Here is a 115,343-nt window from a genome sequence, read left to right as displayed (position 1 = left end):
AATCCAGCAGGCGTTTTTTCATTGCCCATGCTCCCTGGCCCTTTTTACCTATTTTTTGCGGAAGCATCCTGCGCATGGTAAGCGCGATTATGAAAGGAAGATGGCCTGATTTTTTAGGAATTGTTCAAGTTTATTGTAACTATAAAAAATGTTCGACACAAAAAACCTTGCATTAAACATTTTTTTTAGGGCAATATACCTTTTGCATGACCATGTGAAAGGAATAATTTCTATTTGTCTGCCAAACCTCAAAACCCCGTTAAGGTTCTTTTGTGGCATTGGGGACGTCGTGGCGGAGGCCCCAACTATACACATGAACTTGCAGCTGCCTTGGCCGGTAGGAAGGAAATCGAAGTTCACCTTTCGCTTTCCCGGCAATCGGAGTGTTTTGACCGCAGCATGAAGTTGGGCCTACCCGGATTCCAGGTGGATACATATCATGGAATCGCCTCATGCCTTTGGGCAACCCGTAGACTGCCTTCCCTGCGCAATCAAATGAAAAACTATTTAGAGCAGCATAAAATAGATGTGGTTTACTGCACCATGACCCATCTGTGGAACTTAAGCATGCTTGATGTGATACATGAGGCCGGAGCAGGCTATTTACTGACCTTGCATGATGCAATATTCCATCCCGGTGAGCGATCCAGAATCAGGCAAATGCTGTTGACCAAGGAAATCAGCCAGGCCCAGTCCATAATCACCCTTACCTCACATGTAAAAAAACAACTCACCGACATATATGGTTACCCCAGTGAGCAGACCAATATTGTGCCTCACGGACCATTCAGTCATGGAGGGGACCTGATAAGATCCCATCCTTATCCCAAGGGACCTTTCAATATCTTATTCTTTGGACGCATTTTGCCCTATAAGGGGCTTGATCTTTTAATCAGTGCCTATGAGCTGATTAAAAAGAGGTTCCCAGAGGCCAGGCTGCATATTATCGGCAAGGGCAACTTGCCCATAAACACCGACAGGCTTAGAGAGTTGGGTGTTTTGCTCAAAAACCACTGGGTGCCTGAAAATGAAGTAAATTCCATCTTTGCAAAGGCAGACCTCTTGGTGACTCCATATGTTGAGTCAAGCCAATCCGGCGTCATTCCCCTGGCCTATGCCAAGGGTCTGCCGGTGGTGGCAACACCGGTGGGCGGATTGACCGAACAGGTGGCAGATGGATTTACCGGCCTTATCAGCACACGAGTAAATCCCCGTTCCTTTGCAGATGCCGTATGCCAAATAATCAGCAGCCCAAAATTATATGAAAAATTGGCTGCCAATGCCCTTAAAATGGCCAAGGAAACAATAGCCTGGCCCAGGTTGGCAAGCAAAGTGGGCAAAATCATCACCGGCATGTGTCAATATGGTATAGAAACGAAATGCAGCCCTGGAAAAAAGGCATTTTCAGCGAAGATCTATCCCAAGAACACCTGCTCTCACCTTTGATAATACCCTTTCATGTATAAAGGCTTTCTCTGACAAGCCCGGAAATGAATACCGAATTAATTGCGCTTTAGAAATTACGCAGTCTTTTAAATAACCTGACAGGCCAAATATAAAGATTTTTTGAGATCACACGAAAAGTAGAGTAGGATTAACTAGCTGGACAGTTATTTATAGGTGGAGACAAGATGCTGGATCTCGTAGTGTTTCATAGCCTGAGCCCTACTTGAAGGGGCTGTGAAATGGCCATAGGCGTGGCCCAAAACATGGAGAAACTTTTCAAAAATCTCATAAAAACAAGTATTTACACGAACGAATCAAAAGAAGCTGAAAATTATATAATCAAAGGCCATACAAGCGTTTTTCTGAACGGAAAAATGGTTCCCCTTAAAGTTGCCATTTCAGATGAAAGGATGACGGAATATTTGAGGCAAAGAGTTTAGCCCTTCCATTTTAAATATATTTTCACAAAAGCCATAAAAAATTATGCGTGTTCAAATGCCTGTAAATAGATAAGATTTCCACAAATTATTTAGTAATTTTAATTTGTTCAGTAAACATTTTTTACAACCACTTAAACAAATTCTGCTTACTAATTTTACTCACCAATCATTAACTGGCGAATAAATAGCCTTTATTTTTCTCAATCAATTCATCTTATCTCTTAGCCAACTACTTTTAAAGAAACAAAAATGGTAATAAGACCGGCAACCAATTTTGACCTGAACGAAATAGCTCTTATCCATGCAGAAAGTTGAAGAGATTCATATAAGGATGACCTGCCGGCTGAATTCCTGCGGCGCCGGGTTGGCCAATTTTTTTCAAGAACACTGGCAAACAAAAGAGATCACAAACCACGACGTTGTATTGGTTGCTCAAGAACAATCCCTGATTGGATTTGTGGCGATCTTGTGCAGGCCAACTCCTTTGATCGACAACCTACATGTCCGGCACCCCTACAGATCCCAACACATAGGCACGGCTTTAATACAGGCGGCAACAAAAGAGCTGCTCAAAAAAGGGCATACAACTGCAAGTCTTTGGGCTTTCAACAGCAATAAGAAAGCAATTCGTTTCTATGAAAGATTGGGAGGGATAAAAAAGGAGCGTGTAAAACGCAATGTACTTGGCTTTGAGATACTGAGCCAGAAAATATTTTGGCCGGACTTAACAGTAATTTTAAAAAATCAAACATACTGATTGGGTTAAGTTTACCCGGACTCACTGCAGCCAAGGCTCTGAACTAACTGATTTAATTTGACAAATACTACCAAACCATTATAGTATAATATATTGTGCTCATTGATAAAAACACGTCTTTCAGCTAACCAGGCCATGCCTAAAAATTTTTAATACCCGTCGGCAGTTCGCAGTTGGTCTTCAGAATCACTAAATATCTTCAAACCGTGTAAGACGTGGCGAACAGTAAAAAATCGCCGTCAACGCCTATCGACAAGGAACAAGCATGATCCGGAAACCGACTTATGAGGAGTTACGGCAACGGGTTAAAGACCTGGAAGAGGAAAAACGCATTTGGCTGAGAGAATCAACCAAAACGGTTACAAACTTTCATCCCCCGGAAAGTCCATCACCAGAAGAGGCCGCACCCCCCCTGACAGAAGCCGGTAATCTTGGCTCCATCATCGATGTAGACAGGCTCCAGTCGATAATGGACGACTTTTTCCAGTTAACCGGCATGGTCACGGCTATTCTTGATCTTGACGGCAACATTATCGAATCAACCGGCTGGCAGGACATCTGCACCAAATTCCACAGAGTTAACCCCCACACCGCTAAAAACTGCACTGAAAGCGACCTCTTTCTGGTCAACAACCTTAAACCCGGCGAATATATCAGCTACCAATGTAAAAACGGTCTTTGGGATGTTGCCACCCCGCTTTACATTGGAGGAAAGCATCTAGGCAATATCTATACAGGCCAGTTCCTTTATGATGATGACCAGATAGATGAAGAAAGATTCCTGAAGCAGGCAGAAGAATACAATTTCGATAAAAAGGCCTATCTGGACGCTTTTCGACGTGTACCAAGGTACAAAAGGGAACGCATTGATCATTTGATGCAGTTTCTGGTCAAATTAACTGCCTACATATCAGAAGTCAGCTACGCCAAATTCCACTTGGAAAAGGAAATAAAAGAGCGTAGGCACTCTGAGGCCCGCCTGAGGAAAAGCGAAGGAAGACTGCGCGCCATATTCCAGGCGGCCCACAATGTGTCTTTTATTATTGTGGATGCCTTTAGTCCCGAACCGACTGTTTTGGAGGCCAGTCCGGGGACCGAAACCATCTTCGGTTACAAAATTGCGGAGTTAATCGGCAAACCGGTATCACTTCTTCACATCCAAGAGGATGCGCCCAAAATTTCTGAAATGAATAGCCAAATGAGGCAAGGGCAGGCAGGTTTCTCTGGGGAAACTCAAATGATCAGAAAAAACGGCGAAGAGTTCCCCGCCCTTTTAAGCACTTACCCGCTTTTTGACGAAAACGGGAAAATATACGGCTTTTTAGGTGTGTGCCTTGACCTAAGCGAACAAAAACGCTTGGAGGCCGAACTCCACCAGGCCAGCAAAATGCAGTCAGTTGGCAGGCTGGCAGGTGGTATAGCGCATGATTTCAATAATATGCTGAGCATTATCATCGGAAATAATGAAATACTCTTAAAGAAAGTGGATCCGCAAGGGCGGTTGGCGGACAATCTGCGGGAAATCCACAAAGCGGCGCTCAGATCCGCTGATCTCACTCGGCAACTCCTGGCCTATGCCCGCAAGCAAACCATCTCCCCCAAGGTGCTGGATCTAAACAGCGTTGTTGAAGGGATGATCGCCATGCTTAAGCGCCTTATCGGAGAGGATATCGACCTGGTCTGGCTGCCGGGTAAAGACCTTTGGCCGGTTCAAATGGATCCCAGCCAGATCGACCACATTCTGGCCAACCTTTGCGTTAACGCAAGGGACGCAATTAAAGACGTGGGACGAGTAACCATAGAGACAGATACCATTGAATTCGAGGCGGCCTATTGCAACGAAAACCTGGCGGTTAAACCTGGTGAATATGTAATGCTGGCGGTCAGTGACAATGGCCGCGGCATGTGTAGCGAAACCCTGAGCAATATCTTTGATCCTTTTTTCACCACCAAGGAATCCGGCAAAGGCACGGGTCTGGGCCTGGCCACGGTTTACGGAGTGGTCAAACAAAATAACGGTTTTGTGAATGTATCCAGTGAGCCTGGGCGCGGCACGAGTTTCAAAATCTACCTACCCAGGCATCAGAGTCAGGGGGTGGAGCCAACTCCAAAAAGGAGCCACAAGCCGGTTGCCGGGCAGGGCCGCGAGACGATCCTTTTGGTGGAAGATGAGCCGTCTATTCTGAAGATGACTAAAACCATCCTTGAGATGTCGGGCTATAAAGTGTTGGCCGCCAACACACCGGTTAAGGCCATCCAATATGCCCTTGAATATTCAGGCAAAATTCATCTACTCATGACAGACGTCGTCATGCCGGAGATGAACGGACTGGATTTATCCAAAAAAATCATATCCATTAAACCAGATCTCAAGCTCCTTTTTATGTCCGGCTACACGGCCAACGTTATTGCCCATCATGGCGTTTTGGAAAAAGGCGTTAACTTTATTCAAAAACCTTTTTCCGGAAAAATACTCGGCAGAAAGGTGCGCGAAGCTCTGGATGGCGACTAAACCAAACCGGTGAAAGACGTTTCCTCCTAATTAAACTTCCACCTGGTTGTAATACCGCCGGCTTTTTCCTCTTTTTCAATGCAAAAATTAACCATAACAAGCAGGTATTTCCTGAAGCGAAAACTTGATTACTTTAATTTATAAATTCGCTAGCCCACAACACGCAGGTTTCACAACTCTTGGGTTGGTTTGTGTGGTACTACTTATAGAGTCGCAAATTTTCCCGGTTCTTATAGCAGTTCATTTTTCATCTACAATACCTGTAATTTGGTTTTGTCAGGCGAGGTTCCACCTTTGCAGGATGTGTTCAAACCGGCAAGAATTCAGGGTGTTACCCTGAAGAATAAAATAGTTGCCCTTCCTGTTTTCACCGGCTATGCCTTGCCCGATGCCAGGGTTGGTCCTTTAATGCTTGAGCATTACAGGAACCTGGCCAAATCGGGCGCTTCTGTTGTAACCATACCGAACGTGGCAATAGCCGAAAACGGCCGCACCTCTGAACGCTGCCTGCTCTTGGATGAGGACAAGCACATCCAGCAGGTAAAACGCCTTATAGAGGTTATCAGGGAAAACAACGCCGTTGCCTGTGTGCAATTAAATCATGCCGGCCGCTATGCCGTCACAAACAAGCCATTACTTCCCTCAGCCCTGGATGTCGTAGAAGCAACCAAAAGCATCTCCGCACTCAAAAACTTCATGGAGAGCTTTCCTTTTGTAAAGCGGTTCGGCTTAACAGCGCATGTCGCTAAAATGACCGCCGGCTGGACTAACCAGATGACTGAAGATGACATTTATGACACCATAAACGCATTTGGGGACGCAGCTGTCAGGGCAGTCAAAGCCGGCGCGGATATGATCGAATTGCATGGTGCTTCAGGGTATTTGATAACCCAATTCCTGTCCGCCAGAACCAACCGGAGGCGGCCGCCCTGGGGGGGATTAGCCGATGATCGCATGCTTTTCCCTCTAAAGGTTATTGATCATATAAAAACCAGGCTGCCGGAAAATATTCCCATAGGCTTTCGCCTGCTCTTGGATGAAATAGCGGTAAACGGCATTTCCACCTCAGAGTCCATTAAATTCGCCCAAAAGCTTGAGCAAAAGGGGGTGGCCTATCTCTCCGCAACAATAGGCACTTATCAGTCCATATTCAAACCGGAGATTGCCAAACAACTGACCAGGCCCGGCTATCTCACCGAATTGACCAAGGAGCTGAAGCGGCATGTGAATATTCCGGTTGTCATCTCCGGTAGAGTCGTATCTCCCAAGCTGGCTGAAAAAATCCTGAAAAATAAAGAAGCCGATTTTATCGGTTTGGGAAGGCCCCTTCTGGCCGACATCAACTGGATAAAAAAGGCAAAAGATGGAGGCCAAATTATTGGCTGTAAAAGCTGCAACACCTGTTTTCAAAGCGTTGTCCTTGGAGAAAGTGTGGTCTGTGAACGCTGGCCCGAGGTCCTACGGGACAGAATCCATCTGGAAACCCGCTTTACCTCAAGGCATGGTTACAGAACTTTGGTAGTGCTCTCATCCAGGGCAGACCTTGAAGTAACACGACAGCATATGTTGCACAGAATTCCGATTCACACTGACATACAGGATCGTTTGCTGTTTATAAAAACAGGCGAGGATAAAAGTTTTTTCGAGGCGGCTAAAAAGTTCATAACCTGGGCAGAGAAATACAACAAAACCCACTTAAGAAGAGACAAAACAGAGAGATTCTTCATTGACAACGTGCAAAACCCTGTTGATTTGGTTATGGAACATTTAGAAGATAATTTCGGGATTGTCGCCATTGTCCATGACGAAACCTCTGAGTGGAAAAAAAACCTGGTCTTAAAAGCTCCTCCGGATATTGTGGTCAGCAGGAGCGGAACCCATCCAAACCTGAACAAGGTATTAATTCCCTGTGATCTTTCGCCATTCACCCTGATGCAGATCAGAGCGGCCCTGCATGCCTTTCACGGCCGGTCTGATGTTGATTTCAGCTTTGTCCATGTTACCGACTCTACAGGCACAGCCATTGAGAGGTGGCAAAAAATAATTAAAAATTTTGAAATGGACCCCTCCACCAGCCTTAAGGTCATAAAGCCCGGCAAAGAATTGAACGTAGCCGAAACCCTGCTTGGCGAAGTAAGAAAAGGAGACTACGGCAGCCTGATTCTGGGCAGGCGCGGCGGCCTTGCCCGGGTCCGCAGAAGGATCTTCGGCTCTGTTTCAGAAAGGCTGCTTGATCAGCTGCCGGAACGCAGCTTTGCCCTAGTTGGCTAAATCGTGCACACACCTAAAAATAGAGACCTTCTGATTTTGTCTTGTTTACCTCTCTTGCAGACCCCCAAATAAACGCGTCTGGGTTGATCCTATCCTCACCAGCTTTGACTGCTCTCCAATGCGTTGGTCGCTCTTTTCGTCTTGAGGAGAATAAATAAATCAGAAGCAAGACCTCAAAATATCAATTCTGGCCATTATGATGCCGGGAAATTGCTTTGGCAGGTAATCAGAAACCTGAATGTAATGTAAGGCGGATATCATAAAAACTGGAAAGTTATACTCAATCGCCTTACTATATTACCTTAAATATGACAGCGCTTGCTGATCCGGGGAGAAAACAAATGCGAGGACGATATAGTATGGCGATCTGATGCGCCAGTGAGCAGGGGATTAATCTTCATGAAAATAATAGACGCCTGCCTGGCTGTTTTACGCCCTTTCAAAACTATATCCATAATGCGGCCCCTCAAGCAGCACACCTGGGTTTAGTACAGGCTTGCCGAATGCTTCAGAGGTCCTTGGATATCCTCAGCCGTCCTCCTGAGATAAAACGCAACTATGTGGATTATCTATTTATTTTAAGTCTCAGGCCATTACATCTTTAAAAAAGCCAAGGGGGGAATCCACTAGGCCGATATTTCAAAAAGATAACGCCTTGCCAGGCAAAATAATAACTTTCTCTCAAACTCAGGCGTTCCCGAATCTGACAAATAATCTATTTGGCATTTAGCTTTTGAACAGCCCGTTAAGGAGTCAAAATGAAAAAATGGCTGACCAAAGAACTGATCTGCCCTGAATGCCTGGAACAGGAAGTCTTCCTGAACTTGGAAAGCCAGAAAGAAAACGACCAGGAGATCATAGAAGGAAATCTTATCTGCCCCCAATGCGGCCAACAATACACAATACACGAAGGTATTGCCGTGGTTGTGCCCAAGAAAACACTGCCCATAACCCGCGAGTCGACCGGATATGGGTCTTTTTCCATGCTCTCCTCTTATTTTTGGAGCCACTATTCAGAATTTTTCAATGGCCCCGATGCCACAGATGCTTATAAGAAATGGGCTGCGGCATTCGAGCCCCAAAATGGTTGGGCCTTGGATATAGGCTGTTCTGTGGGCAGGCTCAGCTTTGAGATGACCAAGACCCACGACCGGGTTGTGGGGATTGACACCTCGCTTTCCTTTATTCGCGCCGCCCGCAAGCTGGCAGCTCAAAAGCGGCTTGAATTCGAGATGATAATGGAAGGGAGAATAACAGAGAAAAAATCCACGTCGTTGCCATCGGAATTTAATTTTGACCATACGGAATTTATTGTGGCGGATGCCACAGCGCTTCCTTTTCCCAGGGAGCGCTTTGCCACGGCAAGTTCCGTGAATATTCTGGAGAAAGTTTCCGACCCCGCTCTACATCTGACAGAGGCCAATCGGGTCATGGACAAGAAAAACGCCCAGTTTCTTTTTTCAGATCCCTTTTCCTGGGACGAATCAGTCAGCAGCCCGGACACCTGGCTGGGAGGCAGGAATCAAGGCCCTTATAAAGGCTATGGCATGGAAAACATTTGCCGTTTGATGGAAGAGGATTCAGGGCCGTTTTCTCCTGGATTCACCATTCGGCAAACCGGAGAGGTGCTCTGGAAGATAAGAAAAACCAGGCACCTCTGGGAGCATATAACCTCACAGTTCATCCTGGGAAAACGCTGAAAGGCATAAGAAGAAAGGGCTTGTTTTGGAAACGCAAAAACAGGGAATATGCGGTTTATGCTATCACAGTCCAGGTTGCGGGGTTAATGTCCACTTTGACGAGCACGGAAAAATTAAAAAGCTCACCCCGGATCCGGATGCCGTCATGGGCAGTGTACTCTGCCCCATGGCTGACAGCGCCCGACAGATTATCTATTCCGAAAGCCGCATCAAGCAGCCGCTAAAACGCAAGGGGCCAAAAGGCAAACTGGATTTTGAGCCCATATCCTGGGACCAGGCCTATGAAATAATCGCTGAAAAAATGGGGGAGATCAAAGCCGCCCACGGACCTGAGGCCCTGGGATTCTACGCAGGCACCGGCACCTATGAAAGGGCCTTTAAGGATGCCTTTCAACTGGGCGGATCTGAGATATACCTGGCTTCCAGCATTTTATTTCCCTATGGTTCGCCGAACACATTCGGAGTGGGTGCGCCCTGCTACACTTCCCTTGGCGTGCTGGCCCCGAAACTCACCGCCGGTTGTCTGCACACTGACATGTTCTCAGATGTTGACAACTCGGATTTGATAATCGTCTGGGGAACAGACCCATCCACATCCACCCCGCCGGAGATGTTCGTCCGCTTGAAACGGGCAGCCGAAGAAGGCGCCCGGATCATTGTCATTGACCCCAGACAGACGGCTTCGGCAAAACTGTCGGAGAGCCTTTGGGTGCCGATCAGGCCCGGCAGCGACGGCGCCTTGGCCCTGGGGCTTTGCCATATTCTGATTCGGGATGAGTTGGTGGACCAGGCCTTTATTGAGGACTGGACCCTGGGATATGACGAATTCAGGGAATACGTAAGGGACTTTTCCCCTGAAGTCGTATCCGAAATCAGCAAAATCCCCGTAAAGACAATTGAATTTTTGGCTGAAGAGATAGCCGAGGCCGAAGGGGCAAGTTATGTGATGTACACAGGGCTTGAGTACACCAAGTCCGGGGTGCAGAGCATTCGGGCGGTGATGGTTCTCTGGGCCTTGGCCGGTCAGCTGGATGTGGAGGGCGGCAGATGCTTTGTCCCGCCGAAAAACCAGATCCACCTGAACAAGGATCATCAGATAAAAACACCAAGCTATGAAAGCTCCATTGGCGGGGATCATTTCCCGGTATATGCCCATTTTTGCGGCGGAGAGCCCCATGCCAATCGCCTGCCCAAGGCAATACTGGAGTCAGACCCTTATAAAATCAGGGGGCTGTTTATCCTGGGGGCTTCCATCCTCACCTCCTGGCCCAATCCGGTTTTATGGCAAGAGGCCTTTAATGCCCTTGATTTCATGGTCTGCGCGGACTTGCAGTTAACCCGTGACGCTGCCTGGGCTGATATTGTCCTGCCCGCTGCCACCTCGTTCGAACAGTCGTCCTATTGTTTTTACGGCAATGCCGTTCGCTTGAGAGAAAAAATGATCGATCCTGTGGGGGAAAGCAAATCCTGCTTCTCCATCCTGATCGGGCTGGCCCATAAGTTGGGCTATAAAGATAAATTCCCGGAAAATGAGATGGAACTTTTAGACTGGAGTCTTTCCGGCACCGGCATCACCAGAAATGATCTGGAGCAGGCTCCCAGGCACACAGTGCGGCTTGATCCCGAGCCCATGACCTACCGAAAATGGGAAACCGGACACCTCAGAAAGGACGGTCGACCCGGATTTGAAACCCCGTCTGGAAAATTTGAAATCAACTCCACTCAGCTCAAGGAGATGGGCTATGAAGGGTTGCCCAAATATGAGGAATCGTATGAAACCCCTATAAGCCAGGCCAAGCTGACGAACAGGTATCCCTTGATCTTGGGGACAGGCCCCCTTAAACCTGATATGAAATCCTGTCTGAGGGCTGTGCCTGATTTCATGGAAAAATATCCCCATCCCACGGTGCAGATGAACCCCAAGGACGCTGAGGCCAGAAAAATAATTTCCGGCGACCCGGTGGTGGTGAAAACCGCCCGCGGCAATGTGGAGATGCGGGCCTTGGTGACCGAAGACATCATGCGGGGATATGTCTACGCGCCTGTGGGAGGCGGAGGCCCCCAGGGCACCGAGACCTGGAGAAAGGCCAACGTGAATGTGCTGACAGACCTGGAGCAGTTTGACCCCATCTCCGGTTTCCCGGTCTACAAGACCCTTTTGTGCCAAGTCAAGAAAAAGAGAAGACGCCGTACAATTGTGGTTCAAGACCCCACTCTGGGGTGCGTGGGATAGGAGCGGCCGACAAAAGACTTCCTTTGGCAGTCAAAAGACACACCCCGAAAAGCGCCTACTTTTCGGGGTGTTTGTATTAATGGCAGCCCGTCACAATCACAGGCGGTTTGAATCAGTCTTCCACATACCTGGGGTAGCTCTTCTTTGCCTGCTCAGCCAGGTTGATATCAATCTCCATAGTCAGAAAAGGTTCCTTTTCCGAGGTGGTTCCCAGGAGGTTTCCTTCCTCCGGTTCAACGATCCAGCCGGTTCCGCCGAAATCCATATCCGGGGTGTTGGAACCGTTAAAATTGGAGGAAAGGCAAAATGCGCCGGAGACATTGGCCGCGGCCCTGCCGCCAGCCACCCAGGAGCCGGTTGAGGTTGCGGGAGTGGCCCTGGGGCAGAGCAGGATATCCATGCCCGCCTTGCCGTACTCCCTGGCCCGATGGTTGAACCACATCTCCGTGCAGATTAAAAAACCAAAGGTGATCCCTTCCGCCTCTATGACCTTGAAGACACCGTCTCCCCGGCGGTACCAGGTGGCTTCCCAGAATCCCTCTTCATTGGGTAAATAGTATTTTTCATGCCCCCCAACCGCGCCTGCGGCCTTGGTCCAGATGAAACCTTCATTGTGAGGCGCTCCATTTTTAAGGATCGGCCGAGTTCCGGCAACCAACCCCACCTTCAAGTCACCGAGTCTTTCAATCATGGCCTGATGATTGTCCACCGCTTTTGCCCAAAGTTCCTGATCCACATCCCTTGAGCCTGCCAACCAGGAATAAAACGGCATCTCAGGCAACAATAAAAGATCGCTTTTCTCCGCATTGAGATGAGATTTCAGCTTCTCTTGAACCGGTTCACTATTTATCCAGTTGTTGGGCAATTCACAGACGGTGACTTTCATGACAAAACCCTTGTAATAACAAAATATTACTATGAATATTCGCCAATAAAAAACAGGCAAATCAAAATTTGCAGAAATCAACAGTACCTGAGCAGATAAAAAAACGCACAAAAACTTTTCAGGTTGTTGCCGTGGTTTTTGGAAACAGCGAGTCAGGGCTGGAAATCAAGTTGTTTTAACCTCAGGCCCTCCGGCATCTGACATACTTGTCCGTCTGGCCAAAAACAATCAAAGCGCCGGAATCTTCTATTTTTGTTATGGTTTCATCCCGTGACTGGTGGCCGTCTCCCATAAGGAGGACCCCTTCTTTTTTTAACAAACGGGCAAACTCCTGCAACAGCTCTCCCGGCTGCTTCACCATGTGAAACATCTCCAGGGCATAGATGACATCAGCTATCTCTTTTTCAAGGGGCGTGCGATATCCATCTATTTGGACCGCTTCCACATTTACAAGCCGCTTTGCCTTTATGATCCTATTGACTTTGGCAACGGCCAAGGGATGAATATCAACAGCAAAAACTTTTCCATGAGGACCAACGGCCCTTGCAGCCATGGGGACGTATCTTCCGGGACCACAACCGTAATCAATCACAGTCTGACCGGGTTGTAATAGAAGGGTCTGGAAGTTTTTCGCAGAATAGTTCAGAAACAGATCCGCCGCTTTTATTGCGCCGGACATAAGCCGGTAACCCAGATCCGAAAGCCGATCCCGTTTTCGTCCCGCCAGGACATCGGCCACTGATTTTATGTTTCTCATTTAAAACTCTTCTGTTTTAAATGCCTTAATAAAGGCTTGCTTCAGCATAATTAACATCTTGCCGATCCATTGCCAAATAAGTCAGGCGCGGCGCCGCACTTTAAATCGCCTTTTTATAAGTGCGGCGCCACTGCCTGAAAACTTAGGTCCAAGCCTGTTGCTTAGGGGACTTCCCCTCCCCCATGTCAATGTGTGCAACCATATTCGGGCTTATTCTGAATAAACTCGAATCCGCTTTTCCACAAATCGAAGGTCCAATTGTGAAAGGCCGCATCTACGCGGATAAGCAGGCCATTTACCGTTAATAGCCCCTAAAATCTGTATGACAAGGTTATTCCCACCTCACGGGGCTCGCCATACAAGATGAACATGCCGCCGTAATAGCCTTCGGTGTCATATCTGGTGTCAAAGAGGTTCTTGCCGTACAGGTAAATATCCAGGTTCTCCATCTCATAGCCGATCTTGGCATTCACCAGGGTATAGGGGTCTCTGGAATAGGTATTGGTCTTATCCAGATACATCTTGCCGTAGCCGACCATATCGATCCTGGTATAGAAACCGTTTTCAGCGCGGTACTGAGCACCGATATTAAATGTGTATTCCGGGGCATAGGGGCTTTTGTTTCCGTCGTAGCTCACGCCGCCCTCTGTAAAGTCCTCGAACTCAACTTTGGAGTATCCAAAACCTGCATCCAAAGCCAGGTTCTTGGTGATGAGAGCCTGCATCTCAAGCTCAAACCCATGCCCCACGGCCTGGGCCGAGTTGGAGATATCGAGCCTCATCGGCGGATATCCGTCATAGACCTGCATGTCCTGAATATCCATGCGGTACACCGCGCCATTTAGAAGAAGCCTGTTGTCCAGCAACTGAGACTTGACGCCAACCTCATAGGACCACAGTTTCTCAGAGTCGTAGGTGATCTTGGCGGGATCATACCATTTGTAGTTGATACCGCCGGAACGGAAGCCCTTGGCCACAGAGGCGTACCCCATTACCTCGGAATTGAACTGGTACTCCAGGGCCAGCTTGGGGGAAATGTCGTCCCATGATCCATCCAGTTTCGATCCGGTGTTATTGTCTGTGAAATCTGTTTTCTGGTACTCATAGCGCAACCCGCCTATGACGCTCAAACGCGAGGTCAGAGGCACGGTAACCTGGCCAAAGAGCGCATAGGAGTATCCGTCCACATCCTGGTTGCGCGGATAGGACTTGGCCCGCTCCTTGATATCGTAATCGTTTTTGTCGTAGTAAAGCCCAAACAGCCACTTGAAGCGGTCGGCGTCGTAATTTAAGCGCAATTCTTCTGTAATTGTCCGGTATTCGGAATCAAAGTCCCTCCAAAGAAAATCAAGGGAAGTAAGGTCGATATCCGCACCTCGGACATCGTTAAACACCCTGTGGGTGGTGGTGGAGGTCAGGGACAGGGCCTCATTGATATCATAGGATATCTTCAAGGCCTGGCTTGTTTCCTTTGACTTGGAATAACCTTCATGATCAGAAGAGACCTTGCGATCGCCGGGCACTGAAGGGAGAGAACCAGACCACCATCCGGGATTGGGCCCCATTCTGTAAGCGCCGTCGTCGTATTTGATGTGGGACATGATAAACCGCACCTCCAGGTCATCCCTGGGTGTCCAGCGCAACTGGCCCTTGCCGTAGAAGTTTTCCCTGTCGTCCACCTCATCGCCGGTTATGGTGTGCTCAATGAATCCCTTTTCCCGGCGGCACTGGCCGGAAATACCGAAATACAGCTTATCCTGCATGATCGGACCGCTTAGGTTAAAGGCTGCGGATTGGGCATTTATACCGAGGTTTGTCATAGCCTTGCCCCGGTATTGATTATCCGGAAGACGGGTGATGATATTGATGGCTCCGACTTCGGTGTTCTTGCCGTAGAGAGTTCCCTGGGGCCCGCGCAGAACTTCTATCCGTTCGATATCCAAAAAGGATTCAGCCGCAAAACCCAGGGTGCTCGCAATGGGGATCTCATCGACAAAAAGGCCCGTGGTAACGGTGAGGCTCTCGGCGTCGGCATGAATTCCGCGCATGCTCGGGGAGTTAATTCCCGCCGGGCCATCACTGAAAATCATCAAGTTCGGTATAAAATCACCGAGTTCATTGATATTTTCGATCTGCCTGTCTTCAATCGCCGGACCGTTCAGCACGGTCATGGAAATGGAGACATCCTGAAGGTTTTCCTTTTGTTTATTAGCCGTTACCGTTACGGCCTCAAGCTTTTCAGGTGCGGCATTCTCTGCTTTGGATGCAGCAGCCAGACCGGGGGAAACAATAGACAAGGCCAAAGCCGCAGATACGCAAGCCGCCAACTTGGCGAACCTTTTACGCCCACTTGATTTACCGGTTTTAATATGGAACATCTTTTTCTCCTTCTTCGGGATCTTATAGAAAGTCCGCCGGCCAAAACCGGCGGATCTCAAAGAAGGATGTACAACAGAGGCGGGGTGCTACGCGTGCACGATCTTCCGTTTTTCAGGCAGGATCGTCCGTGAGTCGCCCAGGGGGGCATGGGAGACGTACTTTTTTGGGGGGTCGCCGTATTGTTTTTTAAACACCTTGGAAAAATAGCCGGAAGACCCATACCCTACGGCAAGGGCGGCCTCGGTGACGTTCATCCGGCCTTCGACCAGATAGTTCATGGCGGTTTCCAGGCGAAAACGCTGTAAATATTCAAAGGGAGTAACGCCATGGACCTGGCAAAAGCATTCATGCAGCCGAGTCCGGCACATTCCCACGCCCCTGGCCAATTCTCCCAGACTCGGAGCTGTCTCCAGGTTGGCTGTAAGCAGATCGGCCGCATGCTGGACCCGGTCCAGATCCTGGGCCTTTACCGTGCAACTGGGGCGGAGCATGGCCCCCTTCAGCTCCTCCAGCTTGTGGACCAGAAGCTCCAGGGCTTTACTTTCCAGGTAAAGGTGGCGTGTACTGCCCTGAAAGGGGCATTTGATAATCTGGGCAATCACGGACCGCATGGACGGAGTTATCCGTCCTCTGTAATGGGCCGGATCAGAGGATTTTTTTTGAAGCGGCTCCGGCAACCACTCCGGGGGAGTCAACTCCTCCAGAACCTCGTGGTTCATGGAAAGGCAAACCCGCATCATATGGCCGGGTCCCAGGGTTTCATTGAGACGCACGTCACCCGGGTTGGTGTTTAAGTCGGTCTGACCGGGTTTGTAGTTCAAAACAGGCCTCCGCCCGGGCCTGACCTCCATTTGGCCGGCGAGATTGAAACCGATTCCAAGGGTTTCAAAGGGCGGATCGTATTGAAGGGGCACGGGCCTTAGAAGATTACAGTTCAGGATGGTCATGGTGATGCCCCTGGTCAGGCGGAAAAATTGAATCCTGCCGGACCCTGCGGAGGGATCTATATCAATGCATTGGTTCTTGCCGGCCATGGTCTTGAGCTCAAGCTGTAATGGTGTTGCCATGTTGCCCCGGATAGAAAAGCCTGAACAATTAATATTAGGAGGTTCTTATTTTGTTGAATTTAACAAATAAATATTAAGATGTCAAAACCAAGGAGCGGCCAACCCTGGCGGATTGGGCGTTATTTAAAGGGGTTTGAGGATCAAATCAACATCAGATGTCTAAAGCGAATTTCCAGGCAGCCTTTTTCACAGTGGGCCCAGGGTGAGGAGATGAATATTTTTGGCAAAGGCGGGAGCTCTTGGATACTCGGCCTACCCTAAATAAAAGGCCGAGTTAGGGATATATTACCGGACTGGTCGGCGGATCATATTTACGGCCTAACTAAATGATTTTGCTCTGAAATATTGTAAGTAAGGTTTAAAGGGCTTTTCCATGGCCATCACAACCAGCCAAACATTTGTGGCTCAATCTTTCCCGCCAGCCAAAACAACAGCATACCCACCACCACCGTTCCCCCTAAAGATCGCTTCCACCAGGCAAAAGCAAATGTGGGCAGGGCCACAAAAAACTCAGGCCGCAGTAGGTCGAGATGTCTGGGCTCTCCGTCGAGGATCAAGGCCGGCAGCAGAATGGCGCTGAGAATGGCAGCCGGAATCAACTCGAGCCAACGGACAAACCACTCCGGAAACGAGCTTCGGGAAAGATAATGCAAGGGCAGCCAACGCGGCAGATAAGTCACCAGGCCCATACCTGCAAGCAACAACAGATAGTCAGTCATTTCGGAAATCACCCTTCGCAGAGTTCAGGTGTTTGGGATTGTGTTTTCTAAATTCAGGGCTTGTTCTGGATGCTTTGTCCATAAACACCTGCTTGACAAACCAGAATTTCCGCCCCTTTAACAACAGGTTTTGAATCACAGCCTTTCTCCCTGTTCCTCAAGTCTTTGACAATTTTCCCTGAACGATCACCCCCACTGTGGCGGCGAATATGGAAGCGATCACAATATAGGTGTTGCCGGGAAGAACCAGGGCCAGCCCCACAGCAGTCAAACCGGCGATGACAGCCGTCATAATATGGATGGGTTTTCTGATCTGGTAGATCAAAAGGCAGATGAACATGGCGATCAGGGCATAATCAATGCCAAAGGCTCCTTCGGGAATATATTGTCCGCAGATGCCGCCGCTTACCGTGCTGACAAACCAGGCAAAGTTGGCCACGTGGTTAACCACCAAAGCCCGTGAAAGGCTCCATTTATGGTCACTGAATCGAGGCAGGTTCACGGCAAAGCTTTCGTCTGTCACGCCATATGCGTAAAGGGCGAGCAAGCCACGGTGTCTCTTTCGCAGATAAACCGCCAAGGCAGAACTCATCAGGGTGTGGCGCAAGTTGACCACAAAGGTTGTGGCAATGATAGCCACTATCGAAGCACCGCCTGCGAGCATGGATACGGCTATAAATTGGGAACTTCCGGCAAAAACCAAAACGGACATCAATCCTATCTGAAGCGGTGTAAGCTCCGCCTTCTGGGCCAGAACACCAAAGGCCAGGCCAATGGGTAGATAGCCCAGGCAGATGGGCCACCCGGCGCTCAAACCATCCTTGAATAAAGTTGAATAGGCTGAAGGCCTAAGGGTAGTCATATCAATTCCTTGTGAGTGGTCGTCAAGTGATCCTTCAAAGCGCCAATCTTAGCAATAAAGGCTATTGATAAAAAGCCTTTCTGCAATAATCTCCGGGTGGTTGGGTTGCCGTGTTTCCTGGTGGAAAAATTCCGCAAGCGTCTTTCGTTTGCTTAGGCAAGGGGAGCCTTATTGGGGCTCGTTTAAATTTCCTTACAATGCATAGCTTACTGGAGTGGGTCCCAAAACCGGGTGAGAAACCGATGGAACCGGCAGATGCTTCAAGGTTAGTAAATATCAATAAATTTGCAAATACTATTCATAAATTGACGAATAAAATCAAAGTTATTGCGTAAAATATTATATTTTGTTAATTTTTTCCATATAGACAACGGACACATCAGGTGAATGCAAAGGTTTTGCAAATGACCAAATTGGATGAATACGACCGGGAAATAATAACTGCCTTACAATCCAACGGGCGGTTTTCCAATATTGATGTTGCCAAAATTGTCAACCTCTCTCACTCCAGCTGTTCCAGGCGCATAGCCAGACTTGAACGCGAAGGAATAATCAGGGGATACCGCGCCATAACGGACCGGGAAAAGCTTGGGCTTTCCGTGCGCGCCTATTGCGGAGTGGTGCGTGATGCCAGGGTGGGATGGGAGGATCTTGCCAACCGGCTGGCCCTGTTGGAAGGGGTTGTCAGTGTGTTTGCTGTTTCCGGCGATGTGGATCTGATGCTTGAAATTGTAGCCCGGGATATGCAGCATTACTCTCAGGTCGTCCTGCAGGATGTCTTTAATACAGAAGGCGTAATGGCAACAAGGAGTTCATTTGTGCTCGCGGAAGTAAAATCCATTTATTGAGCGGTTATCTGTGGCGTTTTTCAAGCTAAAAAAAACAAAAATCAGAAACCTTCCGGATGACTTCGAACAGTCCGTAAGACGGGCCATAATACGCCCTTAAAAGGTCAGCTTTTGGGGAGCCCCAATCAATGGCTCGTCGAATTGTAAAACTTCCACAAAGCAAACGATTCTAACCACAGGGTAAAACCGCGCCTTTACCGAGTTGCCTCTGACAAAATTCAAGAGGATTTTGTCAACAAGCTGGAGATGTTTCAAAAACCTTAACGCTTAAAAGAATAAGCTGCCTTACTTGGTCATATATACCTTACCCATGCCGTATTTGATGGCAGGCGGTTTTTGATTGAGGGCATGTTCCAGTTCGGGCGTCATCTCGGTAAAGGTGGTGATTTGGCCGCCGTCTTCTGAGATGCTCACAAACACCCGCTGCCCGTTTTGGGGGCGGTAATAGATTTTAGGCCCCGGCATAGGCCTGCCTCCAGGCAACAGGACCCAGCACAGCCCGGAAAAACTCTGGGGCGCTTCAGTCCCGGCAATGGCTTTTTCCAGGGTGAAGACTAATTTCATTTGTTGGCAATTTCGTTGACGTTTCACCTCCTGCATACTCTTTACCACGGCTATGGCCTTTATTTTTGAGTCCAGGGCCCTCTGCTCGTAAACCTTGGGCGGCAGCACGGCCTGAGCAGGCAAGGAAAGACACAACACACCCAAAACAGCGAGCGCCATGATCCATCCGGCGCTGGAGAATTTTTCAAACCTCATATCGCCACCTTATAATTAATGGTTCGTAAATAAAAAAACTTCCAGGTAGGAGCACGGCGACAAGCGCTTCAGGAAAATGCGAGGGAACACCATAGGACGGCCGGTATTGCTGGTAGTTTCATTACAGCACAAGCTAATGTTCCAGATCAATTGGCTGAAAGGAGGCGAAAAGGGGTCAGGAGCCTTTTTCTTGTTGTCAATTTAACTTCTTACGGGGTTGACCTCTGGGACGTAAAGCAGATTCCATAGCAAAATCTTTAATAACTCTTTTGAGCCAATCTATTGGCCGTTCCAGACCGTCAATTAGTAAACCAGCTGTCCTACTATCTACAGATTACTTCAAGTAACACTTGACCAGGGCCATTTTTCAGCGCGGTCCACCAAACCGGCCCGAACAGGATTGTGGACAACATACCTGCAGACAGTGTAATAATGCCTGTCAGTTTGAATCGGAAAGCTTTTGGAATGTCCCTGATATAGATGTCCGCTGCCGGTAATTCCGTGATTTGCATGCCAACGCTTTGTGTGCGTCATAGTCAAGCAACCTGAAAAAGCCGACAAATCATCATCTTGTTCCGGCCACAACACCATGTGCCAATGATTCGGCATGATCCAATAATCAATGATGCGTATTGGCCGACGTTCGTGCACCTCCACAATAAGGTTTTCAAACGCTTGGTAATCAGATTCCTTTTCGAAAATTGTCATGCGGGCGTTGGCACGATTAAGGACGTAATAAACGACACCGCCTTTGGATACGCGCAGTGGTCGTGGCATAAAAGGCTCCTGACCCCTTTTCTCAATCCTTTGCACAAATTAATTAGAAAATCTTGGCCATCCGAATGACAAAAATTCAAGAGCCATCAGTAAGTAATTTTGGAATGGTGTATGTAATCAACATGGCGAGACAACCTTAAACAGCTAACTATACCATTAGAATTATTAGTAATTTACGTTTTTAAGAATAAAGCCTGAATGTTTAAATCATTATAATCAGCCGAGCAACAGCAAGTTGATGCTATAACATAATTACAATTAACTTACCGTCAACGAGGGGATACCGAAGTTAACGCCGCTCGGGGACCGTTTTGGCACTCAGTGAATCGCGCACGATTGCCGGAGACCTCAGAATTTGAGAGAATGGGGTCATGGAACAAGGCAAGAGATATCCCAAAGAGGTAAGGATCGCGCTGTACGTATGGTGCTTGAGCACCAGGAGGAGTACGGCACGCAGTGGTCCAGGCATCAGCTCGATAGCTCCCAAAGTGGGTTGCACCTGCGAGACCCTGCGACGCTGGGTGAGGCAAGCCGAGCGTGATCAGGGTCTTCGCGCCGGTCTGAAAACATCAGAGCGTGAAGAGCTCAAGCAACTGAAACGTGAGAACCGCGAGCTACGGCGCTCTTCGCCCAGGCGGAGCTCGACCGCCTATGGAAGTGATGGTTTCCTTTATCGACACTCAACGCCAGATTTACGGGGTCGAGCCGATCTGTGCGATGCTACCGATCGCCCCGTCGGTCTGCTATGAGCACAGGGCCAGACAGGCCTATCTTAAGCGCCTGCCGAAAAGGGCCAAGCGGGATGCCTATTTGCGCACTGAGATACGCCGGGTGTGGAATGATAACTTCCGGGTTTATGGAGCGCGCAAGGCATGGCGCCGGCTTCTTCGTTATGAAATAGAAGGCCCGGTGCACGGTGGAGCGTTCGATGCGTGAAATGGGTCTGACCGGTGCAGTGAGGGGCGAGAAGGTTAGGACCACCACGCCGGAAGATAATGTTTTTTGCCCAGCCGACTTGGTCCGGCGCAACTTTACGGCCGACCTTCACAATGAGCTGTGGATCGCCGATCTCGCCTATGTTTCGACTTGGCGTGGCTTCGCCTACTTGGCCTTTATCATCAATGTATTTGCCCGCATGATAGTGGGCTGGTGGCTATCAAATTCGCTCAAAACATACCTGCCCCTTAACGCTCTGGAGCAGGCAATTTTCGCCCGCAAGGGCGCCGCGCCGCTGGTGCACCACTCGGACAGGGGCTCTCAGTACCTGTCCATACGCTATAAAGAGCGCCTGGCTGATGCGGGCATCGTGCTTTCTGTGGGCAGCGTGGGTGATTCCTATGACAACGTCTCAGGGCCGAATCGGTTATCGGCTTATACAAAACTGAAGAGATCAACAAACAAGGCCCCTGGATGCATCGCCAGGCCGTGGAATTCGCCACCCTGGCTCGGGTGGATTGGTTCAACAATCGTCGCTTGTTGGAGCCAATCGGAAATATCCCGCCTGCCGAGCTGGGACATATGTATTATCAGGATAAACAGGGTCAGACCATGCTGGCCTGACTCAAACAAAAAACTCTCCGGATCTTCCGGGGCGGTTCACACCCGATAAAGGTGATTTGCATGTCTGCCTTCAAACACTGTCTTCAATGTCTTTTGTGCGCTTTGTTTATTTTAACCTTCCCTGCGGTTCAAGATAGTGTAGGAGCATCCCGGTCTTTACCTAAGTTTCGAGTAGGAGTGTATGAAAATCCTCCATTGGTTTATACCACCAATGCAGGCGAAGCAGCCGGAATATTCCCTGAAATACTCAAAATCATAGCTGCTCGCGAAAAATGGGAGTTGGAGTTTGTGCCATGCTCATGGCATGAGTGTTTGAAGCGCTTGGAAAGTGGTGAGTTGGATATCATGTTGGATATAGCCTACTCGAAAAAACGGGAGAAAAAGTTCCATTTTTCCCAGGAAAGCGTCTTCTTAAACTGGGGCACCATCTATGCCGGTAAGGATTTTGAGATAAGCTCTCTTTTTGATCTTAACGGACGAACCATAGCAACGGTAAAGGGAGATATTCATACGGTTGGAGAAAGTGGTATTGAACGTTTGATTTCAAAATTTGAACTCGATACCGAAACCATCCCTGTCAACAGCTATCATGAGGCTCTGGCGATGGTTGAAGACGGCAGAGCCGATGCCGGTGTGGTCAACAGGCTCTTCGGAGCCTTGACCGAAGGGGATTATGAGATCAACAAGACACCGATCGTCTTCAATCCAGTGCACCTCAAGTTAGCCTTTCCCAAAAAAAAGAGATACATTGGCATTGCCGAGACGATTGACAAACATATCAGACGATTCAAGGCCGATAATAACTCTCTTTTCCATAAAATAGTCAATTCGTATCTCGCAGGCGCTGACTTCGACCTGATCTTGTATAGAGAAATGCGATCGATTCCACTCACCGAAGACGAAAGGGAGTGGCTTTCCCGGCACAAAGTTATCCGTCTGGGGGTGGACAAAGGATATGCGCCTTACAGTTTCAGAAATGAAGCCGGCGTCTATCAAGGCATCGCTATCGACACCATTAACCTCATCGCCAGGTATCTGAATGTCGAGATAGATATCGTCGAAGGGCTTAACTGGCCTCAAATCATTGATTATGCAGGTCGGAAAAAACTCGATGCCATTCTGACAGCCGTGGAGTCACCGGAGAGGAAAGAACTCTTCAACTTTACCCATATTTATTTACCAACGCCCCTGGTAATAATGACCAAGCAGGACAATCAGGAGATTCAAGGCCCGGAAAATCTAAAGGGTAAGAAGGTAGCCTTGGTAGATGGATATTATTCCGCCAATATAACATTGCAGGACCATCCGGATATTGTCCCGGTAATGGTCCAAACGCCGTTTGACGGATTAACAGCGGTATCTACAGGCCTGGCTGACTGCTACATCGGCGTTCTGGGTGTGTGCGACTATATTACCAGAGTAAATGGGATAACCAATCTCAAGGTCGCGGCCCGCTATAACATGCTGATGCATGGCGAGAGGATCGCTACCCGGAAAGATTGGCCTGAACTTGCAAAAATTTTTAATAAAGCGCTGAATGCGATCACTGAAAAAAAGCGGCTCGAAATTCACCAGTCATGGATTTCGGCTCTCGCCTCGTTGGAAGGCCCGGCTCTGCTTCAGCAGAAAAATGCCCTCACTGCCGAAGAAACCGCCTGGGTCAAAAAACACCCGGAAATTTTACTGGGCGTTGATCCTGAATTCGCACCCTTTGAGTTTATCAATGAGACGGGTCAATATAAGGGAATTGTTTCCGAGTATCTTCGCATTTTAGAACAACGGATTGGGTTACACTTCAAGGTGGCTCCAGGGTTGTCTTGGAAGGAGGCAGTGGAACAGGCCAGGCAAGGCGAAATCGATATGCTGTCGTGTGTAGGAAAGACATCAGAACGACAGAAGTTTCTCCTATTTTCCAAACCTTATATGCATTATCAGCGGGTTATCATCACCAGAACCGGCACACCGTTTATTGCTTCCCTGGACGACATTAAAGGCATGAGAGTCGCTGTTCAGAAGGAATCCTCTCACGAAGGCTACTTACGGGATAATACAGAGGTTAAACCAACCCTGTATCCGACTCTACAGGAGACATTGAAGGCTGTTTCAGAGGGAAGGGCCGATGCCATGATCGGCAATCTCTCTTCCTCTATCTATTGGATACGAAAGGAACATTTTACCAATTTAAAGATAGCGGGACCGGTGAGCTATGCTTCGGAAAAACTTCACTTTGCCGTTCACAAAGACCTACCGGAAGTAGTCGGCATAGTAGAAAAAGGATTTGCCTCATTGACAGCACTGGAACAAAAAAAGATCCGGAAAAAGTGGGTCAGTGTAGACTATGAACCCGGTCTCGATCCCGACAAGATATTACGTTATTTCCTGCAAGGTCTTGCCTTGACCTTTGTGGTTATTGGCCTTATTTTATTTTGGAACTATCGGCTGAAAAAAGAGATCGCCAAACGGACCGGTGAGCTAAAAAAAACCAACCGCCAACTCCTTGCTGAGATTCAAAACAGAGAGGTTGCTGAAGCTGAAAGAAACGATATTAGGGAGCAGCTCTATCAGGCTCAGAAAATAGAATCAATAGGGGCTCTTGCAGGTGGGATCGCCCACGACTTCAACAATATCCTTTCATCAATCATTGGATTCACAGAGATTGCCCTGGATGACGTTGCAAAAGGGTCGAATTTGGAAGATGACTTGCAAGAGGTGTATAAGGCAGGGCTAAGGGCTAAAGATTTAGTAAAACAAATTTTGACGATTGCAAGAAAATCGGATGAAGAAATCAAACCGATACCTCTAAAACCCATTATAAAAGAGGCGCTTAAATTTCTAAGATCTTCCATCCCGACTACTATTGAGATACAGCATAATATAGCAAGCGAATCATCAATCTTGGGAAATCCAACCCAGTTTCATCGAATTATTATGAACCTATGCACAAATGCAGTGTATGCGATGGAAGAAAACGGCGGTTTACTGAAAGTTGTCCTGGAAGATCTTAAACTTGAAAAAAATGAAATAACTCGGGGAGAAAATCTGAAACCAGGTAATTATGTTAAATTAAGTGTATCAGACACCGGCACCGGTATATCTCCGGATGTTATTGGGTCGATATTTGATCCCTATTACACCAACAAGAAACCCGGAGAAGGCACCGGACTGGGGCTGGCCCTGGTTCACAGCATTGTTGAAAGATATGGCGGCAAAATTGAGGTTTCCAGTGAATTGGGACAAGGATCTGTATTTTCGATTTACCTGCCCTCTACGAAAAAAAGTCAAACCAGTCAGCCATATGTAAAAGAAGATTTACCCACCGGCTCTGAAAGAATCCTTTTTATTGATGATGAACCCGCCATTGCCAAAATGGGTAGACAACTACTTGAAAAGTCAGGATATTCAGTCACCATAATGACCGACAGCAAAAAAGCGCTCGATCTGTTTAAGTCGAATGCTTATGCCTTTGATCTGGTTATCACAGATATGACCATGCCGGGTATGACCGGCGATAAGCTTGCCTTTGAAATGATGAAATTCCGTCAAGACATACCTGTTATTCTTTGCACTGGATATAGTAAAAGAATCTCTGCGCAAACAATTTCTGAAATTGGTTTCCAGGCATTGATCTATAAACCAATGGACAGGGCCGAGTTGGTGAAAACGGTTCGGAAAGTGCTGGATGGGGCCAAAGGCATAAGTTACGATTAATCATCCTAACTCTTGAACATCAAGCACCACGTACGTAGTACTGAACAATTCCTGGACAATCCAGGAATTTGAAAAATGAAAGGTGCGCATATCGCGTTGGGGATTCCTGTTACTTAAGGATTCGCAATGTATTGTTGTGGAGGTTCCTGGCAGCCCATCAGTATGAGCGAAAAGGGGTCAGGAGCCTTCTTATTGTCGTCAATTTACACTCTTACGGGGTCGCCCCCTCGGACCTAAAGTCGATTCCATACCAAAATCTTTAACAACTCTTTTGAGCCAATCCATCTCCCCGAAAGGCCTGCCCCGCTGAATGGATTCACGCAAAGAGGCCAGGTCTGAATCTGTTTCAGGTTGGTTTACAAATTCAAGCCACTCAATTGGCCGCTCCAGAGGTCCGTCACTGAGCAAACCAGCTGTCTTACTGTTTACAGATTGCTTAAGGCCAACACTTGACCAGGGCCATTTCTCAGCGCGGTCCACCAAACCGGCCCGAACAGGATTGCGGACAACATACCTGCCGACAGTGTAATAATGCCTGTCAGTTTGAACCGGAAAACTTTTGAACCGCCCCTGATATAGATGTCCGCTGCCGGTAGTTCCGTGATTTGCATGCCAACGCTGTGTGTGCGTCATGGTCAGCCAACCTAAAAAAGCCGATAAATCACCATCTTGTTCCGGCCACAACACCATGTGCCAATGATTCGGCATAATGCAATAATCAATGATGCGTATTGGCCGACGCTCGTGTGCCTCCCCAATAACCTTTTCAAGCGCTTGGTAATCGGATTCATTTTCGAAAATGGTCGTGCGGGCGTTGGCACGATTAATGACGTGATAAACGACACCGCCTTTGGATGCGCGCAACGGTCGTGGCATAAAAGGCTCCTGACCCCTTTTCCCCGACCTGACCCCTTTTCCCCGATATAAATAAGTTAGAAATCCTCGATCTTCCAATTGACGAAGGTCAAAAATTTATCATAGAGTATCATGGGAAGGTATATAAAATTCGTAACGTTGGCGGGCCAGATGTAATCAGTTAAGCATGCCTTTAGAATCTTTGACGATTGCTGCTTTTAAGGATAATGATAATTACAGGGTAAAAAGGCTTTAATTGGTGTGATCAACATGAACGAGTTATATGAAGCGAGTATGAATCGGGTTGTTGACTATATTCAAGCAAACCTTAATGAGGAACTTTCTCTTAAACAACTTTCAGAAGTCGCGTGTTATTCAAAATTTCATTTTAATCGCATTTTCAGTGATTATATGGGGGAATCCGTCTATCAATATATCAAGAGATTAAGACTAGAAAAATCCGCTGCACTGCTCCAGGGAAATTTAAACGTATCTATTACCGATGTCGCACTGGTGTGCGGTTTTGAGAACCCTTCCTCATTTGCAAAAAGCTTTAAAAACCATTTTAAAATGACTGCGACTGAATGGCGGAATAAGTCGGCCGGTTATTCTGTTTACGAATCAACACCAGTACAAATTGAACGCGATGGATTTTCCATTAATCGGGGTTCACCTGTCTGGACGTACCATTTAGTAAACGCTATTTGGCAGGTTGCTATTGAAGATATCCGTCCCTTGACCTTCGCCTACCTTCGAAAAACCGGCCCCTACCATGACGATGAAATTTTATACGGGAGACTTTACACCCGGCTCCTCCGGTGGGCTGCCGCACGTGAGTTGATCAATGAAGAGACTATCGAATGGCATATATACCATGACGATCCCAACATCACGGAAGATAAAAATCTAAGAGTCATGGTTGGGATTCCGGTCATGAATTCTGTCGCCCCGTCAGGATCTGTCGGGATAAGCAAAATATCCGGGGGCAAATTTGCTGTCTGCCGCTTTCTGCTGAAAAGGGATGAATTCGCAGGCGCCTGGAGTTGGATATTTTCCGAATGGCTTATTAATAGCGGGTATGAATGGGACGATCGGGAATCATTCGAGAGATGTCACGGGAAAAAAATAATCAATGGAAATCATTTTTTTGATGTCGACATCTGTATACCAGTTAAAGCGGTTTGACCTTTTTCCGGACGCTGTTATGAAACCCGTTTAACAGTAAGACAAAAAATAGCACGTTTGGACAATTGAAAAGCATGAATTGAAAAGATTTGTGTCACTTCGATATATAGAGTCATCGATACGGGTTGCCTGTGGAGCTAATCCACACAAGTAGCGCACCCGAAAAAGCTATGCGCAATAAAACAAGCCGTCTAAAATAGGGAGGTACCAATCTTATATTTCCCCTAATTATTGCTCAGGAGATTGACGTGAAAACAGTCAAGTTTTTTCTGTTGTTGATGGGAGCGACCTATTTTTGTTCTACAGCTTTGGCGCAACAGACTCCTAAGTTATATGGAATCACGATTGAAGATAAGTATCCCCATGGGTGTGTTGATTGCCACGTTCAAAGCGGTAATCTGGATTATCGTATAAACGTAAGATTAAAGAAATATTATCCTGACCATCCAGACATCAATAAAGAAAACCTTACTGTACCAAGAAGCTGTAAAAAGTGTCACGGGGAAGATAAAGAAGCCGAAACGATGAGTGTCATTTCCCACAAAGTCCACTATCATAAACTTTCCGCTAAAAACGACTTCATTAAATATTATCAAGGCAAGTGCCTGTCCTGCCATCAATTGAATCCCTCGACAGGCCAAATGACCCTTAAAAACGGTCCAAAAAACTGGTAATTGCCACACAATAATTTCTTAATCGCACTGTTGAGCAACTTAAAGGTGTGAATTGAAAAGGTCTCATTGCATTTAAAATCTATTTTAGTTTTTCGTTAATCAAATATTGAAAGTAGCCGGTTCTGATCTGGGAATAGGGATTGTGAGAGTAAATTAGTAGGGAGTAAATGTTAATGAAAGCCAAAATAGTCAAAGATAGACTCTATAACTTATCGGAAGTATTATCGTTTAAATATCCCGCAACAGGTTGGTATTTTGCCGCCGATAACATAGAAAATTCATTTATCTTTAAAAAAGATAGATGGGTTTGTATGTTTATGTATTGGGCAATTGTCATAAAGAAAGGAAAAAGAATTCAGTTCTCGGCAGACAATGGGAAAGCCTGCCCAGGGATACAGGAATTTGGCGGTTTCGTACCACCAGCGGACGATAAAGGAAAATTTATCGCCGAAACCGAACGTTTTAAAAAATCGTGCACCCTTGCCCAGGCGTATTATCGGGACTACGTGGCAGAGATTCATACTCCGCCGGAAAAATTCTTGTACTTTGAAAAAATTGAAACGATCCACGAAAACAAGGAAATCGAAGTAGTCAATCTGTTTCCGGATATTACAGGTCTGGCAAATTTGGCTGGACTGGCAAGTTATGACCGGGAGAAAAGCGGTACCCTGATACCTGACGCTTCGGCATGTCAATCGGCTTTCTCCACTCCCTATGACCAAAAGTTCAAGAAACAGCCAAAGTGTATTGTCGGATTGATGGATGTTTTAGCCCGACATTTTGTCCCAGATGATATGATTATGTTTTCAGCCCCCGCCAATCGGTTTGTTGAAATGGTGAATAATATTGAAGGCAGTTTTCTTGACAAAAACTTTAAAAACCCGACAAGTTTTTAACCACAGGTAAAGGGGTCAGGAGCCTTTTTATTGTCGTCAATTTACACTCTTACGGGGTCGACCCCTCGGACGTAAAGTCGATTCCATACCAAAATCTTTAACAACTCTTTTGAGCCAATCCATCTCCCCGAAAGGCCTGCCCCGCTGAATGGATTCACGCAAAGAGGCCAGGTCTGAATCTGTTTCAGGTTGGTTTACAAATTCAAGCCAATCAATTGGCCGCTCCAGAGGTCCGTCACTGAGCAAACCAGCTGTCTTACTGTTTACAGATTGCTTAAGGCCAACACTTGACCAGGGCCATTTTTCAGCGCGGTCCACCAAACCGGCCCGAACAGGATTGCGGACAACATACCTGCAGACAGTGTAATAATGCCTGTCAGTTTGAACCGGAAAACTTTTGAACCGCCCCTGATATAAATGTCCGCTGCCGGTAGTTCCGTGATTTGCATGCCAACGCTGTGTGTGCGTCATGGTCAGCCAACCTAAAAAAGCCGATAAATCAGCATCTTGTTCCGGCCACAACACCATGTGCCAATGATTAGGCATAATGCAATAATCAATGATGCGTATTGGCCGACGTTCGTGCGCCTCCACAATAGCCTTTTCAAACGCTTGGTAATCGGATTCATTTTCGAAAATTGTCATGCGGGTGTTGGCACGATTAATGACATGATAAACGACACCGCCTTTGGATGCGCGCAATGGTCTTGGCATAAAAGGCTCCTGACCCCTTTTCTAAATCCTGACCCCTTTTCTAAATCCCCCTATCCAAACTCCGATAACTGATCGCCTCGGACACATGGGACAATCCGATATCCTTGGCTCCGGCCAGATCGGCTATGGTGCGGGCAATCTTTAAAATGCGGCCATAGGCCCTGGCCGAAAGCTTGAAGCGATCCATGGCCATTTCAAGCACCTTTATTCCGTCTGAGGTCAAGCGGCAGTGCTTGCGCGTGAGGCGGGTGTTCATCTGGGCGTTACAAAACACGCCCTCGGCTGCCAGGCGCTTTTGCTGGATGCCCCTGGCCTCTAAGACCTGTTCCGTGTATTCGGCTGAGGTGGGGCCGCAGGTCTTGGTGTTAAGATCCTTAAACGGAACCGCGGGCACCTCCACCTGGAGGTCTATCCTATCCAATAAAGGCCCGCTAACCCGGTTTCTGTATTCCTGCACCCTTCCCGGACTACAGGTGCAGGCCCGGTTGGGGTCTCCGTAATAGCCGCAGGGACAAGGGTTCATAGCGGCCACCAGCATGAATCGGGCTGGAAAACAGACCGAGGCCGCGGCCCTGGTCACCACCACTTCCCCGGATTCCAAGGGCTGGCGCATTACCTCGAGCACGCTTTTTTTAAACTCGGGCAGCTCATCCAAAAACAAAACCCCATGGTGGGCCAGGCTCACTTCACCAGGACGGGGAAAACTGCCCCCGCCGACCAGACCGGCGTAGCTGATGGTATGGTGAGGCGCACGGAAAGGACGCCTGGTCACCAGGGCCTGGTCATCCTCCAGGGTGCCCGCCACACTGGCCACCTGGGTAACCTCAACCGCCTCTTCAAAGCTCAGGGGCGGCAGAATAGTGGCCAGACGTTTGGCCAGCATGGTCTTGCCGCTACCCGGAGACCCCACCATAAGTATGTTGTGCCCCCCAGCCGCGGCAATAGTCAGGGCGCGCTTGGCCTGTTCCTGCCCCCTTACATCCTGCATATCCAGATCGTAATTTTCGGTTCCGGCCAGGAGATGGGGATCGGATACCACCGGGTTCAACTTCTCCCGCTCTAAAAGGTGTTCCACCACCTGGGTCAGACTTTCCGCACCGAGCACATAAACACCCTCGACCACAGAGGCCTCCGGCGCGTTTACCTTGGGCAGGATCATGTGCTCAAACCCCAGGCGGGCCGCAGTCACCGCCATGGGCAGGCAGCCCCTTACCGGCCGCAGGCCCCCATCCAAGGCCAACTCACCCACCACCGCCACCTTTTCCAGGGACCGGGCAGGGATCACGCCCGAGGCGGCCAGGATCCCCAGGGCTATGGGCAAATCAAAACCGGAGCCCTCCTTGCGTACATTCGCCGGAGCCAGGTTGACGGTTATACGGTTTACAGGGAGAGAAAAACCGGAATTGGTCAAGGCGGCCCGGACCCTCTCCTTGGATTCACGAACCGCGCCTTCAGGCAGACCCACAGTATTAAAGGCAGGCAGGCCGGGGGCCAGATCCACCTCTACATAGACGGCAAAGGCATCCACCCCCAGAACAGCCAGGGAATTCACACTTGCAAGCATTGCTCCCCCCAAAGATATGATTCTTAAGTATTTAACAAACCACTGGATGCCAAACAAGCTTTTGCAATGCTTTAAAAACTGGGGCCATCCCGGAAAAAACAGACCTAATACAGCGAAGAGCCTTGATTTGCGGCACTTTTCCCACCTACGCCCAAAATACCAATAGCCATGCTGCTGTTAACAAAAATGACATTTTCTGATTCTTTGGCTTAACTGCCTCTTGACGACTCAGGTCAAGGCCGTTATATATGAGCCATGCTTCGCGGGAACAAAAACCGCAAGGCAAAAAAGCAAGAAAGTGTGCCGAGGTAGCTCAGTTGGTAGAGCAGAGGACTGAAAATCCTCGTGTCGGCGGTTCAATTCCGTCCCTCGGCACCATTTTTTTGCCTTAAATTCAACAAATTAGGCCTTAACTACCTGGTGACCACACCAAGGCGGTTAAGGCCTTTTTTTGGGCATTTTCGGGCAAATCTGAGCACAAAAGTGACTAAAGAGTATACCGGCGATCGACCAAGGTAGAAACGATTGCCACTGGTCGTGGTCGTCTGTGTCAGCTCTTGCCGGGACACCTTAAAAGGCATAGGTTGGGTTAGGATGATGGAGAATTCACTGGCAGGTTGGCGAAGGATTGCGAATTGTTTTGGAGATTAGTGAAAGCTCGCCATTTTGGCTTTTAGGATGAATTAACAGCCCGGAATCTTGATCCTTATCCATGCGCTGGCAAAATGACCGGTAGCAAGTAAATGCGATTGTTCCGATATTGATCTTTTCTAAAAAGCAAAATACTTATCATTATATTCTCACCTTGACCAAATAGACTACTCGCAGATAATGATAGGTATTAATCTACTTAAATTTATCAAGAGAAGTGTACCTAACCGACAGAAGGTTCAGGGTGTGTTTTTAAAACAATGCGCTATTTGCAGGCTATTGAAAAGTTATGAAGGAGCCTCTCCCTGAGAGTGTCGAATACTTTATGACCAGGTAAAATTTATCCATATTAAGAGTTATTGACGATACTCTTTAATAACAATCTTTTCACTAACTGTATAACTGGATATAAAAACAATCATAAAATTGACATACTTTAATCAAATTGGTGATTGAAATGATAAATCCTGAAATCATGGAAGAGCTTAACAAGGCTTACCCGGTGTTGTCGGAAGTCAACCACGGACTCGTTTCGAGTGCGCTCTTAAATGCCAAGCTGGTCACTTTAAAGGCAGGTAAACCTATCTTTGAAGACCTCCAACTCTGCATTTTTTTCCATTTGTCCTTTCCGGAAACATCCGTGTTTATAAACAATCAGTCCAGGGAAGAGAGTTATCAATCTGCAACGTAGCCTCCGGAGATGGGTTGATGCTGCTGACAGCCTTGTGTGGCGCGATATATGGTGTCTTGGCGCCTCGGATGCTGTCCCGCTATTCGGCCTTAACCGTTAACTACATATGCCATGCTGTTCGGAACCTTATTTCTTCTTCCAGGCGCCCTTGTTGAAGGGGTTGCCCAGTCAATTGCGTAGATAGGCAAAAATACAATTATTCTGATTGGGTTTTTGGGCATCTTTTCTGGAGCCCTTGGCTTTTATCTATGGACTTTGGCGCTGACTCGCCTGTCGCCAACACAGGTGGCGGTCTATGCGAACGTCAATCCGGCGGTGGCAATAATCTTGGGGGTCCTTCTTTTAGGGGAAAGCCTTAGCTGGGCCTTTTTTCTCGGTTTAGGAACCCTTGTGGTTGGCGTGTTGTTTGTCAACTGGCCCCAAAAAGCCCACTCGGTATAAAGCTCCAGTTTACTAAAGAGTGCAGCTATTAGTGTGTTGTCTTAACAGCGGCCTTCGAGCTGATGAATACAGCCTCTCTTCAAACCTTCAGGGTGATCTTACTTTGATATTGATTGTTGTTCTTTGAAATGTACTGGCAGGGCGCTACGCACAACCACGGTTTGATATGAGCAGATGGGTGAGGATGCCGTCTCATAATTTGGCCTGGTGGCAAAATTTTTGATATTTTCTAATCATTCATCCAGTGAAAAAATATCAATTTTCCTGACCTTGGCATGTTCAGAGCTTGGGTTGGGACGTCATATCCGCCCAACTAACCTATGATGCAACTATTGTCGAATCAAACTATTTGCGTTAACAGTCTTTAAGGGCAAGTTCTTATGCCGATCCTCATAACATGACCAGCAAAATGGACAAGCCATAGAAATGGCCTTGAGGCAAAAGCGATTAGTCATTTTTTGCGTAAGTGTTCTGAAGGTGCTTATGTGGACAGAGACAACAGCTCCCGCATCTCATGTGAATCAAGCTTATTATTGTTCGCCAAGAAAAAAATGAGAGACATAAATGAAACGAGCATTGCATATTACAAGTGGTGACATAGCGGGGAATAATTTGGTGAAAAGCAAAATTCCCGGTGAAGTGTTCGTATGGCATGACATCCTTTACAATGGTCCGAGAAAACCCGGATGGCCCGATAAAATAACGCTGGATGCTCAGGCCAATTTTCTTGAAGATTCAACCGGAGGCGGACTAAGCAAAAAATAGGTCCTTGAGGCATTGAAAACTCAGTACGCTAAGCTAAAGGCAGCATCAGAATATAACACTGTGCTTCTGTGGTTTGATGCGTGCCTTTTTGACCAGTCGATGCTCTGCCACATCCTTACATGCCTGCGTTTTCTCAAAAACGAAAAGGCCGAACTCTTTTGCATAGATGCTTTTCCGGGAATCGACCCATATCACGGTCTTGGGCAACTTTCTCCCGCTCAACTGGCCTCTGTGCATGACAAACGTCAACCATTGAAATTGGAGAGGAACCATTTTCTTTTTGCGGAACGTGTTGATCGCGCGTTCGCACTTCAGGATTTCTCAGAGTTCAAAAAGTTGGCAGAATTGACTGATGCCCCCCTGCCTTGGGTTCCGGCTGCCGTGACGCGATGGATGGAAGAATATCCAGACAAAAAAACTGGATTAGGTCGGCTTGAAGAACTTGCACTTGAAGCGATACGTTCTGGCTGCGAGACTGCTGCGGAAATTTTCTCGTTTGTTTCGGAAAGAGAGACGCCACCGCAATTCTGGGGAGATACCACTCTTTGGGAAAAAATAAATACATTGGCTGAAAAAGAACCACCCCTGGTCAGGATTGAAGGCCCGAAGATACGATTACCGCAATGGGAAGGAATTGCCGATTTGAAGTTATTTCGAATATATCCAACATGGCGGGACAAATAAACCGCAACTCGCTCTTCGCGATTTAGCCAATCAAGTAAAGTAAGCTGACCGAAAAGGAGGTTGGAGCGGCAGGCTAACCGAATGTTCAACGCATATACTATTATCCCAATCTCGGCTTTACAGAAGGCCGAAACTAAACGGTTCTTAATGAAAAAAAATCAGGGCCAGGGAAGCGGCCGAGCAGTTGGGCATCAGCAAGGCCCACTGTTTACAAGTGGGTGGTGCCCCTTTACAAGGCTGGTTGCGAAGCGGCATTGCGCAATAGGGGTTCCCGCACGTTTGCATGAACGACAACAGCAGCTCGACCTTAGTGACTTGTTGCCTGATGACAAGCCACTGCGCCCCCTGCTCCCTGATCCTGGCTGTGTGCTGGCTTGAGCGGCAGGGACTAGTGGTGATAGGGTGTTTGCTGAGCGGCAAAAGCCTTGACAACAACACCTAGCAAAAGTGAAAAGCACTCCCAGGGATGAACTGACAGCCGATATCTAATTACAAGCATTTCAAAACAGAACCCCCGCCCATGCCTTGCGACACGGTCGGGGGCGCCGAGCAAATCTAAGAGGATCCAGTCATCTCTTCAATTACTTCCAGAATCCTGCAAAACCGGTGAGTAAAAAGAACAAAGCCACTTCCTAAAAAGAAAAGACAAAATTAGAATACAAACTTGTTAAGGTTTTTGTATCAACTTTGCAGAATTTTCATATCCCTGAGTATGGAAGTAGCTATATCAGCGTTATATTCCCTGACCCTTTTGGGGGTTAAGAATATTTCAACAAAATACCACACCCACAGCCCACCGGCCGTCAAAAGAAAAGCTACGCCAAGGCCTGTCTTACCCAAGAGAAACAACTGAATGGGGAATAATATAGCCAATGCCATTAATAATCCTAAGCTCTTTTTCTTCCTCTCATATTCTTCTACAAATTGGCTTTGCTCTTCAGTGCTCATTTTGGCAAGCGATGACTTGACTATTACAGGTAACTTTTCGGCAATACTAGGATTAATTTCCAGGGACATATTTTTATCTCCGTGTAATTAGTAGCTAATTGTAACTCTACAACTAACACCAACAAAAAGCTTATTACAATTAATCAGCATTCTCGAGTCGAAAGGTGCCACGAAGGAATTTAAATGTGCTTTTTCCGATCTTGCCCCCCTATTCGCTTTACAGGTTAAAATCATATCCGGCAATCAATTTATTTTTTAGACTTAATATTGTCAAGTTTTTTATGATAATTAAATTAAAGTATGCTTTTATCCAGCCCCTCAACATTCAACTAATAATACTCATTAACACAATACAGCATTAAGCCGTTATGCCGTTATGCCTTAATGTTATACACATAAAGAATAAAATCACATAAAGCGTTAAATCATCTATCAAAAACTTTTTGTGGGCTTAAGCCCACTCCACAGCCTTTGTCATAACAGCAAATCAAGTTTTTCTCGGGGGAGCAGACAACGTCTAGCCTTCAATCTGCAAAGCACTAGGCCAAAATTCTTCCACCTGGTTAATGCCAAATTCAATAATAGTAATTAACTTATTTATAACTGTGACCCGCCTCGCAGAATCGAGGTCTTAAAGATGGGGTTAGTTAAGGAAAGACCCAACAAGACTCGCCCCGGTAAAGGGGAGGAAAGAGTGGTCAAAGATATGACTAACAAGGTGAAGGACCATACCATCGACCGGTTTGTGGCTGAAAAGCTCGAGCAAGGGGAAAAGCCCAACCAGCTTATCAACGAAAAAAGCCCATATCTTCTGCAACATGCCTTTAATCCGGTTAACTGGCGCCCTTGGGGCAAAGAGGCGATCAAGCTGGCCCAAAAGGAGCACAAGCCCATATTCCTTTCCATTGGTTATTCCACTTGTCACTGGTGTCATGTCATGGCCCATGAGTCATTTGAAGACCCGGAGACGGCCGGTCTGATGAACCAATGGTTTGTCTGCATAAAGGTGGATAGGGAGGAAAGGCCGGACCTTGACCGGCTTTACATGACAGCCACCCAGGCCCTGACTGGCGGCGGGGGCTGGCCCATGAGCGTGTTTCTCGCCCCGGATCTAAAGCCCTTTTATGCGGGGACCTATTTCCCACCCAAAAGAAAATACAACATGCCCGGTTTTGACGAGGTGCTCAAGGCTGTGCATGAAAAATGGCGGGCCGACCCCAACGCACTATTAGATTCAGCCGCAAAGCTAACCGAATACATAAAGCAAAACCAGAACCCGCTTCCACCTCAAGGAGAGGCCGGTCTGGAAGCCATGCCACTGGCTTATGAGCAATTTGCAGGCATTTATGATGCTGAACTCGGCGGATTTGGCCTGGCCCCAAAATTTCCGCAGACTATGATTCTTTTCTTTTTATTGCGCTATGCCAAGGAGGTTCCCCAATCCAGGGCAGGCGAAATGGCCCTTTTCAGCTTGCGCCAAATGGCGGCGGGAGGGATCTGCGACCAGATAGGCGGAGGGTTCCACCGCTATTCAGTGGATCAAAGATGGTTTTTGCCCCATTTTGAAAAGATGCTCTATGACCAGGCCCTTTTGGCCCTGGCCTATGGGGAGGCTTTTCAGTTCACCGGCGAGGAGTTCTACGCGTCAGTGCTCAGGGAAATTCTCGATTACGTGCAAAGGGACATGACCTCCGGCCAAGGCGGATTTTATTCGGCCGAAGATGCAGACAGCCCTTTGCCGGAAGACCCGGCCAAACATGGTGAAGGGGCTTTTTATATCTGGGGCGCTGAAGAATTAAAAAACCTGTTGAGTGATGAAGAATATCAATTGGCGAGAATCTATTTCGGTGTCAGGGAACAAGGCAATGTGGCCCAGGACCCTCACCGGGAATTCACGGGTAAAAACATCCTCCACCAAGCGCTCAGCCTTGAGCAGGCAGCCCGCGGGCTAAAAATTAACCCGGAAAAGGCAACTCGACTGATCAGCCGAATCAGGAATAAATTATTACAGGCACGAGGGAAACGCCCCCGCCCCCACCTGGACGACAAGATAATAACCGCCTGGAACGGCCTTATGATAAGCGCCTTTGCCAGGGCGGCGGCCATGCTTGATGAACAGAAATACTTAGACGCAGCCCAAAAAGCAGCCAAATTCATTACAACCGAACTCCACTCCAACCAGGGTTCCGGGCTGATGCGCACCTGGCGGGGCGGCCAGACCGGACAAGAGGCAATGCTTGATGACTATGCCTTTTTAATCCAGGGCCTTATTGACCTTTACGAGGCAAGCGGAGATTTAACCTGGCTCAACCGGTCCATAACCCTGGGCCTGGAACAAAAGGAGTCATTCTGGGATTCAAAAAACCACGGCTTTTTCGAGACCTCGGGCAAGGACCACAGTGTGCTTATAAGGGGCAAGGAAACCTTTGAAAGCGCCATTCCCTCAGGCAACTCCATTGCCCTTTTAAACTGCCTGCGCTTGGGCGAAATTTTGTCGGATGAAGCATGGAAAGAACTTGGGACAAAGGGTTTGAACGCCTTTGGCAGAGCACTTAAAGAACACCCCTCCGGCCTGCCGCAAATGCTTTGCGCTCTGTTTTATCTAAGGCAGCCCATCAGGCAGGTGGTGCTTAGTGGAGACAGGAAAAAACCAAAATGGCATGACATGCTACATGCCTGCCACACTCCATTTCAACCCCACAAAGCCTTGGTCCTGGCCGATACTGATGCAGACGGGTCTGAACTGGCCCGGCTTTTCCCCTTTTTATCGGAGATACAATCAGGAACCAAGCCAGTGGCCCACGTCTGCCGGGATTATGCCTGTGGCGCGCCCACCAATGACCCGCAAGTGCTCATAGACCAGCTGACGCCTTAGTGGGAAAGTAAATAGGGCCCGAACAAAGGCAGGGCCCTATTATGAAACACAACAGACATTTTATTAAGGACCGTCAAGTCAAATAGCCTTACCCCCTGTTGCAAAGTTAAAATATTTTTAGCTTTCTAATTTCACAGCTCAAAGGGCATGTAACTCAAAAGGGTATGGTCGCAGCCTTTTTTCAGATACAATAAAGTGTTGAAACCAAAGACACTCAAAACTGGATGGCCGGGACATGTCTTCTTCATCTCGTTTTATGCGCCTTTCCATAGGCAAAAAAATAATCGTAGCAAACCTCACCTTTACCTTGCTTTTGATCATTATTCTGATGGTCTCCTATGTTTACAAACAATACGATGACATTGTCGAGAACTATATCAACGATGCCCGCATCACCACTATGCAGGTGGAGAGCGTGCGCGAGGCCATGGAAGAAAAATGGGCCCATGGCGTACTGACCCCGAAACAGATCAGGACCTATGCCGATCAGGACCAAATGGGCAAGGTCCTGGCCATGATTCCGGTGGTGACCGCCTGGGAAACAGCCATGAAAAAGGCCAAGGAACTGGACTACACCTTTAAAGTCCCCAAGTTCAGCCCCAGAAACCCCAAAAACCAGCCGGACGCAGTTGAAGCCAATGCCCTTAAACATATGAAGGCCACCCAGAACGACAGCTATTATCTCATCGATGATAAGCTTAATGCGGTTCGTTTCTTCCAGGCGGTGCGGCTCAGCCAAAGCTGCCTTTTATGCCACGGAGACCCGAACAACAGTGAACGAATCTGGGGAAACAATAAGGGGCTGGACCCCACCGGGGTGGCCATGGAGGATTGGAAAGAAGGCGAGATTCACGGGGCATTTGAGGTGATCTATTCCCTGGACAAAGCCGACCGGGAGATAGCAACCGCCATTGCCGGGGCAGGAGGCGTGGCCCTGGTCATACTGGTTGCAGGCCTTTTCCTGGCCATGGCGCTGGCGCGCAACTTAAGCAGGCCGATAAACCGGGCAGCCAAGGCCCTGGGCGCTACGGCCAAGGGAGACTTCACCACCCATTTGGAACTGTCTCTCACGCAAAGAAGTGATGAGATAGGTGAAATGCTTAAAGATCTGGAAGACATGAACCAAAGTCTTTCAGATACCATGAAGAGTGTAACCGAAGTGGCCGGAGTGGTGGCCGAAAACTCCCGGCAACTTACTCAGGGCAACCTTGATTTGAACGACCGCACCCAACAACAGGCAAGCGCCATTGAAGAGACCGCCGCCGCCCTGGAGCAGATGACTTCCTCTGTGAGGCAAAACGCAGACTCCGCGGCCCAGGCCAACGGTCTGGCCCAAAAAACTTCCGAAGTGGCCAGGCAGGGAGGCCAGTCCGTGAAAAACACCATGGAGGCCATGCAGGAGGTCAATGAATCCAGCAAAAAAATCCGCGAGATTATAGATGTGGTTAATGAGATAGCTTTTCAGACAAACCTCTTGGCCCTAAACGCCGCAGTGGAGGCGGCCCGGGCCGGTGAGGCGGGACGCGGTTTTGCCGTGGTGGCAGGCGAGGTAAGGAGTCTGGCGGGCAGGGTGGCCGAAGCCTCCAAAGAAATCCAAACCCTGATCACCGAAAGCGTGACCAAGGTGGAGAGATCGAGCCTGATGGTCTCTGAAAGCGGGAAGCTTTTACAGAAGATCATAGAAGATACAGAACAGGTGACAACCACCATAGCCGAAATTTCGGCCGCCAGCCAGGAACAGGCCACAGGCATAGAAGAAGTCAACCGGGCTGTTGCCCAAATGGATGAAGCTGTACAGCAAAACGCCGCTTTGGTTGAAGAGGCCACAGGGACCTCAGAAAACCTGGACTCTGCCGCCAGGGACTTGAACCAGCGCATGGCGGATTTCACCACACGTAAAAAGCAAAACCTTCTGCCCCCGCCAAAAAAGGGATAATTATCGATTTTAAGCGGATATGCATAAAAACCCGGCCCCCTTAGCAAAGGGCCGGGTTTTTTATGAAACAAAAAGAATCAATCTTCTATTTAACGGCGATCAGTTTGTCAAACCTGGTTTCCTGCAGGTTTTGCACAGTCCGCACCAGCTTTACCACCACCAGTAAACCGGCTGCCTGCAAAAGGGAGCCCGCAGCCGAGATGAGGCTTATCAGATCATAGTATTCCATGCCGTAGTTCGAGGTAATACCTGGGATGAGCGCCGCCAGAATCAGCCAGGAGACCAAAAATGAAAACCACCAGATGCTTATCCAAACCGGATTAGGCGGGTTTTGCGGCGAAACATTGACTCCATCCTCCTGGCTCCGGAAAAAAACCTCGCCCATTACCTGAAAAGGCATAAAGAAAAACAAGATCGGCACCAGAAAACTGGCCACTGCCCAGTTGGGGTTAAAGCGAAGGTCTTGCTCCCCCAAAACAGATAAATTCAAGTGCGCCCTGTGAAACCACATGAGAAACAGCACTGCACAGGCCACATTAGTGACAATGGTGGGGGCGGCCACAAAAGAAGTGAGCGACTTTTGTTCCAGATACACCTGCATACTTGGTAGGCTTGAAAGCCAGATATTAACCCCTGTGTTCACCAGGCCCATGGCCGCAAAAACCCAACAGGAGATCACCGCCAGCTTGGCCCTGCCTTGCCCGATCGTCTTGGCCTGTTTCAGCTCGGGCCTTTTTACTCTGGCCTTTTCAGGTTTTTTTTTCTTGTTTTTCTTATTGGGTGCGGTGCTCATCAATCGATCGGCCTTTCCGGATGAAGATAACTGCCGTGGTATTGAAAAAGGCGTCTTCGTTTTCTCCAACCCACATTCGGCAAGGAGTTGCATTTTGCCAACTTACCAAAATTAAATTGCTTTTCCAATTCATCAAACCACGGTCCCGCTTGAATTCCGCCCAAAATTCAATAACCCGCCTTCCCAATGCATCAGACGGTTGCCAGACAATATAACCAATACATAGCCCCCTTTGCAAAGGTCTGGGCTTGCCAGGGTTGATTTTTAAATTGCCATGCCCTCACAGGGCAGGACTGGAACCAATAGTCATACTCATGAAAAGCACAAAAAAATCAAGACAGGAGCTTTTTAAAAGGGACGATTTTTACAATCCGGCTGACAGGTCAATAGCCCTGGATAATTCTTCCTTTTCACGGAACCCAGATCATAATAATCAAATTCAAAGAACCAAAATTTACATTTAAAGGCAAAGTCTTTTTGGAATTTTTCACATTATGGAAATGGCCATTTCCACATAAAACACCTACTTTAAATAGTCTTTATTTTTTCCTCTATATGAAAAAACTACGTTGGTGGGCGCCGCCTTTTTAGCCACCCAGCCCCAAAATGCCACCAGGGAGATGGTGCTCCCCTGGTTGCGGCCGGGGCCTGCGGAATAAAACTCAGCACCTTTGAAACAGACCCGGTTCGCTTTCCCCACATAGACGAAGACGTCCTTTGGGAAATCCTTCCCGAAATAGCAGATCAGGGGATTCCGGTGGGGTTTCATGCTGAAAACAACGTTATTATAGAAGCGCTTATCCAAAAATATAAAAACCAGGGCAAGACCTACGCCAAGGCGCACTCGGAAACCCTGGCGGTGATCAAACTGCTGGAGCCGGCCCATTGGACAGGGATAACGTTGCATATCTACCATGCCTCCCATCCCCGTTGTCTGGAGCTGATCCGCTGGTTCAAGGGCCAGGGAATGGATGTGACGGCGGAAACCTGCCCTCATTACCTTCTCTTCAATGAAAAGCACATGGACAAAATTCAGGCCTTTGGCAAGATCAATCCCGCGCTGAGGTCAAAGGAGGCAGCGGAAGGGCTTAGGCCAAGCCTTCTGGCCGAAGACATTGACTTCATCACCTCAGACCATTCCCCCCGGCTCTTGGAGAGAAAAACCAACCCAAATGTATTTGAAAATTCATCGGGCGGTCCGGGCCTGGAAAGCATCCTGCCGCTTATGTACAACGCGGCTGTGGTGGGAAGGGGTCTTTCGGTTGTCGGCTTGCCCGTCTTTTGGCTGCCAATCCGGCCCGCCGTTTTGGGATCGGCCCGCCCAAGGGGGTCACCCGAACCGCCCTTTCCCCTGAAGGCCTTGAGGGGAAAAATGGCTCATTGCCAAAATGAAGCCGGCAGAGCTTGAAGTCGGTACTGACGAAGCCTTTAACATCATAGGCCAAGTAGAGGCATCCGATCCCGCAACCCATAAAAAGGCGGTGATCGGCTCCCATCTGGACACAGTGCCAAACGGCGGCAGGTTTGACAAAACCTTGGGAGTGTTGGCTGGACTTGAGTGAGCCCGCATTTTTATTGAGCAGGGTGTGAAACTGCCCTGGGAGCTTTGGATTGTCAACTTTACAGATGAAGAAGGAGCCCACAACGCAGGAACCATGGGCAGCCGGGCCATGCCCAACGGGCTTTCCCAATCCGACCTTGAGCACACCAAAAACAAAAGTAAATATAATTTTGCCCGGGACCTGGCCCTGGCGGGCAAAGACCCGGCCCGGATTTCGAAACCCCTCTTAGGGGCAGGCGATTTTGCCTTTTACTTGGAGCTGCATATTGAACAGGGCAAGAAACTCGAGGCCGAGGGCCTGGAGATAGGCGCTGTCACAGTGATTGCCGGGATATACCGATATGTGGTGACCATAACCGGCGAGCCCGCCACGCAGGCGCCTTTCCCATGCACCAAAGGGATGATGCCCTGGTCAAGGAGGCCTCTCTGATAAGTCTTTTGCCCCAATGGGCCCAGGCCAGGAATCCGGAGATGGTGGCAAGCATTGGCCAGCTTTTCCTGAATCCGGGAGCGCCCAATGTAATTCCCGACCTGTGCAGTCTGGTGGTGGAACTGGGGAGTCAGGACACCGCCAATATCAAGGCCCTTAAAATGATGCTTGCAAGGCAGGCTGATTCAGGCAAAAGCATTTTCGTGGAGCCGGTTCATGCCAAGGCCCCTTGCCTTTTACACGAACCCCTGATCGGGCAGCTGGAAAAGGCGGCGGAAAAACTTGGCTTGGCCCACACCCGCATGGTAAGCGGCGCAGGTCATGACGCCACCAGCTTTGCCGCCCCAAAAGGTGCCGACCGGGATGATTTTCGCGCCGTATAAAAACGGTGTCAGCCACAGTCCGTGGGAAGAGATAACAGCTAAACAGGCAAGCCAAGGCTGTCAGGTGCTTTTCGACACCCTGCTCAGCCTGACCGGGAAAAATTCTTTTTTGTTAACCAGCCGGGCGGCCTTTGGGTTTAGTCCACAGGTGAGCAGGTGAAGGCGCAGACAAAATTCTCCAAGAGCTTCCAAATGTTGATCAGCAAGAACTCAGCCTTTGCCAACGGTTTGGCATTAAAGAAAACAAAGAAGCCTCTCAATTCAATGCGCCGTCATCTCCCCTCCAAAAAAGTCACAGGCCTTTAGAGGTGTATCCCTTATTCCCGACCAGATACACATCATCCACACTACCTGCATAATGAGCTTTTTGTTCGCGCACACTCCTTTCCCCGCTTCTCCGGCAACTCAAAAATTGCATAACCGGCCAGCCGCTAAAAATTAGCACTCATCAACTTTATTTTTAAATTACATCTTATTTCGTATTAATTTATCTATTTTTTTGGACATTCCGTAATTTTTTTGTAGAATCTAACTTTACTTGCAGGGGTTTATTCTACTCAATTTCATGCGGAGAACCTAATATGCGACAAATATTGAAGAAATACACATGGGTCTGGATTGTTCCCTTATGCCTGGCTGCCAGTCCCAGTCTGGCGGCCAATAACGAGCAAGCAAACAGTCGGACAAAACTTGAACCGGTGGTGGTCTCAGCCACCTTGAACGAGCAGAAACTTTCCCAGGCTCCAGCCTCAATAGAGGTAATCAGCCAAGCCCAAATCCAGGAAATGGGGGCCGACACCGTGGCCCAGGCCTTGGAAGAGGCAGTGGGCCTGGTCCTGAATACTGAATCCGGCAGAGCCATGAGGCCTTCCATAAGGGGAACCGGCTCCCAACACACCCTGGTTCTGGTGGACGGAAGACGTCTGGCTCCCGGCTACAGGGGGATGACCGACATAAACCAGATCCCCACTATCATGATCGAGCGTATTGAGGTGGTGCGAGGCCCTTCTTCCGCCCTTTTCGGCAGTGATGCACTGGGTGGTGTGGTGAACATCATCACCAAGCAAGCGCCCAGGGAAAAGATCAAGGCTGAGGCGGATATCAAGGCGGGAACCAATACTGGCAGCGGCGGCCAGACCTTTCTGCCCCAGGGCCTGATCGGTGCGGGTCTCGGCAAGTTCCGCTTTCTGGCCAGCGGCAGCTTTAAAAATCGAAACGGCTGGGAACATGACAACGAGCCTCCGGACGACGGAGACGAAGTCAAGCAACAGTACGGGGCCGGCAAGGGCGTAATAGATTTTTCCGAGAACCATTCCGTCAGTTTCGGAGGAAGTTACAACAATTTTGAACGCATAGGTCAAAGAGATATCCAAAATACTTTAGCCGAAAGGGACGCAACAGATAAGATCAGTGACGTTTTTCTGCGTTATGACGGCAAATTCACCAAAAACACCAACCTCATGCTGCAGGCTTACCATTCGGAATATGAAACAGATGTGGACCTTAATCCTGCGATCAAAAGCCCCTTTCTTTTGCTTAACGAAAAATACAAGAGAACCCAGTATGAGGGCCGTTTCAACGCAAAGTTGAATGAAATGTTGAACCTCACCCTGGGGGCGGAATCCCGCCAGGACACCAGGGGTTCGGACAATCTTTCTACGGAATATGACACAGACAACCACGCGGGCTTCGGCCAACTGGACATGCTTTTCTTTGACCGCCTGAACCTGGTGGCCGGAGTTCGTTTAGATGACCATAGTGAGTTCGGCTCCGAATGGAGCCCCAAAATGGCGGCCAGTTTTATCATCAACCCCAACCTGCGCCTCAAGGCATCTTATGGCCACGGGTTCAGGGCGCCGACTTCATATGAACTATATGTCACCGCTTATAAAAGGCGGGGCAAGGATATTTATCTGCCAAACAAAGACCTGGAACCGGAAACAACTGACTCCTATGAGATCGGGCTGCAATCAAACCTGGATGTGGCAGAGGGCCTGGACCTGGAGCTGACCTGGTTCAGAAATGACATTGATGACCTTATCGAAGCCATGCCCCTTGCTTCCAAGGCAAAGGGAAAATCCAAGGTAAAAAGATACCAATATTCGAACATTGCCGAGGCAACTACCAGTGGCCTGGAATTATTGGGTAACCTGCGCCTTCCCTTTAATTTTACCTTTGGCGCGGGCATGACCTGCCTGGATACGGAGAACAAGGACACGGGCGAGCAACTGCCCAACCAGCCCCGCTTTAAAGGCAACTTGAACGCCACCTGGAAACTGAAAGACTTAGGGCTCAAGACCAGGTTGTCCTTTAACTGGTACTCAGGCCAGGAAGACGGTCTGGGAAACAGTCTTGACGATTATTCAGTAGTCAACGCCTGGGTTGGCAAAGATCTGTGCCAAAGCTTCATGCTCTATGCGGGAATGAAAAACATCTTCGACACTGACCGGGAAGAATACAATATCGCCCCGGCTTATGTATACCTGGGAGTCAGGTGGGAATACTAAACCCGGCTTTTCATACAGGACAAAAAATGAACACCCCCACTTTGGGTCAAAAAACAGCCGTTCGTTTTATGTTGGTTTCCTTGCTCTTTTTGCTGCTGGGTTGCTTAGAGGGACTGATGCACCCCACCAAATGGATGCTCAAGGATTTTTACCTCTTTCTATTGGGTCTTGAACCCCAGCACCTGAAACCGTTCTTTGGTTACTTTGTGGGCAAGATACACACCCATGTAAGCCTGTTGGGGTGGGTGACTTCGGCCTTGATGGGCTTGTTCTATTTCACAGCGGAACAGATCAAGGGAACCAACCACTACCGCTCTTTTTTGTGCACAGCCAATCTCTGGCTGCATGTGGCGGGAGTGCTGATTCTGGTCTTTGGTTTTCATCTGGTGGGTTTGGTGGCCCTGCCCACAGGCCACGCCATTGGCAGCCCGGAATTCAGGGCGGCAGCCAGCCAGGTGAAGCTGCTGGTGGTCATTGGTGGTCTCTGCGTCTTTTTTTCCGCTGTGATCTTTACCTTTAACCTGTCAGCCACTCTGCTTAAAAAAAATGATTTAAAAAAGGTTCGCGAAAACTGAACAAAGCAACCTAGCTCAAAGCAACTTATTGTTTTTGCATATCAAATCAAGAAAAATACAGGGAGTTAAAAATGATTCCGTCTTTATCTAAAGCAACTCGAACCGCGTTTTTCATCCTGGCGCTTTGCGTGGGCTTTTGCCTGTCGGCAAGCGCCGCCCAGGCTGCAACCTATAAAAAAATAGAGAAAAAAAACCTGATTATAATTGGCGACCGGGTGGTTGATATCGCCTACAACCTGGGGGTCATCCCGGTGGGCCTCTCGGCCCGCTGCTCCATGTGGCCCATGTGCGAAAAAATCAAGGTTATCGGCCAGCCCGTGGGTTGCCCCGGATGCGTTTCCAAGGGAAAAACCGCCAAGCTTAAAAAGTTGATCAAGCAAAAAAACATTAAACTCGCCCTGGTTGAAAAGTCAGACCCCTTCTGCATTCTCGTACCCAAGGCCAACCCCCTGGACGCCATAAAGGTCTTTCAAAAAATGGGCGTGAAGGTAATAACAATAGACTTCAAAGAGGGAATTCCTTCCGCTATCCAGCAGACCGCCGCTGCCCTGGGCAAAAAAGAGCAAGGCGCGAAATTGAAAGAGACCTATGAGAAGAACCTCACCAAACTGAACAATAAAATGAAAAACCTGAAAATAGGCAAAAAAGTGGTGGTGTTAAATGGCGTCTATCAGGCGGCAACCGGCAAATCCTTTATCAGGGTGGAGGTCCCCGGCGGTTACACCGACCGTTTCATTCTGACCCCCTTGGGTTGCCAAAACGTAGGCGGCGCCCTGGTCAAGGGGCGCAAGGCCGTAAAAGGCTATGTAGGACTGCGTAAACTAAAGGGTCTTTCCAAAAACAAGCCTGATGTGATTGTCATAACCGGCGATGCGACAGGGGTGCAAAAGGCATTGACCAGACAGGTGGCCAATGATCCCGAACTGGGCAAGGTCCCCGTCTACAGTCTGCCGGGCTACATTGATTCCAGTGTTATCGAAAAACCGGCTATTGTCTCCAAATGGATCTGGGCGCTTAAGTGAGTAAATTTTGCTCCCCTGCGGACAAATCCGCCGGGGAGCAAAGATAAACCACAAATTCATCCGAACCTTTCTCAAGTATGCCTGCCATACAAGCGTTCATTACTGTTAGACCCGGTTTTTTTTGCAATCAATCGAGCCGCCAGACATTTCACTTTCCATATTATGACAAACAAAGTGATCTATTTTCGACGCACCTTTAGCCTGTTTGTCTGCCGACAGTCTGTGGGGGGGCTGCCCCTTTTCAATATATTACTTAGACAAGTAATTATAATAATTGATAATTCTTGACAAGCGCCTTATAAATATTTCGTACTGGTCTATAACAAAGCGCCATTTCACCAAAGCAGTTAATCTTCTAATAAATAACACCCATAAAAAAGCTTAGGCTGTTTCTGCGAAAAACCATATAAATCCCTTACCTCAAAGCACTGTTACAGGATAAAGCACTTTATCATTCCGTAAAAATTATTAGAGATTTACAAATTTATCTCCTAAAATAGGCCCCACTTGCTTTCATGCTAAAATGTAATAAATTTGAATTATAATATTTTTCTAACTTACGGCTGTTGCGAACCTGCCTCAATGGGGTATTAAGTCGGTAACAATTTATATAAACCAGATCGAAATATCGGAAAATGCTCGACACCCAAAACAACTCTATCACCATTCTTTTGGTTGACGACTCGGCAACAGCCAGAAGCCAGCTTTCCAGTTATCTGACTAAGATGGGGCATCAGCCCCTGGTGGCGGAAAACGGCTTCAACGCCCTGAAGATCCTTGAAAATATTTCTCCGGAACTGATCATCTGCGATCTGGTGATGCCGGAGATGGACGGACTGGAACTTTTACAACGCTGCCGCAGCCTTTACCCGGAAATTCCTTTTTTGATCATCACAGCCTATGCCTCGCTGGAAACAGCTGTGGATGCCTTAAGGGCCGGGGCCCAAGACTATATCACCAGGCCGGTTAACATAGACATTCTTTCATTGAGGATCGAAACCGCCGTCAGCAGGCGCAGGTTGTGCCAGGAATTGACCCAACGCCAAAAGCTGGAGACCGCCCTGGCTGCGGTGGGGGGCGTAAGCCACGAACTGAATCAACCCCTTATGGCCATAATGGCCTCGGCCGAGTTGATCTCCAACATGGACAAATTAAGCAGGGTGAAAGAGTTGGCCAAAGTAATAGAGGAGCAGGCAAAACGGATAGCCGTCCTGACCAAACGTCTTGCCAACCTGGAACGATTTGAAACCATGGATTATACAGGCGAACTGAAGGTCATGGATATCAAAGCGTCATCTAAAGATAATTAAATCCAGCCTCGAAGTGCGGATTGACAGCCAAGGCAATTCATGACAGACGACCAGCATAAATCAAAAACGGAACTGATCGCCGAGCTTACCAAAGCCCGTTCCGAACTGGAATCTTTAAAAAATGATTTACGGGAAAAGGACTTACAGGCTGAACGATATCTGAAAGTATATGATCTGGCCCCGGTTATGATTCACAGCCTTGATCAGGAAAACAAAATTTTCCATATTAACCAATACTGGTTATCCAATATGGGCTACAAGGCCCACGAAGTTCTGGGCCGCCCCCTGGATGATTTTTGCGCTGAAAATTCCAAAAAAAATCTGATAAAGGCAATAAATCCCAATTTATTGAGCCAAAAACTGGTCCATAACCTGAGACTTGAGCTTATAAGCAAAGATCAAGGGCCGCGTCACGTACTCTTAAGCGCCATACCGTATCAATCGGAAAACGAATTTGATCAAAACACCCTGCATATAATGTTGGATGTCACCGAATCCGTGGGATTGGTGCAGAAGCTGAAAAACTTCCGGCACATCCTGGATTTCAGCGCGGACGCCATTTTGCTGGCCGATTTTAAGTCCATGACCCTTTTGGACGTGAACCGTACAGCTTGCCGCATGTTGGGTTATTCCAGGGAAGAGCTGATGGCAATGCGCCCCGGCCAGGTTACTGTCGGCCGCACCTCCCAAGAGGTGCGTCAGGCCTTTCTAAGAGTCCTGAAACATGAATCCGGCTCAAACACCCTGGAAACCACTTACCGCAAAAAAAACGGTGACACCTTCCCGGTGCAGCTGCGCATCTCAGCGGTCAATACGGAAGAAGGCACTTATTTTGCGATAATCGCAAGAGACATAACCAGGCGTAAAAAAAACGAAGCCGAACTCTCAAAACACCAGCAGCACTTGGAGCAGATGGTCAGAACCCGAACCCGGGAACTGGAAAAAACCAACCTGAGCCTTGAGAAAAGGATCGCCGAACACCAGGCCATAACCAAGGCCCTCAAGGAATCGGAAAAACGTTACCAGACCTTTGTGGAGCACGTTCCGGCCATGGTCTATGCCTCCCACCTGGGAGCGCCCGGAGCCAAAATCTACACAAGCCCGCAAATCCACCGGTTTGTGGGCCTGAGCCATAAGGAATTTGACAAAGATCTGGAGATGTGGACCAAACTCATCCACCAAGACGATGTGGATGAGGTTATGAAAAGAACCCGTGCCGCTTTTTCCAATTTGGCGCCGCTTTCCATTATATACCGCATTCAGCATCCCGATGGCCGCATCCTATGGGTGAGGGATGAGGCTGTAATCATGAAAAGTGAGCTGGGTGTTCCCGATTATGTCCTGGGAGTGATGTTCGATATCACCGACCTTAAAAATGCTGAGACCAAAGCCGAGCTCCTGGCCAAATTCCCGGATGAAAATCCAAACCCCATCTTAAGAATCAGCAATAACGGCATACTACAATACGCCAATCGACCCGGCCGGAAATTTTTAGCTGAACTCGGAGCCAAAGAAGGAGGCCCTCTACCTTACCCCTTGTTAAACGCTGTTATGGAATCGGACCAAAAAAACGATTCCGAGGAACCGGATTTAAGGGTTGCCAATAAAGACTATAACCTGCATATATCTCCTTTGGCAGACTCTGACTCCCTTTATGTCTATATTCGGGACACAACCCAGATACATCGTTTTATAAAACAACAAAGGATGAGCACAAAGGTTTTTGACAGCAGTATAGAGGGTATTGTGGTGGCCAATTCCGACGGCAAGGTGGAGATGGTCAACCCGGCCTTTACCAAAATAACCGGTTTTGAACCGGAAGAGGTTCTGGGTGAGGACCTGGATGTACTGCGGGCGGAAACCCACCAGCACGACTTTTTTGAAACAGTCTGGGAACAATTGGTAAAAACCGGCCAGTGGAGCGGGGAGTACTTGAATCGCCGTAAAAACGGCGAAGCCTACCCGGAATGGCTCACTATAAACCTGATCAAAAACTCCGCAGGCAAGGTTATCAATTACATAGCTATTTTCCACGACATCTCGGATATTAAGAGAACCGAGGAAAAAATCAAGCATCAAGCTTACCATGACGCCCTTACCGGCCTGCCCAACCGCTATCTTTTCCGGGACCGCTTGACCCAGGCCCTGCGCCACGCCAGGCGCAACAATTTAAAGGTGGGGGTGCTTTTTCTGGATCTGGATAATTTTAAACATGTAAATGACAGCCTGGGCCATGACCAGGGAGACATCCTCCTTCAGGAAGTGGCAAAAAGGCTGAGAAGCTGCGTCAGGGAAGAAGACACTGTCTCCAGGCTAGGGGGCGACGAGTTCACCATGATCTTGAACGAGGTTTTGGGTCATGATTCCACCGTAAAAGTAGCCCGCAAAATCATGGACGCTTTATCGGAGCCTTTTTCCATCAGTGGCCATTTATTGCATGTTAACGCGAGCATAGGCATAACACTGTTTCCCAACGACGGTGAAGACACAGACGCCCTGACCAAAAACGCAGACATGGCCATGTACCGGGCCAAGGACCGGGGCAAGAACAACTACCAGCTCTTTACTCCATCCATGAACCAGGATGCCATGCACCGTCTGACCATGGAATATCAGATCAGGCAAGGCCTGGAAAACAATGAATTTATTTTGTATTATCAGCCAAGGATGGATCTGGCCCTAAACAAAGTGGTGAGTTCCGAGGCCCTGGTGCGCTGGCAAAGAGATGGAAACCGCCTCACCATGCCGGGGGATTTCATCCCCATAGCCGAGGAGTCGGGCCTGATCCTGCCGTTAGGGGAATGGATCTTGAAAAAGGCCATTTCACAGGCCCTTGCCTGGCAAGACCAAGGATTAAAAGGGCTTAAGGTTTCGGTGAACATCTCCTCCCGCCAGTTTCAACAAAAGGGCCTGGCGAACATGGTGGCCCAGACCCTTACGGAGACCGGACTTGACCCAAGGCTGCTGGAGCTTGAAATCACCGAAACCACCATGATGATGGATCTCGAGAAAGCCCAAAGGGTCATGGAGGCGCTGGGCCGCATGGGGGTGGGTTTTGCGGTGGATGACTTCGGCATGGGCTATTCATCGCTTTATTATCTGAAAAACCTGCCCATAGACTGCCTCAAAATAGATCAATCCTTTATCAGGGATCTTTCCACAGACCCCAACGACACAGCCATTGTGGATGCCATTATCTCCCTGTGCCGGACGCTAAGGATTCATTCCGTAGCCGAAGGCGTGGAGACAAGGGAACAGGCCAAATACTTAAGGCAAAAAGGGTGCGAACAGATACAAGGCTATCTTTTAGGCCGCCCCATGCCCTATCACGAGTTGCGGGAAATGGTGGTGAACGGCATAAAGCCCAAGCTGTGAAGCATTTTTTCTGTTATTTGAAGTCAAAATACCCCCCACTGTTTTGCAACCAGTGGAGGCTTCTGAATTTTCATACGCTGATAATTTTTTCACCACAAGGGTCCACTATGGAGAGGCCCTGAACCATATACCAACTTTTTTGAATGCGAATTTTTTTTAACCGGTAGCCAAACGGTCCAGCCTTTGCTCCACTACGTTTGAGCTCAGATCCACCCCCACCCTTAGGGCCCTGAGTCCTTTGACACCGGGCAGCTCCTCCAAATCCAATATTTCCTGGTCATTCAAAAGGACGCCCCTGGACTGCAGAAAGCTTATGTGACGTTTCATTTCACGACCTTCAGCAGGAGTGGAGTAGACCACAGCCACCTGTCCGGGCTGGGTCAGCCTCTCACCGGTCCTTTTCAAAACCGCCTTGTCAATTCGGGATTTGATTATCTCCTGACGTACATCATAAGCCCCATCCACATCAAAACGCTTCTCATCATAACGGAAACGCACGGAAAGAGGATTATGGTTGACCAAAATCAAGTGACAAGTATCCAGCTCCACATCAAGGCGGGGCTTCAATTTTTCGGTGAGCCAGGCAATGCCGCAGGAGGTCATAAGCTGCCACAACCTGAGGTTACGGGCGAAAAAGTCACTGTAACCACCGTGCTCAGCCATGGAATCGCCTATATAGATCACATAATCCACCCCGTCTGTCTGGTGTTTCTCAAAATAATGAGGGAAAAAACCCTGAGCCAGGGCCTCTTCCCGGTCCAGATAACTTGAAATCTCCCGGTTAAGGGCGGAGACAGCCTCCTCGAATTGCCTGCGTTTTCTGTAAACGGTTTTCTTCTCCGGGTCCATGGCCCTCTCATAATTTGCCAGAGCCATGGCGACTTTTGGGCCCAGGCTTTTCAGGTTGCCAAAGACCGGCTCAATCTCCCTGTGGATAAATCCGGTTACAGTAACCTCGTCTCCTGTGGAAATACCTGTGGACAAACGATCCAGGTGCTTCTGCACCCCATGGGCCATTTCTTGAAGCAAAGGCCAGTCCTTTATCTTTGCCGCGTTTTGTATGATCTGGTTGGCCAAAGTCAAATGATGGCTCAAGTCATCCTGGATAGCGAAATTTCTGGCCTGGGAGGAGCCTCTGATATCCGAAGCCCCGTACAAAGGCTGCACATCCTTAAAGACTATGGGCTCCATCTCACTGGGCTCGCCCAAAAAAAGCCTGTCCAAATGGGCGTTGGCAGCCTTGACAAAGCGCCATTCCACAGCCTTGTGCACCGCCGTGGCCCTTTCCTTGACAATGGCCTGGACTTCCTGCTGAATCTTGTCCAGGGCCATTTTCACGGCCATGGAGATCACAGGGGCCACCTTTTCCAATAAAATGGTATCCAGTGGGCTGAATTCATTGGGCCTTTCCGAGTACACCTCAACACATCCAATGGGCTCCCCCTCGGACAGCAAAGGCGCTATCATAATTGAGCGAATACCTCTTTCGATGAGATGCCGGTCGGCCGGGGTCAAGTTTTCCAACGCCGTTAAATCGCTCAGACGTATGGTCCGGTTCTGCTCTATGGCCCGGGTGTAAATAGATCCCTCAAAGGTGCATTGGGGAATATGCATGGATTTTTTGAACATGCATGCGTTTTGCAGGTCCATTTTCAATTCCAGCTCTTCTCTGGGATTTAAGAGCATTACATCGTCATCACGCAGGCCCGCGACTCCAATCTCCAGGTAAGGCCTTCTGAAAAGAATGCGCATGTATTCTCTTAGCTTATAAAAGACCGGACCGGTCAGGGCTGCCTGCCGCTCCACCAGCATGCGCTCCATGCGGGAAAGAATCTCGGCTTCAGTACAGTCAACCGCTTGCAGCACTGAAAAGCCCTTAAGAATAAATTTTTCAGGGGGAAGTATTTTTCGTAATAAATCCAGGTCATTCCAATCGTCCATAATCATGGCGCGATGTTTTTTATCCAGTTTAAGCGGCCCATCCGCATAGGCCACGTCCACAAAGGTCAAATCCGGCTCAAAACGGTAAAACCTGTCGAGCTGAGTTTTCGGGTCTTGGACCTTGCGCACTCCGGCCACAGTAAAATCCTGCCGAATACCGTAAAAACGTTCCAAAATATGCAGATAAGCCCTCAGCATTCTCCCCCTGGCAAAATGTTGACGAATAGGCTCCCCACCGCCCTTGAAACGGCCTGTTTCATCCAAAAGAAGCTCTTCGAAAAGAGGGGTGGCATATAACGGATTCAGTTTAAAAGGCTCTAAAATAGCCTTTAGCTCCTTATCCCAGGAGGCGGGAGCAAAAATAGCACTAAAAAGCGGGCGCAGAAGGTCCTGATGCTGTTTCAGCGTTTCCGCATCGGTGATGGTATCGGTTGCATGGGGTAATTTATCGAGGCGGCTTTGCACCGAACGGTTCATATCAGCCATAAACTCGCAGTTGGCCGCCAGTTTCTCTCTCCAAAACCTCAGCAAAGGCTCCAGGCTGAACTGGGTTTTGAATTTAAAGCTGTCGCTCTTTTTCATGCAAAGCCTCCAGCGGGTTATAACTCCGACGAAACAGATTTCCGGGAGCAATTTTTAAGCAATAACTTAATAATAAGACTAAAATGCAGGGAATTCACTCTTGAGAACCAAATAAAAATCCCCTTAAAACACTAACACTATAAGAACTTATATATATCTGTTTCTGATTTGCCTTTTAAATCCGCACCTAAGGGAATCCGGCTGTTTTTATTATAGTTGGGAGTCAAACAGGGAAAGTTTCAATTAAATTTGAGGAAAAATCAGAAATCAGAGTCTTATTTCCCGGCTATGAATATATCCGGGTCCTAACGGATCCATTAAAAAAGGCCCCGGCCGCGACACCGCGGCAAGGGCCTTTTCAAACAATCAACTTGCAATAAAATCAGTTTTTATCCAAGATTTTCACGTAGGTCTTTTCCCGTAGCTTGGTCATCCATTCCTTGAACTTCTGTTCCAAGGCCTGCCTCTCCAACTTTTCCCGAATCTGTTCCCTTATGGCGCTGTCAGGCAATCCCGTTTCACCGGAGCGATCCAGCAGTTTCAAGAAGACGTAGCTTCCGGGCACCTCGATAACCGGGCTCATTTCGCCTTTTTTCAGCTCGGCCACCGCCTGGCGCATGGCAGGCAAGAGGTCAACCACCGATAAAGGCCCCAACTCTCCGCCCTGGACTCCGCCCGGTCCCTGTGAGTATTCCTTGGCCAGTTCGGTCAGGTTGCCCTTGGCCTCGGCCTGCTGACGCAGGTCAACGGCTTTTCGTTTAATCAGCCTGCGGGCGTTTTCATCGGCCTTTTCCGGTATTTTCAAAAACAGGGCCTGGATGCGAACCTGGTCAAGCTGCTTGAATTGACCCTTGTTTTTCCGAATATGGTCATCGACCTGATTGTCGCTTATCACCACCTGGTTTTTCACCTGACGCCGGATCAATCGGGCCTTGAGCATATCTTTTTTAATGCCGTCTTTGTATTCTTCCGGGGTTATGCCCCTTCTGCTTAACTGGGCGGCGAACATGTCATCGGTAATGCCGTTGGTCTTTTTAAGGCGGTCAATATAGCGTTCCACATCCTGGTCGGAAACCCTGATTCCCAGGCGCTTGACCTCCTGCCCAAAGATCTTATCCTCTATGAGCCGCTCCAGGGACAGTTTGGCGATCTGCTTTTTACGCATCTCGGCCTCTGTCTCATTGGCCGGGGGTCCCAGTGATTTTTCCAGGTTGGCCTGAAGTTTATTCAGGTCAAAGGTGGTTATTACATCGTCCCCAACCACGGCCACGATCTGGTTCAAAACCTCCTGGGCCAAGACCCCTGAAGGTGCAAGCATCAGGCAGAGGACAGCCAACAGGCCGGGGATCAATAATTTTATATTCCGCACCATCATCCTACCCCTTGCTCACTCCGGTTGATCCCTTTGCAATGAACCCCGGGTCAAACCAGACTTGAGCCTTGGCTCTGAGATCCGCAAGCCACTTGGCCGCGAGATCCTGTTTTTTGGCCGCAGATATCTTTCGCTGAATTACTGCGGCGGCCTGGGCCAAGGAGAGAACCCTGGCCGGTTGTTTTTCTTTTACTTCTATCACATGGAAACCATAGGCACTGGTGAGGGGACCTGCCCAACGGCCCGCCTTCAAGGCAAAGACCTTTTTATCCATGGCCTCGGGCATGCGCCCCTCTTCCAGCCAGGTGGGTTTAAGTCCTTCGGGCAGATTACCACCCAAATCGTTCACCAAAACCGCCATGTTGCCGCCTTTTTCTATCTTTTGAAGAAAAAGTTTGGCCTTATCCAGGCTGGGGAAAACTGCATGCCTTATCAACACCTGCCTGTTTTGGGTAAATTCAGGCTTATGTGTTTCATAGTAACGGCCTATCTCATCGGCCCCGACCTGAACCTTGGGAGTAAGCACCAGATCCATGGTCCTCTTGGCCAGAAGCTCGTCAGCCACAACCTCCCGCCAGGCATCGTAACTTAATCCCTGGGAGGCCAGGGAATCCTGAAAAACGGCCTGGTCCAATGAGCCCTTGAGCCTGGTCAGTTCCTTTTCCAGATCAACTTCATTCAAGGTGAATTTTTTGGATCTGGCTTCGTCCAAGATCAACTCTCTGATCACCAGGGCTTCCAGCACCGCCTCCCGCAATTGACGTGTAAGGCGGGAGGGCTCATTTCCCAAGCCCATGAAAGCGGCCTGCTGTTTGAACTGATCAAGCAATAGAGGGCGCGAGTTTACCTTGGCCACCACCGCCGGGCGCACAGCCTCGTTGCAGGCGGCCATTCCCAGGCTGAGGCCTATCAGCAAAACAAAAACAAGGGATTTTACCCTTTGCCCAGCATGGAAACGGTGCATAAGTGGTTTAGACATAGGCTCGTTAGTTACCATTTTCGCCAATATATTGCAAGAATTGCTTGGCATATGCAAGGGGGGATTCATCTTTGCCAAAAAGGACGCTTACCTGGCCGTCGGGATAAACGGTGACTCCGTTGGACTGGTCACCAGCCAGGGCCAATAGCCGCTCAAGGTTGACCTTGGGTTCCTCGGCAAACTTGACCTTCATTGAGCCGGGCCCCAGATCCATGCCGATGGCGAATATCCGGCGCATGGTTTTCTTGAGGTCGACCGAATCCAAAAGGGTCTTTGTCTGTTCGGGCAAGGGACCGAAACGGTCCTCCAACTCATTTTCTATGGCCAATAGATCTTCAAGCTCATTTATCTGGCTCAATCTTCTATAAAGGCTCAAGCGAACCTGGGCATCTGGTACATAATCCTCGGGCAGGCCCGCGGCCATGGCAAGACGCATTTCAGGCTCGGGGCCTTCGGACGGGGCCTCGCCCTTAAGCCGGGCCACGGCCTCTTCCAGCATCTGCACATAAAGCTCATAGCCCACCTCTGCCGCCTTGCCGCTCTGGGCCTCACCGAGCATATTGCCCGCACCCCTGATCTGCAGGTCATGCATGGCAATGGCAAAACCAGCCCCCAGGTGGGTGAAATCCATCAAAGCCTTGAGCCTTTTCCTGGCATCTTTGGTCAGGGAGGCCTCGGACTTGATAAAAAGGTAGGCATAGGCCTTTTGGTTGGCCCTGCCCACTCTCCCCCTGAGCTGATATATCTGACTCAATCCCAGTTTATCGGCCTCGTTGATGATAATGGTGTTGGCGCTTGGAATATCCAGCCCGGATTCAATAATAGTGGTGCAGACCAATACGTCCAGCTCCTTTTTCACAAACCCCATCATTACATTTTCCAGGGCTTTGGAAGGAAGCTGACCATGGGCTATCCCCACTTGGGCCTGGGGCACCAGGCTCTTGACCATGCGGGCCAGTTTGGTTATGTCCTGCACCCGGTTATGCACGAAAAACACCTGACCTCCCCTTTTCAACTCCCTTTCAATGGCCTCTCGCATAGCCTTGGGTGAGAAGGTGGCCAAATAGGTTTTTATGGCGTGCCTCTCTGCCGGTGGGGTGCTTATGATGCTTAAGTCCCTGATGCCGCTTAAGCTCATCTGCAGGGTTCTGGGAATGGGTGTAGCCGTAAGCGCCAACACGTCCACTGTCTTGCGCAGTTTTTTGAGTCTCTCCTTATCCCTGACCCCAAAGCGCTGCTCCTCGTCAACCACCACCAGACCAAGGTTTTTAAAGGAAATATCCTTTTGCAGAAGCCTGTGGGTTCCCACCACCACATCAGTCTGGCCCGACCTGATCTCGGCCAGAATTATCTTTTGCTCGGCCTGGGTCTTGAACCTGCTCAAAGAGCGAATTTCAAGGGGCTGGCTGACAAAACGATCCATAAAGGTCTGGGCATGCTGTTCTGCCAAAACCGTGGTGGGAGCCAAAAAAGCCACCTGCTTGCCCTGCATGGCCACATGGTAGGAGGCCCTCAAGGCAACCTCGGTTTTGCCAAACCCCACATCCCCACAGACAAGGCGGTCCATGGGCCTTTGGTTTGAAAGGTCTTCCAGCACATCGCTTATGGCCAGAGACTGATCCGGTGTCTCCTGATAGGGGAACTCCGCCTCAAACTCCTTGTAGTCCGCCCCCGGCCGGCCAAAGGCATGCCCTTTCTGCATGCTCCTGGCCGCATAAAGATCCACCAGGTCCCTGGCAATGGCCTCAACCGCTTTTTTAGCCCTGCCCTTGACCTTTTCCCAACCCTTGCCCCCGAGCTGGTCCAAAGACGGCTTGGAATCGTCCGGCCCGCGGTATTTACTGATCAGCCCCATGCGGTCGGCTGGCAAATAAAGTTTATCTCCGCCCTTATAGCGCAGAAGCAGAAAATCACTTTCCGCCGGTCCCACCACCAGGCTTACCAGGCCCTCATAGCGCCCCACGCCGTGGTCCACATGCACCACCAGATCTCCCTGGGTGAGGTCGTCCAAAGCAGCCAGCATGGCGCTTAATTTGGGCTGTGATTTTTTCTTGCGCGCCACCCTGGCGGCACCGAAGACCTCGTCTTCTGTCACATAGGTCAGGGCCGGAGTCTCAGGGGTAAACCCCCTGCTCAACCTTCCCAGTAAAAGAGTGAGCTCGCCAAAGCCGCTTCCCTTCACCTCACCGGCCAGCTCTTTTACCGAAACCTCAACCTCTCGCTCGCTGAAGATCTCGGCCAGCCTCTCAACCTGAACCTTGGAACGGCAGACCAGGGCGACATCACGCCCTTTTTCCCGCCATTTTTCCACCCACTTGAGAAAATTCTTCAGCACCGAGCCGTCGCCTTCTTTGCGAAGCTCCTGATTAAGTCCGGTGTGCAAACCGGATTTAAGCGCCACCACCGGAGTGCTTGTCATCTCCTGATTAAGGGGTAATGTCTTGGCCTTGATCATGGGCCGGGCCTCAAGCCTTTGCCCGGTCTGATCAGGGGTGCGCCTGAGCACCGGCGGAGGCAGCACAATGGCCCCCTCTTCCCTGGCCTCTTCAAACTGAGTGGCAAGTTCCTCTGCTTCGGCCCTGAGCCTGGCTTCCACCTCGGCAGGCTCAACCAGGTAATGGTCGCATTCCCCGGGCAGATAAGAAAAAAGATCCACCGCGTTTTCAAAATAGATAGGTAAAAAAGATTCCAGGCCGCTGAACGGCGCCCTAAGCTCCATCCTCTCCACCAATGAACTCAATTTTTTACTGCTCAAGCCTTCTGCGGCGGCCAGTTCGCTCACCCTTTTCACCGCCCGCTTGACAGCCGCGGGTGACAGGTCAACCGGATGGCAGGGAATAATTTGTGCTTGTTTCAGCTTGAGTTGGGATCTTTGATCAGTGGGATCAAAAAGCCTTAAGCTCTGAACTTCATCGCCAAACAATTCCACCCTGACAGGTTCTTCCATAAGGGGGCTAAAAATGTCGAGCACAGACCCCCTGACCGCAAAATCTCCCACCTGTTCCACCAGGGAGGCCTGAGTGTATCCGGTGTTGACAAGGGTTTCGACCAGGGCGTCTCTGTCAGTGGCGCCCCCATTTTCGATAAGAAAGGAGTTATCCAAAAGGTATTCGGCCGGACACAATCTGGGGGTGAGGCCCTTGGCTGAAGTAACCACCAGCATGGGCTCCTCACCGGCCAGAAGATCCCACAAAACAGCCAACCTCCTGGCCGTCACTTCAGCCGGGGGATCAACCTCCTGATAGGGTGATATTTCGTAAGCCGGATAAAGCCTCGCCAGGGATTTTTTCCCGGGTGACCTTTCCAGCATGAAATCAAGGTCTTTATAAAGTTCTTCAGCCATGGGAAGGGTGGGGCACACCACCAGCGAGGTCCTTCCCCTGTTAAGCCAAAAACGGGCCAGGTTAAAGGCCAGGGCTCCGCCTTCCAGACCGGTTAAAAGAACTTCACGAGAATCTTGCAGATGGGTGAGGGCTTTGCTCAGATCCGGCCCCAAAGTAAAGGCCGAAAATTCCCGGTTCAAGATGCCTGTGGACTCAGGTGCTTTTTTTGTATTGCTTTCAGTCATCAATCAGGCCTGTGGATTTACGGTATAGACAAGGGGTTAGGGGAAAAATTACCAAAATGGGCGGCTTCGCTTCCTACACCTGTAAATTCGATGGTTTTATTATACATCCCAGGATGTCCTAAAATACTTCGGCAAAAGATTCGGATTATCCTCTTTTTTCTTCCGGCAAACCATGCCTTGTCCCGTGTATATGGGATTTTTCCAAAACAAACAAAGAAACAAAACCAGGACTGGGACATAGCACTTAGCTAAGGTATACTGGTTTTTTTACCGCAAAATGAGCCAAGTACAACCCAGGAGATAGAGTTGGCCCCTTCTGTAACAATACCCCAGGCCGGTCAGGGCCGGAACCAGGGACTTATAACCGCTTTGAGTCTTTCCATTATTTCAGGCCAAAACCTGCAGTTGGAAGGGCTGGTCAATGACAACCCCAGATCCAAGCCGGGCCTGGGACCGGGCGGCTACACCGCGGCCATGGCCGCAGCCGAAATATGCCGGGGAGAGACCAATGCGGAACCAGGGGCAACCAGACTTGAATTCAAGCCCGGTGATGTAGTCTCCGGTGATTACACCTTTGACGTGGCCCAGCTAAGGCCCAACGCAGCCCCCGTCAGCATGGTGCTTTTTCCGCTGGTTTTGCCTTTGGCATCGGCGGATGAGCCCAGCAGTGTCTTTATAAACGGCGGCACCCATGTTCTGGGTGGAATGACCTCGGATGTGCTCACCCACATCATGGCCCCCAACTGGCGCTCCCTGGGGTTGGATCTGCGCTACACCGAAATCAGCCCGGGCTTTTTCCCGGAGGGCAACGGTGAAGCCGAGCTTTCGGTGGAGCCTTGCCAAACCATAAAGCCCCTGGTGAGTCAGGAACCTTTCCGCCCCTTGAGGCTGGGGGTCCAGATTCTCACTTCAGGCCTGCCTGTCCATCTGGCTGAGCAGGCTCAGGAAGGGGCCAAGGACCGCTTAAAACTCCACGGTCTCACTGCCGAAACCCGCATCCGCCGGGCCAGGGGAGGCGTGGGCATGTCACTTCTGGTCTGGGCCCAGGGCCAGGATCTGAGAGTAGGTTTCACAGCCCTGGGTTACAAAGGCGGACGCCCCGAAGCCCTGGCCAACTCAGCGGTTGAAGCCATGGTTGAATTCATTAAATCCGGCGCCGCGGTTCCAGCCCAGATAGCCGCCCAGCTCAGCACCACCCTGGCCTGCGCGCAGGGCTTAAGCAGGTTCACCGTGGATAAAAAAACCCCGGCCCTAAAAGCGGCCATCCAGACAATAGAGGCCCTTCAGCCCGGTTGCACCAAGATGCACCAGCTAAGGCCCAGCTCTCCCATTGAGGTCAGGATAGACGGATTCGGCCTGCACTAGGAATCAAAAAAGCCCCTGACCGGTATTGGCGAAAGACGGCCAAGGGCTTTTCTCCCATCGCTTAAAAACCGGTTTTCGATTTTTCCCGTCTTTGATTGAGGCGTCAATTCAACTTCGGGGCATTTTCACCTTGCTCAAACCTGTTAAAGGCGTGAACCAGCCGGTCTGTAACATCCACCCCGGAAGAATGATAAAGCAGGTCTTTGGCCTTAAAAACATAAGAGACCTTATGTGCGGAGGCCATTTCGGCCAGAAGACTCAACATGCGTGCTTTTAGTTGGGCCAGGGCATCTTCCTTGATCTGATTGAGCTCCAAAAGGCTTTTTCTCTGTCTGCGCCTTAAGCTGCGCATCTTGTCTTTAAGTTCTCTTTTCTTTTCCTGCCTGGCCTCGGGCGAAAAAAGCATCCCGCCCACAGTCAGGTCCTTGCGCAGAATCTCTATCTCCTTGGCCAGGCCCCTGAGTTCGGTTTCCCTGGCGTCGGCCTTTTCCATAACTCCGGCCAAGACCGCTTTACCTTGGCTGGTCAGGCTAAGGGCCCGATCAAGGTCAACCACCCAAACCACCCCGCCCGCCTGGGAAACGGCAGGAAAAAACATGCCCAGGCAAAACAGACACAGAACCGTTTTTATCAACCCTGCCCCCGGCATAGACGCCTTTCCAAATAAATCATGATAAAAAAGGGACGGCCCTTTTTAAGAATCAAGGACCATCCCTTTATCAGCCTTAACAATCGCTGTTTACAAAGAGCCAGTCTGAGAACAGCTCCCGGCGCGGGGAAGAATTAAATCATAATTTTTCCCGGCCCCATCCTAGTAATTGAGGCCAACTTTTTCGCGCACATCGTCTAAGGTGACTGTGGCAATGGCCCGGGCCTTTTCCTGACCCTTTTTCATGACCTCGTGAATATAGCCCATATCATTGACCAGTTGTTCACGCTTCTCCCGATAGGGCGCAAAATATTCCCACATGCGGGCCAACAGCTCTTTTTTAACCTCACCGTAGCCCATGCCTCCGGCAGTATAACGCGCTGCCAGTTCTTCCTGCTCCGCCTCGCTCAAAAAGAGCCTTATAATATTAAAGACATTGCATTTTTCAGGATCTTTGGGCTCCTCCACCGGAGTGGAGTCGGTCACTATGCGCATTACTTTTTTCTTGAGCTGGCCCTTGGAGGAGAATATCTCCAGGGTGTTGCCATAGGATTTGGACATCTTCTGGCCGTCCACCCCGGGAACCGTGGCTGTTTCCTCGGGAATCCAGGGCTCGGGAAGCACAAAGGTTTCGCCATAGGTGTTATTGAACTTAATGGCAATATCCCTTGTGATCTCCAGGTGCTGCTTCTGGTCTTTACCCACCGGCACCGCGTCTGCCTGATAAAGCAGAATGTCAGCCGCCATAAGCACCGGATAGCTGAAAAGGCCGTTATGGGCGCTGAGCCCTTTGGCCAGTTTATCCTTGTATGAGTGCGCCCTCTCTAAAAGACCCACCGGAGCATGATTACACAAAATCCAAGTTAATTCCGTGACTTCCGGCACATCACCCTGCACCCAAAAAATGGATTTATCAGGATCCAGACCCAGGGAGAGAAAATCTAAAATGGCGTTTTTTGTATTTTCCTTAAGCAGATTGGGATCTGTGACTGTTGTCAGGGCGTGGTAATTGACAATAAAGCAAAAAAGCTGGTGCTCTTTTTGAAACTCAATCATCCGCCGCATCATGGCAAAATAGTTGCCTATGTGTAAGCTTCCAGAGGGCTGAATGCCCGACAAAACTCGCATGGGAAAACCTCCGTGGCAAATCGCGATCAACACAGGAATATACCCACAGAACCCAACTTCAGTCAAACGGCTTATGCCGGGTCGGCTATCATCCGGGAAAAACGCCTCTGAAAAGCAGGACCGGCCTATGGTTTTTCACGCCCCTATTTCCTTGTAATGCCCTTTTAAAAAGGGCTATTGCGCATCTGTACCATGCCCGGGGAGAATACTTATCAGGAAACCGGTTTGCAATCCCAAACAGTCATAATTACGTTACTATAGAATAAGAAAGGCCCATTAACCCTCAAAACCAGGCCCGCTTAAAACGGGCTGATGCCAAGGGAGTTTTCACATGGACCAACCAACCCAGACCATCACCTGGAAATGCAGCAACTGCGGCTACACCTTTAGCGCAGAAAAACCGCCTGAAAAATGTCCTGCTTGCCAGGTTAAATGTGAATTCCTGGATGTGTCCTGCTACACCCCTGATTGCCAGGGGCAACCGGGGGACCCCAGACTGAGATGACTCTTTGCCTGACCACCCCACCTTAGGAGGATTATGATGGAAAAGGTCGTTCTGTTCGCATTCAACGGTGAAATCATGTGCTTTGTCCACGCTCTTCTGAATGTTCTTGACCTGGAGGAAAAAGGCTTTGAACCCGCTCTAGTGGTGGAAGGTCAGGCTACGGCTTTGATCACCAAGTTGGCCCAGCCTCATAACCCCATGCATTCACTTTATGTCAAGTGCAAGGAAAAAGGGCTGATCCATGGCGTCTGCCGGGCATGCGCGGCCAAAATGAAAGTTCTGGAAGAGGTTAAATCTCAAGACCTGCCGATTCTGGACAACATGAGCGGGCATCCCTCCATGGCGGACTTCATAAAAAAGGGCTATAGGGTGGTCACTTTCTAACTGGTTTATTTTAAAACAAAACCCGGACCACCCTAAAGCATGCCGGGAAAAACATCCGTGCCCCACGCTGGAAACCGATCTGCAAAAGGTTTCCAGCGCCGGGTTTTCGTTTAAAACGGGGAGGCTCATGAACGTATTAGGCATATCAACCAGCCCGCGCAAAAAGGGTAACACTCATTTCCTTTTGACCCAGGCCCTGTCTGCCGCAGAAGAAGCCGGGGCAAATACGGACCTGATTAGTTGCCGTAAACTCAAAATCTCCGGTTGTCTGGAATGCGGAGGCTGTGACAAGACCGGGTTGTGCGTAGTCAAAGATGAAATGCAAGAGGTGTATCCCAAGCTGGAGTGGGCCGACGCCATTATCTTGGCCGCACCGATATTTTTCTACAGCATCCCGGCCCAGGGAAAAGCCCTTATAGACCGCAGCCAGGCCCCTTGGTCAAGGCGCAGGTTAAATAAAAAGGGCGCTGAACTCAAACAGTTCGACAGCGGCAAGGGCTATTTTCTGGGGGCCGGGGCCAGCCGGGGCAAGAACCTTTTCTTGGGGGCGGAACTGGTTGCCCAATACTTTTTCGACGCCCTGGATATGAGCTATGAAGGAGCCCTTAACTTCAGGGGCCTCGAAAAAAACACCGACGCAGTAACCAGTGATGATCTGATAAACCAGGCCCGGGAACTTGGGCTCAAGGCTGCCCGGGGGCAGAACTTTTCATAAAAGGTCCCGGCCCTGTTTTTTTGTCAAATAAATCCGGCAGGAAAGGAGCAGACCAATATGTCTAAAGCCCTGGTTATCTACGCTTCCCGCACCGGCCAGACCAAGGCCATTGCCGATCTCATTGCCGAAGGAATCCGTTTTGTCGGCAAAGAGGCCTATGTCAAGCCGATATCCGAAATTAAAAGCCCCGAGGATCTACAAGAATATGACGCCTATGTCCTTGGCTCGGCGACTTACCACGGCGAGATGATCAGTTCCATGAAACAGCTTCTGTTCCTGGCTGAAAAAGCAGGGCTAAGCGGCAAGGTCGGCGGGGCCTTTGGTTCTTTCGGCTGGTCCGGCGAGGCTCCGGAACGCATTTTCAATACCATGAAGCATGTACTTGCCATGGATTTAACCGGTGATTGCCTGCGCTTAAAAACCGTGAACCTGGAAGGCGGCCCTGCCATGGCCCAGGGTTACGGTAAGGAAATAGGTGAAAAAATGCCTTAGGCGGGAATGCGGGCGGTTTTTGGGCAGACCGCCCGTCTTGCAAGCACCTAGAGGGAATGACCCCACTCATTTCTTTTCCGGAGCTGAAGCCAAAACATGGGCCGACTTTTAGTAAATCGAGACTTCATCCTCACCGTCGGCCTCATTTTGGGTTTGTTTGCCGGTGAGATGGCCCGGTTCAGCCAAATACTCACCCTGCCCGCCCTGGCTGTGGTGATGACCCTTTCCACCCTGGAAATTAGAGGTCGGCATCTAAAGCCGGTTTCTGCGCTGTTAAGGGCCGGGCTCTGGGGAATTCTCTTTAATTATTTAATATTAAGCGGAATACTCTTCTTGCTGAGCAGGCTTTTCAGTCACGACAAGGCCCTGGCAGACGGCTTTCTTATCCTGGCCGCCGCTCCCCCGGCTGTGGCAGTCATACCCTTTACGGAATTTTTAAAAGGGGACCGGCCCTTTTCCCTCTTGGCCACGGCAGGGGCCTATCTGGCCGCACTGATAATTATGCCCCTTTTGGCCCTGACCTTTTGGGGCTCAGGATTATTCAACCTTTCAAGTCTGATTAAAATTTTCTTCCTGCTGATTGTGTTGCCCGTGGCGGCGGCTCAAATTCTGCGCGCCTCAAATCTCGATTCCAAACTGCAAAATATCAAAGGACCCATTACCAACTGGTGTTTCTTTATAGTCACCTACTCGATTGTGGGTTTGAACAGCCGTTTTATATTGACCGATATTTACGAGGTGTTGCCTGTTATGCTGGCCGCCTTTGCCAGCACCTTTGGCCTGGGCCTGCTGGTGGAATTTCTGGGAAGAATCCTTAAAGTGGATCACAAGCGGCTTGCCAGTCTGGTGCTTTTGGGCACCCTGAAAAATTATGGACTGGCCGGAGGGCTGGCCCTGGCCCTTTTCAGTCAAAAAACCGCCTTGCCCGCGGTTGTCTCCACCACCTTCATGGTCGCCTATATAATCTGGCTGGGCCTATTGAAAAAATGGTTCGGCCCCGGCAAGGCAAAGCAAGGATGACCTGCTTTTCGGCAAGGCGGCTCACTTCTCATTTTTGGGCCGAGGCCGGTTCAGGCTTTCATAAAGTTCTATCTGTTCAGCTATGCTCATCTCGCGGAAACGACCTTCAGCGCTTTTACATCCCTGCCCCCGGCAAAGGCTGCAACGCACCTCTGAGCAGTGCTGACATTGCCTACAGTCAGGGCAATTGTGTTTTTTCCCATAATCAGTGGTCATGGAAACCTCTGGTCTGTGGCCAAGTTCAAAGGCCTTTTCGTGTAACTTCCCAATTTAAAAATATAAACACTAAATCCTCTCCAGGCAAAAATTAGTGTGTGGTAAGCTTTCTCCAACTACTCGCGTTTGGAAAACTCTAATGGCGGGGTTATCTTCCCTAGCAGTTTATGTGAATGTAACGTTTGGGTTTCAAAACAAAAACAAACCCTGAAATTCATCCACCCCCTTAAGCGCTCCGTCTTGGTGTAGGATAGACTGTGTGCAAAAATCCAAAAGTCCCACAAAAGGAAACAAATATGGATGCGGCCACAATCCAGGAACTGATCAGCACCCACGGTTATTGGGCCCTTTTTTTAGGGGGATTCATTGAAGGGGAGACCTTTTTCCTCTTGGGCGGAGTGGCGGCGGGCCAGGGGCTTTTAAGCCCTTGGGGCGTAGGTCTTTCAGCCATGGCAGGCGGTTTTTTGGGAGATCAGTTCTTTTTTCTGCTCGGGTTGTGGAAGGGGGAAAAGTTCATAAAACGCTCCTCCAGATTGGCCGCCAAAGCCGGAAAAATCAAAAAACCGATCCAACGCCACGCCGTGGCCCTGATTCTGCTCTCCCGTTTCCTTTACGGACTGAGGGCGGTGATCCCCCTGGCCTGCGGGGCCTCGGGTATTCGACCCGCCAGGTTCATGGGGCTCAACCTTATCTCGGCCATATTGTGGAGCCTCACCTTTGGCGGGCTGGGCTATCTTCTGGGCGAAACCGTCCTCAGCAGGCTGGATAATCTGGAAGACTTGAAAATCCAGCTTGCGATTATCCTTTTGATCCTTATAACCACCCTTTTTCTGGGTCGCTTGTTCGGCCGTCGTATGTTGGCCGGATTCAAGGATAAGGCTACTTGGCAAAAACCTCGGGATGCAAAAGAGGCGACTTCTCTCCCAAAGAGGCAACAGAAAGCCTGACCTCAAAATCCCTGGCCTGGGGCATAAAGCACATTTGGTCGTCACACCCCTGGAAAAAAAGATTTCCCCTTACCAGATACTCCCCTGGTTTCAGATCGGGATCAAATTCAACCTCGGTCATCACCAGCACCCGGCCGCTATAAGACAAAACCGGCTTTTCCATGAAATCCGGCTTATGGGAGACCGGCTCCGGGAACACCGGAAGAGCCAGGTTAATTCCCTTTACCTGAGAAAACTTCAGAGCCGTGGGCACCAGATCGGGGTCTTTGGGTTTAAGGGAGTTGATGTGAACCCCCCTTTTGATGTTCAGGGCAAGCGCCAAGGGATAAGCCTTACCTGGTTGGTAAGCTTTCCTGCTCTGCAACACCTTTATATCAACCAACTCTTCACCGGCCAGGGCAAATCCCGCCTGGAAAATAAAAACCAGACACAAGGCCGTTATCAGGCCGATTATTTTTCGATCAATCCAGGCTTTCATATTTCCCACGCTTTTTAAAATGGTTAAATCAATCCGTATTTTTGATGGAGTTCAAAATATCATCCACCCTTTGACACCGGGTGTTGGCCGCAGCGTCTGTCCAGCCCAAGGGTGCCTTTTCGCCCTGGGGCAGGAATTTCAGCCGGGCCGAAGCGCGGGCCAAACGGGGCCAGATTGCCTCAGGTGCATCCTTCAGGTCAAGAGAGGCATCGAGAATAACCAAAGGATTGAGAGCAATACCCTCTTCCTTGGCCAGCTCTAAAAAGGCCCAAAGCCGTTTTCCGCTTAACCGGGGCAAGGCATGGGGGCCCTCCCAAGACACCTCGTCTGAAAGCCCGGCCCGGGCGGAAAAATAATTCAGGCCAATCAGAAAGATCCGGCCCAAACCGGCCTGGTCGGCCGCTGTCTCAGGCCTTGCGGCCCTGACAAGTATAGCCTCAGCCAGGGCCAGGGCCTCTTGCTTCGGTTGTTTGGCAGGTTCATCCGGAGGATCACCTACTCCGGCAACTGCGGCAAAGTCCCGCCCCCCCGCCAGGGAAGGACCAAACAAAACCATATCCGGCGATAGGTCAAAGGCCTGGCAGGCCCCGCCCGGAGCCAAACGAAAACCAGTGGTGGATTCATCGACCAAAAGTTTAAGCCCCCTGGCATACGCCTCGGATGCCGCATTCCGCACTTCGGCCGCGCCCGGGGCCCAGTCCGCCCGCAAAACCGCCAGACCCGGCGCACCTGACGGGGGATCAAAATGTTTGCCGGCGCCCGGAGCCATCCAGACAACACCTCCCGGTTCTCCCTTGGAGCGCAAATATTTACTGACCGCAACCACGGCCAAACTGGGTTTGGCGTAGACCCTCACCCAATCAGGCCATTTGAGAATAGCAAGCAGATGATCCTCAAAAATTTGGGTTGTGACCTGCTTTGGCTTTTCCCCGGCCCATTTTTCCGGCCAGCGCTTTTGGGTGAAATCCAACGGCGCGGCTTCTGCGGGGTCTTGGCTCTGCCAGATCTGATCGAGGAGCTCTTTCTCTTGGCCGGTTGGTGTAAGATCCATGTCACTCCCTGGGAAAAGAGGCAAAAAAAGCATTCAGTAATAAACAGATGTCTCAAAAAATCCACAAGAGCGCCTGTCGGCCTCCGGGCCCTGACGGGCGGTAAAAAACGACTCTTTGCGGGCAATCATAGGCTATTTTTAGCGAGTGTCAAAGAATCAAACCAGGTTCGAATTTCTTTTTTATTTAAGTTTTCTTTTGAATGTGCCGATCAGTATGTTGAAGAGAGAAAGACCCGTTAAATGGGACACGGGTTTTTGGCCAAGGAAGGTGGAGCAATGAGCACACTCAACATCTCTACAACAAAGCCGGGGGGGTCCGGCGGTAACACCACCACACCGAAGGTCAGCCGTCCATCGAAAGCCCCCCAAGAAAACCAGAACACTGACTCGAAAAACCAGGTCCAAAAACCGGCGAGTGAGGATCTGGAAGCTGCGTTGAACGAAATTTCGGTCAAATTCGGGGTGCAGGTCAAGCTGGCTCAGGATGAAAGCACCGGCTGGTCGGTGGTTAAAATCTTCAACAACGACGGAAGTCGCCTGTTGAGACAGATGCCTCCGGAATCAGCGCTTCAAATGGCGGCAAAGGCCCGAGACGGCTCTTTGACCAGCCTTCTGGACTCGGTGGTTTAACAAAATCCCCCACGAACCAAAACGGGGGGGATTTGTCATGACTGCCAGATTATAACTATTTCTAAACCGAGCTGAGGCGCGGAAGGGATAGTTGTGCCCTCACCTCCTAGTTACCATCCATCAATTATGATACAATCTGTCGGACAGATCGGTAACAGCCCAAACAGACTCCTATTAACACCGGTCTTTCAAAGGCTCCTTCAGATAATCTCACCAACCCGGAGATAACCTGGGTTGGCTCTGGTGCTGTTTTAATCAAATGTTCGAAAGCGGCTACACCGTAATGGATGGACAAGGCTTTTCTGAAACCAATAGCAAGCTGAACACCTGCAATTCGACCGCCAACCCCGGCAGGGCTTTGAATATACTTCTGGTAGATGATGAAAAGTATATTCGCGAAGCACTTGAACAGTATTTCAACAGCACGGATTACCATTGCATATCTGCTGCAGCCAGTGGAGAGGAAGCCCTGAACCTGTTTCATCCGGGTAAGTTCGACTGCGCCTTTTTAGACCTCAAAATGCCGGGCATGAACGGGCTTGAGCTGCTTAAATTTCTGAAAGAAAAAGACAAAACCCTACCTGTGGTAATAATGACCGGCTACCCTTCCCTGGATGTGGCGGTGGATACCATGCGCCAGGGGGCCAACGATTTCCTGGTCAAACCCTTCAGCCTCAAGCAGGTAAAGGCCACCTTGGAGAGGGTTATCAGGGAGCAAAGGCTGTTAAAAGAAAACCTATACTTAAATGAGCAGCTTAAGCAACAGCAAGAGATCAAGGGACTCAACCGGGAACTCAAGCGCCGCATTAATCAGCAAAACATCATTCACCAAATATCGGAAAAGGCAGACCGGCTGAACACCTCGGAGGAAATTTATCAGGGCATGGCCGATATGGCGGCGGAATTCCTGGATGCCGAAAAGGTGTCTGTTCTTCTTTTGGATCGCACCACAGAACAACTTCTGGTAATCGCAACTAGTGGATTCAGTCCCAAAATCCTGGGCAGAGTGGTGGGGAGCCTCGGCAGCGGCGTACCGGGCAAGGTGGCCCTGGAAGGTGAGCCCATGGTCGGCAGGCCGGGAAAGGATCCCCGGGTGGACGCCCTTCTACCGGCCAGCATTATCTATCTGTGCATGCCGATCAAAATCAGGGGCGAGATATTCGGAGTGCTTTTGGTCGCCGACAAAAGGGGAGCCTTCTCCTTTTGCGCCGAAGACATTTTTGTGGCCAGATTTCTTTTGGATAAGGCTGCACTGAACATAGAAAACATCGCGCTTTACGAATCCATGGTCACAGGCCTGCACTCCACCCTTGGAGCCCTGGTCAGCGCCATGGAGGCCAAAGATCCCTATACCCGACAACACAGCCGCCGGGTGACGCATTTCAGTGTACTCACCGCCCAGGTAATGGGTATGGACGTGGCCCAGGTTGAATCCATACGCTTTGCCGCTTATCTCCACGACATAGGCAAAATCGGCATATCGGATTCCATTTTGCATAAAGAAACTTCGCTCACAGCCTCTGAATACGAACATATCAAACAGCACCCGGTAATAGGCGGCCAGATAGTGCAGGACATGGACCTGGACAGCCAGGAAAAGGCAATTATCCGACACCATCATGAACGTTGGGACGGAAAGGGATATCCGGACGGACTGGCCGGCACTGATATCCCCCTGTTGGCCAGGGTGGTGGCTGTGGCCGATGCCTTTGACGCCATGACCACGGACAGGCCCTATCGAAAGGCCAAGACTCAGGAAGAGGCGGTAATTGAACTGATCAGCTGCACTGGTCAACAATTCGACAGAAATGTGGTCGATGCTTTCAGACAAATGCTTGATAGATTTCACCCTCAGAAACCAAAATAATAAATAGCAGTCTGTTTTTAACGGGCGGACCGGCCTCATAAGAACGGTTTTTTGAAAAAGGTAAAAACCTTCTGCGGGCGCACGGGGTTCCTGGTCTAAAAAGGACAGGCCGGATTGACGGTTTTTTCTGAAGCCGGCTTTATTCTATGTTTTTAAATACAAGGCCTATAAAGCCCGGGCCAAGACAACGGGACATTTTTTTTAATTAATTCAGAGGTGCGTCATGAATCCTGACGAGCCGAACACAAGAGAATATTTCCGCACCAAAGCCAGGCTCAGTGTGCAGTATGGCCCTTACACCAGCCAGGCGGCGGAGGCCATGATGCTTGATGAGCAGGTCTGGAACATTCAATCCGATATTGAACACAGGGCCAAGACCATCATGGACGAAGGGGCGCATCCCGAAAGCCTCAAGCCCTTTATTGATGTAGCCCGCTGGCTTGATTTTAAACTCGATCTTATCCTGCACCGCCTGAGGACCCAGGAAATCAAAAAACTTTTACCACACCAGGTTTTTTCCTTTGACATATCCGGCTCAGGTGTAAGCCTGGAAAAAGGGCCCGGTCTTGAACCGGAAAAAGAACTGATTCTCGCAATCACCCTGCCCGACGCACCGGGCAGGCCGGTATATGCCAGGGGCCAGGTTTTGCGTACTCAAAAAGATGCTCTGGAAAAACATCCCTGCGCAGCCGTACAATTCAGTCAGATCTCTGAGACCGACAGAGAAAGGCTGATACACTATACTTTCCGCCAACAAAGGCGTGAACTAGCACGCCGTGCCGGGGAGGCCGACAGATGAGTTCAAAAACAGAAATTAACCCAAAGATACTGGAGGCCTTTTTACAGGCAGAGCGCCGGGCAATGGTTTCAAGGCTTTTAAAAGGCGTTGTCCACAACCTGTCAGGGGTGATTCAACAGGTCCGGCTACCCCTGGATCTCATAGAGCTGCATCTCAGCCAGGACCAAATTCAAGAGGCCGCTTCCACCATGGATTCAGTACAGGCGGGGGTGACCAAACTCACCGAAGAGCTTCAGCTGTTGGCAGGACGCAGCTCCCAGGACTGTGACGATGAAATCAGAGAGTTGGAGCTGAGCACCTTGATTGAGGAGCAGCTTGCCTTTTGGCCGGGGGATATGTTCTTCAAACACGAGGCCCGGGTTGAAACAGACCTGCCCTACTTGGACACCAGAACCAAGGCCCCTTACATGGATGTGGCCCTGGCATTTAACGCCCTTTTGGCCAACGCTTTGGAATCCCTTAAAGAGTCTGGAGAGAACCTATTAAGGATCAACCTCGCCGACCAGGGGGAAATGGTGTGGATACTTATCGAAGACCACGGTCCGGGGCCAAATCCCGATTTAGGGGACTCTATTTTTGACCCCTTTGTGACAACCAAGGACGCAGAACATCCCGGCCTGGGTCTTTTTCTGGCCCGCAAGGCTCTGGAAAAATGGGGCGGCATTATTAAGCACCAAGGTAATGAGCCGTGTGTTTTTGCCATTGGCCTTCCCAGACAGGGATAGGAAATCCGTTTGTCAAATAAAGTGTCCAGTCCGGCTCGGTACGATTTAAAGACTTTTACTCCGGCGTTTTGAAGAATAATTACTTTAAAAGTACAGGTGCGGCCGGATAAAGAAGCAGACTCCCTCCATAGCGGAGACTGTTTGCTTAGAGCCCCTTAAAACCTGGAATGGAAAAATGGTACAAAGCCTGCTCGCCCTACTTGCAGACACAGACCCCCAGATAAGGCGCCACGCGGTTCGCTCCCTAGGTGAGTTGGAAAGCATAAAGCATTTACCTTGGCTGATTGATTGTCTCTCGGATCAGGACCATTCAGTCAAAGAGGCGGCCGAACAGGCCCTTTTGGGGCTGCCTATGCGCGAAGTGGCCTCCAGGCTGATTCCCCTTTTGAGCGTGGAGGATGTGGGGTTGCGTAATACGTCCCGCAGCCTCCTGGCCCGTCTGGGCGGCGAGGCCACTGATATGGTCTTGGACCTTTTGGCCGAAAAGGACCCGGACATACGCCTTTTCGCGGTGGAGATTCTGGAAAACTGGCCTTCAAGCGTTGTCACCAGGGCTCTTATCAATGCCTTAGCGGATCCGGACCCCAACATCAGGGCAGCGGCGGCTTTAAGCCTGGGTCATCAAAGAGAACCTCTCGCGGTTCCCCGCCTGATAGAACTTCTGCAGGACGAAGAATGGGTGAGCTTCGCCGCTGTCGAAGCCCTGGCCCATATTGGCGATCCCCAGGCAGTGGAGCCCCTGCTTACAGGACTTGAGACCGGATCAGATTTAATCAAGGCCCATATTGCCGAGTCACTGGGCCGTTTTGCCAGTCCCAAGGCCCTCACCCCGCTCCTGAATGCCATGAAAGACGCCAAGGGCCCTTTACTGAGCAGGCTTTTGGGCGCTTTGATCAAGACCGCCCCCCTGGACCAGTTGGGGGCCATGAAACCCGATCTTAAGTCAAGGGTGGTCGATGGTCTTATCCAGGCCCTGGGAGACCCGTCCAAACAGGTAGTCTCGGATGCGCTTTTAGGCCTGGCCATTATCAAGGAGCCCAAGGCCGTTAAAGCGATTTTAGAAATGCTGAGGCTGATCCATACTCCGGAAATTCAGGAGCTAGCCCAAATGGCCCTGGTGGCCATGGACAAACCCGATCTTTTGTATGATGCGGCCAACGACCCTGATTCCCAGGTGGCGAAAACTGCCATTTCGGCCTTGGGGAAAATCGGCCACAAAAAAAGCCTGCCGGTATTGCTGAACTCCCTTACCCATACCGAAGAAGATGTCCGGAGCCTTACAGCTTTTGTTTTAGGGGAAATGGGGTATAAAGAGGCTCTTGACAGTCTTCTCATGCTTCTGGAAGATCCGTCCCCCAAGGTCATTCTGGAAGCCACCAAGGCCCTGGGCCGCCTGAAAGATAAAAAAGCCGCAGATCCCCTGGCCCGGCTTTTGGGGCACCCTTTACGAAGACTGCGCTGGCAGGCTCTGGAATCTTTACTGGCGATCGATTACAGCCAAGTTTCGGAAATTTTCTTATCGGGCCTAAGCGACCCCAGCCCTAAAAAAAGGGAGATCTGCACCCGCGGTCTGGGCCGGATCGGGGCAGTGGGTGCAACAGCCCGGCTGGAAAACCTTCTGAACGACAAAACGCCCGAGGTGCGCAGGGCTGCCATTTCCGCCTTATTTGCGACCGGGCAAATAGACCAGGTTGCAGGCCTGGCCAATATGCTCTCCGACCCTGATACGGGAGTGCGCCTGACCCTGGTGCAGGGCCTGGGCGAAAAAATCCATCCTTACGCCAAGAAACACCTGATCCAGGCCCTTTGTGACCAAAGTATGGCCGTACGCCTGGAGGCCATACAAAACCTCAGTCGCTTCAAAGACCTACAGGCGGCAGAAGCCCTGATGAAACTTTTGGAAAATCCGGAGCCGGAGATAAAGTCTAACTCTGCCAAGGCGCTTGGAGGCATGGGCCTTAAAGAGGCTTCCTCTGCGCTGGTGCAGCTTTTGGAAGATGAAGAACCCCAGGTCAGGTCAGCGGCAGTGGCCGCGCTTTTACAATTGGAAGGCGATTGGAGCTGAAACTTAAACGCCGGATTTAACGAAATACCCCTCCAAGCCAGAATCTTTGAAGGCAAACTACTTGAAAATACCAAACTGGGCATGATAATTATTAAGAGTCGATCCAGGTGACTTATGTTGGCTAATCGGCACCTGGGGGGGGACTGATAATCCCTTAACCACGCGGCATCACCGGTTAAACCGATCCAAAATAAAAATCTTGCACTAAAAGCTACACCTGAAGGGGAAGATGCCTCAAAAAATCCTGTTAGTGGATGACTCGCCGACAGTTCTTAAAATTCTGACCATGGGGCTGAGTCAAAACGGCTATGCGGTGAATACAGCTGGCGACGGGCTGGAAGCCCTCTCCATGATGGGAGGGACCCAATACGATATCCTCATCACAGATATCAACATGCCCAAGATGGACGGCTTGACCCTTATCCGCACAGTGCGCTCTTTAACCCGCTACAAGGGACTTTTAATCATCGCCCTTTCCACTGAATCCGCCCCCCATGACAAAGATACGGGCCGTCAGGCCGGGGTTGACCGGTATCTGACCAAACCGGTGAGCATGGACAGACTCATAAAAGAGATCAAAACCCTCTCAAGCCAAGACTGACTGAAAAAGGCCTTTCCGAATCACGATCTATATCGCATTTAAAAAATATAAACGGTAAATAAGGGATATGAGAGGCTTAAAAGCCCTTCAGGCCCTGGGAAGAATCACTTGATCCGCGGTTTCTAAGACGGCGGGAATCAAGCAAAAATTCAAGCCGCAAGCCAAGGGGCCTGCGGCTTAGCTTGTGGCTCTTTATCTATTAATTTCTACTCGGATTTTTCCAGAGGCACAGGCGTTATCTGAACCTTGTGAGCTACACCTCTTCCCAAGGCAACCCGGACGCCCTTGACCGCCACCACCATGGGGCCTCCATTGGCGCTTATGACTTCCACCTCACTGCCCGCGGAAAGCCCCAGATCAGAGAGATGACGACTGGCCATGTCGCCTCCCACTATGCGCTCTATGCGCACGCGCTCACCAGGAGATGCCATGCTGAGAGGCATGGAGGGTTCTCTTTCGGCCATGCATTTGTCGCAGATTCCATAAATCTGCAACTTGTGGCGCAGGCAATGGAAACCGTTCTCCCTGGCAACCCTGTCCTGTAAAGCTTCCAGCTCGGGACGATGGAACTCGGTTATGGAGCCGCATTTGGTGCAAATCAGGTGGTCATGATGCTCATCAAGATGCCGGTGTTCGTATCGGGGTTCTTCCCCTTCAAATTCTCGGCGGGTGGCCAAACCCAGGCGCTTCAGCAATTCAAGGGTTTGAGTCACAAAATCCAAATCCAGGTCGCTGCCGTTTTGCTTGATCAGCTTCTGCCAGCCTCTGGCTGTATGGTGTTCTTCGGAATCTAAAAAGGAATCCAATACAGCCATGCGATCGGATATGCATCCAATATGCAACTGCCCAAGCAGCCGTTCAAACTGCCTTTTTTCTTCTTCATGAAGGGCAGGCTTCAATTTATTTCTCCTTCAAAATTTTATCGACAAGCTATCACGATAGTTTGGGTCAGGCAACTCTGTTATATAGTCTTTCTCTTTTTTCAATTTTAAGCATTATTCGGCTGATCCGCCAGTCCGAGCAGGAAAAACAGCTTGGACTAATTTTTTACCTGCCTCATCGGTAGTTAATTACAAGACAAAGTGTTAACTAATCCATGTTAACTTATCACTATTAACTAATGTTAACTATTTAACACTATTCAGCCCTCTCACAGCTTTAAACCAGGCAGCACCCCCGACCAGCTCTTGACGAAACTCTTGCCTCTCAGCTGAACTTAGGCATAAAAAACATATAAAAACAATTGGTTATCAAAAAGTTTGCAATCCTGCATATCTTATTGGGCGCCTGTAAAACCATTTTTTCTCCTCCCCCATGCAACTGGCCCAGTGTTTGCATTTATTCCAAGAACATCTGTTTTGTACCAAGGCGTTGCTTATTAAGAATTAAATACATAGCATTGAAATAGAACTTTATTTGCATCTCATAATCATTGCATCGGAAACAGTCGGAGAGTAACGGGCCGAAACCTCCGGCGGGCAATCACAATAAAGGAGTGAAAGTTATGCCCAAATCCATCTCACGCCGCTCTTTTCTCAAAGGTGGGGTGGCTGCGGCGGCCACAGCCGCGGCATCAACTGTGGCCATGCCTCAGGCAGTGCAGGCGGCTGACGGGACTGAGCTCTGCACCCTTTTCGACCTGGAAAAATGCGTAGGCTGCGAGGAGTGCGTCTATGCATGCCGGGAAGAGTGGCAATCTTCCGTGCCCGACCCGGTGAAACCAATGCCCAAACCTTTTCCAGAGAGGGTGCCGATCGAAGACTGGTCCAATAAAAAAGATGTCCGGGACAGGCTCACTCCCTACAATTTTCTTTATATTGAATTTTTGGAGATTGAACACAAAGGCGAAGTCATGGAGCTGAACGTTCCCCGCCGATGTATGCATTGCCTGAATCCACCCTGCACCAACCTATGCCCCTTTGGTGCAGGCAGGGTGGAAAAATCGGGTATTGTGCATATTGACAAGGACCTTTGCCTGGGCGGCTCCAAATGCAAGAAAGTGTGTCCCTGGCATATTCCCCAACGCCAATCCGGGGTGGGGCTTTATCTGGACCTCATGCCCAGATTTGCCGGCAATGGGGCTATGTTCAAATGCCACCGTTGCCTGCCTTTGGTCGAAAAGGGAGAAAAACCGCGTTGTGTTGAAGTTTGCCCGGAGGAGGTCCAGAGCATCGGGACCAGAGAGCAGATACTGGCCCAGGCCAAGGATCTGGCCATGAAAAAGGCCAAGGCAGACGGAGCCTCAAGCTCCAAATGGCGGGAATACGTCTATGGAATGGCAGAAAACGGCGGCACCGGCACGATTTATGTCTCTCCCATTCCCTTTGACAAGGTAAATCAGGCCTTGATGGCCCAGCATGAAAAGACCAATTCCAAAATTAAGGCCAAGGCCAAAAAGGCCGGGAAAAGGATCCCAAAAGGCAATCTCGGCAGACCCCATATGAAGCGGGTGGAAAACAGCATGGAAAACCCGGAAAACCTGGGTTGGGCCCTGCTCTTGGCCCCGGTTGCCGGCCTGGCCGCAGGTTTTAATAAAATCTTTGCCAAAACTGCAGACAAGCCAAAGCCAGACCCGGATTCATCCCGCACCACAGAGAGCCAGGGAGGGCAATCATGAAAGCCGTATTGAAAAATCCCGGTGGCAAGGCATTATCCTGGGCATATGGCCTGGCTGTGTTCTTGGCCCTTTTCAGCGGCTTTGGCCAGATGCCTATCCTGAAAAGATACTATTTTTCCGATCTGCCACTTATGGGATGGAGCCAGGATTTTTACATCTTAAGTGACCTGCACTACCTGGCAGCCGTTGTACTTTTGTTTTTACTGGCTTGGCGCGTTTCCTTGGCAGCCAAGGTGCGCGCCACCTTCAAATGGGGTCCGAAAACCAAGTTTGGCTGGTTTTTATTATTGGTGCTGACAATAAGCGGCGCATGCAAGGCTATTGTCAACACCGGAGCTTATATCCCACCCAATATTCTGGTTATTCTTGATTTTTGTCATTTGGGCTCAGCCATGGTCTTTATGATCAGTGGCCTGGCGGCACTTATAATGGGCCGAAAAGCCGCCCAACCCACCTGATTAAAGTAGACCGGGTAAACGCCCCGTCCGTCTGAGCCGAATAATCAGTTCGGCTCAGACGGACTTTCTTTAGCTTTCTTTCCGCAGATAAAATTAAAAAAGCCAAACACCCAATCCCGCCCCGAAGAACTTAAGGGCGGATTTCCTTATCAGGTTTTGCTTGTCCCTGTCCCTGCCAAAACCGAACCATTCAAAAAAACAATTAATATTAAGATGATACATGCAAATCACTTTTTCACTGCCTCATCTGTCTTTCCCTGAAACCAACAAAAAGCACCCAGAGGAATCCCCTGTAGCAACCTACGGGTGCAAACAGCCATAAACAACAGGGTTATGGCACAAGGCTTGCTTTAAAACAGCCTGAAAAATCGCAAACAATGCAGAGCCTCATTTGAAACCTGGCTTCAATATTTACCGGCCTCCACCGCCTTGCCACTACCTTTGGGCCCCCTTGCGTAAAGGCCTTGTAAAGGCGATACTAAAACCATAATCCGAGAGGGTTTCCATGTTTAAGAAATTAAAATTATCCAGCAAGATGTATGGTGGGTTCATGGCGGTGTTGGTCCTGGCCTGCGTGGCCGTTTACTTTGGCTTTAACGGCCTTACGGCAGTCAACAGTAGGGTGGGAAAGACTGATGATGTAAACAGTCTGGTTAAGAATATTCTCACCGCCAGACAACAAGAAAAAAACTATATTATACGCACTGATCAGGCCAGCATAACCGGTGTAAAAAAAAGCATTAGCGATTTAAAACAGCAGGCGGCCCTGACCAAGGAAGAATTCAGTCAAAAAATAAATAAAGACCAGATGGATGAGGTCACGAGCCAGGGCAACAGCTACCTGAAGTCTTTTGAAGACTATGTGAAACTTGATGCCGAACAGAAAAAACTCATGACCCAAATGCGTAAAGCGGGTCAAACGGCCTTGGCGCAATGCGAAGACATAGGAAAAGACCAAAAAGCTCAACTGAACCAGACCCGCAGCCAAGCTGAAGAGACGGTTAATGACAAAATAACCAAGGCCGATGACGCCAACCGGCTGATAAAAATTCTGTTGGAGGCAAAATCGGTTCGCATCACACAAATGTACGACCCCAGTGAAAAGAACCTGAACAAATGGCATGAGCTGAACGAAAAGATTTTCACCCTGACCAAGGATCTCAAATCCAGGTTCAAATATAAATTGAATATCGAACAGGCAGATGCTGTTTTAAAGACTTATCAGGATTATGAATCCAATGCCCTGGCCTTTTTAACCAGCCGGGATATCACCCACAGGGAGGCAATGCTGAAATCGGCGGTCCAAACAGTGAAAGCAATGGAAGCCATCAGGACCGACCAAAAGAATCAACTGGCAAAAGTGAGGGAAAAGGCTGAGTTAGAGGTCAAGGATAAGCTGCAAAAGGCCGATGACGCCAACCGCATGATCAAATGGTTTTTAGAGGCCAGAAAAGACGAAAAGGAATTCATCATCTCAGGCGGCAAGGCCGAATGGCAGCAAAAAAATGAAGAAAAAGTCAAGGCGATAATAACCTTGGCTGCTGACCTGAAAGGGCGTTTCCACAACAAGGATAATAAGGATAAATCAGACAAACTCATTGCTGCGGTTAAAAACTATTCCGCCGCCTTTGCCGAATACAGTAAAACAAACACCCAACAGGCCAAGGCAGGCCAGGCCATGCTGGTCGCCGCCAGGAAGGCCCAAAAGGTCTGCGCCGCTGCCTGGACGGATCAAAAGGCCAAAATGGTCAACCAGATGGAGGCCTCGCAATGGTCAATGGGGGTGGCTGCCGCCCTGGCCGTATTTATCGGTCTTTTCCTCTCGGTTTTTATCACCAGAAGCGTTACCGGACCGCTCAACAAGGTGATAGGCGGGTTAAGCGCAGGCTCCAGCCAGGTTGCCGCAGCATCTGGGCAGGTGACCAATGCCAGCCAGTCTCTGGCTGAGGGGGCGTCCGAACAGGCGGCATCCCTGGAGGAGACATCCTCTTCCCTTGAAGAAATGTCTTCCATGACCAAGCAAAATGCTGATAACGCCGAACAGGCGGACGGCATGATGAAAGAAGCCGCTGATGTGGTCACAAAAGCGGGGATTTCCATGACTGAGCTCAAAAGCGCCATGGAAAGTATCGACAAAGCCAGTGATCAAACCGCTAAAATTATTAAAACAATTGACGAAATAGCATTTCAGACCAACCTGCTAGCCTTAAACGCCGCCGTGGAGGCGGCCAGGGCGGGTGAAGCAGGCGCCGGATTCGCCGTGGTTGCAGACGAGGTTCGCTCCCTGGCCATGAGGGCGGCCGAGGCGGCCAAGAACACCCAGGCCCTGATAGAGGAAAACCTGAAAAATATCAAGCAGGGCGCGGCCTTGGTTAAGGGTACTGACGAAGCCTTTAAGCAAGTGCAGGATCAAAGCGCCAAGGTGGCCGAACTGGTCGGTGAAATCTCGGCAGCCAGCAAGGAGCAGGCCCAGGGTATCGACCAGATCAACCGTGCCGCAGGCGAAATGGACGAGGTGACTCAGCAGAATGCAGCCAATGCCGAGGAATCGGCGGCTGCGGCCGAGGAGTTGTCGGCCCAGGCCGAATCCATGCAAGAATTTGTACACGACCTCACCTCCCTGGTGGGTAAGGACAAGACCAAAACCAGACCGCTTGACATTAAATCCGGGGTTTTGAAAAAAATCACCACAGCAGGTAAAAGGCCGATTAAAAAAACCGAAGCCTTGCCCATGCCTGATGATTCGGCCCAGTTTAACGACGATTTTAAAGACTTCTAAAAAACATGCCGGACAGGGTTCGCCCTGTCCGGCTCAGGATGTTGCAAACAAAGCCCCTTATCCGCTCGAAAAAGAAAACAACAAACCCTTTAATTGGGGAGCGCCCCGGAACCATAGGCGCTTTGCCGGGAATACTTCCATATATTTACATTGAATATCTATCAACCTGATTATTAACTCCCAGACTCCTTGCCCTTTTTTCAAAGCCCTGAAAAACCGGATTCCGCTTTTTAAGACTGTTTACCAGAAAAGCCGTTACAGATCTTAAGTCCGGCGCCTGAACATCTAAAACCGGTTCAATCTGTTTTTTTTAACCTTCATAGGGTTGATCGCACTAACACCCAATAACCACAGATAAAAATGCGTGGTTACCACCTGAACAAATCAGCGCGGGAAAGACTCATGAAAAATATAAGCAAGAAAAACAATACTTTTCCGGTTTTGGCAAACAGGAGTATGGCAACTCCAGACTTTAAGGCCGTTTTTTGAATAATCATCTACAATCATCAGGAGATTCCATTCTGTTAACCAATTGATTATTAATGACTTTTTCTTTTACATTCATTTTGGCACGTACTTTGCTTTATAGAGAACCAACAGGCCGCATAAGGACCTTAAAAAAACAAAGCCCCTGCCGCCCCAGGAGAGTTAACATGGCTAGATATTCAACACGAGCCAGCCACCCACCCGGACAGGGGAAGACAGCAACTGTCTCCCCTGCCTCGGGAAACCGCTACCAGGGTTCCCAGTCCATGCGCTTGGGAAAAATCATAGACATGGTTAACCTGCCCCCCAACCTGCCCGACAACCTGGACAGCGCCACTTTGGATCTGCCCGGACTTGGGGAACTGCCTATTTTGGATATGCGCAGGCAAAAGCCCGGAAAAGTTCATACGGAGGATGACCATCCCTGTGCGGTGGTGGCCGAACTGGAGGGGACTGATCCCAGTATTCTGGTAGGGGTAATTTTAGATTCCTTTTTTCCCTGTTGATAAAGGCTAATCCTTTAAAGCAGGCTAAACCGACTGCCTCTCTCCCAGGGTCTCTGAGACGGCTTTTCCCAGAAAAAGCCTTATCAGGGACCCTGTCCTTTTTCAGCTTATTTATAATCTCACTTCAAAGCTATGGTATGCTTTTTTAAAGCAGGCCAACAAGGGAACACCCTCTGGTTCCTGCCCTGTCCGGGGTCAGTGCCCGGATTTATTTGCATGTCGGTTAGACAAACAGCGCTTAACAATTTAAGAGCGCCTTGACCAATGGAACAACATAAAAACCAGGAGGACTTCATGGCTGAAGTATTGGTAATCTATGCCAGCGACCACGGAGCCACCCGCAAGATGGCCCAAGCCATTCAAAAAGGCGTACAGTCCGTAAACCAGGCGAGCGCACGAGTTTTGAGCGTGGAGCAAGTCAAAGAAGAAGATCTGCTGAAGGCAGACGCCATTGTCCTGGGCAGTCCTGTCCATATGGGCAGCATGGATTGGAGGATCAAGAAATTCATAGATCAGGTCTGCTCGGGCCCTTGGATGTCTGACAGCATGGTGGGTAAGTTGGGAGCGGTGTTTGCCTGCGGCAGCGGGTTCGGCAACGCAGGTGGAGGAGTTGAGCTGACCATGCTTGCCATGCTGAACAACCTGGTGGAGCTGGGGTTGATTATTATCCCCCTGCCCAAAAACTCAACCGGCTATCCCCAAGGCGGCCTGCAATGGGGTCCCTATGGAAGGGCCCACAATGAAGATTTGTCCCCCATCCAAGGCGGCCTGCCCGATGAAAAAACTCTGGCCGCAGAGAGCCATGGAGCCAATATAGCCCGGGCGGCCCTGGCTATATCCGGCAAGGAGATATTTAAATAGGCCACACTTTCTGCGAAAAAAAGTAATAAAACTCTTTGCTCCCCCGGCCGACATTGACCCGCGGCCGGGGTTTCATACTGGCTTTTAACTGTCACCAGTCGGATGGGACACAGGCAAGCGCAAAAATTCACAAGAGAGCTTGACTTCCCGGTTCCAGTCACCTAGCCTTGAAATAATTTTCCTGTAAAGGAGTGCGCCGGAGAAACCCAACCTTGGATTTTTCCTCTTGAATTTGCCAAACTTTTAGTTTGGTTGATTCTAAATTATACAAATTTTTCAGTTTATATAATTAAGCGGACCGTCCCTGCCCCGCCCCGGCAACCTTGACTAAAAAAAGCTGCCGGCGAACAAAAAAGGAGTATCCCATGCCAAGCCCTGTATTTTTTGCTGATTTAAGGGCCAATTACCGTCAATCCTTTGTAAACAAAATCGACGCCCTGATTAAAGAAGTGAAAATGCCGGAAAGGGTTGGCCCCAAGGGGCTCTGCGCCCTAAAAATTCACTTTGGTGAGCTGGGCAACACGGCTTTTATCAGGCCGGTCTATGTCAGGCGTTTTGTGGAGGCGGCTAAAAAGGCAGGAGCTTCCCCCTTTCTGACTGACTGTAACACCCTATACCGGGGAGCCCGTTCAGACTCCGTCAGCCATCTGCATACAGCCATTCACAATGGTTTTGCCTACAGCGTGACAGGGGCCCCACTCATCATAGCCGACGGCCTCAGGGGGCAGACCGTGGAAAAAATCCCCCTGGACCTGCCCGAATGCAGTGAGGCTCTGATCGGCAGCGAAATCGCCCAGGCCGACAGCCTGGTTAGCCTGGCCCATTTCAAGGGGCATGAGCTTACCGGCTTTGGCGGGACCTTGAAAAACCTGGGCATGGGAGCGGCCGGCCGCCAGGGAAAACTTTTTCAGCACAGCAATGTGTCGCCCAAGGTAAAGGCAGACCGCTGCCTGGCCTGTGGAGACTGTATCCGCCGTTGCCCGGCAAAAGCCATCAAACTGATCAAGAGGAAGCCGGACCAGCCCGCTCCGGCCGAGGCAGTGGCTCCCGACCTTTTGGCTCAAGCCGATCCGGAAAAATGCATTGGCTGCGGTGATTGCATTCTCACCTGCCCCACCCTGGCCATGTCCATTCAATGGGACGCTCAGGTGCCCCAGCTCATGAGACGCATGGTTGCCTATACCCAGGCGGTTCTGAAAGGAAAAGAAGGCCGCTCCGTATTCTTCAACTTCCTCACCCAGATCAGCCCGGGTTGTGATTGCAATCCCTTTCAGGATGCGCCGGTGGTGGCCGACCTAGGGCTGGCAGCCTCAACAGACCCGGTGGCCCTGGATCAGGCCTCGATTGATCTGGTGAACCAGGCCCAGGGCATGCCCGGGTCCTGTCTGGAACACGCGTTAGAGCCGGGCGGCGATAAATTCAAGGCCATTTACCCCAATGTGGACTGGCGGGTTCAGCTGGCCTATGCCGAAGAAATCGGCCTGGGTTCACGCAAGTATGACCTGGTTACAGTCTAGGGGAGTGTTTTTCGGGGAGGTCTTTAGCCTAAATCGTTCAGCCAACAGAACGATTTAGGCTAAATTATAACCTTGACCTGAACTGGGCAAGCCTGTTATCTTTACTGCATTAATAGGACAACCTTTTAATAAAAAATATCTTTTCAATATACAACCCATAGACGAGGGGCCTAACGTGCAAAAACGATTAATAGAACTCATAGTGAACGGCGATCACTATGAGGTGGCTGTGGAGCCCTGGAAAAGCCTGGCTGAATGTCTGCGGGAAGACCTTAACCTGACAGGCACCAAAATCGGCTGTAACCAGGGAGATTGCGGAGCATGTACGGTTCTTATGGACGGGGTGAGTGTGAGTTCCTGCCTCACCCTGGCGGTGGAGGCTCACCAAAGGGAGGTCTTGACCATTGAAGGCCTGGCCAAATCCCAGGAGGAGCTACACCCCCTGCAACAGGCATTCATGGAAAAAGGCGCATCTCAGTGCGGTTTCTGCACCCCGGGTATGATCATGAGCAGCAAGCACCTGTTGGCACAAAATTCGGCCCCTACCGAAGAGGAAATCAGACAAGGCCTGAGCGGAAACCTCTGCCGCTGTACAGGCTACAACAAAATCGTGGAGGCCATTTCCTCCGCCGCCCAGATCCTGGGGCGAGAAAAGGAGGTCTGATATGGCCCAGACTCATTTCACGGTTCATCAGCCCAAAACCATTGAAGAGGCCCTGGATCTATTGAGCATGCACCGCTCCAGCGTGAGGGTGCTGGCCGGAGGCACGGATCTGGTTCCCCGCTTGCGGGCCGGCATGGATGACACCCAGCACCTGGTCTCCATAAACCGGGTAAAGGGCATAAGACGGATTAATTACCAGGACGAGGACGGCCTGATCATCGGTGCGGCCTCCCGCATAAGCGAGGTGGGCAACCATCCGGATGTACAGAAGTATTACCCGGGACTGGCCTATGCCTGCCAAAAGATGGCCACTGTGCAGATCCGAAACATGGGCACTGTGGCCGGCAACCTGGCCAATTCCTCGCCCAGCGGTGACACCGCCGCGCCTCTGCTTTCCCATCGGGCCACTCTGATCCTGGTGGAAAGGGGGGGCAGGCGTCAGGTTGAGCTCAAGGATTTTTTCACCGGTCCGGGCGCGAACCTCATGGACCCCTTTGAAATGATAGAGGCTATCAGGGTGCCTGCCCCGCCCCAACGCACGGGCAGCGCCTATATGCGCATCTCGGCCAGGAGCAAGGTGGATATCGCGGCCGTGGGGGTGGCCGCCAGCCTTACCCTGGATATGGACGGCAAGGTGCTTAAATCCTGCATCGCCCTGGGTTCTGTTGCTCCCACTCCTTTACGCTGCCCGGAGGCGGAAGCCATGCTGGAGGGACAAATACCGGAGGAGAGTCTTTTAATGAGGGCCGGGGCTTCCTGTGTGCGCACTGCCCGGCCCATAGACGACATGCGGGCAACCGGATCCTACAGGAGAAAGATGGTGCAGGTTTTGGCCCAAAGGGTGCTTATTGAGTGCCTGAAGAGAGCGCAAGGGGGTGAAAAATGAAAAATCCTGCAATTATAGGGGCCAGCCTTCCTCGCCCGGATGTTCGGGAAAAGGTCACCGGCCGGGCCATTTACACAGACGACATCAAACTGCCCGGCATGCTTTACGGAGCCCTGGTCAGAAGCCCTTATCCCCATGCCCGCATCAAAAGCATTAATACTGAAAAGGCCAAGGCCTTGCCCGGGGTGAAGGACGTCATCACAGGCGGAGATACGCCCCAGATAAAATACGGCAACTGGCGGCTGGTTCCGGCCAGTCAGGACGAGCTGCCCCTGGCCGTGGACAAGGTGCGTTTTGTGGGGAACGAGGTGGCTGCGGTCTGCGCCACGCACAAGGATATTGCCCGCAAAGCGGCGGAGCTTATTGAGGTGGAATACGAGGAACTCCCCGCCCTGTTCACTGTGGAGGATTCAACTGCCGAAGGCGCGCCCCTGATCCATGACGACAGCGAGGGCAATGTAAGTTTGGTGCGTAAAATCGAATACGGCGACCTGGAGGAACAGTTTGCCAAGGCGCATCTGGTCAGGGAAGACACCTTCAAGGTCCATGCGGTAAGCCACGCCTATCTGGAGCCCTGCTCCTCCTTGGCCGCCCCTGAAGAGGGAAACCGAATAACCCTATGGACCAGCACCCAGACCCCATACATTGTGCAGTGCCTTTTGGCCAGCACCCTGGGGCTGCCGGAGAACAATATCCGGGTTATGAAGACCGCCGTGGGCGGCGGTTTTGGCGGCAAGATGGAGCTGCGCCCCTGGGAATTCTGCGCCGCCTTCATGGCCCTGCGCACCGGCAAGCCTGTCAAGTTCACCTTGACCAGGGAAGACGAGCTGGCCTTTGGCCGCAGGCGTCATCCCATGAGCATCTATTCCAAGGTCGGCTTCAGCAAGGAGGGCAAGCTCCTGGCCAAGGACTTCCAGGTGCTTTTGGACGGCGGCGCATATAACGCCATGGGCCCCACAGCCACCTTCCTTTGCGGCACCTTTGGCAATATGCTTTATAACTTCCCCGCCTACCGCTATTTTGGCAGGCACGTCTACACCAACAAGCCCCCGGCCAGCGCCATGCGCGGTTTCGGCGCTCCCCAGGCCGCCTTTGCCGCCGAGACCCAAATGAATATGGTGGCCGAGGAACTTGGCATGGACCCCATTGACCTGCGCCTGATAAACGCAATGAAAACAGGCGATGTCATACCCGAGGTCGCCACGGTGAGTTCCTGCGGATTTAAGGAAAGCCTGGAAAAAGTCCGGGAGATAAGCGGATGGGATGATCGCAAGAAAAACAACAAAAACCTAGGTATAGGCTGCTACAGCTTTATCTCGGGCGGGGTCTTCAACTGGTTTAACACCAAATACAACTTTGCCGCCGCGGAAGTGACGGTCTTTGACGACGGCACTGCCCAGCTTGCCTCCATGGCCTGCGACATAGGCCAGGGCTGCGATGCGGTCCTGCGCCAGATCCTGGCCGCCGAACTGGGTATCAGCCCGGAGAAAATCCGGCTTATCGCGATGGACACGGCCACCACACCCAAGGCTGATCTCGGCACCTGGGGCAGCCGGGTCACCCTGATGAATGGAAATGCGGTAATAGAGGCGGCCCGCAAGATCAAGGATATGCTGAAGCCGGTGATTTTCTCGGAATTTGACTTAAACCAGATACACGATGTCGGCTTTGACCAGGACCGGGTGTTTGTAAAAGCCAAACCCAAAAACGGCATGACCTTTGCCGAGTGCGTTTACAAAGCCCTGAGGGGCCGCAGGGGCGAGCCCCTTACGGCCAGGGGTTTTTACACCCCGCGCAACAAGGGTCTGGTAAGCCCGGCCTTTTCCTTTGGAGCCCAGGTGGCCGAAGTTTCGGTAGACCCGGATACGGGCCTGGTCAAGGTGGACAGAATGTACACGGCCCATGACTGCGGGGTGCCTTTAAACCGCATGGCTGTGGAGGGCCAGCTGGAGGGAGCCATCCAAATGGGCCTGGGCTATGCCCTGATGGAAGAATTCTACATGGAAAAAGGCCGCACCCTGAACAAAAACTTCCTGGATTACAAAATGGCCACAGCCGAGGATATGCCCCCCGGCGAGTCTGTGGAGATAGAGGTATATGAACCTGAAGGCCCCTTTGGGGCCAAAGAGGCAGGTGAAGGACTGGCCATCCCCACGGCTCCGGCCATTGCCCATGGAGTCTACGAGGCCACTGGCTTCCGTTGCCAGAATCTGCCCATAACCCCGGAGAAGATCCTAAGGGCCACAGGCAAATTAAAAGGCTGAGCCAATCTATCATTAAACCGCCCCTGGGGATTTTTCAGATATCCTCAGGGACGGCTGAACAACCGAAACCAATTTTACTCTTGCCTTGGGGCAAGACCATTTAAGCCCGGTCGTGTTGGCTGCCCAAACTTCTATTGCCCCTTTTGCTAATCAATCTCTATGGCCACCTTGACGGCCTTTTCCGAGGCAGAGGTCAGGGCAAAGGCTTCATCGATCTGCTCCAAGGAGAACCTGTGGGTGATGAGTGGCTCAATGCTCACTTGGCCCTGAATCACCGGGCGCAGGGCCATGGGCGTCCACAGCATTCTTTCCTGGATGCTGTGGTGAACCAGTCCGGTATTTAAAATCTTCAGGCTGTTGTTGTGCCACCTGGAGATATTGATGGTTATATCGTTCGTTATCCAACTGTAAAAAACCAAAGTTCCGTTATGACGGACAGCCGAAGTGCTTAAATTCACCGACTCCGCAGAGCCTGCGGCCTCAACCACCACATCGGCGCCCTTGCCCCCGGTTTGCTCCATAATGTATTCAAGGGGATCGGTTTCAGAAGAGTTGACTGTCAAATCAGCCCCCAATTCCCTGGCCAGACTTAATTTTTCTTCAGCCAGGTCAACACCGATCACCTTGTGCGCCCCCTTGCCCTTGCACACCTGGGCAATAATCTGACCGGCAAAACCCATCCCGATAATCGCCACAGTATCTCCGAACTGAACATTGGAATTCATTCCGGAAAACATGGCGCAGGAAATTGGCTCGCCCAAGCAGGCCAAGTTCATATCAAGCCCTGCGGGAACAACCTCCAGGTCCTCTGGTTTGGCCACAAAATAATCTGAAAAGGTATCGATCCAGGCAAAGGCTATTACTTTTTGCCCAACTTTGAGTTGAGTTACCTTTTCCCCTACTTCAACAACCTCTCCGCCGCCCTCATGCCCGAAAAAAAACGGATACAAAAAGGGTTTCCTCATCTCCGTATCAAGCCCTCCGGCCTTTTTGGTCACCCCGCGGTAAAGATTTTTATCGGAGCCGCAGATGCCGGCCAGATGGGTTTTTACCAGGACTTCGTCTTCCTTCAGATCCAGCTCACGCTCTCTCAGCTCGATTTTGTCCACACCTGTCAGACAAGCACTTTTAACTTTCATTTGATTCTCCTAAAAACCCGAACCAACCATTAGTTGGATTTATTCTTCTTAAAGAATAGTTGCAGGTATTTTTTAAAAAACGGGAAAGAGACGCTTAAAAAACCAACTATCAGCAGAGCCAATGAAATGGGGCGGGTGATAAAAATGGAAGGATCACCGTTTGACAAACTCATCGCCCTTATAAAATTGATCTCGGTCAAAGGACCCAGGACCAGACCCAATATCAGGGTTGTGGCTGGATAATCATATTTTTTAATGAAATAACCGGCGATTCCGGCACAGGTCATTATCCAGACATCCACCATGGAGTTCTGCAGGCTATAAGCACCCAAAACGGTCAAGCCAACCACAATGGGCATCAGCAAAGATGAGGGGACCCTCATCACCCTGACAAAAAGAGGTATGAAGACAGTATTAAGGGACACAAGCATTACGTTGCCCACATACATACTGGCAATCACTCCCCAGGCCAGATCCGGGTGTTCCTTGAAAAGGAGCGGCCCCGGCTGAAGGCCATACATCATGAAGGCGCCGAGCAAAACAGCCGTGGTTCCCGACCCCGGAACTCCCAAGGTGAGCATCGGAACCAAAGAACCGGCTGCGGCGGCATTATTGGCAGCCTCGGGACCGGCCAAGCCCTCAATGGCCCCCTTGCCCAAATCTTCGGGATGCTTGGTCAGCTTACTTTCCGTTGCATAGGATAAAAATGAAGCCAAAGTGGCGCCGGCCGCAGGTAAAACACCTATTACAAAGCCGATCAGAGAACCCCGGCCGATAGCTCCTCTTGAGCGCAGCCAGTCTTCCATGGAGGGCAGCAGATCCCTTAGCTTTATTTTTATTTTCAGAAAATCAAGGTCCTTGATTTTCTCCAACTGAATAAGGGCCTCTCCCAGACCAAAAAGTCCTATGGCCACCGGTAAGAACCCAATACCGTTCATCATGTAAACATTGTCATATGTGAACCTCAAGGTGCCATGGGCCACATCCACCCCAACCGTGGAGATAAAAAGCCCCAAGGCCCCCATTATCAGGCCCTTTACCGCGGAGTTGCCGGCCAGACCGGCCAAGGCCAGAATCGCCATGACCATTAGAGAAAAATATTCAGGGGGTCCGAATTTCAGGGCAAACGAGGCCATTACCGGCGCGCCCAGATTCAAAAAAACAGCACCTATGGTTCCCCCGCAAAAAGAGGCAATGGCATTCATGGAAAAGGCCGCCCCCGCCTTTCCCGCACGGGCAAGGGGATACCCCTCTATGGAGCTTATTACGACCGCCGCGTCGCCGGGAGTATTTAAAAGCACAGAGCTGATGGTAGCGCCGTACATGACCCCGAAATAAATTCCGGCCAACATGATAATGGCCGTGGTGGGGTCCATGCCAAAAGTAAGAGGAAGCAAAATGGCCACACCAGTGACCGAACCAATACCAGGCAAGGCCCCCAATATGGTTCCCAAAGTCACCCCAACACCACAAAAAAGTAGATTCACGGGTGTGAGCGCAACCCCGAAACCCAATTGTAAATTCGAGAGCAACTCAGAAAAAAAAGTCATTACCACACCTCAACCCTTAGAAACCAATAATCCCCTTTGGCAGGGGGATGCTTAGGAGATACTTAAAAAGAGTATAAAAACCGAGAGTTGTACAAAACGCTGTGATTAAGCAAATTTTCAAGGTGTGTTTTCGGGTGAGGAACACCAGGGAGCCTACCAGTACAAACATACTGATACAGAACCCCAGATAACTCATGGCAAGGATACTGACAATGATCAGCCCGATAATTATGGATAATAAAAGCGGGTTGCCTGATTCCCCCTTTTGTCTTTGCCCTTTCTCCGTCCTGGCCTTTTTATAACCTAGAAAAGCCTGCATCAGGCCGCCTGAAAGAATTAGAACCCCTGCCCATACAGGGAGAAACCCCGGACCGGGCCCGTCTGATAACCAATATTCAAGCGCCAGGGATTGCTGGATCAGGAAGCAACCCAACAGCGCGATAACGCTCCCACCCACAAGGTCTGTTTTAGCCACACTTACCTCCTGGAAACGCGGCCCAACATAAAAAATATTGAGCCGCGTATAACGCCTGACTTTTAGTTGGCCTTCATGCCTTTCACTGCCTCGGCAACCATCTTTTCCGTCTTCTTGATCAAGGCCTCATAATCCTTTCCGCCGATGAACCTGGGTTCCAGGACTTTTGCCTTCAGATACTGATCTTTCCATTCTTTTGTTTGGGAGGCTTTCTTCAGCATCTCAATGCTTGCCTTGCGGGCTTCTTCAGGCATACCCGGGGCCGCCATAACGCCTCTTATCTGATAAAAAACCATATCCAGGCCCAACTCACTGAAAGTCGGACAGTCCAAAGGAGCCGCCAAGCGCTTCTCCGAGGAGACGGCCAAGGTCCTCACCAAGCCGCCCTTAACCTGGCTCATGCATTCGTTGGGGTTGGCCCAGGCAACATCCACATGGCCGCCCAAAAGATTGGCCATCACCTCGCCGCCGCCACTGAAAGCGATATAGTTTGATTTAATTTTAGCTGCTTTATCAAATAGATATGCACACATATGGTCGTCGGAATAACGACCGGTGCCACCCATTTTCAGAGACTTGGGCTTTTGCTTGGCTACTTCCAGGACATCTTTAATTGTTTTGAATTTGGATTCTTTGCGAGTGATGAGAATAAAGGTGTCTGCGGCCATCTGGGCCAAGGGGGTGAGATCGGAAGCTTTAATGGACCCAACACCGGCAACCGGCCCGATTATCTGTGCTGAAGAAAGGCTGAGCCAATGGTAGGCGGAACCGCTGTTTGACATCACATAAGCAGAACCAATCTGAGCACTGCCCCCCGGCTTATTGATTACAACGATCGGTTCTTTGGAAAGTTGATTATCCTTGATAGCCTTGGCGATGTAACGGGTCATGGTGTCACTGCCGCCTCCTGCCTTCCAAGGAACCACGAATTCAATTGGTTTTTCAGGCCAAGCGTTGCCAGCAAGAGCAGTTAGGGGAACAGTCAAGAGAATACATGCCGCGATAAGAGAGAAAAACTTCCTAGCCACTGGTCGACTCCTTTCGAGACTGCGCACAGAAATAAACTCTAATGACGTTTTTTATGCGAAACAAAAATTGCCCCTTTTAAACTTTGAACCTTGCATATTGTTTTCATAATATGAAGGCTGAATTTTCCGGACACCTCCCTTCATCTTCTTCCACTCAAAATACATTTATATATTTCCTTGCTCACCATAGCCTTCTCTTTCTTCAAATCACTTTAATTTCAATAGGTTAAAGGTTATTACCTCACTTCTAGCAAAAAAATATCCAAAGCCTTGCAGGTACGTGTATACATGTACTCTCAATGGGTAGTGGATTGCAAGTAAAAAATGTAAATTTCTTAGTTTAGGGATTCATTTTGTAACTAATTGTTTTTTAAGAAAATATTTAATTATATTTTTTTGCGCTTCTCTGAAAAATAATTTTTGCCGTTGACAAAACCCTATGCACCTCATCATTATGCATACATGTATACACAAAAAAGCAAAAGGGCACCCTTGGTAGACGCCCTATCGGAGCCAGCTAAAACAGAAAATAATAAATATCTAATCCCTTGGTTTTAAGGAATATGAAAAACAAACAAACAAAAGATAACCTGCGGATTAGCAATAGAAAATGCCCCTGGCGAGACCTGTCTTATATACCGGTAAACAGCTACAGAAATATTGGTCAAACAAGAGGTTTGTCTATTGCCAGGATCATGCCTTTGTTTGTTCTTTCAAGGTCTGGGGACACTGATTCATTCCAATATAAATTTTCATATATTTTAAGCTACTTATACTTTTATTTTAAAAGGTTGCCCAGAAGTGACAAGCTGTTCCCAGAACTATTTTCCGAAAGAATCTATCGAATTTTTATTAAGGTAAGAGCGGATAAAAGCCCTACTGTTTGCACTAAATCAAGAAAAAATATTTTTCTTAAAAAACCAGAAAAACTACTGACCATTCTCCTTCCGATATTGTCCAAAAATATCACATATTTATCAAATTTAAAAAGCCGAATTCTAAATTTAAGTCACATACAATTTTCAAATCATTTTATTGGCCATCAGAAGAAAACTCTTAATTTTATCGTCAATTTTCCCAAATTAATTGTCAGATATCTATCTACTTAGATCTAAAGTCAGGCAGGATACGAGTATTCTAGATCTATTAACTGGATAATCAAAAGTTGCACCTCTGGATCAAATCATAAGGAGCTTACATGCTAATTGACGCAGAAAAGTGTACTGGTTGTTCCCAGTGTATTGCCTATTGCCCCATGGAAGCCATCAGCCTTAGGGAGACGTCAAAGTTAAAAAAGAACGGCAAGCCCAAAAAAGTGGCGGTGATCGATCTTGACGAATGTGCGGAATGTGGCGTCTGCCTGCGCTCTGCCCATTGCCCGTCACAGGCAATTTATCAGCAGCCGCTAACTTACCCGCGGACCATCAGGAGCATCATGAGCGATGTTCTGACTATTGCCGAAGAGTCGCAGATATCGGGGCGCGGAACCGAGGAAATGAAGACCAATGAAGTCACCGGCCGCTTTAAAAGGGGAATAGTCGGAGTAGCCATAGAGGTGGGAAGACCGGTCACCGGTGCGCGTATGAAAGACGTTGAAAAAATCTCCATGGCTGTTTCCAAGCTCGGTATTGAATATGAGAAGATTAACCCGGTGACCAGCATGATGGCCGATCCCAAAGCAGGAAAGTTTAAAGATGAACTTTTGGATGAAAAGGTGCTTTCAGCGATCCTCGAGTTCGCCGTTAAATTAGACCAACTGCCCGAGTTGTTTTCCACACTCAAAAAAGTGGAAAAAGAAATTGACTGTGTTTTCAGTCTTGATATCGCCTGCCGCCTCAATCAGGACGGCTCGAATCCCACCCGCGAATATTTTGACAAAGCCGGACTATGGGTGGCTCCAAACGGGAAAACCAATCTGGGGCTCGGGCGGCCTCTTTGCGCTTCAGGAGAGTAAAAATGACACATACACTGCACAGACTGGGAACGGACGAGGAGTTATTAAAAGAGGATTTTGTTTTACTGGCTATGCCTTCCAAGGATATCAACCACGTTGGGTCAGCACCTAAACTAAAGGAATTCTTTGCCATAGCCCTTGATTCCGGCGCCATAAAAATAGGCGATTGCAGAAGCGGAAACGAATATTACCAGGGCGGTCTTGATAAGGTGCTTAAAAATGTTGAAGACCGCGCAGTAATCCATGCTGTTTTCAGCGATCTGGAATCACTTAAAACCGCCATGAAAAAACTAAAAGAAGCGGATCTGGGCATTTCCATTGTTGCTTCCGGCCTTTTTGATCAAGTAAAAGAAGCTTGTGAGTGTACAGGGTTGACCCCACATACCATCAATCAGTCCCTGGGCCGTTGGGGAAAAACGGAAAAACTCCCCAAAGATGAGACTCTGGAAGTCCAGACCATGTGCGGTCACGGCATGGTTTCAGTGAATCTGATCAAAAAAGCCGTGGAAAAGGTGGCTTCCAATAAAGCAACTTCCTTGGAAGCCGCCGAACAACTCTTCAAGCCTTGCATGTGCGGAATATTCAATCCCCACAGGGCTGCGAAATTAATTGAAAGGCTGGCCGAAAAAAAGCTGCGGACCAAGCAAGACGACTAACGAAAGCTCGAAAAAGGCCAACTGCCTTTTTCAAACTAAACTTGGCATGACGGGGTTTAAATTCTCTTAAGTTGGCTAACTTTTCATATAGGAAGAAACCGGCGTGAAGCCTCTTAGGATCAGCGGATCCACCTGATCAGGCCTGTATACACAATGCATCTTGGTGATTTATTTTCATCAGATTGCCTGATTTTAACCTTACCGGCACCTAAAAGTGTAATAGCTGTTGGCTGCATATGTTGCAAAAGTATCATGAGGGTGTCTAAGCTTTCCTTAGACACCTTCATGATACAACCCTTCTAAATTTCCTTATATTTAGTTTTACTAAAAAGGCATCACCCCAGAAATTTACCATTAAAACAAATACAATAGTTCATATTTTTACACCTAAAACCTAAAAATAATTTTCCATTAAGATTAAACTTTATCTTAACAGAGCCAGAAGCAACAACTTAAAAAGATTAGCTATAAATACAGACAGAATTTTCAAAACTTTTTATTTATCATATCCTTACCGAAACCAAGAGGGATCAAAAAAAAGAGCCTCCAAGCCATATCAGATGGAAAAATTTAAGCACAGTCAGATTTAATCATAATAATGAGTGTGCTCAAAAGTTAAGACATGCAAATTTTTGTTTTCATGCTCAAGCCTTTCAAGTATATTATGGTAGGAAACAATCTTTTTCACTATATAAAGGTTAATACTGTTAATCATGTCCATTGCTGATCAAATCTATCAAAACATTAAAGACCGTATTTTTCAGGGTGCGCTAAAACCGGGGGACCGCTTATTTGAATCGGATGTGGCCAAATCGGAGAGTGTCAGCCGAACCCCGGTCAGAGAAGCTTTCAGGCGTCTTGAACAGGATCTGCTGGTAGAGAGAACCGCCCAGGGCGGGGTTAGAATCCCTGAAATAGACCTGGATTCAATTGAAGATCTTTTCAAATTACGTACTGTACTGGAATGCTATGCCATAGAGCTGGCCTGTGAACGGATCACAGAAGAGGAGATCACCACATTACGAATCATCAAAAGCCAAGCCCAAGAACTGCTTAAGCTGGAAACCACAAACCAGGAATACATTTTAAAACAGTTCATGGAACTGAACTCACGTTTCCATGATACGATTTACCGGGCAACCAACAGTAAATTCCTGGTCAGGGTTATCAATAACCTAAGGGAGATCGTTCAAAGTATAAGGGCATTAAGCATCCAGGCAGACAACGCGCCCCAACAGGCCTGGCAAGAACACAACCTGTTAATTGAATACCTTGCCCAACGCGATATTGAAGCTGCTTCCAATCTTATAAAAATCCATATTAAATGCGCACTAAGCCAGCTCAAGTCGGTTTATGAAAAAAACGAAGCAGAATCTTAGCCACAGAGGCAACCGGCCGGGTCATTGATTCTTTGATGAGCTTCAGATGCTTCTTTTCAAAACGAGGCGAAGAACCGGCGAGATGATAAGCCAAACCAGGCAAGCACCTGCGGCCGCTTTTTTCCACTCTCACCGACTCGAAAACCAACAGGATTGAGTTTAAATCAAAGGCAGGCTGTATGTGAGCAGCCTGCCTTTTTGATGACAAGGGTGATTGACCCGGCTCTCAACAAGCGGACAGGTCCAACAGGCCTTGAAGAAATCTGTTGGGTGAATAGGGGTTGGCCACTTCTATTACCTCCACTCCGACCTTGGCCTTGTTTTTTCGCACGATATATTCCTTGCAGGGGCACTGATCCGCCGGGGCCGAACCTTGCGCGGGCCACCCCCCTGGGAAGCGTTCCATGATCTGGGCCAGGCGGGGCGCAATGGCAGCTCCCGGGTAGTCACCGCTGTTCAGGATGCCATCAGTTCCGCTTCCTGTTTATTTTGCCTTTCGCCCCCCACCCGGCGGATAATGGCCACCATACAGCGGGAACAGCCAGTGCAAACATCATCCATGGTGCGCATACAACCCACGTTCAGAATCTTTCCCATGATTTGAACTCCCTGTCAGATAGAGGCCCAAAAATCATGGCTATTTTCAAACAGCCTTAACATTTCATTGCACTATAACCTTCGGAAATTTTTCAAACCAGGCCACAAAAAGGCGGGGGCCTTGGCATTGGCCCCCGCGCATAAAGACGAATTTTTAGTTTATCTTTCAGGCCTTCTTGGCCTGGCTCTTTTTCTTGCGTTTTTCACCCAGGTTCTGGAATATCACATAAATGGGCGGCACCAAAACCACGCCCACAAAGGTCGCGGCCAGCATTCCGCCGAGCACCGCGGTGCCCAAGGCCTGCCTGGCCCCTGCCCCGGCGCCGTCGGCCACCACCAGGGGAAAGACGCCGAGCACAAAAGAAAGGGCTGTCATTAAAATGGGCCTGAAACGCAGGCGAGAGGCATGCAGGGCCGCATCAATGGTGCTCATGCCCTGGTCATGGGCATCCCGGGCAAACTCCACGATCAAAATGGCGTTTTTAGAGGCCAGGGCCACCAGAAGCACCAGACCGATCTGGGTGTAGACATTGTTGTCCATCTCCCTGGCCATGATGGCTGCAAAGGCACCAAAGACCGCTATGGGCACAGCCAGGATAACCGGCATGGGGATTTTCCAGCTTTCATACTGGGCAGCCAGCACCAGATACACAAAGACTACCGCCAAGAGGAATATAAGCCCGGTATCTCCCGTGGCCTGGGTTTCCTGATACGACAGGCCGGTCCACTCAAAGCCCATGGTATTGGGAAGCTTCTGCCCTGCCATGTTCTCCATTATCTGCAAGGCCTGGCCGGAGCTGTAGCCCGGAGCGGCCGAGCCCATTATGGCTGCCGTGGTGTACATGTTGTAACGGCTGATAACCTCGGCCCCAAAGTTGTTCTTGAGCTGGACCAAGGTGCCCAGGGGCACCATGGCACCCTTATTTGTCCGCACCTCCAGCTTGCGAATATCCTTTGGTTCGGCCCTGAATTTTGACTGGGCCTGGACATTGACCTGATAGGTGCGGCCAAACAGGTTGAAATCATTGACATAGGCAGACCCCAAAAAGGCCTGCATGGTGTTAAAGACCTCGCTCAAGGGAATATCTAGGGTCTTGACCTTGCTGCGATCCACTTCCACAAACAGCTGGGGCACATTGGAGCGAAAACCGGTGTACATGCCGACCAAGCCCCCTTGAGCGCCGCCGTCCCTTATCATCTCGTCCGCCACCTGCTGCAACTGGTTCAGACCCTGGCCGCCCCTGTCCTGAAGCTGCATCTGGAAACCGCCCGCGTTGCCAAGTCCGGGTAAAGCCGGGGTGAGGAAGGCAAAGATAATGGCCTCCTGAATGGCGTAAAACCCTTTGCGCAGATTCCCCAAAATAGAATACTGGTTGGTCTCCGGAGTGTTCCTTTCATCCCAGGGTTTGAAGACGACCACATTGGAACCCATATTGGAACTTACGGTCCCGTTTAACAGGGAATACCCGCTGATGGCTATGTTGTAGGCAATACCGGGGGTTTTCTCTATGATGTCGTTTACCTTCTGGATGGTGTCATAGGTGCGCTCCTGGGAAGCTCCGTCGGGCAACTGGGTGTTGACCATCATGTAGCCCTGGTCTTCTTCAGGCACAAAGGCGGTGGGGGTGGAGATCATGCCCAGATAAGCCGCAGCTGAAACACCGGCAAATACCAGCACCGAGATAATAAGCCTCCGCACCCCCTGGTTCACCATCGCCATATAAACCTTGGTGGCTCCCTCAAACCCACGGTTGAACCCCCTGAAGAAAAAGTTCCTTTTTTCAGGAGCCTTTCTAAGTATCAGGGCGCAGAGAGCCGGGCTCAAGGTAAGGGCGTTTATGGAGCTGAAAACAGTGGTGGCGGCAATGGTAAGGGCGAATTGTTTGTAAAGCACGCCTGTCATGCCGCCCATAAAGGCAGTGGGGATAAAAACCGCCAAGAGAACCAAAGTTGTGGCTATAACCGGTCCGGTAACCTCTTCCATGGCCTTTATGGTGGCCTCTTTGGGGCTTAAGCCGGTCTCTTCGATATTCCTGGCCGCATTCTCAACCACCACAATGGCATCGTCAACCACAATGCCGATGGCAAGCACCAACCCGAATAATGTTAGGGTGTTGATGCTGAACCCCAGTACATTCATGATCAAAAAGGTTCCGATCAAGGATACCGGAATGGTGATCGCCGGGATAAAGGTTGCTCTCACATCCTGCAGGAAGATATAGACCGTGAGCACCACCAGTAAAGCGGCTATAAAAAGGGTCTCCACAATCTCCTTGATCGAGGCGTTGACCACGTCCGAAGCATCATAGGCCACCACATATTCCAGGCCCTGGGGAAACCTTTTTTTCAATTCCTCCATGGCGGCCCGGCAGTTTTTCGAGACAGCCAGCACATTGGCCCCGGGCCTTTGGTTGACCATGATAAGTGAAGCCGGTTTTTTATTGAGCTGGACCTCCACGTCGTAACTTTTAGCCCCCAACTCAACCGTGGCCACATCCTTGACCCTGGTGAACCTTCCCCCCTCGCCGGTTTTCACCACAATATTGCCGAATTCATTGGGATCGGTGAGGCGCCCCTTGACATTTACGGTGTATTGAAAACTCTGGCCCTTTGGGGCCGGGGGCTTGCCTATGGTCCCCGCCGCAACCTGAACGTTCTGCTCGCTGATGGCAGAGACCACATCAGAGGTGGTGAGCCCGCGAGCATCCATGGCCTCCGGGTCCAGCCACACCCTCATGCTGTAGGCGTCCGCACCCATCACCTGGACATCACCGACACCGTCCACCCTGGAGAGTACGTCCCTGATATGCAAGGTGGCATAGTTGCTCAAATACACATCATTGAGCTTGCCGTCTTTGGAAAGCAGGTTGATCATAAGGGCAAAGTCGGGCGAGGTCTTTTTGGTGGTCACCCCTAGGCGTTTCACCTCCTCCGGCAGAGAGGAAAGAGCCACAGCCACCCGGTTCTGCACTAAAACCGTCGCCATATCCAGGTCTGTACCGGTATCAAAGGTGACGGTCAGAACGTAGCTGCCGTTGCTGGCGCTGCTGGATGACATGTAGATCATGCCTTCCACGCCGTTGACCTCCTGCTCTATGGGAGCAGCTACGGTCTTGGCCACTACGTCTGCGTTGGCTCCGGGATAATTGGCCATAACCTTCACCGTGGGCGGGGCTATGTTGGGATACTGGGCCACCGGCAGATTCATAAGAGTAACCGCTCCGGCGATTACAATAACGATTGAGATCACCGCCGCGAAGATGGGCCGATTGATGAAAAACTTGGAAAACATCGCAAGCTCACTTATTTAGTGGAAGAGGCGGGTTTGGACTTTGCCTTGGCCTGGGACTTTTTCTTTTCCTGCGCTTCGGTCTGGGGGTTAACCTTTATTCCCGGCCTGACCCGCAAAAGCCCATTTACCACAACTTTTTCCTTGGGCTTAAGTCCCTTGTCAATCAGCCGTAAACCGTCCGGCTCCAGTGCTCCCACCTCCACCGAGCGATATTCAACCTGGTTTTTGTCATCAACTACATAAAGGTATTTGCCCCTTTGGTCTGTCCCCAGGGCCACATCAGGCACCAGGACGGCATTCCCCCTGGTTTCTATAGCCAACCTAAGACGAACAAAATATCCAGGCACCAACCTCCCCTCGGAATTGGGAAATACGGCCCTCACCTGGATAGTGCCTGTGGCTGCGTCAACCTGGTTGTCAATGTAATCTATTGAACCTCTATAGGAAAATTCATCGCTTTCGGCCGTAGCCAAAAAGATGGTCCCTCTTTCTTCGGCTGTTTGTTGACGGTTTTTGTTCTCACGAGCCATTCTTTGATAATAGAGAATATCCTGCTCACTGACATTGAAATAGGCGTATATGGGGTCAATCTTTACGATATTGCTTAATTTTGTGGTCTCCCCCGCGCCCACCAGGTTGCCCACATCCACCAGGCTCCGGGAGATTCGACCGTCAATGGGAGAATTTATGGAGGTGTAGCCCAAATCTATTTGGGCAGCTTCCACAGCCGCCTCCGCAGCCTGTATGCTGGCCTCGGCCTTGGCCTTTTCAGCCTTGGCCTGAATCACCTCCACCTCGCTCACCGCCTTGGCTTTAAAGGCCCGGGCCTTTCTGGTCAAGGTGGCCTCGGCCAGGCTCAGCTCCGCCTTGGCAGTGGCCAGATCGGCCTTGGCCTGATTGACCTTGGCCTGAAAAGGCTTGGGGTCTATCTTGAAGAGCAGTTGTCCCCGGCTCACCTTGGCGCTGGGCTCAAAGGCTATTTTTTCCAGATAACCTTCCACCCTGGCCCTGATATCCACCGACTCCAGGGCAACCGTATTGCCTGTGTATTCAGCCCAGACCTTAACCGTGCGCTGAGCAGGCTCGCTCACCGTAACGGTCGGTGGCGGCGGGGCCTGGTATTTATTCTCCTGCCCTTTACAGCCAACCAATAAAAGACCAATGGTCAAGGCAGGTATAACCCCTTTTGCAACTGACTTGTCAAACAGGCTTAGCATGAATCGCCTCTCTTGTTGCCCGACCGGGAAAGACACGTTCCCGGTTCTTTAAATTTTGCATCTTTTAAAAACCGGCTCAGGATGCTGATTTGCCCCCTGCTTTGCCGTCTTGAGCCTTTTGTTCTGTCTCTTCCTTTTTTTTGGGCTCACTGTCCACTGGTTGCCAGCCCCCGCCCAGAGCCTTGTAGAGCTGCACCAGATTAGCAGCCGTATCACCTTGGGCAGCGGCATACTCATTGGCATAGGAGAACAAAGACCTCTGGGCATCGAGAACGCTCTGAAAATCCTTGAGCCCGTCTTTATAAAGCCCCACTGAAAGTTCGAGAGTGCGACGGGAAGCCTGCACCGTGCGTTTAAGCGCCTCAACCCTGATCCTGGCCTGAACATAGGAGGTGAGAGCGTCTTCCACTTCCCCCAAGGCCTTGAGCACAGTCTGTTCATAGGTGTAAAGAGCCTGTTCGGTCACCGCGTCCTGCGCCCTTATCTGGGCCCGGATGCGGTCCCCCTGAAACAGGTTCCAGGAAAATGCCGGTCCAAAGGAATAAAGCCCGCTGCCCGACTTGAACAAATCACCGGCATCGGTGGCAGCCACCCCAAAGGCGCCGGTTATGGTGAAGCTGGGGTACAGATCCGCAGTGGCTACGCCTATTCGGGCAGTCTCGGCGGCCAGGCTCCTCTCAGCCTGTCTGATATCCGGCCTTCGGCGCAAGAGATCGGCAGGCATGCCCAGCTTCACCTCGGCCGGAAGCTTTGGTATGGGTTTAAACGCTTTAAGTTCCGCTTTCAGGGCTCCGGGCTGTTTGCCCAATAAAAGAGCCAGGGCATGCACCGACTGGTAATAATCGATTTTAAATGGAGGCAGTTCGGCCTCTGAGCTGGCCAGTACACTCTCTGCCTGGGCCACGTCCAAAGATGTCGCCAGACCAGTGTCCAGCCGGGTCTTGGTAAGCTTCAGGACTTTCTTTTGGGATCTAATGTTCTCCTGGGCAGTATAAAAGCGGGCCTGGGCCGTACGCGCGGCAAAATAGGTGCGGGCCACATCTGCATAAAGGGTGAGCATAACGTCGTTTCTGTCTTCGGTGGTGGCCTGGTAGTCGGCCTTGGCCGCCTCGATGGACCTTCTGATGCGGCCGAACAGATCTATTTCCCAAGAGGCGTCCAACTGGCCCAGAAGCCGATCCTGAGTGACCCCGCCCGGGGCAATGTCATATTCACTTCCCCTTTGCCTGGTGGCGCTGCCCGATGCATCCAGGGTGGGCAACATTTCTCCGGTGGCCACGCCCAATTGGGCCCTGGCCTGCTTGACTCTGGCCATTGCGGTCATAAGATCCAGGTTTCCCTTGGCCGCTCTTTCAATCAGGCTGGTGAGCAAGGGGTCATCAAACACCGTCCACCAGGTTCTGATCTGGGCTTCTCCCGGCTTTACCGCCGGGTCTTCTATCTCCTGCCAGGCCGACGGCATCTCCGGTTTGGGAGCCACATAGTCCGGTCCCACAGCGGCGCAACCCCCTAAAAAAAAGGCCATCGCCAAGGCGGGCAGAAAAATCAAGCCTCTGGTCTTGTTTACAAGCATCTTTTGATTTCTTTTCTTTTGAATTGAAAAAACAGTCGATCTTGTTTTTTCAACAGGTGGTTATTTAATAAATCTTAAAGATTTTTTGAATAGTAATCCGTACTGGCGGAATATTTCTTGAAAAAAAACTTTTGCACCCAGAGACCAGATTAGCAAAATCATTTTTTCATGTCTATAGCCGGGCTGTCTTCCGCAGCCGGGTTATTTGGTTTTTCAGGCGCGGTTTTATCGGAATCACTGGATTTGGCGTGCAAGCCCACCAAACGGGCAACCAGGACCACCATGTAGAACTGGCCCAGAACCGCTTCCAAAAGGGCCATGGAGCGGGCTGGATTACTTAACGGAGTAATATCACCATAACCAAGAGTGGTTATGGTCACATAACTGAAGTAAAAAAGTTCGCTGTATCTGGAGCTGTCGATAATGTGGGCACTTGCCCGTTCAGGCAGTTTAAAAGATCCGGGCCAAGTAAATTCAATCAAAAGATAAATTAGTCCCCAGATAATCCCCATAAGCAAAAAAACATTTAAAGCCCCACAGATAACGTTAAAAGTAACCCGGTTTCGGCTGATCACCTCTTTGAGCAATGACCCTGCTATGAGCAGTAAAAAACCAAGGAACATGGATGCCGCTATGGTCTCGGCATCAAACCTTCCCAGGTGAATAGCGTAGGTGTGGCTGATTATGCCCATTACCAGCAAAGCAAGAGCCAGCCAAAATCGGCTTTTAGTATTAATGATGGAATAAGCCGCGGTTACAAAAATAACCAGAAAAAAGAAATCAAAAATATAGGTTATACCTGGGAAGACCTGGTTAACCAGGGGATAGCAAAAAAAATAAAAAAGAAGAGAAAACAGAAGGCTTTGCTGCCTGGCTTTGGCCCTGTAAAGGTTAAACAGAATCATATACCTCTTAAAGTTATCTGTTTATAATCCTAAGGATGAATATAACACGGTATTTTCCAAAGATGACATTTTTCCTTTGCAGGTAATCTTTATATTTCCTTAAGCAACCAACCGAACAGGGAGAGCCGGTCTTCACCGGCCTGTCGCTTTCCGCACCAATAACCAGACATGACCGCCGTTTTTCATGCCGGTCATCTTTAGACTCAACCCTAAAAATCCCAACCGGCAGAGCCCCTTGGACAGGTTTCCATCATTTTTCAAACCAAATCCATAACACCCGTAACCAAAAGGAAAACCCGGTCGACTTGCATAACAAATCCGTAACGTGGCGATACTTGACAAGCCATGGGTGCAGGCATATCTTCAAGATACCCGACCGACTGGTCGGTCGGAACGCCTGAAACGGAGAATCTCAGCTTATGCAAGAGACACAAACGGAAAATACAAGAGATAAAAAACGCGAACAGATTCTGGAGTCCGCCGCCCTGGTTTTCAGCCAAAAGGGCTACCGCTTAACCCGCATGAACGACATAGCGCAAAAAGCTGATATGGGCAAAAGCACCTTATATGAATACTTTACCAGCAAGTCAGATCTATTCATGGCTGTGTTTGGATGGCTCAAAACCCGCTACCAGGTCACTGCCGACGGCTTTGCCTTAAACGGAAAATCCGCTCAGGAAAATCTTTCAAACCTGATCCAGGGTTGGGTGGCTTCCCTGGTCGATATGGATGTGCATTACCAACTTATAATGGAATTCTGGGCAGCAACCGCATCTTCTGAGGTAAAAGATCAGCTTAAACAGGCATTTGCCGATATTTACCAGACCTACCGTGAAGTAATCCTCAAGGTTATTGAAATCGGCATGAAGAGGGGCGAGTTGAAAGAAGACTTGGACCCGGAAGCAGTTTCAGCTGGGGTTATCGGGGCCTTGGACGGAATATTTCTCCAGGCCTGGTTCAAGCCGGAAATGGACCCCACTAAGATCTCAAACCACTACATCACGACTTTGATACAGGGTCTTTCCGCCGACCCACATAGGAGCTGAAAATGATTTTAAATTTTAAGAAGGTTGCCTGCCTTGTCCTTGTACTGGCCGCCTTTGCCGCTTCCGGATGCAAGGAAAAGCCAAACGAGGCAGAGGCCCGGGCATCTGAGGTCAAAACCAGGGCGGTTAAGGTCAGTGTAATGAAGATCAATCCCGCCCCTATGCGGGACATACTGACCCTACCCGGCGGCACAGAGGCCATCAATGATGTCCGTCTGGCGGCCGAGACAGACGGCACAGTGGAATGGATCGGCCCTTCCGAGGGTGATTCTGTAGAAAAAGACCAATTAATAGCCAAGGTCGATGTCAAGGCCCTGCAGACGGTTCTGCAAAGGGCGCAGGCGGATTACAAGCTCAAGCAGGACCTGGCCAAAAGAAGAGAACTTCTGCACAAAAAAAAGGCCATACCCCAGGAGGACCTGGACCGGATCCTCACCGAGCGCCTGGTAGCCAAACAGGCCCTGGTTGAAGCCAGGGTCCGCTATGAACAGGGGCGCATCAAATCCCCGCTCAAAGGCAGGGTCAACCATCTCTATGTGGATCAGGGGGAGTTTGTGGGCAGGGGGGACCCTGTGGCAGACATAGTGGATCTCGAAAAGGTCAAGATCAACCTGAATGTGCCGGAACTGGATGTGCGTTTTATCCAGCCGGGCGAACCCGCCCTGATCACCATAGACGCCTACCCGGAACGCAAATGGATGGGCAAGGTGGAGTTCGTGGCTTTCAAGGCCGACCCGGCCACCAAGACCTTCAGGGTGAGGGTGTTGGTGGAGAATAAAGATCGGGCCATAAGGCCCGGCATGATTGCCAGGGCCTCCTTGGAGCGTCGTTTCATCAAAGACGCCCTTGCCATACCCATGTTCGCGGTTCTGGATAAGGGCGGCGAGCGGGTGATCTTTGTGGAAAAAGACGGGGTGGCCCAGGCCAGGGCCATTGAGATCGGGGTTATCGGGCAAGATCGCATCCAGATCACCAAGGGAATCAACCCCGGAGAAAACCTGATAATCAGCGGCCAAAACGAAGTTGAGCAAGGCATGGCGGTTACAGTTCAGTGACAACTGCCTTGGCATTTTGGAAAAGCTCAAGAAACTGAATATCCATTTTTATTGTGCCGGTAATTCCGCTTCTGGCGTGAAAAGCTTTTTTGAACGGGAATTTTAAACATGATTATCAATCGCATGGCCCTTAACCGCCAGGTTGCGGTCATAGTGCTGATCTTTATCATCATCGCAGCCGGGCTTTTCAGCTATCAGACCCTGCCCCGGGAAAACGAGCCCGACATAACCATCCCCTATGTGTTCGTGACCACGGAATACGAAGGCGTGGCGCCGGCCGATGTGGAAAAACTCTTGACCATCCCCCTGGAGCGCAAACTGAAAGGCGTTTCAGACGTGGAAGATATAAGGAGCGTCTCTGCCGAGGGGCTCTCTTTTATCGCCATCAAGTTTCTGCCCACCATTGATATTGACGATGCCGTGCAAAAGGTGCGGGACAAGGTGGATCAGGCCAAAAGGGACTTGCCGAACGATCTGCCTCAGGACCCCACCATCATGGAAGCGAATTTCTCCGACCGCCCCATTGTACAGGTGGTGCTCTCAGGCCCCTTCAGCCTTAAAAGGCTCAAGGTCTTTGCCGAGGAAGTCCAAGACGCGGTCGAGTCAATACCCGGAGTCCTGGAGGCGGAGATCATAGGTGGCCTGGAAAGGGAAATCCATGTGCTCTTTGACCTGGACCGGGTCGGGGCCTATAACGTGCCCTTCAGCAGCCTGGTCCAGTCCGTGCGAAACGCCAACGTAAACATGCCCGGCGGGTCCATGGATATCGGCCGGGCAAAATACCTGGTTCGGGTGCCAGAGGATTACAAGAATCCGGCGGAGATCAACTCCATTGTGGCCTTTGTGCGGGGGGGCAAGCCGGTTTATCTAAGGGATGTGGCCATTATAAAGGACCATTACAAGGACCCGGTCACCAAAAGCCGTCTGAACCGGGAAAAAGCCGTCACCCTTTTGGTGAAGAAAAGAAGCGGCGAAAACATAGTGCGCATTGTGGATGATGTGAGAGAGGCGATCAAAGATCTCAAAGAAAAGCTCCCGCCGGCGTTGAGGATAGACCTCACTTCAGACGCCTCCGAAGACGTGCGCATCATGATAGCCGACCTGGAAAACAATATCTTAAGCGGCCTGTTTCTGGTCCTGGCCGTGGTCTTGATCTTTATCGGCGGCAGGTCCTCGCTCTTTGTGGCCATGGCGATTCCCATGTCCATGCTGATCACCTTCTCCCTGTTAAAGGCCCTGGACATAACCCTGAACATGGTGGTGCTCTTTGCCCTGATTCTGGCCCTGGGCATGCTGGTGGACAACGGCATTGTGATAGTGGAAAACATCTACAGGCACATGCAGGAGGGCAAATCAAGGCTTCAGGCGGCCAGGGACGGCACCGACGAAGTGGCCTGGCCGGTGATAACCTCCACCATAACCACCCTGGGGGCCTTTTTCCCCATGCTCTTCTGGCCCGGCATCATGGGTGAGTTCATGGGTTTTCTACCTAAAACCCTTATACTTGCGCTCACCTCTTCCTTGTTCGTAGCCCTGGTTATCAACCCGGTGCTCTCGGCCAAATTTCAGACCACCGCCAAAAGCCGCGGCCTGGAAGACGAAACAGAACAAAACCTGCCTTTTTTGAAAAGAATCTATCTGGCGGTTCTGACCTGGTCCCTGAAGCACAGGTTCTTGATTGTATTATCGGCCTTTGTGCTCCTCATAGGCTCAGGCTGGGCCTATGTCCAGTTCGGACAAGGGGTGGAGTTTTTCCCTGAAGTGGAGCCTGGACGGGCCATTGTGACCATAAAGGCCCCTGAAGGCACCAACCTCGAAGCCAGCGACGCCTTTGTAAAGCAAGTTGAAAAGGCCGTGGCCGATTATCCCGACATCCGTTATGTGATCAGTCAGGTGGGATCAGTGGGAGGAGACCCCTTTTCCTCGGGCGGAACCGGCACCCATCTAAGCAGGATCACACTTGACTTCAAGGAAATCCATGAACGCTCCCGCCCATCCTCCGAGATGCTGGTGGAGATTAGAAACCGTCTATTAAATACGATCAAGGGTGCGGAAGTGCGGGTGGAAGAGGAAGAAGAAGGGCCGCCCACCGGACCGCCGGTGAATATCGAGATCACCGGCAAGGACATAAGGGTGTTGGGTGAATTGGCGCACAAGGTGCGCAAAACCATTAAGGACATGCCCGGCCTGGTGGACTTGAAAGACAACTTTGTGAAGTCAAAGCCCGAGATCATGGTAAACGTGGACAAGGAAAAGACCGCGCTCATGGGGCTGGACACCTATACCGTGGCCTACACCGTAAAAAGCGCGGTCGGCGGGACCAAGGTGGGGGTCTACCGGGAGGGCAAGGATGAATACGACATCATAGCCAGGCTGCCGGAGAAAGACCGTCGCTCCATGGAGAGTGTGCGCCGCATCACTGTATCGGGCCCGGGCGGCGAGCCCATCCCCCTGACCACCCTGGCCAGGGTCAGGCTTTCAAGCGGCCTGGGCGCCATCAACCGCCTGGACCAAAAAAGGGTGGTGGTGGTTTCAGCCGATGTATCAGGGGTCAATGCCAACGCCATGATCGGACGCATAGATCAGCGCCTTAGAAAAATGGATTGGCCAAGGGGCTATTCCTACAAATTCACCGGTGAGCAAAAAGAACAGAAAAAATCCTCCGAGTTCTTGAGCAAGGCCTTTATCGCGGCACTGTTCATTATTTTCCTGGTGTTGGTAACCCAGTTCAACTCGGCGATCACCCCCTTTATCATCCTCACCTCTGTGGCGCTTTCATTGATAGGGGTTTTCTTGGGGCTGTTGATCACCCGGACCGCCTTTGGGGTGATCATGACCGGGGTTGGGGTGATAAGCCTGGCCGGAGTGGTGGTCAACAACGCAATTGTGCTGATTGATTACTTCAACCAGCTCAAAGACAGGGGCATGGATGCCACCCAGGCCCTTATCAAGGCCGGTCTGGTTCGTTTCCGTCCGGTGATGCTCACGGCCATAACCACAATACTGGGGCTTTTGCCCATGGCCACCGCGGTGAGTTTCGACTTCACCAATTTCAAGTGGGATATTGGCGGAGAGTCGGCCCAGTGGTGGGGTTCCATGGCCATAGCCGTAATCTTTGGCCTGGCTGTGGCCACCATGTTGACCCTGGTGGTGGTGCCGGTTCTGTGCTCTTTGGCCGAACGCCTTACAAACAGAAAGAAAAGATAAACCTTAAGGCCGGTAAGCCCGCAAGGGTTTACCGGCCTTAAGGCATCCCCCCCAAAAGCCCTATGCCGCGCCAACTCGCCTTTCGCCTATTACTTTAGTTCAAACCTTCTCCCATTCAGGCAACAGACCTTAACCAAACCGGAATTCATCAGGCCTGAACCAAGGGCCCCAGTATTCGAACTGTTTAAATTATCATGGCGTAAGCCCCACTCAATCAATATGCTTTATAACTGAAACCTGCACCAAAGGCGTGGTTATGTTCAAAAAACCCTTTACCTTTGGCTTTGTTTATTTATATTCTGGGCACCGGCGGCCTTGACCACCGCCCCCACAAGAAAAGGCAATTTCCGGCAGGAGCACCTTTCAGGACGGAAAAAAAGATTCTTTTAAAAAAACCGAATTCAGGCCTGTAATCGGGAAAAGCATTATCAAAGTCCAGGCTGGAAACGCGGCTTCCGGGATTTTCAAAAAAGGTAAGAATTGATCCGGTCCGGTATCTTATTTTAAGCTGGTCTTGGAAGAAAAAAGACACCCCGGCCCAAGGCAATGAAAGAAACAAAAAAAGATATAATTCTCCGACCGGATTTTTTTGTGATGCCAAGCGACGCCAGAGGGGCTGACGATCAATTTAATTAAGGGTGATGATACTCTCAAAGTTATTAACTGAAAGGGCCCCTCAAGGAAGACCTCAGACGGGAGGCTTTCGGGCCCTCTAGCCAAAAGGGAAAGGTAACCTTCGGATGCTCGTCAGGTTCTGGGGAACGCGCGGCTCAGTGGCCGTGCCGGGGGCCGACACCCTGCGTTACGGCGGCAACACCACCTGCGTGGAAGTCCTTAACCGAGAGAACAAGCGCCTTATCATAGATGCAGGCACCGGCATCCGCCTTTTGGGCAATAAAATGATGCAGGAGCCATTGCCTCACGAAGTTCTTTTGTTCATAACCCATCTGCATTGGGACCATCTGAACGGGTTCCCGTTTTTCGCCCCCCTTTACACCAAAGATGTCAAGGTCAGGGTCGGGGGATGGCACATAGCCCTGGAAGGCCTTTCCGTACTCTTTGATTCCAGCCAGGGTTCCGGGCACTTTCCGGTAAGTCTGGAGGATATAGCCCCGAGCATGGAAAAGTGCCCCCTTCTCTCCAGCCGGGATTTCACTCTGGGCAGCCTCAAGGCTGAAACCACTTTTTTAAACCACCCCCAAGGCTGTCTGGGGTTGCGCCTGACCGAGCAGAATAAATCTCTGGCCTTTATCACTGATAATGAACTGGTGGAGCCAGGTTCCATAAGTTATAAACACACCCTTGATTTTTGCCGGGGAGCCGATGTGTTGGTGCATGATGCTCAATACCTGCCCGAGGACATGGAATTTCGTAAGGGTTACGGCCATTCGGATTGGCAGACCGTGGTTAAGCTGGCCAAGGAAGCAAAGATAAACAGGCTGATATTGACCCACCACGATCCGGACCGAACCGACCATCAGGTGGAGGCCCTGGTAAACCAGGCCAGATACGAGGCAGGGGCATCCCTTTCCGTGGAAGCGGCCTTTGAAGGGTTGACCGTTAGGCTGTAAAATATCCAAGCGACATCTCCCTTTGAGATTCCGTTAAAGGGAGCCCGGGCGGCAAGTCCCTGTTCCAGGCCCTTTTCCCGCTGCCCCCGGTCCAAATTGATTTCAAGCGAAAGTTAGCAGTTAAGAGGGATTTGACGAATGAAACCCGCCGGGTTATGCTCACTATCTGGCGGACTTCCACCGGAAATAAATTTAAACATTTCCGGCTTGGCAAGTACGGCTAAAAGTTTTATTAGGAGGCTTCATTTCGGTGCCAAAACAGGAACATATAAGAAACTTCAGCATTATTGCCCATATTGACCACGGCAAGTCCACCCTTGCCGACCGGCTGATTCAGATCTGTGGCGTGGTGAGCCAAAGAGATTTCCAGAACCAATTTCTGGATAACCTCTACCTGGAAAGGGAAAGAGGCATCACCATAAAAAGCCAGGCCATCACCCTGCCCTATACCGCGGAGGACGGCCAGACATACCACCTGAACCTGATCGACACTCCCGGGCATGTGGACTTTTCCTATGAAGTTTCCCGGGCCCTGAACTCCTGCGAAGGAGTGCTTTTGGTGGTTGACGCCTCCCAGGGAGTCGAGGCTCAAACCCTGGCCAACCTTTATCTGGCCATGGAGCACGACCTCAATATCATCCCGGTGATCAACAAAATAGATCTGCCGAGCGCCGATGTCGAGGAAGCCAGACGCCAGATAACCGAAGATCTGGGCCTGGACGGTGACGAGGCCATCGCCATATCAGCCAAGGACAACATCAACATCCCGGCTGTGTTGGAAGCAATTGTCAAAGAGCTGCCGCCTCCAGTCGGAGACAGTGACGAGAAGCTTCAGGCTCTCATTTTTGACGCCCAATACGATCCCTACAGAGGCACGGTTATTTACATTCGCATCAAGGAAGGAACCTTGAAGCCGGGTGAACATATCCGCTTCATGCACACCGAGCAGGAATACAAGGTGGAGGAAGTAGGGCTCTTTGGCGCGAAAAGGGAAGCCAAGCCTCAACTAACGGCCGGTGAAGTGGGTTATGTCATAGCAGGCGTGAAAAACGTGGCCGACACCAAGGTGGGCGACACCATAACCCATCAGAAACAACCGGCCGACAAGCCCCTGCCCGGTTTCACCGAGATCAAGCCGGTGGTGTTTTCCTCCATCTATCCTGTTTCCACCGATGATTATCCCGAGCTGGCCGATGCCATCGACAAACTGATGCTGAACGATGCCTCCCTTACCGCGGCCAAGGACTCATCCGGCGCATTGGGTTTTGGTTTCCGTTGCGGCTTTTTGGGGCTGTTGCATCTTGAGGTGGTGCAGGAAAGGCTGGAACGTGAGTTTGGTTTGAGCCTCATTCTGACGGTTCCCAGCGTGCGTTACCGCATATACACCAATGACGGTGAAAAAATGGAGGTTGAGAACCCGTCCTATTACCCGGACCCCTCCACCATTGACTATTGCGAAGAGCCCTATATCAGGGCCAGCATTATGATGCCGGAGCGCTACATCGGCTCGGTGATGACCCTTTGCCTGGAGCGCCGGGGCGAAAACTCCAACATGACCTACCCCTCTCCTGGCAGGGTTGATTTAAGCTTTGAGCTGCCCCTGGCAGAGGTGATCTACGATTTTTATGACAAGCTTAAAACAGTAACTCAGGGTTATGGTTCTTTTGACTATGACATTATAGGATACCGCCGAACCGATCTGGCCAGGCTCGATATCCTGGTTAACAGCGAAAGGGTGGACGCTCTCTCCAGCCTGGTGCACAAGGAGCGGGCCAGACCCAGGGCCTTGCACGCCGTGAAAAAACTGAGAGACACTATACCCAGGCAACAGTTCAAAATCGCCATACAGGGGGCTATCGGGTCTACCATCATAGCCCGCAGCACCATCGGCGCTTTTCGCAAGGACGTCACCTCCAAATGCTATGGCGGTGACATCAGCCGGAAACGAAAACTTTTGGAAAAACAAAAGGCAGGCAAAAAGCGCATGAAGTTGGTCGGGAACGTGCCCATACCGCAGAAGGCCTTCTTGGCGGTACTGCAAAGCGATACTGATGAATAGGCCTTTTAAAGCCAAGCGATCAGAACTATATCCTTAAACACTCCGGAACAAGTTGTGGGGCCTTATTCCGGGCCAGGGGGAACCAGCCAGGCAGCCTTAAAAGGGTTGCCTGGACGCCCCGGGTTTACCCGACGCCGCTTAAGACACGGACCAGGCAAAGCCCCCCTTTTCGCGGGACTCCTGAACCCCGTCAAAGGATCATGACAGAATTTATTAGGTTTTCGCTGAAATTCTGTTATCAAGGGTCCCCCATTTGCCCTATGGTTTACCTTTTAAACGCAGGGCTTTTAGCTTGACACCAAGGGGCCGCCTCCCTAGACTTGGGAGGTCACTTTATAGCTAATATATAGCTAAGACAACGGGGTTGGCTTAAACCCCGCATAATTCTCAGGGAGGGTTATATCTATGGAACCGGTAAATTGGGGCCATGCATTCCAGATCGTTCTGGGTGGAGTGGTTGCGGTTTTTGTCATTATGACCCTGCTGGCATTGTCCACCCATTTCATGGGCAAGCTGGTTCAGGGATATGAAAAGCGTAAAAAAGAAAAGGCCAAGACCGAGGAGGCCGAATCATGAACTTCATCAGCTATCACGAAGGCGTGCTTAAAATATTGAACGTGCAGGTGGGGTTTGCCAACCTGGACCTGGCCCATGTGATCATGATCCTGGTGGGACTCGGCTTTGTGGCGCTGGCCATTTTAAAGGAGTGGGAGCCATACGAGCTTCTGCCCATCGGAACCGGCATGATTCTCGCCAACCTGCCCCTGGCGGGGCTCACCACCCAACCCGCTCCGGGCATGGCCGACGGCATGGCCGGAGTTTTGGGCATCATCCTGAAATACGGCCTCTACACCTGGACCATACTGCCCCAGTTCATTTTCTTTGGCATCGGCGCGCTCACGGACTTCAGCCCGCTGATAGCCAATCCCAGGGCATTTCTGCTTGGCGCGGCCGCCCAGGTAGGCATCTATTGCAGCTTTTTAGGGGCCCTGGCTGTGGGCCTGTTT

94 protein-coding genes, 1 tRNA gene, 2 pseudogenes and 1 other annotated feature (1 of these 98 running past the window's edge) are annotated in these 115,343 nt (G+C 50.0%); of the genes and pseudogenes, 65 read left to right on the top strand and 32 right to left on the bottom strand.

All coding sequences use genetic code 11. The features are described 5' to 3' along the window. From X474_RS03450 to X474_RS03415, 8 genes are all read left to right on the top strand, one after another. A protein-coding gene (locus X474_RS03450) for a glycosyltransferase family 2 protein (protein ID WP_052514809.1) crosses the window boundary here: on the top strand, positions 1–176 show its final stretch. Its footprint begins 778 nt before the window's first position; only the last 176 of its 954 coding nucleotides appear in the window; its start codon lies beyond the left edge, outside the window; the stop codon is at positions 174–176. 58 nt (positions 177–234) lie between these two features. After that, the gene (locus X474_RS03445; RefSeq protein WP_044346775.1) at positions 235–1,446 is read left to right on the top strand and encodes a glycosyltransferase family 4 protein; all 1,212 of its coding nucleotides are present in this window, start codon (positions 235–237) and stop codon (positions 1,444–1,446) included. Between the two features lie 185 nt (positions 1,447–1,631). Beyond that, a complete protein-coding gene (gene tsoX, locus X474_RS03440; RefSeq protein ID WP_337661123.1) occupies positions 1,632–1,886 on the top strand; it encodes an HSGNPxU motif (seleno)protein TsoX in 255 nt (84 codons plus the stop codon). A 301-nt stretch (positions 1,887–2,187) separates the two neighbouring features. Next, the gene (locus X474_RS03435) at positions 2,188–2,643 is read left to right on the top strand and encodes a GNAT family N-acetyltransferase (protein ID WP_044346773.1); all 456 of its coding nucleotides are present in this window, start codon (positions 2,188–2,190) and stop codon (positions 2,641–2,643) included. 265 nt (positions 2,644–2,908) lie between these two features. Then, positions 2,909–5,155: a PocR ligand-binding domain-containing protein gene (locus X474_RS03430; RefSeq protein WP_052514807.1), complete on the top strand. Its 2,247-nt coding sequence runs from the start codon at positions 2,909–2,911 to the stop codon at positions 5,153–5,155. A gap of 303 nt (positions 5,156–5,458) precedes the next feature. Next, positions 5,459–7,426 carry an NADH:flavin oxidoreductase gene (locus X474_RS03425; RefSeq protein WP_231688282.1) on the top strand — a complete coding sequence of 656 codons (1,968 nt, stop codon included), beginning with the start codon at positions 5,459–5,461 and terminating at the stop codon, positions 7,424–7,426. Between the two features lie 758 nt (positions 7,427–8,184). Next, positions 8,185–9,126, top strand: coding sequence for a methyltransferase domain-containing protein (locus tag X474_RS03420; protein WP_044346770.1), 942 nt, complete (start codon positions 8,185–8,187; stop codon positions 9,124–9,126). Positions 9,127–9,151: 25 nt separating this feature from the next. Next, positions 9,152–11,359 (top strand): molybdopterin-containing oxidoreductase family protein, encoded by a 2,208-nt coding sequence (locus X474_RS03415; protein ID WP_044346768.1) that lies wholly within the window; start codon positions 9,152–9,154, stop codon positions 11,357–11,359. Between the two features lie 112 nt (positions 11,360–11,471). Here the strand turns inward: X474_RS03415 and X474_RS03410 are convergent, their stop codons facing one another. The 6 genes from X474_RS03410 to X474_RS03385 form a co-directional block, all read right to left on the bottom strand. Next, positions 11,472–12,245 (bottom strand): carbon-nitrogen hydrolase family protein, encoded by a 774-nt coding sequence (locus X474_RS03410; RefSeq protein WP_044346767.1) that lies wholly within the window; start codon positions 12,243–12,245, stop codon positions 11,472–11,474. Positions 12,246–12,426: 181 nt separating this feature from the next. After that, a complete protein-coding gene (locus X474_RS03405) occupies positions 12,427–13,002 on the bottom strand; it encodes a class I SAM-dependent methyltransferase (RefSeq protein WP_052514806.1) in 576 nt (191 codons plus the stop codon). Positions 13,003–13,313: 311 nt separating this feature from the next. Continuing rightward, positions 13,314–15,380 (bottom strand): TonB-dependent receptor, encoded by a 2,067-nt coding sequence (locus tag X474_RS03400; RefSeq protein WP_052514804.1) that lies wholly within the window; start codon positions 15,378–15,380, stop codon positions 13,314–13,316. An 87-nt stretch (positions 15,381–15,467) separates the two neighbouring features. Then, positions 15,468–16,448: a helix-turn-helix domain-containing protein gene (locus tag X474_RS03395; RefSeq protein ID WP_052514803.1), complete on the bottom strand. Its 981-nt coding sequence runs from the start codon at positions 16,446–16,448 to the stop codon at positions 15,468–15,470. Positions 16,449–16,828: 380 nt separating this feature from the next. Further along, positions 16,829–17,167 (bottom strand): AzlD domain-containing protein, encoded by a 339-nt coding sequence (locus X474_RS03390; RefSeq protein WP_044346765.1) that lies wholly within the window; start codon positions 17,165–17,167, stop codon positions 16,829–16,831. 157 nt (positions 17,168–17,324) lie between these two features. Then, positions 17,325–18,029, bottom strand: a complete 705-nt coding sequence (locus X474_RS03385; RefSeq protein WP_044346763.1) for an AzlC family ABC transporter permease — start codon at positions 18,027–18,029, stop codon at positions 17,325–17,327. 404 nt (positions 18,030–18,433) lie between these two features. On the opposite strand from X474_RS03385, the gene X474_RS03380 reads away from it, so the two are divergent. After that, on the top strand, positions 18,434–18,877 hold the full coding sequence (locus X474_RS03380; protein WP_044346760.1) for an Lrp/AsnC family transcriptional regulator: 444 nt from the start codon (positions 18,434–18,436) through the stop codon (positions 18,875–18,877). A gap of 285 nt (positions 18,878–19,162) precedes the next feature. Here the strand turns inward: X474_RS03380 and X474_RS03375 are convergent, their stop codons facing one another. Next, the gene (locus X474_RS03375; protein ID WP_044346759.1) at positions 19,163–19,636 is read right to left on the bottom strand and encodes a hypothetical protein; all 474 of its coding nucleotides are present in this window, start codon (positions 19,634–19,636) and stop codon (positions 19,163–19,165) included. A gap of 339 nt (positions 19,637–19,975) precedes the next feature. Next, positions 19,976–20,413, bottom strand: coding sequence for a transposase (locus tag X474_RS03370; RefSeq protein ID WP_052514802.1), 438 nt, complete (start codon positions 20,411–20,413; stop codon positions 19,976–19,978). Between the two features lie 371 nt (positions 20,414–20,784). Between X474_RS03370 and X474_RS27185 the strand changes: the two are divergent. From X474_RS27185 to X474_RS03360, 5 genes and pseudogenes are all read left to right on the top strand, one after another. Further along, positions 20,785–20,976: pseudogene (locus X474_RS27185) on the top strand (IS3 family transposase); the annotation flags it as partial. Positions 20,977–21,013: 37 nt separating this feature from the next. Continuing rightward, complete coding sequence (locus tag X474_RS27180; RefSeq protein WP_353743126.1) at positions 21,014–21,349, top strand: hypothetical protein; 336 nt, start codon at positions 21,014–21,016, stop codon at positions 21,347–21,349. Beyond that, positions 21,032–21,148, top strand: a sequence feature (AL1L pseudoknot). (Overlaps the previous gene by 117 nt.) Beyond that, a pseudogene (locus X474_RS27175) lies at positions 21,342–21,686 on the top strand (DDE-type integrase/transposase/recombinase); the annotation flags it as partial. The gene X474_RS27180 and the pseudogene X474_RS27175, both read left to right, overlap by 8 nt. A 137-nt stretch (positions 21,687–21,823) precedes the next feature. After that, positions 21,824–21,973 (top strand): hypothetical protein, encoded by a 150-nt coding sequence (locus tag X474_RS27170; RefSeq protein WP_353743125.1) that lies wholly within the window; start codon positions 21,824–21,826, stop codon positions 21,971–21,973. 60 nt (positions 21,974–22,033) lie between these two features. Continuing rightward, positions 22,034–25,681: a transporter substrate-binding domain-containing protein gene (locus X474_RS03360; protein WP_052514801.1), complete on the top strand. Its 3,648-nt coding sequence runs from the start codon at positions 22,034–22,036 to the stop codon at positions 25,679–25,681. Between the two features lie 198 nt (positions 25,682–25,879). Here the strand turns inward: X474_RS03360 and X474_RS03355 are convergent, their stop codons facing one another. After that, positions 25,880–26,557 (bottom strand): REP-associated tyrosine transposase, encoded by a 678-nt coding sequence (locus X474_RS03355; RefSeq protein ID WP_044346755.1) that lies wholly within the window; start codon positions 26,555–26,557, stop codon positions 25,880–25,882. 249 nt (positions 26,558–26,806) lie between these two features. Here X474_RS03355 and X474_RS03350 point away from each other — a divergent pair, with 249 nt between their 5' ends. From X474_RS03350 to X474_RS03340, 3 genes are all read left to right on the top strand, one after another. Beyond that, positions 26,807–27,721: an AraC family transcriptional regulator gene (locus tag X474_RS03350; protein WP_156360599.1), complete on the top strand. Its 915-nt coding sequence runs from the start codon at positions 26,807–26,809 to the stop codon at positions 27,719–27,721. Positions 27,722–27,969: 248 nt separating this feature from the next. Beyond that, positions 27,970–28,395: a hypothetical protein gene (locus X474_RS25975; protein ID WP_156360598.1), complete on the top strand. Its 426-nt coding sequence runs from the start codon at positions 27,970–27,972 to the stop codon at positions 28,393–28,395. 173 nt (positions 28,396–28,568) lie between these two features. Beyond that, positions 28,569–29,291: a DUF169 domain-containing protein gene (locus X474_RS03340; RefSeq protein WP_044346752.1), complete on the top strand. Its 723-nt coding sequence runs from the start codon at positions 28,569–28,571 to the stop codon at positions 29,289–29,291. A gap of 36 nt (positions 29,292–29,327) precedes the next feature. Here X474_RS03340 and X474_RS03335 read toward each other — a convergent pair whose 3' ends face one another. Further along, positions 29,328–30,005 (bottom strand): REP-associated tyrosine transposase, encoded by a 678-nt coding sequence (locus tag X474_RS03335; RefSeq protein ID WP_044346750.1) that lies wholly within the window; start codon positions 30,003–30,005, stop codon positions 29,328–29,330. Positions 30,006–30,045: 40 nt separating this feature from the next. Continuing rightward, a complete protein-coding gene (locus X474_RS03330; protein ID WP_044346748.1) occupies positions 30,046–31,569 on the bottom strand; it encodes a YifB family Mg chelatase-like AAA ATPase in 1,524 nt (507 codons plus the stop codon). Between the two features lie 302 nt (positions 31,570–31,871). Between X474_RS03330 and X474_RS03325 the strand changes: the two genes are divergently transcribed. The 5 genes from X474_RS03325 to X474_RS03315 all read left to right on the top strand — a co-directional run bounded on the left by X474_RS03325 (position 31,872) and on the right by X474_RS03315 (position 34,801). After that, a tRNA-Phe gene (locus X474_RS03325) sits at positions 31,872–31,947 on the top strand. A gap of 730 nt (positions 31,948–32,677) precedes the next feature. Beyond that, positions 32,678–32,911 carry a hypothetical protein gene (locus X474_RS03320; protein WP_044346746.1) on the top strand — a complete coding sequence of 78 codons (234 nt, stop codon included), beginning with the start codon at positions 32,678–32,680 and terminating at the stop codon, positions 32,909–32,911. Positions 32,912–33,091: 180 nt separating this feature from the next. Then, a complete protein-coding gene (locus X474_RS27165; RefSeq protein ID WP_082464114.1) occupies positions 33,092–33,352 on the top strand; it encodes an EamA family transporter in 261 nt (86 codons plus the stop codon). A 564-nt stretch (positions 33,353–33,916) separates the two neighbouring features. Further along, positions 33,917–34,117 carry a hypothetical protein gene (locus X474_RS26420; protein WP_197281953.1) on the top strand — a complete coding sequence of 67 codons (201 nt, stop codon included), beginning with the start codon at positions 33,917–33,919 and terminating at the stop codon, positions 34,115–34,117. A gap of 12 nt (positions 34,118–34,129) precedes the next feature. After that, positions 34,130–34,801, top strand: coding sequence for a hypothetical protein (locus X474_RS03315; RefSeq protein ID WP_197281952.1), 672 nt, complete (start codon positions 34,130–34,132; stop codon positions 34,799–34,801). A gap of 681 nt (positions 34,802–35,482) precedes the next feature. On the opposite strand, the gene X474_RS03305 is transcribed toward X474_RS03315, so the two are convergent. Next, on the bottom strand, positions 35,483–35,818 hold the full coding sequence (locus X474_RS03305) for a TM2 domain-containing protein (protein ID WP_044346742.1): 336 nt from the start codon (positions 35,816–35,818) through the stop codon (positions 35,483–35,485). 625 nt (positions 35,819–36,443) lie between these two features. Between X474_RS03305 and X474_RS03300 the strand changes: the two genes are divergently transcribed. Then, positions 36,444–38,624: a thioredoxin domain-containing protein gene (locus tag X474_RS03300; RefSeq protein WP_052514800.1), complete on the top strand. Its 2,181-nt coding sequence runs from the start codon at positions 36,444–36,446 to the stop codon at positions 38,622–38,624. Positions 38,625–38,859: 235 nt separating this feature from the next. Continuing rightward, positions 38,860–40,560, top strand: a complete 1,701-nt coding sequence (locus tag X474_RS03295; protein ID WP_082464112.1) for a methyl-accepting chemotaxis protein — start codon at positions 38,860–38,862, stop codon at positions 40,558–40,560. 85 nt (positions 40,561–40,645) lie between these two features. Here the strand turns inward: X474_RS03295 and X474_RS03290 are convergent, their stop codons facing one another. Continuing rightward, positions 40,646–41,353, bottom strand: coding sequence for a DUF4328 domain-containing protein (locus X474_RS03290; RefSeq protein WP_044346740.1), 708 nt, complete (start codon positions 41,351–41,353; stop codon positions 40,646–40,648). A 757-nt stretch (positions 41,354–42,110) separates the two neighbouring features. Here X474_RS03290 and X474_RS03280 point away from each other — a divergent pair. The 9 genes from X474_RS03280 (at position 42,111) to X474_RS03240 (ending at position 52,516) form a co-directional block, all read left to right on the top strand. Next, positions 42,111–42,761 carry a dihydroorotase gene (locus X474_RS03280; protein WP_044346736.1) on the top strand — a complete coding sequence of 217 codons (651 nt, stop codon included), beginning with the start codon at positions 42,111–42,113 and terminating at the stop codon, positions 42,759–42,761. Continuing rightward, a complete protein-coding gene (locus tag X474_RS25970; RefSeq protein WP_156360597.1) occupies positions 42,742–42,915 on the top strand; it encodes a hypothetical protein in 174 nt (57 codons plus the stop codon). Before X474_RS03280 ends, X474_RS25970 begins: the two co-directional genes overlap by 20 nt. Before the next feature lie 24 nt (positions 42,916–42,939). Beyond that, on the top strand, positions 42,940–43,344 hold the full coding sequence (locus X474_RS03275; protein WP_044346734.1) for a hypothetical protein: 405 nt from the start codon (positions 42,940–42,942) through the stop codon (positions 43,342–43,344). Continuing rightward, on the top strand, positions 43,302–43,727 hold the full coding sequence (locus X474_RS03270; RefSeq protein ID WP_044346732.1) for a zinc-binding metallopeptidase family protein: 426 nt from the start codon (positions 43,302–43,304) through the stop codon (positions 43,725–43,727). Before X474_RS03275 ends, X474_RS03270 begins: the two co-directional genes overlap by 43 nt. A 581-nt stretch (positions 43,728–44,308) precedes the next feature. Then, the gene (locus tag X474_RS03260; protein ID WP_044346729.1) at positions 44,309–46,234 is read left to right on the top strand and encodes a TonB-dependent receptor plug domain-containing protein; all 1,926 of its coding nucleotides are present in this window, start codon (positions 44,309–44,311) and stop codon (positions 46,232–46,234) included. A 26-nt stretch (positions 46,235–46,260) separates the two neighbouring features. Next, on the top strand, positions 46,261–46,809 hold the full coding sequence (locus X474_RS03255) for a hypothetical protein (protein WP_044346728.1): 549 nt from the start codon (positions 46,261–46,263) through the stop codon (positions 46,807–46,809). A gap of 71 nt (positions 46,810–46,880) precedes the next feature. Then, positions 46,881–47,831 (top strand): substrate-binding domain-containing protein, encoded by a 951-nt coding sequence (locus tag X474_RS03250; protein WP_156360595.1) that lies wholly within the window; start codon positions 46,881–46,883, stop codon positions 47,829–47,831. A gap of 635 nt (positions 47,832–48,466) precedes the next feature. After that, positions 48,467–49,141 carry a response regulator gene (locus X474_RS03245; protein WP_052514798.1) on the top strand — a complete coding sequence of 225 codons (675 nt, stop codon included), beginning with the start codon at positions 48,467–48,469 and terminating at the stop codon, positions 49,139–49,141. A 39-nt stretch (positions 49,142–49,180) separates the two neighbouring features. After that, positions 49,181–52,516, top strand: a complete 3,336-nt coding sequence (locus X474_RS03240; protein WP_052514797.1) for a sensor domain-containing protein — start codon at positions 49,181–49,183, stop codon at positions 52,514–52,516. Between the two features lie 156 nt (positions 52,517–52,672). Here the strand turns inward: X474_RS03240 and X474_RS03235 are convergent, their stop codons facing one another. The 4 genes from X474_RS03235 to mfd all read right to left on the bottom strand — a co-directional run bounded on the left by X474_RS03235 (position 52,673) and on the right by mfd (position 60,958). Continuing rightward, positions 52,673–55,039 carry a GAF domain-containing protein gene (locus X474_RS03235; RefSeq protein ID WP_044346726.1) on the bottom strand — a complete coding sequence of 789 codons (2,367 nt, stop codon included), beginning with the start codon at positions 55,037–55,039 and terminating at the stop codon, positions 52,673–52,675. Between the two features lie 382 nt (positions 55,040–55,421). Then, positions 55,422–56,411, bottom strand: coding sequence for a peptidylprolyl isomerase (locus tag X474_RS03230; protein WP_197281951.1), 990 nt, complete (start codon positions 56,409–56,411; stop codon positions 55,422–55,424). A 4-nt stretch (positions 56,412–56,415) separates the two neighbouring features. Next, on the bottom strand, positions 56,416–57,390 hold the full coding sequence (locus tag X474_RS03225; protein ID WP_197281950.1) for a peptidyl-prolyl cis-trans isomerase: 975 nt from the start codon (positions 57,388–57,390) through the stop codon (positions 56,416–56,418). 7 nt (positions 57,391–57,397) lie between these two features. Next, positions 57,398–60,958, bottom strand: a complete 3,561-nt coding sequence (gene mfd / locus X474_RS03220) for a transcription-repair coupling factor (protein WP_052514796.1) — start codon at positions 60,956–60,958, stop codon at positions 57,398–57,400. A 306-nt stretch (positions 60,959–61,264) separates the two neighbouring features. Here mfd and X474_RS03215 point away from each other — a divergent pair, with 306 nt between their 5' ends. Next, positions 61,265–62,323 carry an RNA 3'-terminal phosphate cyclase gene (locus X474_RS03215; RefSeq protein ID WP_044346723.1) on the top strand — a complete coding sequence of 353 codons (1,059 nt, stop codon included), beginning with the start codon at positions 61,265–61,267 and terminating at the stop codon, positions 62,321–62,323. Positions 62,324–62,426: 103 nt separating this feature from the next. Here X474_RS03215 and X474_RS03210 read toward each other — a convergent pair whose 3' ends face one another. Continuing rightward, the gene (locus X474_RS03210) at positions 62,427–62,957 is read right to left on the bottom strand and encodes an OmpH/Skp family outer membrane protein (protein ID WP_197281949.1); all 531 of its coding nucleotides are present in this window, start codon (positions 62,955–62,957) and stop codon (positions 62,427–62,429) included. 177 nt (positions 62,958–63,134) lie between these two features. Then, a complete protein-coding gene (trpS, locus tag X474_RS03205; protein ID WP_044346721.1) occupies positions 63,135–64,100 on the bottom strand; it encodes a tryptophan--tRNA ligase in 966 nt (321 codons plus the stop codon). A 331-nt stretch (positions 64,101–64,431) separates the two neighbouring features. Here trpS and X474_RS26415 point away from each other — a divergent pair, with 331 nt between their 5' ends. From X474_RS26415 to X474_RS03185, 5 genes are all read left to right on the top strand, one after another. After that, entirely contained in the window at positions 64,432–64,605 is a 174-nt protein-coding gene (locus tag X474_RS26415) for a rubredoxin-like domain-containing protein (protein WP_197281948.1), read from the top strand. Positions 64,606–64,638: 33 nt separating this feature from the next. After that, the gene (locus X474_RS03200) at positions 64,639–64,989 is read left to right on the top strand and encodes a DsrE family protein (protein ID WP_231688280.1); all 351 of its coding nucleotides are present in this window, start codon (positions 64,639–64,641) and stop codon (positions 64,987–64,989) included. Between the two features lie 127 nt (positions 64,990–65,116). Further along, positions 65,117–65,704, top strand: coding sequence for a flavodoxin family protein (locus X474_RS03195; protein WP_044346719.1), 588 nt, complete (start codon positions 65,117–65,119; stop codon positions 65,702–65,704). Between the two features lie 57 nt (positions 65,705–65,761). Then, positions 65,762–66,196 carry a flavodoxin domain-containing protein gene (locus tag X474_RS03190; RefSeq protein WP_044346718.1) on the top strand — a complete coding sequence of 145 codons (435 nt, stop codon included), beginning with the start codon at positions 65,762–65,764 and terminating at the stop codon, positions 66,194–66,196. A 96-nt stretch (positions 66,197–66,292) separates the two neighbouring features. Next, positions 66,293–67,216: a hypothetical protein gene (locus tag X474_RS03185; protein ID WP_044346717.1), complete on the top strand. Its 924-nt coding sequence runs from the start codon at positions 66,293–66,295 to the stop codon at positions 67,214–67,216. A 21-nt stretch (positions 67,217–67,237) separates the two neighbouring features. Here the strand turns inward: X474_RS03185 and X474_RS26730 are convergent, their stop codons facing one another. Further along, positions 67,238–67,432 (bottom strand): hypothetical protein, encoded by a 195-nt coding sequence (locus X474_RS26730; protein WP_082464108.1) that lies wholly within the window; start codon positions 67,430–67,432, stop codon positions 67,238–67,240. Between the two features lie 296 nt (positions 67,433–67,728). On the opposite strand from X474_RS26730, the gene X474_RS03180 reads away from it, so the two are divergent. Beyond that, positions 67,729–68,379 carry a DedA family protein gene (locus tag X474_RS03180; protein WP_052514795.1) on the top strand — a complete coding sequence of 217 codons (651 nt, stop codon included), beginning with the start codon at positions 67,729–67,731 and terminating at the stop codon, positions 68,377–68,379. Here X474_RS03180 and X474_RS03175 read toward each other — a convergent pair. Continuing rightward, positions 68,312–68,857 carry a protein-disulfide reductase DsbD domain-containing protein gene (locus X474_RS03175; protein ID WP_044346716.1) on the bottom strand — a complete coding sequence of 182 codons (546 nt, stop codon included), beginning with the start codon at positions 68,855–68,857 and terminating at the stop codon, positions 68,312–68,314. The genes X474_RS03180 and X474_RS03175 overlap by 68 nt on opposite strands. 28 nt (positions 68,858–68,885) lie before the next feature. Then, positions 68,886–69,908, bottom strand: a complete 1,023-nt coding sequence (locus X474_RS03170) for a PLP-dependent aminotransferase family protein (RefSeq protein WP_044346715.1) — start codon at positions 69,906–69,908, stop codon at positions 68,886–68,888. A gap of 276 nt (positions 69,909–70,184) precedes the next feature. Between X474_RS03170 and X474_RS03165 the strand changes: the two genes are divergently transcribed. The 6 genes from X474_RS03165 to X474_RS03140 all read left to right on the top strand — a co-directional run bounded on the left by X474_RS03165 (position 70,185) and on the right by X474_RS03140 (position 76,595). Continuing rightward, complete coding sequence (locus X474_RS03165; protein ID WP_044346714.1) at positions 70,185–70,538, top strand: flagellar protein FlaG; 354 nt, start codon at positions 70,185–70,187, stop codon at positions 70,536–70,538. A 259-nt stretch (positions 70,539–70,797) separates the two neighbouring features. Then, positions 70,798–72,405 carry an HD domain-containing phosphohydrolase gene (locus X474_RS03160; protein ID WP_052514794.1) on the top strand — a complete coding sequence of 536 codons (1,608 nt, stop codon included), beginning with the start codon at positions 70,798–70,800 and terminating at the stop codon, positions 72,403–72,405. A 223-nt stretch (positions 72,406–72,628) separates the two neighbouring features. Next, positions 72,629–73,204, top strand: a complete 576-nt coding sequence (locus tag X474_RS03155; RefSeq protein WP_044346712.1) for a PilZ domain-containing protein — start codon at positions 72,629–72,631, stop codon at positions 73,202–73,204. After that, a complete protein-coding gene (locus X474_RS03150) occupies positions 73,201–73,929 on the top strand; it encodes an ATP-binding protein (RefSeq protein WP_044346710.1) in 729 nt (242 codons plus the stop codon). Before X474_RS03155 ends, X474_RS03150 begins: the two co-directional genes overlap by 4 nt. A gap of 175 nt (positions 73,930–74,104) precedes the next feature. Further along, on the top strand, positions 74,105–75,994 hold the full coding sequence (locus X474_RS03145; protein WP_044346708.1) for a HEAT repeat domain-containing protein: 1,890 nt from the start codon (positions 74,105–74,107) through the stop codon (positions 75,992–75,994). Positions 75,995–76,223: 229 nt separating this feature from the next. Next, positions 76,224–76,595, top strand: a complete 372-nt coding sequence (locus X474_RS03140; protein WP_044346706.1) for a response regulator — start codon at positions 76,224–76,226, stop codon at positions 76,593–76,595. Positions 76,596–76,801: 206 nt separating this feature from the next. Here the strand turns inward: X474_RS03140 and X474_RS03135 are convergent, their stop codons facing one another. Continuing rightward, positions 76,802–77,494: a transcriptional repressor gene (locus X474_RS03135; protein WP_044346705.1), complete on the bottom strand. Its 693-nt coding sequence runs from the start codon at positions 77,492–77,494 to the stop codon at positions 76,802–76,804. 605 nt (positions 77,495–78,099) lie between these two features. Here X474_RS03135 and X474_RS03130 point away from each other — a divergent pair. The 9 genes from X474_RS03130 to X474_RS03090 all read left to right on the top strand — a co-directional run bounded on the left by X474_RS03130 (position 78,100) and on the right by X474_RS03090 (position 89,633). Continuing rightward, positions 78,100–79,212 carry a 4Fe-4S dicluster domain-containing protein gene (locus X474_RS03130; RefSeq protein ID WP_044346704.1) on the top strand — a complete coding sequence of 371 codons (1,113 nt, stop codon included), beginning with the start codon at positions 78,100–78,102 and terminating at the stop codon, positions 79,210–79,212. Beyond that, positions 79,209–79,670, top strand: a complete 462-nt coding sequence (locus tag X474_RS03125) for a hypothetical protein (protein WP_044346703.1) — start codon at positions 79,209–79,211, stop codon at positions 79,668–79,670. The genes X474_RS03130 and X474_RS03125 overlap by 4 nt, the downstream gene beginning before the upstream one ends. Before the next feature lie 505 nt (positions 79,671–80,175). Continuing rightward, the gene (locus X474_RS03120; protein ID WP_052514793.1) at positions 80,176–82,449 is read left to right on the top strand and encodes a methyl-accepting chemotaxis protein; all 2,274 of its coding nucleotides are present in this window, start codon (positions 80,176–80,178) and stop codon (positions 82,447–82,449) included. Between the two features lie 653 nt (positions 82,450–83,102). After that, positions 83,103–83,441 carry a hypothetical protein gene (locus X474_RS03115; protein WP_156360593.1) on the top strand — a complete coding sequence of 113 codons (339 nt, stop codon included), beginning with the start codon at positions 83,103–83,105 and terminating at the stop codon, positions 83,439–83,441. A gap of 294 nt (positions 83,442–83,735) precedes the next feature. Beyond that, a complete protein-coding gene (locus tag X474_RS03110; protein WP_044346905.1) occupies positions 83,736–84,302 on the top strand; it encodes a flavodoxin family protein in 567 nt (188 codons plus the stop codon). 365 nt (positions 84,303–84,667) lie between these two features. Next, a complete protein-coding gene (locus X474_RS03105; RefSeq protein ID WP_044346699.1) occupies positions 84,668–85,819 on the top strand; it encodes a DUF362 domain-containing protein in 1,152 nt (383 codons plus the stop codon). A 175-nt stretch (positions 85,820–85,994) separates the two neighbouring features. Further along, a complete protein-coding gene (locus X474_RS03100; RefSeq protein ID WP_052514792.1) occupies positions 85,995–86,483 on the top strand; it encodes a (2Fe-2S)-binding protein in 489 nt (162 codons plus the stop codon). A gap of 1 nt (position 86,484) precedes the next feature. After that, positions 86,485–87,369 carry an FAD binding domain-containing protein gene (locus tag X474_RS03095; protein ID WP_044346696.1) on the top strand — a complete coding sequence of 295 codons (885 nt, stop codon included), beginning with the start codon at positions 86,485–86,487 and terminating at the stop codon, positions 87,367–87,369. After that, positions 87,366–89,633: a xanthine dehydrogenase family protein molybdopterin-binding subunit gene (locus X474_RS03090; protein ID WP_044346694.1), complete on the top strand. Its 2,268-nt coding sequence runs from the start codon at positions 87,366–87,368 to the stop codon at positions 89,631–89,633. Before X474_RS03095 ends, X474_RS03090 begins: the two co-directional genes overlap by 4 nt. Before the next feature lie 146 nt (positions 89,634–89,779). Here the strand turns inward: X474_RS03090 and X474_RS03085 are convergent, their stop codons facing one another. The 4 genes from X474_RS03085 to X474_RS03070 form a co-directional block, all read right to left on the bottom strand. Beyond that, positions 89,780–90,772 (bottom strand): zinc-dependent alcohol dehydrogenase, encoded by a 993-nt coding sequence (locus X474_RS03085; RefSeq protein WP_044346692.1) that lies wholly within the window; start codon positions 90,770–90,772, stop codon positions 89,780–89,782. 29 nt (positions 90,773–90,801) lie between these two features. After that, positions 90,802–92,322: a tripartite tricarboxylate transporter permease gene (locus X474_RS03080; RefSeq protein ID WP_044346690.1), complete on the bottom strand. Its 1,521-nt coding sequence runs from the start codon at positions 92,320–92,322 to the stop codon at positions 90,802–90,804. Positions 92,323–92,338: 16 nt separating this feature from the next. Further along, positions 92,339–92,779, bottom strand: coding sequence for a tripartite tricarboxylate transporter TctB family protein (locus tag X474_RS27160; RefSeq protein WP_353743123.1), 441 nt, complete (start codon positions 92,777–92,779; stop codon positions 92,339–92,341). An 80-nt stretch (positions 92,780–92,859) separates the two neighbouring features. Further along, entirely contained in the window at positions 92,860–93,687 is an 828-nt protein-coding gene (locus X474_RS03070) for a tripartite tricarboxylate transporter substrate binding protein (RefSeq protein WP_044346688.1), read from the bottom strand. Positions 93,688–95,023: 1,336 nt separating this feature from the next. On the opposite strand from X474_RS03070, the gene X474_RS03065 reads away from it, so the two are divergent. The 3 genes from X474_RS03065 (at position 95,024) to X474_RS03055 (ending at position 97,814) form a co-directional block, all read left to right on the top strand. Then, a complete protein-coding gene (locus X474_RS03065; RefSeq protein ID WP_044346687.1) occupies positions 95,024–95,779 on the top strand; it encodes a DUF362 domain-containing protein in 756 nt (251 codons plus the stop codon). A 2-nt stretch (positions 95,780–95,781) separates the two neighbouring features. After that, positions 95,782–96,435, top strand: coding sequence for a hypothetical protein (locus tag X474_RS03060; RefSeq protein WP_044346685.1), 654 nt, complete (start codon positions 95,782–95,784; stop codon positions 96,433–96,435). Between the two features lie 713 nt (positions 96,436–97,148). After that, positions 97,149–97,814: a GntR family transcriptional regulator gene (locus tag X474_RS03055; RefSeq protein WP_044346684.1), complete on the top strand. Its 666-nt coding sequence runs from the start codon at positions 97,149–97,151 to the stop codon at positions 97,812–97,814. A 456-nt stretch (positions 97,815–98,270) separates the two neighbouring features. On the opposite strand, the gene X474_RS26410 is transcribed toward X474_RS03055, so the two are convergent. From X474_RS26410 to X474_RS03030, 5 genes are all read right to left on the bottom strand, one after another. After that, positions 98,271–98,411 (bottom strand): hypothetical protein, encoded by a 141-nt coding sequence (locus X474_RS26410; protein ID WP_197281947.1) that lies wholly within the window; start codon positions 98,409–98,411, stop codon positions 98,271–98,273. 166 nt (positions 98,412–98,577) lie between these two features. Beyond that, positions 98,578–101,703, bottom strand: a complete 3,126-nt coding sequence (locus X474_RS03045; RefSeq protein ID WP_044346683.1) for an efflux RND transporter permease subunit — start codon at positions 101,701–101,703, stop codon at positions 98,578–98,580. 11 nt (positions 101,704–101,714) lie between these two features. Next, complete coding sequence (locus tag X474_RS03040) at positions 101,715–102,920, bottom strand: efflux RND transporter periplasmic adaptor subunit (RefSeq protein ID WP_044346682.1); 1,206 nt, start codon at positions 102,918–102,920, stop codon at positions 101,715–101,717. A gap of 76 nt (positions 102,921–102,996) precedes the next feature. Then, positions 102,997–104,493, bottom strand: a complete 1,497-nt coding sequence (locus X474_RS03035; protein ID WP_044346680.1) for an efflux transporter outer membrane subunit — start codon at positions 104,491–104,493, stop codon at positions 102,997–102,999. A 158-nt stretch (positions 104,494–104,651) separates the two neighbouring features. Then, positions 104,652–105,398, bottom strand: coding sequence for a potassium channel family protein (locus X474_RS03030; protein WP_052514791.1), 747 nt, complete (start codon positions 105,396–105,398; stop codon positions 104,652–104,654). Positions 105,399–105,817: 419 nt separating this feature from the next. Here X474_RS03030 and X474_RS03025 point away from each other — a divergent pair, with 419 nt between their 5' ends. The 7 genes from X474_RS03025 to X474_RS02995 all read left to right on the top strand — a co-directional run. Next, a complete protein-coding gene (locus X474_RS03025; RefSeq protein WP_044346678.1) occupies positions 105,818–106,444 on the top strand; it encodes a TetR/AcrR family transcriptional regulator in 627 nt (208 codons plus the stop codon). Between the two features lie 2 nt (positions 106,445–106,446). Further along, positions 106,447–107,499, top strand: coding sequence for an efflux RND transporter periplasmic adaptor subunit (locus X474_RS03020; RefSeq protein ID WP_044346677.1), 1,053 nt, complete (start codon positions 106,447–106,449; stop codon positions 107,497–107,499). Between the two features lie 108 nt (positions 107,500–107,607). After that, positions 107,608–110,706 (top strand): efflux RND transporter permease subunit, encoded by a 3,099-nt coding sequence (locus tag X474_RS03015; RefSeq protein ID WP_044346676.1) that lies wholly within the window; start codon positions 107,608–107,610, stop codon positions 110,704–110,706. 740 nt (positions 110,707–111,446) lie between these two features. Then, a complete protein-coding gene (locus X474_RS03005; RefSeq protein ID WP_044346674.1) occupies positions 111,447–112,277 on the top strand; it encodes an MBL fold metallo-hydrolase in 831 nt (276 codons plus the stop codon). Between the two features lie 250 nt (positions 112,278–112,527). Further along, on the top strand, positions 112,528–114,336 hold the full coding sequence (lepA, locus tag X474_RS03000) for a translation elongation factor 4 (RefSeq protein ID WP_044346673.1): 1,809 nt from the start codon (positions 112,528–112,530) through the stop codon (positions 114,334–114,336). Between the two features lie 405 nt (positions 114,337–114,741). Continuing rightward, entirely contained in the window at positions 114,742–114,912 is a 171-nt protein-coding gene (locus tag X474_RS25455; RefSeq protein ID WP_082464105.1) for an OadG family protein, read from the top strand. Beyond that, on the top strand, positions 114,909–115,343 hold a 435-nt coding region (locus tag X474_RS02995; protein WP_044346903.1), incomplete at its 3' end, for a sodium ion-translocating decarboxylase subunit beta. The genes X474_RS25455 and X474_RS02995, both read left to right, overlap by 4 nt.

It is taken from the genome of Dethiosulfatarculus sandiegensis (assembly GCF_000931935.2).
Taxonomy (GTDB): Bacteria; Desulfobacterota; Desulfarculia; order Desulfarculales; family Desulfarculaceae; genus Dethiosulfatarculus; species Dethiosulfatarculus sandiegensis.
The sequence above is the reverse complement of the archived record's forward strand: the minus strand, read 5'-3'. Positions and strand labels throughout refer to the sequence as shown.

What these genes read in the sequence shown, in the direction of transcription:
- X474_RS03170 (WP_044346715.1), bottom strand. Translation starts at nt 69,908, where the DNA reads ATGGATCTTACACCAACCGGCCAAGAGAAAGAGCTCCTCGATCAGATC.
- X474_RS03080 (WP_044346690.1), bottom strand. Translation starts at nt 92,322, where the DNA reads ATGACTTTTTTTTCTGAGTTGCTCTCGAATTTACAATTGGGTTTCGGG.
- X474_RS26415 (WP_197281948.1), top strand. Translation starts at nt 64,432, where the DNA reads ATGGACCAACCAACCCAGACCATCACCTGGAAATGCAGCAACTGCGGC.
- X474_RS03355 (WP_044346755.1), bottom strand. Translation starts at nt 26,557, where the DNA reads ATGCCACGACCGTTGCGCGCATCCAAAGGCGGTGTCGTTTATCACGTC.
- X474_RS03025 (WP_044346678.1), top strand. Translation starts at nt 105,818, where the DNA reads ATGCAAGAGACACAAACGGAAAATACAAGAGATAAAAAACGCGAACAG.
- X474_RS03240 (WP_052514797.1), top strand. Translation starts at nt 49,181, where the DNA reads ATGACAGACGACCAGCATAAATCAAAAACGGAACTGATCGCCGAGCTT.
- X474_RS03370 (WP_052514802.1), bottom strand. Translation starts at nt 20,413, where the DNA reads ATGCCACGACCACTGCGCGTATCCAAAGGCGGTGTCGTTTATTACGTC.
- X474_RS03330 (WP_044346748.1), bottom strand. Translation starts at nt 31,569, where the DNA reads ATGCTTGCAAGTGTGAATTCCCTGGCTGTTCTGGGGGTGGATGCCTTT.
- X474_RS03130 (WP_044346704.1), top strand. Translation starts at nt 78,100, where the DNA reads ATGCCCAAATCCATCTCACGCCGCTCTTTTCTCAAAGGTGGGGTGGCT.
- X474_RS03140 (WP_044346706.1), top strand. Translation starts at nt 76,224, where the DNA reads ATGCCTCAAAAAATCCTGTTAGTGGATGACTCGCCGACAGTTCTTAAA.
- X474_RS03375 (WP_044346759.1), bottom strand. Translation starts at nt 19,636, where the DNA reads ATGAGGTTTGAAAAATTCTCCAGCGCCGGATGGATCATGGCGCTCGCT.
- X474_RS03270 (WP_044346732.1), top strand. Translation starts at nt 43,302, where the DNA reads ATGCACCAAAGGGATGATGCCCTGGTCAAGGAGGCCTCTCTGATAAGT.
- X474_RS03305 (WP_044346742.1), bottom strand. Translation starts at nt 35,818, where the DNA reads ATGTCCCTGGAAATTAATCCTAGTATTGCCGAAAAGTTACCTGTAATA.
- X474_RS03245 (WP_052514798.1), top strand. Translation starts at nt 48,467, where the DNA reads ATGCTCGACACCCAAAACAACTCTATCACCATTCTTTTGGTTGACGAC.
- X474_RS03155 (WP_044346712.1), top strand. Translation starts at nt 72,629, where the DNA reads ATGAATCCTGACGAGCCGAACACAAGAGAATATTTCCGCACCAAAGCC.
- X474_RS03035 (WP_044346680.1), bottom strand. Translation starts at nt 104,493, where the DNA reads ATGCTTGTAAACAAGACCAGAGGCTTGATTTTTCTGCCCGCCTTGGCG.
- X474_RS03055 (WP_044346684.1), top strand. Translation starts at nt 97,149, where the DNA reads ATGTCCATTGCTGATCAAATCTATCAAAACATTAAAGACCGTATTTTT.
- X474_RS03340 (WP_044346752.1), top strand. Translation starts at nt 28,569, where the DNA reads ATGAAAGCCAAAATAGTCAAAGATAGACTCTATAACTTATCGGAAGTA.
- X474_RS03110 (WP_044346905.1), top strand. Translation starts at nt 83,736, where the DNA reads ATGGCTGAAGTATTGGTAATCTATGCCAGCGACCACGGAGCCACCCGC.
- X474_RS03045 (WP_044346683.1), bottom strand. Translation starts at nt 101,703, where the DNA reads ATGTTTTCCAAGTTTTTCATCAATCGGCCCATCTTCGCGGCGGTGATC.
- X474_RS03385 (WP_044346763.1), bottom strand. Translation starts at nt 18,029, where the DNA reads ATGACTACCCTTAGGCCTTCAGCCTATTCAACTTTATTCAAGGATGGT.
- X474_RS03125 (WP_044346703.1), top strand. Translation starts at nt 79,209, where the DNA reads ATGAAAGCCGTATTGAAAAATCCCGGTGGCAAGGCATTATCCTGGGCA.
- X474_RS25455 (WP_082464105.1), top strand. Translation starts at nt 114,742, where the DNA reads ATGGAACCGGTAAATTGGGGCCATGCATTCCAGATCGTTCTGGGTGGA.
- X474_RS03040 (WP_044346682.1), bottom strand. Translation starts at nt 102,920, where the DNA reads ATGCTAAGCCTGTTTGACAAGTCAGTTGCAAAAGGGGTTATACCTGCC.
- X474_RS03335 (WP_044346750.1), bottom strand. Translation starts at nt 30,005, where the DNA reads ATGCCAAGACCATTGCGCGCATCCAAAGGCGGTGTCGTTTATCATGTC.
- mfd (WP_052514796.1), bottom strand. Translation starts at nt 60,958, where the DNA reads ATGACTGAAAGCAATACAAAAAAAGCACCTGAGTCCACAGGCATCTTG.
- X474_RS03085 (WP_044346692.1), bottom strand. Translation starts at nt 90,772, where the DNA reads ATGAAAGTTAAAAGTGCTTGTCTGACAGGTGTGGACAAAATCGAGCTG.
- X474_RS03065 (WP_044346687.1), top strand. Translation starts at nt 95,024, where the DNA reads ATGCTAATTGACGCAGAAAAGTGTACTGGTTGTTCCCAGTGTATTGCC.
- X474_RS25970 (WP_156360597.1), top strand. Translation starts at nt 42,742, where the DNA reads ATGAAGCCGGCAGAGCTTGAAGTCGGTACTGACGAAGCCTTTAACATC.
- X474_RS03320 (WP_044346746.1), top strand. Translation starts at nt 32,678, where the DNA reads ATGATAAATCCTGAAATCATGGAAGAGCTTAACAAGGCTTACCCGGTG.
- X474_RS03195 (WP_044346719.1), top strand. Translation starts at nt 65,117, where the DNA reads ATGAACGTATTAGGCATATCAACCAGCCCGCGCAAAAAGGGTAACACT.
- X474_RS03190 (WP_044346718.1), top strand. Translation starts at nt 65,762, where the DNA reads ATGTCTAAAGCCCTGGTTATCTACGCTTCCCGCACCGGCCAGACCAAG.
- X474_RS03225 (WP_197281950.1), bottom strand. Translation starts at nt 57,390, where the DNA reads ATGTCTAAACCACTTATGCACCGTTTCCATGCTGGGCAAAGGGTAAAA.
- X474_RS03395 (WP_052514803.1), bottom strand. Translation starts at nt 16,448, where the DNA reads ATGGCAACACCATTACAGCTTGAGCTCAAGACCATGGCCGGCAAGAAC.
- X474_RS03260 (WP_044346729.1), top strand. Translation starts at nt 44,309, where the DNA reads ATGCGACAAATATTGAAGAAATACACATGGGTCTGGATTGTTCCCTTA.
- X474_RS03175 (WP_044346716.1), bottom strand. Translation starts at nt 68,857, where the DNA reads ATGAAAGCCTGGATTGATCGAAAAATAATCGGCCTGATAACGGCCTTG.
- X474_RS03185 (WP_044346717.1), top strand. Translation starts at nt 66,293, where the DNA reads ATGGGCCGACTTTTAGTAAATCGAGACTTCATCCTCACCGTCGGCCTC.
- X474_RS03430 (WP_052514807.1), top strand. Translation starts at nt 2,909, where the DNA reads ATGATCCGGAAACCGACTTATGAGGAGTTACGGCAACGGGTTAAAGAC.
- X474_RS03420 (WP_044346770.1), top strand. Translation starts at nt 8,185, where the DNA reads ATGAAAAAATGGCTGACCAAAGAACTGATCTGCCCTGAATGCCTGGAA.
- X474_RS03115 (WP_156360593.1), top strand. Translation starts at nt 83,103, where the DNA reads ATGGCTAGATATTCAACACGAGCCAGCCACCCACCCGGACAGGGGAAG.
- X474_RS27170 (WP_353743125.1), top strand. Translation starts at nt 21,824, where the DNA reads ATGCATCGCCAGGCCGTGGAATTCGCCACCCTGGCTCGGGTGGATTGG.
- X474_RS03105 (WP_044346699.1), top strand. Translation starts at nt 84,668, where the DNA reads ATGCCAAGCCCTGTATTTTTTGCTGATTTAAGGGCCAATTACCGTCAA.
- X474_RS03360 (WP_052514801.1), top strand. Translation starts at nt 22,034, where the DNA reads ATGTCTGCCTTCAAACACTGTCTTCAATGTCTTTTGTGCGCTTTGTTT.
- X474_RS03160 (WP_052514794.1), top strand. Translation starts at nt 70,798, where the DNA reads ATGTTCGAAAGCGGCTACACCGTAATGGATGGACAAGGCTTTTCTGAA.
- X474_RS03095 (WP_044346696.1), top strand. Translation starts at nt 86,485, where the DNA reads ATGGCCCAGACTCATTTCACGGTTCATCAGCCCAAAACCATTGAAGAG.
- X474_RS03200 (WP_231688280.1), top strand. Translation starts at nt 64,639, where the DNA reads ATGATGGAAAAGGTCGTTCTGTTCGCATTCAACGGTGAAATCATGTGC.
- X474_RS03400 (WP_052514804.1), bottom strand. Translation starts at nt 15,380, where the DNA reads ATGTTCCATATTAAAACCGGTAAATCAAGTGGGCGTAAAAGGTTCGCC.
- X474_RS03030 (WP_052514791.1), bottom strand. Translation starts at nt 105,398, where the DNA reads ATGATTCTGTTTAACCTTTACAGGGCCAAAGCCAGGCAGCAAAGCCTT.
- X474_RS03295 (WP_082464112.1), top strand. Translation starts at nt 38,860, where the DNA reads ATGTCTTCTTCATCTCGTTTTATGCGCCTTTCCATAGGCAAAAAAATA.
- X474_RS03015 (WP_044346676.1), top strand. Translation starts at nt 107,608, where the DNA reads ATGATTATCAATCGCATGGCCCTTAACCGCCAGGTTGCGGTCATAGTG.
- X474_RS03290 (WP_044346740.1), bottom strand. Translation starts at nt 41,353, where the DNA reads ATGAGCACCGCACCCAATAAGAAAAACAAGAAAAAAAAACCTGAAAAG.
- X474_RS03255 (WP_044346728.1), top strand. Translation starts at nt 46,261, where the DNA reads ATGAACACCCCCACTTTGGGTCAAAAAACAGCCGTTCGTTTTATGTTG.
- X474_RS03180 (WP_052514795.1), top strand. Translation starts at nt 67,729, where the DNA reads ATGGATGCGGCCACAATCCAGGAACTGATCAGCACCCACGGTTATTGG.
- X474_RS03390 (WP_044346765.1), bottom strand. Translation starts at nt 17,167, where the DNA reads ATGACTGACTATCTGTTGTTGCTTGCAGGTATGGGCCTGGTGACTTAT.
- X474_RS03150 (WP_044346710.1), top strand. Translation starts at nt 73,201, where the DNA reads ATGAGTTCAAAAACAGAAATTAACCCAAAGATACTGGAGGCCTTTTTA.
- X474_RS03380 (WP_044346760.1), top strand. Translation starts at nt 18,434, where the DNA reads ATGACCAAATTGGATGAATACGACCGGGAAATAATAACTGCCTTACAA.
- X474_RS03070 (WP_044346688.1), bottom strand. Translation starts at nt 93,687, where the DNA reads ATGACCCGTTACATCGCCAAGGCTATCAAGGATAATCAACTTTCCAAA.
- X474_RS26730 (WP_082464108.1), bottom strand. Translation starts at nt 67,432, where the DNA reads ATGACCACTGATTATGGGAAAAAACACAATTGCCCTGACTGTAGGCAA.
- trpS (WP_044346721.1), bottom strand. Translation starts at nt 64,100, where the DNA reads ATGCGAGTTTTGTCGGGCATTCAGCCCTCTGGAAGCTTACACATAGGC.
- X474_RS03020 (WP_044346677.1), top strand. Translation starts at nt 106,447, where the DNA reads ATGATTTTAAATTTTAAGAAGGTTGCCTGCCTTGTCCTTGTACTGGCC.
- X474_RS03145 (WP_044346708.1), top strand. Translation starts at nt 74,105, where the DNA reads ATGGTACAAAGCCTGCTCGCCCTACTTGCAGACACAGACCCCCAGATA.
- X474_RS03435 (WP_044346773.1), top strand. Translation starts at nt 2,188, where the DNA reads ATGCAGAAAGTTGAAGAGATTCATATAAGGATGACCTGCCGGCTGAAT.
- X474_RS03090 (WP_044346694.1), top strand. Translation starts at nt 87,366, where the DNA reads ATGAAAAATCCTGCAATTATAGGGGCCAGCCTTCCTCGCCCGGATGTT.
- X474_RS03405 (WP_052514806.1), bottom strand. Translation starts at nt 13,002, where the DNA reads ATGAGAAACATAAAATCAGTGGCCGATGTCCTGGCGGGACGAAAACGG.
- X474_RS03350 (WP_156360599.1), top strand. Translation starts at nt 26,807, where the DNA reads ATGAACGAGTTATATGAAGCGAGTATGAATCGGGTTGTTGACTATATT.
- X474_RS03250 (WP_156360595.1), top strand. Translation starts at nt 46,881, where the DNA reads ATGATTCCGTCTTTATCTAAAGCAACTCGAACCGCGTTTTTCATCCTG.
- X474_RS03060 (WP_044346685.1), top strand. Translation starts at nt 95,782, where the DNA reads ATGACACATACACTGCACAGACTGGGAACGGACGAGGAGTTATTAAAA.
- X474_RS26410 (WP_197281947.1), bottom strand. Translation starts at nt 98,411, where the DNA reads ATGGGAAAGATTCTGAACGTGGGTTGTATGCGCACCATGGATGATGTT.
- X474_RS03410 (WP_044346767.1), bottom strand. Translation starts at nt 12,245, where the DNA reads ATGAAAGTCACCGTCTGTGAATTGCCCAACAACTGGATAAATAGTGAA.
- X474_RS03165 (WP_044346714.1), top strand. Translation starts at nt 70,185, where the DNA reads ATGAGCACACTCAACATCTCTACAACAAAGCCGGGGGGGTCCGGCGGT.
- X474_RS26420 (WP_197281953.1), top strand. Translation starts at nt 33,917, where the DNA reads ATGAAACGAGCATTGCATATTACAAGTGGTGACATAGCGGGGAATAAT.
- X474_RS03230 (WP_197281951.1), bottom strand. Translation starts at nt 56,411, where the DNA reads ATGGTGCGGAATATAAAATTATTGATCCCCGGCCTGTTGGCTGTCCTC.
- X474_RS03235 (WP_044346726.1), bottom strand. Translation starts at nt 55,039, where the DNA reads ATGAAAAAGAGCGACAGCTTTAAATTCAAAACCCAGTTCAGCCTGGAG.
- X474_RS03005 (WP_044346674.1), top strand. Translation starts at nt 111,447, where the DNA reads ATGCTCGTCAGGTTCTGGGGAACGCGCGGCTCAGTGGCCGTGCCGGGG.
- X474_RS03120 (WP_052514793.1), top strand. Translation starts at nt 80,176, where the DNA reads ATGTTTAAGAAATTAAAATTATCCAGCAAGATGTATGGTGGGTTCATG.